103 protein-coding genes, 4 tRNA genes and 1 pseudogene (1 of these 108 cut by a window edge) are annotated in these 114,688 nt (G+C 67.6%); 54 read left to right on the top strand and 54 right to left on the bottom strand.

Annotated features, from left to right (window positions below; all coding sequences use genetic code 11):
• The 6 genes from NA8_RS00530 to NA8_RS00505 form a co-directional block, all read left to right on the top strand.
• On the top strand, positions 1–240 hold the 3' end of the coding sequence (locus NA8_RS00530; RefSeq protein WP_063048344.1) for a DUF732 domain-containing protein. The gene continues 285 nt to the left of window position 1, outside the view; 240 of the gene's 525 nt are visible here — the last part of the coding sequence; its start codon lies beyond the left edge, outside the window; its stop codon occupies positions 238–240.
• Between the two features lie 47 nt (positions 241–287).
• Complete coding sequence (locus NA8_RS00525) at positions 288–1,223, top strand: cutinase family protein (protein WP_063048492.1); 936 nt, start codon at positions 288–290, stop codon at positions 1,221–1,223.
• A 169-nt stretch (positions 1,224–1,392) separates the two neighbouring features.
• Positions 1,393–2,436 carry an LLM class F420-dependent oxidoreductase gene (locus tag NA8_RS00520; protein WP_083863172.1) on the top strand — a complete coding sequence of 348 codons (1,044 nt, stop codon included), beginning with the start codon at positions 1,393–1,395 and terminating at the stop codon, positions 2,434–2,436.
• Between the two features lie 189 nt (positions 2,437–2,625).
• Positions 2,626–4,542 carry a long-chain-fatty-acid--AMP ligase FadD32 gene (fadD32, locus tag NA8_RS00515; RefSeq protein ID WP_063048343.1) on the top strand — a complete coding sequence of 639 codons (1,917 nt, stop codon included), beginning with the start codon at positions 2,626–2,628 and terminating at the stop codon, positions 4,540–4,542.
• A 221-nt stretch (positions 4,543–4,763) separates the two neighbouring features.
• On the top strand, positions 4,764–9,998 hold the full coding sequence (gene pks13, locus NA8_RS00510) for a polyketide synthase Pks13 (RefSeq protein WP_063048491.1): 5,235 nt from the start codon (positions 4,764–4,766) through the stop codon (positions 9,996–9,998).
• Positions 9,995–11,539, top strand: coding sequence for an acyl-CoA carboxylase subunit beta (locus tag NA8_RS00505; RefSeq protein WP_063048342.1), 1,545 nt, complete (start codon positions 9,995–9,997; stop codon positions 11,537–11,539). The genes pks13 and NA8_RS00505 overlap by 4 nt, the downstream gene beginning before the upstream one ends.
• 68 nt (positions 11,540–11,607) lie before the next feature.
• Here NA8_RS00505 and NA8_RS00500 read toward each other — a convergent pair whose 3' ends face one another.
• On the bottom strand, positions 11,608–12,105 hold the full coding sequence (locus NA8_RS00500) for a peptidylprolyl isomerase (protein WP_063048341.1): 498 nt from the start codon (positions 12,103–12,105) through the stop codon (positions 11,608–11,610).
• Positions 12,106–12,288: 183 nt separating this feature from the next.
• Between NA8_RS00500 and NA8_RS00495 the strand changes: the two genes are divergently transcribed.
• The 3 genes from NA8_RS00495 to NA8_RS35430 all read left to right on the top strand — a co-directional run bounded on the left by NA8_RS00495 (position 12,289) and on the right by NA8_RS35430 (position 16,423).
• A complete protein-coding gene (locus NA8_RS00495; RefSeq protein WP_063048340.1) occupies positions 12,289–15,654 on the top strand; it encodes an arabinosyltransferase domain-containing protein in 3,366 nt (1,121 codons plus the stop codon).
• Between the two features lie 180 nt (positions 15,655–15,834).
• Positions 15,835–16,197 (top strand): Uma2 family endonuclease, encoded by a 363-nt coding sequence (locus NA8_RS35435; protein WP_063048339.1) that lies wholly within the window; start codon positions 15,835–15,837, stop codon positions 16,195–16,197.
• 19 nt (positions 16,198–16,216) lie between these two features.
• The gene (locus NA8_RS35430; protein WP_063048338.1) at positions 16,217–16,423 is read left to right on the top strand and encodes a hypothetical protein; all 207 of its coding nucleotides are present in this window, start codon (positions 16,217–16,219) and stop codon (positions 16,421–16,423) included.
• Positions 16,424–16,501: 78 nt separating this feature from the next.
• On the opposite strand, the gene NA8_RS34270 is transcribed toward NA8_RS35430, so the two are convergent.
• Positions 16,502–16,660 carry a hypothetical protein gene (locus tag NA8_RS34270; protein WP_168434190.1) on the bottom strand — a complete coding sequence of 53 codons (159 nt, stop codon included), beginning with the start codon at positions 16,658–16,660 and terminating at the stop codon, positions 16,502–16,504.
• A gap of 85 nt (positions 16,661–16,745) precedes the next feature.
• Positions 16,746–17,147, bottom strand: a complete 402-nt coding sequence (locus tag NA8_RS00480) for a winged helix-turn-helix transcriptional regulator (protein ID WP_063048337.1) — start codon at positions 17,145–17,147, stop codon at positions 16,746–16,748.
• A 99-nt stretch (positions 17,148–17,246) separates the two neighbouring features.
• Here NA8_RS00480 and NA8_RS00475 point away from each other — a divergent pair, with 99 nt between their 5' ends.
• A complete protein-coding gene (locus NA8_RS00475) occupies positions 17,247–18,179 on the top strand; it encodes an NADP-dependent oxidoreductase (RefSeq protein ID WP_063048336.1) in 933 nt (310 codons plus the stop codon).
• Positions 18,180–18,248: 69 nt separating this feature from the next.
• Here the strand turns inward: NA8_RS00475 and NA8_RS00470 are convergent, their stop codons facing one another.
• From NA8_RS00470 to dprE1, 5 genes are all read right to left on the bottom strand, one after another.
• The gene (locus NA8_RS00470; protein ID WP_063048335.1) at positions 18,249–21,596 is read right to left on the bottom strand and encodes an arabinosyltransferase domain-containing protein; all 3,348 of its coding nucleotides are present in this window, start codon (positions 21,594–21,596) and stop codon (positions 18,249–18,251) included.
• Between the two features lie 11 nt (positions 21,597–21,607).
• Positions 21,608–23,407 (bottom strand): DUF6541 family protein, encoded by a 1,800-nt coding sequence (locus NA8_RS00465; RefSeq protein ID WP_063048490.1) that lies wholly within the window; start codon positions 23,405–23,407, stop codon positions 21,608–21,610.
• A gap of 198 nt (positions 23,408–23,605) precedes the next feature.
• Entirely contained in the window at positions 23,606–25,585 is a 1,980-nt protein-coding gene (locus NA8_RS00460; RefSeq protein WP_174550020.1) for a galactan 5-O-arabinofuranosyltransferase, read from the bottom strand.
• A gap of 186 nt (positions 25,586–25,771) precedes the next feature.
• Positions 25,772–26,533, bottom strand: coding sequence for a decaprenylphospho-beta-D-erythro-pentofuranosid-2-ulose 2-reductase (gene dprE2 / locus NA8_RS00455; protein ID WP_063048334.1), 762 nt, complete (start codon positions 26,531–26,533; stop codon positions 25,772–25,774).
• The gene (dprE1, locus tag NA8_RS00450) at positions 26,530–28,017 is read right to left on the bottom strand and encodes a decaprenylphosphoryl-beta-D-ribose oxidase (RefSeq protein ID WP_245663605.1); all 1,488 of its coding nucleotides are present in this window, start codon (positions 28,015–28,017) and stop codon (positions 26,530–26,532) included. The genes dprE2 and dprE1 overlap by 4 nt, the downstream gene beginning before the upstream one ends.
• Before the next feature lie 118 nt (positions 28,018–28,135).
• Here dprE1 and NA8_RS00445 point away from each other — a divergent pair, with 118 nt between their 5' ends.
• Entirely contained in the window at positions 28,136–28,591 is a 456-nt protein-coding gene (locus NA8_RS00445) for a GtrA family protein (protein ID WP_245663604.1), read from the top strand.
• A gap of 1 nt (position 28,592) precedes the next feature.
• On the opposite strand, the gene NA8_RS00440 is transcribed toward NA8_RS00445, so the two are convergent.
• Entirely contained in the window at positions 28,593–29,420 is an 828-nt protein-coding gene (locus tag NA8_RS00440; protein WP_063048333.1) for an alpha/beta fold hydrolase, read from the bottom strand.
• A 217-nt stretch (positions 29,421–29,637) separates the two neighbouring features.
• Between NA8_RS00440 and NA8_RS00435 the strand changes: the two genes are divergently transcribed.
• Positions 29,638–30,621: an AraC family transcriptional regulator gene (locus NA8_RS00435; protein ID WP_169810428.1), complete on the top strand. Its 984-nt coding sequence runs from the start codon at positions 29,638–29,640 to the stop codon at positions 30,619–30,621.
• A gap of 633 nt (positions 30,622–31,254) precedes the next feature.
• Positions 31,255–31,854 (top strand): hypothetical protein, encoded by a 600-nt coding sequence (locus NA8_RS00425; protein WP_063048330.1) that lies wholly within the window; start codon positions 31,255–31,257, stop codon positions 31,852–31,854.
• 674 nt (positions 31,855–32,528) lie between these two features.
• Here NA8_RS00425 and NA8_RS00420 read toward each other — a convergent pair.
• Positions 32,529–32,735 (bottom strand): DUF397 domain-containing protein, encoded by a 207-nt coding sequence (locus NA8_RS00420; RefSeq protein WP_063048485.1) that lies wholly within the window; start codon positions 32,733–32,735, stop codon positions 32,529–32,531.
• Positions 32,725–33,606 (bottom strand): helix-turn-helix domain-containing protein, encoded by an 882-nt coding sequence (locus NA8_RS00415; RefSeq protein WP_063048486.1) that lies wholly within the window; start codon positions 33,604–33,606, stop codon positions 32,725–32,727. The genes NA8_RS00420 and NA8_RS00415 overlap by 11 nt, the downstream gene beginning before the upstream one ends.
• Positions 33,607–33,988: 382 nt before the next feature.
• On the opposite strand from NA8_RS00415, the gene NA8_RS00410 reads away from it, so the two are divergent.
• Genes NA8_RS00410 through NA8_RS00400 form a run of 3 tightly spaced genes read left to right on the top strand, consistent with a single transcriptional unit; the run spans position 33,989 to position 35,432 of the window.
• Positions 33,989–34,369 (top strand): hypothetical protein, encoded by a 381-nt coding sequence (locus NA8_RS00410; protein WP_245663603.1) that lies wholly within the window; start codon positions 33,989–33,991, stop codon positions 34,367–34,369.
• The gene (locus NA8_RS34265; RefSeq protein WP_169810423.1) at positions 34,366–34,575 is read left to right on the top strand and encodes a hypothetical protein; all 210 of its coding nucleotides are present in this window, start codon (positions 34,366–34,368) and stop codon (positions 34,573–34,575) included. Before NA8_RS00410 ends, NA8_RS34265 begins: the two co-directional genes overlap by 4 nt.
• On the top strand, positions 34,509–35,432 hold the full coding sequence (locus tag NA8_RS00400) for an SAM-dependent methyltransferase (RefSeq protein WP_369690238.1): 924 nt from the start codon (positions 34,509–34,511) through the stop codon (positions 35,430–35,432). Before NA8_RS34265 ends, NA8_RS00400 begins: the two co-directional genes overlap by 67 nt.
• Here NA8_RS00400 and NA8_RS00395 read toward each other — a convergent pair.
• The 3 genes from NA8_RS00395 to NA8_RS00385 form a co-directional block, all read right to left on the bottom strand.
• Positions 35,419–36,051 (bottom strand): pyridoxamine 5'-phosphate oxidase family protein, encoded by a 633-nt coding sequence (locus tag NA8_RS00395; protein ID WP_063048484.1) that lies wholly within the window; start codon positions 36,049–36,051, stop codon positions 35,419–35,421. The genes NA8_RS00400 and NA8_RS00395 overlap by 14 nt on opposite strands.
• A 232-nt stretch (positions 36,052–36,283) precedes the next feature.
• A complete protein-coding gene (locus tag NA8_RS00390; protein ID WP_063048327.1) occupies positions 36,284–38,470 on the bottom strand; it encodes a molybdopterin-dependent oxidoreductase in 2,187 nt (728 codons plus the stop codon).
• A gap of 190 nt (positions 38,471–38,660) precedes the next feature.
• Entirely contained in the window at positions 38,661–39,179 is a 519-nt protein-coding gene (locus NA8_RS00385; protein ID WP_245663602.1) for a hypothetical protein, read from the bottom strand.
• Positions 39,180–39,472: 293 nt separating this feature from the next.
• Between NA8_RS00385 and NA8_RS00380 the strand changes: the two genes are divergently transcribed.
• Both NA8_RS00380 and NA8_RS00375 read left to right on the top strand, forming a co-directional pair.
• The gene (locus NA8_RS00380) at positions 39,473–40,051 is read left to right on the top strand and encodes a DUF4282 domain-containing protein (RefSeq protein WP_063048326.1); all 579 of its coding nucleotides are present in this window, start codon (positions 39,473–39,475) and stop codon (positions 40,049–40,051) included.
• A 241-nt stretch (positions 40,052–40,292) separates the two neighbouring features.
• Positions 40,293–41,135: a helix-turn-helix domain-containing protein gene (locus NA8_RS00375; protein ID WP_245663601.1), complete on the top strand. Its 843-nt coding sequence runs from the start codon at positions 40,293–40,295 to the stop codon at positions 41,133–41,135.
• 22 nt (positions 41,136–41,157) lie between these two features.
• On the opposite strand, the gene NA8_RS00370 is transcribed toward NA8_RS00375, so the two are convergent.
• Entirely contained in the window at positions 41,158–41,586 is a 429-nt protein-coding gene (locus NA8_RS00370) for a MarR family winged helix-turn-helix transcriptional regulator (RefSeq protein WP_063048324.1), read from the bottom strand.
• Between the two features lie 85 nt (positions 41,587–41,671).
• On the opposite strand from NA8_RS00370, the gene NA8_RS00365 reads away from it, so the two are divergent.
• Entirely contained in the window at positions 41,672–43,138 is a 1,467-nt protein-coding gene (locus NA8_RS00365) for an MFS transporter (RefSeq protein WP_063048323.1), read from the top strand.
• 131 nt (positions 43,139–43,269) lie between these two features.
• On the opposite strand, the gene NA8_RS00360 is transcribed toward NA8_RS00365, so the two are convergent.
• A complete protein-coding gene (locus NA8_RS00360) occupies positions 43,270–44,832 on the bottom strand; it encodes a class I adenylate-forming enzyme family protein (RefSeq protein ID WP_063048322.1) in 1,563 nt (520 codons plus the stop codon).
• Positions 44,833–44,848: 16 nt separating this feature from the next.
• A complete protein-coding gene (locus NA8_RS00355) occupies positions 44,849–45,736 on the bottom strand; it encodes an alpha/beta hydrolase (RefSeq protein WP_063048321.1) in 888 nt (295 codons plus the stop codon).
• A 75-nt stretch (positions 45,737–45,811) separates the two neighbouring features.
• Here NA8_RS00355 and NA8_RS00350 point away from each other — a divergent pair, with 75 nt between their 5' ends.
• On the top strand, positions 45,812–46,444 hold the full coding sequence (locus tag NA8_RS00350) for a TetR/AcrR family transcriptional regulator (protein ID WP_063048320.1): 633 nt from the start codon (positions 45,812–45,814) through the stop codon (positions 46,442–46,444).
• Positions 46,445–46,567: 123 nt separating this feature from the next.
• Here NA8_RS00350 and NA8_RS00345 read toward each other — a convergent pair whose 3' ends face one another.
• Positions 46,568–47,116 (bottom strand): dTDP-4-dehydrorhamnose 3,5-epimerase family protein, encoded by a 549-nt coding sequence (locus tag NA8_RS00345; RefSeq protein WP_063048319.1) that lies wholly within the window; start codon positions 47,114–47,116, stop codon positions 46,568–46,570.
• A gap of 2 nt (positions 47,117–47,118) precedes the next feature.
• A complete protein-coding gene (gene rfbA, locus NA8_RS00340; protein WP_063048318.1) occupies positions 47,119–47,991 on the bottom strand; it encodes a glucose-1-phosphate thymidylyltransferase RfbA in 873 nt (290 codons plus the stop codon).
• 228 nt (positions 47,992–48,219) lie between these two features.
• Between rfbA and NA8_RS00335 the strand changes: the two genes are divergently transcribed.
• Positions 48,220–49,209, top strand: coding sequence for an alpha/beta hydrolase (locus NA8_RS00335; protein ID WP_063048317.1), 990 nt, complete (start codon positions 48,220–48,222; stop codon positions 49,207–49,209).
• Between the two features lie 305 nt (positions 49,210–49,514).
• Here NA8_RS00335 and NA8_RS00330 read toward each other — a convergent pair whose 3' ends face one another.
• Positions 49,515–50,225, bottom strand: a complete 711-nt coding sequence (locus NA8_RS00330; RefSeq protein ID WP_063048316.1) for a DUF8020 domain-containing protein — start codon at positions 50,223–50,225, stop codon at positions 49,515–49,517.
• Positions 50,226–50,531: 306 nt separating this feature from the next.
• Between NA8_RS00330 and rfbB the strand changes: the two genes are divergently transcribed.
• Complete coding sequence (gene rfbB / locus NA8_RS00325; protein ID WP_063048315.1) at positions 50,532–51,548, top strand: dTDP-glucose 4,6-dehydratase; 1,017 nt, start codon at positions 50,532–50,534, stop codon at positions 51,546–51,548.
• A 49-nt stretch (positions 51,549–51,597) separates the two neighbouring features.
• On the opposite strand, the gene NA8_RS00320 is transcribed toward rfbB, so the two are convergent.
• Both NA8_RS00320 and NA8_RS00315 read right to left on the bottom strand, forming a co-directional pair.
• Positions 51,598–53,181: a DUF2142 domain-containing protein gene (locus tag NA8_RS00320; RefSeq protein ID WP_084466393.1), complete on the bottom strand. Its 1,584-nt coding sequence runs from the start codon at positions 53,179–53,181 to the stop codon at positions 51,598–51,600.
• Positions 53,178–54,170, bottom strand: coding sequence for a glycosyltransferase (locus tag NA8_RS00315; protein WP_063048314.1), 993 nt, complete (start codon positions 54,168–54,170; stop codon positions 53,178–53,180). Before NA8_RS00315 ends, NA8_RS00320 begins: the two co-directional genes overlap by 4 nt.
• 147 nt (positions 54,171–54,317) lie before the next feature.
• Here NA8_RS00315 and NA8_RS00310 point away from each other — a divergent pair, with 147 nt between their 5' ends.
• Both NA8_RS00310 and NA8_RS00305 read left to right on the top strand, forming a co-directional pair.
• Positions 54,318–54,854, top strand: a complete 537-nt coding sequence (locus NA8_RS00310) for a GtrA family protein (protein ID WP_157106440.1) — start codon at positions 54,318–54,320, stop codon at positions 54,852–54,854.
• 135 nt (positions 54,855–54,989) lie between these two features.
• Positions 54,990–56,906: a glycosyltransferase gene (locus tag NA8_RS00305; RefSeq protein ID WP_063048481.1), complete on the top strand. Its 1,917-nt coding sequence runs from the start codon at positions 54,990–54,992 to the stop codon at positions 56,904–56,906.
• Between the two features lie 102 nt (positions 56,907–57,008).
• On the opposite strand, the gene NA8_RS00300 is transcribed toward NA8_RS00305, so the two are convergent.
• The 7 genes from NA8_RS00300 to NA8_RS00270 form a co-directional block, all read right to left on the bottom strand.
• Entirely contained in the window at positions 57,009–57,860 is an 852-nt protein-coding gene (locus tag NA8_RS00300) for an SDR family oxidoreductase (protein ID WP_063048313.1), read from the bottom strand.
• Positions 57,861–58,005: 145 nt separating this feature from the next.
• Positions 58,006–58,713: a hypothetical protein gene (locus tag NA8_RS34790; RefSeq protein WP_245663600.1), complete on the bottom strand. Its 708-nt coding sequence runs from the start codon at positions 58,711–58,713 to the stop codon at positions 58,006–58,008.
• Positions 58,714–58,770: 57 nt separating this feature from the next.
• Entirely contained in the window at positions 58,771–59,817 is a 1,047-nt protein-coding gene (rsgA, locus tag NA8_RS00290) for a ribosome small subunit-dependent GTPase A (RefSeq protein WP_063048312.1), read from the bottom strand.
• A 251-nt stretch (positions 59,818–60,068) separates the two neighbouring features.
• Positions 60,069–61,001, bottom strand: coding sequence for a galactofuranosyltransferase GlfT1 (gene glfT1 / locus NA8_RS00285; RefSeq protein WP_063048311.1), 933 nt, complete (start codon positions 60,999–61,001; stop codon positions 60,069–60,071).
• Positions 60,998–61,834 carry a galactan export ABC transporter ATP-binding subunit Wzt/RfbE gene (gene wzt, locus NA8_RS00280; protein WP_063048310.1) on the bottom strand — a complete coding sequence of 279 codons (837 nt, stop codon included), beginning with the start codon at positions 61,832–61,834 and terminating at the stop codon, positions 60,998–61,000. The genes glfT1 and wzt overlap by 4 nt, the downstream gene beginning before the upstream one ends.
• Positions 61,835–61,845: 11 nt before the next feature.
• Positions 61,846–62,727, bottom strand: a complete 882-nt coding sequence (wzm, locus tag NA8_RS00275) for a galactan export ABC transporter permease subunit Wzm/RfbD (RefSeq protein ID WP_063048309.1) — start codon at positions 62,725–62,727, stop codon at positions 61,846–61,848.
• 214 nt (positions 62,728–62,941) lie between these two features.
• Positions 62,942–63,547 (bottom strand): bacterial proteasome activator family protein, encoded by a 606-nt coding sequence (locus tag NA8_RS00270; protein ID WP_063048308.1) that lies wholly within the window; start codon positions 63,545–63,547, stop codon positions 62,942–62,944.
• Positions 63,548–63,798: 251 nt separating this feature from the next.
• On the opposite strand from NA8_RS00270, the gene NA8_RS00265 reads away from it, so the two are divergent.
• Positions 63,799–65,001 (top strand): cysteine desulfurase-like protein, encoded by a 1,203-nt coding sequence (locus NA8_RS00265; protein ID WP_063048307.1) that lies wholly within the window; start codon positions 63,799–63,801, stop codon positions 64,999–65,001.
• Positions 65,002–65,008: 7 nt separating this feature from the next.
• Here the strand turns inward: NA8_RS00265 and NA8_RS00260 are convergent, their stop codons facing one another.
• Positions 65,009–66,013: an NAD(P)H-quinone oxidoreductase gene (locus NA8_RS00260; protein WP_063048306.1), complete on the bottom strand. Its 1,005-nt coding sequence runs from the start codon at positions 66,011–66,013 to the stop codon at positions 65,009–65,011.
• 136 nt (positions 66,014–66,149) lie between these two features.
• Here NA8_RS00260 and NA8_RS00255 point away from each other — a divergent pair, with 136 nt between their 5' ends.
• The 3 genes from NA8_RS00255 (at position 66,150) to NA8_RS00245 (ending at position 67,979) form a co-directional block, all read left to right on the top strand.
• Positions 66,150–67,328, top strand: a complete 1,179-nt coding sequence (locus NA8_RS00255; RefSeq protein ID WP_245663599.1) for an alpha-hydroxy-acid oxidizing protein — start codon at positions 66,150–66,152, stop codon at positions 67,326–67,328.
• Positions 67,329–67,459: 131 nt separating this feature from the next.
• A complete protein-coding gene (locus tag NA8_RS00250; protein ID WP_174550018.1) occupies positions 67,460–67,870 on the top strand; it encodes a MarR family winged helix-turn-helix transcriptional regulator in 411 nt (136 codons plus the stop codon).
• 24 nt (positions 67,871–67,894) lie between these two features.
• Positions 67,895–67,979, top strand: a tRNA-Ser gene (locus NA8_RS00245).
• Positions 67,980–68,198: 219 nt separating this feature from the next.
• On the opposite strand, the gene NA8_RS00240 is transcribed toward NA8_RS00245, so the two are convergent.
• The gene (locus NA8_RS00240; protein ID WP_063048480.1) at positions 68,199–69,272 is read right to left on the bottom strand and encodes a nitric oxide synthase oxygenase; all 1,074 of its coding nucleotides are present in this window, start codon (positions 69,270–69,272) and stop codon (positions 68,199–68,201) included.
• Positions 69,273–69,870: 598 nt separating this feature from the next.
• Between NA8_RS00240 and NA8_RS00235 the strand changes: the two genes are divergently transcribed.
• Complete coding sequence (locus NA8_RS00235; RefSeq protein WP_063048303.1) at positions 69,871–70,944, top strand: alpha/beta hydrolase; 1,074 nt, start codon at positions 69,871–69,873, stop codon at positions 70,942–70,944.
• Here the strand turns inward: NA8_RS00235 and hisC are convergent.
• Positions 70,941–72,014, bottom strand: coding sequence for a histidinol-phosphate transaminase (gene hisC, locus NA8_RS00230; RefSeq protein ID WP_063048302.1), 1,074 nt, complete (start codon positions 72,012–72,014; stop codon positions 70,941–70,943). The genes NA8_RS00235 and hisC overlap by 4 nt on opposite strands.
• 117 nt (positions 72,015–72,131) lie before the next feature.
• Here hisC and NA8_RS00225 point away from each other — a divergent pair, with 117 nt between their 5' ends.
• The 3 genes from NA8_RS00225 (at position 72,132) to NA8_RS00215 (ending at position 73,121) form a co-directional block, all read left to right on the top strand.
• Entirely contained in the window at positions 72,132–72,836 is a 705-nt protein-coding gene (locus tag NA8_RS00225; protein WP_063048479.1) for a dienelactone hydrolase family protein, read from the top strand.
• An 88-nt stretch (positions 72,837–72,924) separates the two neighbouring features.
• Positions 72,925–73,014, top strand: a tRNA-Ser gene (locus NA8_RS00220).
• A gap of 34 nt (positions 73,015–73,048) precedes the next feature.
• A tRNA-Arg gene (locus tag NA8_RS00215) sits at positions 73,049–73,121 on the top strand.
• Between the two features lie 835 nt (positions 73,122–73,956).
• On the opposite strand, the gene NA8_RS00210 is transcribed toward NA8_RS00215, so the two are convergent.
• On the bottom strand, positions 73,957–74,433 hold the full coding sequence (locus NA8_RS00210; RefSeq protein WP_063048301.1) for a hypothetical protein: 477 nt from the start codon (positions 74,431–74,433) through the stop codon (positions 73,957–73,959).
• Positions 74,434–74,898: 465 nt separating this feature from the next.
• On the opposite strand from NA8_RS00210, the gene NA8_RS00205 reads away from it, so the two are divergent.
• Together NA8_RS00205 and NA8_RS32305 are read left to right on the top strand one after the other, a co-directional pair.
• The gene (locus NA8_RS00205; RefSeq protein WP_063048300.1) at positions 74,899–75,183 is read left to right on the top strand and encodes a hypothetical protein; all 285 of its coding nucleotides are present in this window, start codon (positions 74,899–74,901) and stop codon (positions 75,181–75,183) included.
• Positions 75,184–75,758: 575 nt separating this feature from the next.
• Complete coding sequence (locus NA8_RS32305) at positions 75,759–76,343, top strand: pentapeptide repeat-containing protein (RefSeq protein WP_281198941.1); 585 nt, start codon at positions 75,759–75,761, stop codon at positions 76,341–76,343.
• Positions 76,344–76,435: 92 nt separating this feature from the next.
• Here the strand turns inward: NA8_RS32305 and NA8_RS34260 are convergent, their stop codons facing one another.
• Both NA8_RS34260 and NA8_RS00185 read right to left on the bottom strand, forming a co-directional pair.
• The gene (locus tag NA8_RS34260) at positions 76,436–76,603 is read right to left on the bottom strand and encodes a hypothetical protein (protein ID WP_169810426.1); all 168 of its coding nucleotides are present in this window, start codon (positions 76,601–76,603) and stop codon (positions 76,436–76,438) included.
• 129 nt (positions 76,604–76,732) lie between these two features.
• Positions 76,733–76,936: a hypothetical protein gene (locus tag NA8_RS00185; RefSeq protein ID WP_063048296.1), complete on the bottom strand. Its 204-nt coding sequence runs from the start codon at positions 76,934–76,936 to the stop codon at positions 76,733–76,735.
• A gap of 603 nt (positions 76,937–77,539) precedes the next feature.
• Here NA8_RS00185 and NA8_RS32300 point away from each other — a divergent pair.
• Positions 77,540–78,748, top strand: a complete 1,209-nt coding sequence (locus tag NA8_RS32300; RefSeq protein WP_169810425.1) for a helix-turn-helix domain-containing protein — start codon at positions 77,540–77,542, stop codon at positions 78,746–78,748.
• A gap of 16 nt (positions 78,749–78,764) precedes the next feature.
• Here the strand turns inward: NA8_RS32300 and NA8_RS35860 are convergent, their stop codons facing one another.
• The 6 genes from NA8_RS35860 to NA8_RS00155 all read right to left on the bottom strand — a co-directional run bounded on the left by NA8_RS35860 (position 78,765) and on the right by NA8_RS00155 (position 83,241).
• The gene (locus NA8_RS35860) at positions 78,765–79,211 is read right to left on the bottom strand and encodes a YunG family protein (protein WP_439957353.1); all 447 of its coding nucleotides are present in this window, start codon (positions 79,209–79,211) and stop codon (positions 78,765–78,767) included.
• Between the two features lie 94 nt (positions 79,212–79,305).
• The gene (locus NA8_RS00175) at positions 79,306–80,028 is read right to left on the bottom strand and encodes a maleylpyruvate isomerase family mycothiol-dependent enzyme (RefSeq protein WP_245663597.1); all 723 of its coding nucleotides are present in this window, start codon (positions 80,026–80,028) and stop codon (positions 79,306–79,308) included.
• A 237-nt stretch (positions 80,029–80,265) separates the two neighbouring features.
• Positions 80,266–80,658 (bottom strand): RidA family protein, encoded by a 393-nt coding sequence (locus tag NA8_RS00170; RefSeq protein ID WP_174550015.1) that lies wholly within the window; start codon positions 80,656–80,658, stop codon positions 80,266–80,268.
• A gap of 104 nt (positions 80,659–80,762) precedes the next feature.
• Positions 80,763–81,464, bottom strand: coding sequence for a DUF998 domain-containing protein (locus NA8_RS00165; RefSeq protein ID WP_245663596.1), 702 nt, complete (start codon positions 81,462–81,464; stop codon positions 80,763–80,765).
• A gap of 218 nt (positions 81,465–81,682) precedes the next feature.
• The gene (locus tag NA8_RS00160) at positions 81,683–82,111 is read right to left on the bottom strand and encodes a very short patch repair endonuclease (protein ID WP_063048294.1); all 429 of its coding nucleotides are present in this window, start codon (positions 82,109–82,111) and stop codon (positions 81,683–81,685) included.
• Positions 82,108–83,241 carry a DNA cytosine methyltransferase gene (locus NA8_RS00155; RefSeq protein ID WP_174550016.1) on the bottom strand — a complete coding sequence of 378 codons (1,134 nt, stop codon included), beginning with the start codon at positions 83,239–83,241 and terminating at the stop codon, positions 82,108–82,110. The genes NA8_RS00160 and NA8_RS00155 overlap by 4 nt, the downstream gene beginning before the upstream one ends.
• A gap of 335 nt (positions 83,242–83,576) precedes the next feature.
• On the opposite strand from NA8_RS00155, the gene NA8_RS00150 reads away from it, so the two are divergent.
• From NA8_RS00150 to eccB, 5 genes are all read left to right on the top strand, one after another.
• On the top strand, positions 83,577–84,827 hold the full coding sequence (locus NA8_RS00150) for a KasA/KasB family beta-ketoacyl-ACP synthase (protein ID WP_063048292.1): 1,251 nt from the start codon (positions 83,577–83,579) through the stop codon (positions 84,825–84,827).
• Positions 84,828–84,935: 108 nt separating this feature from the next.
• Positions 84,936–86,864 carry a long-chain-fatty-acid--AMP ligase FadD32 gene (fadD32, locus tag NA8_RS00145; protein WP_169810424.1) on the top strand — a complete coding sequence of 643 codons (1,929 nt, stop codon included), beginning with the start codon at positions 84,936–84,938 and terminating at the stop codon, positions 86,862–86,864.
• A 363-nt stretch (positions 86,865–87,227) separates the two neighbouring features.
• Complete coding sequence (locus NA8_RS00140; RefSeq protein WP_063048291.1) at positions 87,228–89,039, top strand: ABC transporter ATP-binding protein; 1,812 nt, start codon at positions 87,228–87,230, stop codon at positions 89,037–89,039.
• A 2-nt stretch (positions 89,040–89,041) separates the two neighbouring features.
• On the top strand, positions 89,042–91,096 hold the full coding sequence (locus NA8_RS00135; RefSeq protein ID WP_084466389.1) for an ABC transporter ATP-binding protein: 2,055 nt from the start codon (positions 89,042–89,044) through the stop codon (positions 91,094–91,096).
• 303 nt (positions 91,097–91,399) lie between these two features.
• A complete protein-coding gene (eccB, locus tag NA8_RS00130; protein ID WP_063048290.1) occupies positions 91,400–92,887 on the top strand; it encodes a type VII secretion protein EccB in 1,488 nt (495 codons plus the stop codon).
• A 61-nt stretch (positions 92,888–92,948) separates the two neighbouring features.
• On the opposite strand, the gene NA8_RS33340 is transcribed toward eccB, so the two are convergent.
• The gene (locus NA8_RS33340) at positions 92,949–93,086 is read right to left on the bottom strand and encodes a hypothetical protein (RefSeq protein ID WP_157106439.1); all 138 of its coding nucleotides are present in this window, start codon (positions 93,084–93,086) and stop codon (positions 92,949–92,951) included.
• A 209-nt stretch (positions 93,087–93,295) separates the two neighbouring features.
• On the opposite strand from NA8_RS33340, the gene NA8_RS00125 reads away from it, so the two are divergent.
• Positions 93,296–93,910, top strand: a complete 615-nt coding sequence (locus NA8_RS00125; RefSeq protein ID WP_084499007.1) for a putative glycolipid-binding domain-containing protein — start codon at positions 93,296–93,298, stop codon at positions 93,908–93,910.
• Positions 93,911–94,124: 214 nt separating this feature from the next.
• Here the strand turns inward: NA8_RS00125 and NA8_RS00120 are convergent, their stop codons facing one another.
• Positions 94,125–95,063 (bottom strand): prephenate dehydrogenase, encoded by a 939-nt coding sequence (locus NA8_RS00120; protein ID WP_063048289.1) that lies wholly within the window; start codon positions 95,061–95,063, stop codon positions 94,125–94,127.
• Positions 95,064–95,133: 70 nt separating this feature from the next.
• Between NA8_RS00120 and NA8_RS00115 the strand changes: the two genes are divergently transcribed.
• The 4 genes from NA8_RS00115 to NA8_RS00100 all read left to right on the top strand — a co-directional run bounded on the left by NA8_RS00115 (position 95,134) and on the right by NA8_RS00100 (position 96,849).
• Positions 95,134–95,673 carry a tRNA adenosine deaminase-associated protein gene (locus NA8_RS00115; RefSeq protein WP_040864375.1) on the top strand — a complete coding sequence of 180 codons (540 nt, stop codon included), beginning with the start codon at positions 95,134–95,136 and terminating at the stop codon, positions 95,671–95,673.
• A gap of 43 nt (positions 95,674–95,716) precedes the next feature.
• Positions 95,717–96,151, top strand: coding sequence for a nucleoside deaminase (locus NA8_RS00110; protein WP_063048473.1), 435 nt, complete (start codon positions 95,717–95,719; stop codon positions 96,149–96,151).
• Positions 96,152–96,218: 67 nt separating this feature from the next.
• Positions 96,219–96,306: transfer RNA gene (locus NA8_RS00105), tRNA-Ser, on the top strand.
• Between the two features lie 87 nt (positions 96,307–96,393).
• The gene (locus NA8_RS00100; RefSeq protein ID WP_063048472.1) at positions 96,394–96,849 is read left to right on the top strand and encodes a cytidine/deoxycytidylate deaminase family protein; all 456 of its coding nucleotides are present in this window, start codon (positions 96,394–96,396) and stop codon (positions 96,847–96,849) included.
• Between the two features lie 6 nt (positions 96,850–96,855).
• Here NA8_RS00100 and NA8_RS00095 read toward each other — a convergent pair whose 3' ends face one another.
• The 5 genes from NA8_RS00095 to NA8_RS00075 all read right to left on the bottom strand — a co-directional run bounded on the left by NA8_RS00095 (position 96,856) and on the right by NA8_RS00075 (position 100,560).
• Positions 96,856–97,692 (bottom strand): antibiotic biosynthesis monooxygenase, encoded by an 837-nt coding sequence (locus NA8_RS00095; protein ID WP_245663595.1) that lies wholly within the window; start codon positions 97,690–97,692, stop codon positions 96,856–96,858.
• 116 nt (positions 97,693–97,808) lie between these two features.
• A complete protein-coding gene (locus NA8_RS00090; RefSeq protein ID WP_063048287.1) occupies positions 97,809–99,215 on the bottom strand; it encodes an amidohydrolase family protein in 1,407 nt (468 codons plus the stop codon).
• Positions 99,216–99,267: 52 nt separating this feature from the next.
• Positions 99,268–99,825: a carboxymuconolactone decarboxylase family protein gene (locus NA8_RS00085; RefSeq protein WP_157106438.1), complete on the bottom strand. Its 558-nt coding sequence runs from the start codon at positions 99,823–99,825 to the stop codon at positions 99,268–99,270.
• 61 nt (positions 99,826–99,886) lie between these two features.
• Entirely contained in the window at positions 99,887–100,210 is a 324-nt protein-coding gene (locus NA8_RS00080; RefSeq protein ID WP_063048285.1) for a hypothetical protein, read from the bottom strand.
• Positions 100,211–100,272: 62 nt separating this feature from the next.
• Complete coding sequence (locus tag NA8_RS00075; RefSeq protein WP_063048284.1) at positions 100,273–100,560, bottom strand: DUF6191 domain-containing protein; 288 nt, start codon at positions 100,558–100,560, stop codon at positions 100,273–100,275.
• A 166-nt stretch (positions 100,561–100,726) separates the two neighbouring features.
• On the opposite strand from NA8_RS00075, the gene NA8_RS00070 reads away from it, so the two are divergent.
• A complete protein-coding gene (locus NA8_RS00070; protein WP_040864380.1) occupies positions 100,727–100,927 on the top strand; it encodes a hypothetical protein in 201 nt (66 codons plus the stop codon).
• Positions 100,928–101,137: 210 nt separating this feature from the next.
• On the top strand, positions 101,138–101,392 hold the full coding sequence (locus NA8_RS00065; RefSeq protein ID WP_063048283.1) for a hypothetical protein: 255 nt from the start codon (positions 101,138–101,140) through the stop codon (positions 101,390–101,392).
• A gap of 56 nt (positions 101,393–101,448) precedes the next feature.
• Here the strand turns inward: NA8_RS00065 and NA8_RS00060 are convergent, their stop codons facing one another.
• Positions 101,449–103,743 (bottom strand): MMPL family transporter, encoded by a 2,295-nt coding sequence (locus tag NA8_RS00060; protein WP_063048282.1) that lies wholly within the window; start codon positions 103,741–103,743, stop codon positions 101,449–101,451.
• A gap of 202 nt (positions 103,744–103,945) precedes the next feature.
• On the opposite strand from NA8_RS00060, the gene NA8_RS00055 reads away from it, so the two are divergent.
• From NA8_RS00055 to tgt, 5 genes are all read left to right on the top strand, one after another.
• Entirely contained in the window at positions 103,946–104,536 is a 591-nt protein-coding gene (locus tag NA8_RS00055; RefSeq protein WP_063048281.1) for a TetR/AcrR family transcriptional regulator, read from the top strand.
• 37 nt (positions 104,537–104,573) lie between these two features.
• Positions 104,574–105,077: an RrF2 family transcriptional regulator gene (locus NA8_RS00050; RefSeq protein WP_063048280.1), complete on the top strand. Its 504-nt coding sequence runs from the start codon at positions 104,574–104,576 to the stop codon at positions 105,075–105,077.
• A gap of 87 nt (positions 105,078–105,164) precedes the next feature.
• On the top strand, positions 105,165–106,898 hold the full coding sequence (locus NA8_RS00045; protein WP_063048279.1) for an ABC transporter ATP-binding protein: 1,734 nt from the start codon (positions 105,165–105,167) through the stop codon (positions 106,896–106,898).
• Complete coding sequence (locus NA8_RS00040; protein ID WP_063048278.1) at positions 106,895–108,799, top strand: ABC transporter ATP-binding protein; 1,905 nt, start codon at positions 106,895–106,897, stop codon at positions 108,797–108,799. The genes NA8_RS00045 and NA8_RS00040 overlap by 4 nt, the downstream gene beginning before the upstream one ends.
• A 58-nt stretch (positions 108,800–108,857) precedes the next feature.
• Positions 108,858–110,129, top strand: coding sequence for a tRNA guanosine(34) transglycosylase Tgt (gene tgt, locus NA8_RS00035; RefSeq protein WP_063048471.1), 1,272 nt, complete (start codon positions 108,858–108,860; stop codon positions 110,127–110,129).
• Between the two features lie 66 nt (positions 110,130–110,195).
• Here tgt and NA8_RS00030 read toward each other — a convergent pair whose 3' ends face one another.
• A complete protein-coding gene (locus NA8_RS00030) occupies positions 110,196–110,975 on the bottom strand; it encodes a queuosine precursor transporter (RefSeq protein ID WP_157106437.1) in 780 nt (259 codons plus the stop codon).
• Between the two features lie 29 nt (positions 110,976–111,004).
• On the opposite strand from NA8_RS00030, the gene NA8_RS00025 reads away from it, so the two are divergent.
• A complete protein-coding gene (locus tag NA8_RS00025) occupies positions 111,005–111,523 on the top strand; it encodes a DUF4190 domain-containing protein (RefSeq protein ID WP_040864386.1) in 519 nt (172 codons plus the stop codon).
• Positions 111,524–111,601: 78 nt separating this feature from the next.
• Here NA8_RS00025 and NA8_RS00020 read toward each other — a convergent pair whose 3' ends face one another.
• Genes NA8_RS00020 through NA8_RS00010 form a run of 3 tightly spaced genes read right to left on the bottom strand, consistent with a single transcriptional unit; the run spans position 111,602 to position 113,767 of the window.
• Positions 111,602–112,264 (bottom strand): RDD family protein, encoded by a 663-nt coding sequence (locus NA8_RS00020; protein ID WP_063048277.1) that lies wholly within the window; start codon positions 112,262–112,264, stop codon positions 111,602–111,604.
• Positions 112,265–112,310: 46 nt separating this feature from the next.
• A complete protein-coding gene (gluQRS, locus tag NA8_RS00015; RefSeq protein WP_063048276.1) occupies positions 112,311–113,228 on the bottom strand; it encodes a tRNA glutamyl-Q(34) synthetase GluQRS in 918 nt (305 codons plus the stop codon).
• Positions 113,229–113,284: 56 nt separating this feature from the next.
• On the bottom strand, positions 113,285–113,767 hold the full coding sequence (locus tag NA8_RS00010) for a DUF309 domain-containing protein (RefSeq protein WP_063048275.1): 483 nt from the start codon (positions 113,765–113,767) through the stop codon (positions 113,285–113,287).
• A gap of 423 nt (positions 113,768–114,190) precedes the next feature.
• Here NA8_RS00010 and NA8_RS32295 point away from each other — a divergent pair, with 423 nt between their 5' ends.
• Positions 114,191–114,400, top strand: a complete 210-nt coding sequence (locus NA8_RS32295; protein ID WP_083863186.1) for a DUF397 domain-containing protein — start codon at positions 114,191–114,193, stop codon at positions 114,398–114,400.
• A 98-nt stretch (positions 114,401–114,498) separates the two neighbouring features.
• On the opposite strand, the pseudogene NA8_RS34255 reads toward NA8_RS32295, so the two are convergent.
• Positions 114,499–114,688 (bottom strand): annotated as a pseudogene (locus NA8_RS34255) (cytochrome bc1 complex cytochrome b subunit); the annotation flags it as partial.

The following is a 114,688-nucleotide window of genomic DNA, read 5'->3' as shown; positions in this document are numbered from 1 at the left end:
GACAAGCGGTTCCTGGACGAGCTGGCCAAACAGGGTGTCACCCCGTCCACCCCGGACATCGCGCTGAGCATCGGAGCGTACGTCTGCCAGGGCACCGCCGCCGGTGCGTCCGATCAAGATCTGATGACCTTCGTCAACGCCATGGCAGGTTCCGATCCGTCCTTCGACCCGGCCAAGATGCCGGTGGAGAAGGCCGGGCAGATCTACATCACCACCGCTCGCGCCACCTACTGCCAGTGAGTTCGCGTTCCCGTTCGACCTCCCGCCGGTTCAGGCCGGCGGGATGTCTGGTCGTGATCGGCGTCGTGCTGCTGATCGTCCTGGTGGTCCTGCTGCTGTGGTATCTGCTGGCGGGACGTCTGCGCCCGCCCGGCCCGGGCCCGAAGCCGCCGGAGCGGCCGACTTCGCAGCCGGCCAGTTGTCCCGACGTGCAGATGATCTCGGTGCCCGGCACCTGGGAGTCGAACAGCTTCGACGATCCGCACAATCCCACCGCGAACCCGGTGTCGCTGATGCTCAACGTCTCCGGTCCGATCACCCAGCGGTTCCCCAGCGAGCGGGTGGACGTGTACACCGTTCCCTACGTCGCGCAGTTCTCCAATCCGATCGCGATCCCGCCGGACGGCCAGCAGTCCTACAACAACAGCCGGTCCGAGGGCACGGCGCGGATGGTCGACGCCATGGCCGCACGGCATCAGGAGTGCCCGTTGACCACCTACGTGCTCGCCGGGTTCTCCCAAGGTGCGGTGATCGCGGGTGACGTCGCCGCGCGGATCGGCGCGGGCGACGGCCCGGTGCCCGCCGATCTGGTGCTCGGCGTGACGTTGATCGCCGACGGACGCCGCACCGGCGAGAACGGCCAGGGGCAGCCGATCCAGATCGGGACGCCCGTGCCCGGCGTGGGTGCCGAAGTCGCGCTCAAGGGGTTGAACGTGCCCGGCATCACGATGACCGGTCCGCGTCAAGGGGGCTTCGGCGCGCTGGCCGACCGCACCTACACCATGTGCGCGCCCGGGGATCTGATCTGCGATGCCCCACGGGAGGCACTGAGTCCGTGGAACATCGTGGGCAGCGTGAATTCGCTGGTCCGGGCGGCGGGGAACCCGGTGCACGCCCTCTACAACACCTACGTTGTCGACGGTGACGGCACCACCGCGACGCAGTGGACTACCAACTGGGTGGCGGGCCTCATCGAGGCAGCGCCGCATCCGGCCCATTCGTGAGAATTCACAGACCGTGAGATACCCCGCACCCCCTTGGCGTGACAAGCGCAACTCGAGTTGGGTAGCACGCTGTAAAGTGCGCTGATGATCGCGACGCCGGGCACCACCGCAGCGCAGACCCGGGCGGGCGTCGCGCCCGTATTTTCCTTACAGCCAGGAGCATGAGTTCATGACAGAAGCCGCCGCACCGGCCACCACGGCGAGCCGTGACGCGGATGCTGCGTTGTCCGCGCTGGGCACTCCGTTGCGCCCGTTCCGCTTCGCGGCGGCCGGCGAGGGAAACAAGCAGGAGGGCGGCGCGCGCAAGTTCGTGCAGACCGCTCAGCAGGCCGAGGAATACGGCTTCGACACCTTCGTGGTGCCCGATCACCTCGGCGAGCAGATCGGTCCGATCGCCGCGCTCGGCGCGCTGACCCAGGCCACCGAGAAGATCCGGCTCGGCACGTCGGTGCTGGCGAACGGTTTCCGCCACCCCGTCGTGCTGGCCAAGGACCTGGCGACCATCGACGTGCTGTCCAAGGGCAGGCTCGAGGTCGGCCTCGGCGCGGGCTGGATCAAGGAGGAGTTCGACAACGCGGGCATCGCCTACGAATCGCCCGGAGTCCGGCTGGAGAAGCTCGACGAGGCGCTGACCATTCTCGACGTGCTGCTGCGCGGCCAGGAGTGCACCTTCGAGGGCAAGCACTACCAGGTCCGGGGCATCAAAGGCACTCCGAGGCCGCGGCAGGGCCCGCGCCCGCCGATCTGCACCGGCGGCGGCGGTCCGAAGATGCTGCGCCTGGCCGCCAAGCACGCCGACATCATCTCCGTCGTTCCGGTGACCACCAAGAACGGCAAGGGCCTGCTCTCCGGCATCACCATCGAGAAGGCCGTGGAAAAGGTGAATCTGATCAAGGAGGCCGCCGGTGACCGGTTCGCCGACATCGAACTGAACTGGGCCGTCACCGCGGTCGTGATCACCGACGATCGCGAGAAGACCGCGGAGATGGCGCTGTCGGCGTTGGACCGGGGACTGCACCCGAACCTGGAAGTCGATGTTCAGCTGTCCGTCGAGGACATCCTGAACTCGCCCTACGTGGCGATCGGCACATTCGAGGAGATCGCCGAGCAGATCCGCCGTGTGCGGCAGCTCACCTCGATGTCCTACGTCGGTGTATTCCCCACCCAGATGGACGCGTTCGCCCCCGTTATTCCCCTGCTGCGGGACGAGTGAGCCGGTCTTCTCTGTAACATGACTCTGGTTTGAGTACATCTAGCCGATAAGCGGTCACCGCGCAGACCGCACAAAATCTGCAGGCTGGCTCTGCACTTGGAGCACCCGCGGGCGAAAGCGAGTCGGGGCCTCACAGGTAATAGCGGCGATTCGCCGTCTTGCTGCGTGTGCCTCGGAGGAGAAGAAGGAATGGAAGAGACTTTCGACGACTACCTGGACGAAACCGGGAACATCCGCATTCCCGAGGATCACACCCTGGTTGATCACGTCGAGAAGCACACCCGGAACGACGCGAACACCCTGGCGTATCGCTACATCGACTACTCGCGCGAGCGCGACGGCGAGGCGCAGGAGCTGACGTGGCGTGAGTTCGGTATTCGGCTGCGCGCGGTGGCCGCTCGACTGCAGCAGGTGACCAACCCGGGCGACCGGGTCGCGATCCTCGCGCCGCAGGGCTTGGACTACGTGATCTCCTTCTTCGCCGCGATCTACGCGGGCACCATCTCGGTCCCGCTGTTCGACCCGGACGAGCCGGGCCACACCGATCGCCTGCACGCGGTGCTCGGCGACTGTGAGCCCTCGGCCATCCTGACCGCGAGCTCCTCCGCGGCCGGGGTCCGGCAGTTCTTCCGCTCGCTGCCCGCGGCTCAGCGTCCGCGCATCATCGCGGTGGACGCGATTCCCGACAGCGTCGGCGAGAGCTGGGTGCGCCCGGACATCGCGATCGACGACATCGCATACCTCCAGTACACCTCGGGTTCCACCCGGGTGCCCGCGGGCGTCGAGATCACCCACCGCGCGGTGGGCACCAACCTGCTGCAAATGGTCGACGCGATCAAGCTGGACTGGAACTCCCGCGGCGTCACCTGGCTGCCGCTGTTCCACGACATGGGCCTGCTGACGGTGATCCTGCCCGCGGTGGGCGGCAAGTACATCACCATCATGTCGCCGAGCGCGTTCGTGCGCCGTCCCTACCGCTGGATCAAGGAACTGGCGGCGGTCTCCGACGGCGCCGGAACCTTCGCCGCCGCACCGAACTTCGCGTTCGAGCACGCCGCGGCGCGCGGTCTGCCGAAGAACGGCGAGTCGCTGGACCTGTCGAACGTCATCGGCCTGATCAACGGCAGCGAGCCGGTGACCACCTCATCGATGAAGAAGTTCAACGAGGCGTTCGCCCCCTATGGCCTGCCCAAGACCGCCATCAAGCCGTGCTACGGCATGGCCGAGGCGACGCTGTTCGTGTCCGCGACCAAGCACGAGGACGAGGCGAAGGTCACCTACGTCGACCGCAAGGAGCTCAACGCGGGCCGCATGGTGAAGGTCGATCCGAGCCATGAGAACGCGATCGCGCAGGTGTCCTGCGGCTATGTCGCGCTGTCGCAGTGGGCGACGATCATCGATCCGGAGTCCGTGGAATCGGGTGGCGGCGGCCGCGAGGTGCCCGACGGGCACGTCGGCGAGATCTGGCTGCACGGTAGCAACATGGGCATCGGCTACTGGGGTCGTCCCGACGAGACCGCGGCGACGTTCCAGAACAGGGTCACCGAGCGCCTGGCCGAAGGCAGCCATGCCGACGGCACCGCGCCGGACGCGAACTGGATGCGCACCGGTGACTACGGCGTGTACTTCGAGGGCGAGCTCTACATCACCGGCCGGGTCAAGGACCTGGTGATCGTGGACGGCCGCAACCACTATCCGCAGGACCTGGAATTCTCCGCGCAGGAAGCCAGCACCGCGCTGCGTCCGGGCTTCGTGGCGGCGTTCTCGGTGCCTGCCAACCAGCTCCCGGCCGAGGTGTTCGAGCAGGGCAGCCATTCCGGCTTGCAGTTCGATGCCGACGACGCGTCCGAGCAGCTGGTCATCGTCGGCGAGCGAGGACCGGGTGCGGGTAAGGCCGACCCGCTGCCCATCGCCGACGCGGTGCGTGCGGCGATCTCGCAGCGCCATGGCGTGACCGTTCGCGACGTGCTGCTGGTGCCCGCGGGTTCGATTCCGCGCACGTCCAGTGGCAAGATCGCCCGCCGCGCCTGCCGGGCGGCCTATCTGGAGGGAACGCTGCGGGGTGGTTACACCCAGCAGGCTTTCCCCGATGCACCGGAAGAGTAATTGCCAGGGGCGGCCTCGGACCGACCATCGACGCTCGGCGCCGACCTTCCCACGCGCCGGGCGACAATTCACGGTACGCCCGGTACGCAGACAGGTAGCTTGAGGAATTGATGGCTGACAACGAGGGCACGCCCACCCAGACGACCGACACCCCGCCCGTGGAGACCGTCGCCGACGCGGCGGCCCCGGCCGAGTCCGCGAAGGCTGGCGCGCAGACCGACATGTCGGTCGCGGAGCTGCGTGAGTGGCTGCGGCGCTGGGTCGCCGAGGCGACCGGGCAACCGATCGAGCAGATCACCGTGGACCGGCCGATGGAGGAGTTCGGGCTCGCCTCGCGCGATGCTCTCGCCCTCGGTGGGGACATCGAGGAACTGACCGGCGTCATGCTGAACGCGACGATCGTGTACCAGCATCCGACCATCGCCTCGTTGGCCGAGCGGATCATCAACGGCGAGCCGGACGCGCCGGCGGAGTCGGCGGACGACGCGTTCTATACCGCGGGCTACCGTCCCGGCGAGGCCCACGACATCGCGATCGTGGGCTTGTCGACCCGGCTGCCCGGCGCGGGTGACACCCCCGAGTCGACCTGGGACTTCCTCATCGGCCGTGGTGACGGCATCCGGGAGCGGCCCGAGGGGCGCTGGTCGGAGTTCCTGGACGAGCCGCAGCTCGCCGAGGCGATCGAGAAGGCGAATACCAAGGGCGGCTATCTCGACCAAGAGGTCGTCAAAGGCTTCGACGCCGAGTTCTTCGCCATGTCGCCGGTCGAGGTCGAGCGGGTGGACCCGCAGCAGCGCCTGATGATGGAGCTGACCTGGGAGGCGCTGGAGCACGCCAGGATTCCCGCCAGCGATCTCAAGGGCGAGCCGGTCGGCGTGTTCGTCGGCTCGTCGGGCAACGACTTCATGCTGCTGGCCGCGCTGGGGCTGGGCAGCGAGCGCGATCCGAACGTGCCGGTGTCGGCCGAGGCGTACGCGATCATGGGCAGCGTCAGCTCGATCATCCCGAACCGGGTCTCCTACTTCTTCGACTTCCGTGGTCCGTCGGTGTCCGTGGACACCGCGTGCTCGTCGGCGCTGGTGGCGGTACACGAAGCGGTGCGGGCGCTGCGCGGCGGCGAGGCCGACCTGGCGCTGGCAGGCGGCGTGAACATGCTGCTCGCGCCGATGGCCACGCTCGGTTTCGACGCCAACGGCGGCGTCGCCAAGGACGGGCACATCAAGGCGTTCTCCAGTGACGCCGACGGCATGGTCCGCTCCGAAGGCGGCGGTTTGGTGGTGCTGAAACGCCTCGCCGACGCCGAACGCGACGGCGACACGATCTACGCCGTGATCAAGGGGTCGGCGGTCAACAACGACGGGCGGTCCAACGGCCTGCTCGCGCCGAACCCCGACGCTCAGGCCGAAGTGCTGCGCCGCGCCTACCGGGACGCGGGCATCGCGCCGTCCTCGGTCGACTACATCGAGGCGCACGGCACCGGCACCCTGATCGGCGACCCGATCGAGGCGGACGCGCTCGGCCGGGTGGTCGGGCGCGGCCGCGACGCCGACAAGCCCGCGCTGCTGGGTTCGGCCAAGACCAACTTCGGTCACCTGGAGTCGGGCGCCGGTGCGGCGAGCCTGGCGAAGGTGGTCATGTCGTTGCAGCACAACGTCATCCCGCCGAACATCGGCTACGCCGGTCCGAACCCGTACATCCCGTGGGACCAGGCGCGTTTGAAGGTCGTCGACGAGCCCACCGAATTCCCTCGCTACAGCGGGAAGGCCACCATCGGCGTCTCCGGCTTCGGCTTCGGCGGCACCAACGCGCACATCGTCGTCCAGGAATACGTGCCTGCCGCCGCGAAGGGGGCGCAGGCGCCGTTCGCCGAGCTCGAGTCGCAGCTGAACGAGGATGTGCTGGACGAGGAGACCACGGACGTGGTCGCGGAAGCCGATGCCGTGGTCGCCGAGGCCGAGGTCGCGGCCGTCGCCGAGGCCGCGTTGGCCGCCGAAACCGCCGCTCCGGTTTCCGAGTGGACCGCCGAGCGCACCGAGCCGCTGCCGCAGATTCTGCCGGTGTCGGGCTACCTGCCCTCGCGTCGCCGCCGCGCCGCCGCCGAGCTGGCCGATTGGCTGGAGTCGGAGGCGGGCGCGAAGACTCCGCTCGCCGACGTGGCGCGGTCGCTGGCCAAGCGCAGCCACTGGCGTTCGCGCGGCGTGGTGCTGGCCAAGACGCACGAGGAGGCGATCGCCGGACTGCGCGCCATCGCGGCGGGCAAGCCGGGGCCCGGAGTCTTCACCGCCGACGCGCCCGCGGCGATGGGCCCGATGTGGGTGCTCGCCGGTTTCGGCGCGCAGCACCGCAAGATGGGCAAGCAGCTCTACCTGGAGAACTCGATCTTCGCCGGCGCCGTCGACGAGGTCGACGAGCTGGTGCAGGACGAGGCCGGATACTCGGTGCGCGAGCTGTTCCTGGACGACAGCCAGGACTACAACGTCGGCACTTCGCAGGTCGGCATCTTCACCATCCAGATCGGCCTGGCCGCGCTGCTGCGCGCGCACGGCGCCGAGCCTGAGGCCGTGGTGGGTCATTCCATGGGCGAGGTCGCGGGCGCGTACATCGCCGGTGGTCTCTCGCTCGAGGACGCGGTGCGCGTGATCTGCGCCCGTTCCCGCCTGATGGGCGAGGGCGAGCAGATGATCAGCGACGACGACGTGCGCAACATGGCGCTCATCGAGTACAGCGCCGAGGACGTCGCGAACCTGCTGCCGGACTACCCGGACGTCGAGGTCGCGGTGTACGCGGCGCCGACAAATACGGTGATCGGCGGCCCGCAGGATCAGGTGGCGGCGATCGTCGCGCAGGTGGAGGCGGCGGGCAAGTTCGCCCGGGTGCTGCAGACCCGCGGCGCGGGCCACACCTCGCAGATGGACCCGCTGCTCGGCGAGCTGGCCGCGGAACTGGCCGGCATCGAGCCCACCGAGCTGAAGACCGGCTTGTACTCGACGGTGCACAAGGAAGAGTTCTTCCGCGCGGGCAACGACCCGATCCACGACGAGGACTACTGGGTCAAGAACATGCGCCACAGCGTGTACTTCACCAACGCGGTGAAGCTCGCGGTGGACGCGGGCCACACCACGTTCCTCGAGCTGGCGCCGAATTCCGTCGCGTTGATGCAGGTGCTGGGTACCACCTTCGCCGCGGGCGTGCACGACGCGCAGCTCATCCCCACCCTCAAGCGCAAGGAGGACGAGTCCGCGGGCGTGATCGCCGCGCTCGCCCAGCTCTACGTGCACGGGCACAAGGTCGATCTGTTCTCGCTGCTCGGCCCCGGCGATTACGCCGACATCCCGCGCACCACGTTCGTGCGCAAGGAATACTGGCCGAACGTCCGGCTGGCCACGGGCGGCAACGGCCGGGTGCCCGGCGCGCACGTCGCGCTGCCGGATGGCAGGCACGTCTGGGAGGTCCAGGCGTCCTCGGTGACCGATCTCGCCGGACTGGTGCGTGCCGCCTCGGCGCAGGTGCTCAGCGACGTCTCACTGGGCGCATCGATTCCGCACGCGCCGATCCCGGCGGCGGGCACACTCACCACCACGCTCACCCCGCATCCCGGCGGTGCCTCGGTGCAGGTCCACGCCAAGGAGGGCAACGCCTTCCGCCTGGTGTTCGACGCCGTGGTGACCTCCGGTGCCCCGCTGCCGGAACCCGTCGCGGCCGAGCCGGTCTCGGCGATCGCCGCGCAGACGCGCAGCGACGCCGACATCGAGGTCGTCGAGACCTTCGGTGACCGGTGGGATCCGCACGGCACGCAGACCGTCGAAGCGCGGCTCGCGCTGATCGTCGCGGAGTCCATGGGTTACGCGGTCGAGGATCTTCCGATGGAGATCCCGCTGATGGAACTCGGCTTGGACTCGCTGATGGCGATGCGCATCAAGAACCGGGTCGAGTACGAATTCGACATCCCGCAGCTGCAGGTGCAAGCCGTGCGGGACGCGAGCCTGCACGAGGTCGGCAAGGTGCTGCGGTACGCGATCGAGCACCGCGACGAGGTGCAGGCGATGGCCGATCAGCAGGCTGCCGACAAGGCGGCGGGCGGCAGCGGCGAGCTGACTGTCGACGCCGACTTCATGTCCGCGGCCAGGGCGGCCCTGGCCACCGGCGCGGACCCGGTCGCCGCGGTGGCGGGCGCCGCGTCCATTTCACCGGACGCCATAGCGGAAACCGCTGCGACCGAGGTCGATTCGGCTCCCGCGGCAGCGGCTGTCGCGAGCCCGGAAAAGGCCGCCGAAGCCGACGCGGCTCCGGCAGCCCAGGCCGCACCGGTCGCCGCGGCTGCGCCCACCCCCGCGGCTGTCTTCGGTGGCGCGCAGCAGCCCGCCGACGAGGACGACGTTCCGCCGCGCGACGCCGCCGAGCGCCTGACCTTCGCCACCTGGGCGGTGGTCACCGGGAAATCGGCCGGAGGCATCTTCAACACGCTGCCGATCCTGGACGAGGACACCGCGGAGAAACTGGCCGCGCGCCTGACCGAACGGGTCAAGGCCGAGGTCACCGTCGACGACGTGCTCGACTGCGAGACCATCGAGCAGCTCTCCGACATCGTCCGTGACCTGCAGGACAGCGGTGCGGATGTGGACGGTTTCGTCCGTCCGCTGCGGCCGCGCGCGGAGGGCTCGAACGCCGTGCCGGTCTTCGTGTTCCACCCCTCCGGCGGCAACACGCTGGTGTACGAGCCTCTGTTGAAGCGGCTGCCCGCCGAGACGCCGATGTACGGCCTCGAGCGGGTCGACGGTTCGATCGAGGAGCGGGCGCGCCAGTACCTGCCCGAGCTGCGCAAGCTCCAGGGCGACGGTCCGTTCGTGCTGTACGGCTGGTCGCTGGGTGCGGTGCTGGCCATGCAGACCGCCCAGTTGCTCCGAGCCGAGGGCGCGGACGTTCGCATGGTCGGCCTGATCGATCTGGCCATTCCGACTCAGGGCGAGGACAACAGTCCCGAGGAGCGCGTGCGGCGGATCGAGCGCTACCAGGTGTTCGCCAAGAAGACCTATGGCGTCGACGGTGAATTGGACCGCGACCAGTTGGAGACGCTGGCCGCGGCCTCCGACGAAGAGCAGTTCAAGATGATCAGCGACCTGATCAAGATCAGTGGCGCGAAGATCCCCGGCGGCGTGCTCGAACACCAGCGCACCTCGTGGATCGATAGCCGTCACCTCGCTCGAACCCAACCCACGCACTACGACGGCAACGTCGTGCTCTACCTCGCCGATCGCTACCACGACGGGATGATCGAGCTCGAGCCACGCTTCGCCGACCGGGTGCCCAACGGCGGCTGGGACGAGTACATCCCGAATTTGGAGGTCGTCCACATCGCAGGCGACCACCTGCAGATCATCGATGAACCGCGGATCGGGAAGATCGGGGCCGACCTGACCGCGAAGCTCGCCGCGATCGAGGCGAAAGGGGCCAAGTGAGCACGACTGCCGAAAAACTCGCCGACCTGCGCAAGCGCCTGGATCTGGCGCAGGAGCCCGCGGGTGAAGCGGGGATCGCCAAGCGGGCGAAGAAAGGCATCCCCAGCGCCCGCGACCGGATCAACATGCTGCTCGATCCGGGAACCTTCGTAGAGATCGGCGCGCTGGTACGCAAACCGGGCGATCCCGCCGCGCTCTACGGTGACGGCGTCGTCACCGGGCACGGCCTGGTCGAAGGCAGGCCCGTGGCGGTGTTCTCGCACGACCAGACCGTCTACGGCGGTTCGGTCGGCGAGATGTTCGGCCGCAAGGTCGCCGGGATTCTGGAGTACGCGGCCAAGGTCGGCTGCCCCGTGGTCGGTATCAACGACTCCGGCGGCGCCCGTGTGCAGGAAGCGGTGACCTCGCTGGCGTGGTACGCCGAGCTGGGCCGCCGCCAGGAGCCGCTGTCCGGCCTGGTTCCGCAGATCTCGATGATCCTCGGCAAGTGCGCGGGTGGCGCCGTCTACGCCCCGATCAACACCGACGTGGTGGTGGCGACCGAAGAGGCGTACATGTTCGTCACCGGCCCGAAGGTGATCCGGGAGGTCACCGGCGAGGACGTCAGCCTCGAGGAACTCGGCGGGGCGCGCAGCCAGGCGGAGTACGGCAACATCCACCACGTGGCCAAGGACGAGGCGGCCGCGTTCGAGTGGGTGCGCGATTACCTGGGCTACCTGCCGACCAGCTGCCAGGAGCTGGCACCGGTCGTGAATCCCGGCCTGGAGCCGGAGACCACCGACAGCGACCTGGAGCTGAACTCGATCGTCCCGGACTCCGACAACGCCGGGTACGACATGCACGAGATCCTGTTGCGCATCTTCGACGACGGCGCCTTCCACGAGGTCGGGGCGTCGGCGGGTCGCAACGTCATTACCGGATTCGCCCGGGTGGACGGGCGCAGCGTCGGCGTGGTGGCCAATCAGCCGATGGTGTACGCGGGAGCGCTGGACGCCCGCGCCTCGGACAAGGCCGCGCATTTCGTGCGTCTGTGCGACGCGTTCGAGATCCCGCTGGTGTTCGTCGTCGACACGCCCGGGTTCCTACCCGGCGTGGAACAGGAGAAGATCGGCGTCATCAAGCGTGGCGGGCGGTTCCTGTTCTCCTACGTGGAGGCGTCGGTCCCGAAGGTCACCGTGGTGATCCGCAAGTCCTATGGCGGCGGCTACGCCGTGATGGGCTCCAAGCAGCTGGGCGCCGACGTGAACCTGGCCTGGCCCACCGCGCGGATCGCCGTCATGGGCGCGGAGAGCGCGGTCAGCCTGATCGGAGCCAAGCAGATCGAGGCCGCGCCCGAGGACCAGCGCGCCGCGATCCGCCAGCAGATGATCGACTTCTACAACGCCACCGTGGCGACGCCGTGGGTGGCCGCCGAGCGCGGATACGTCGACGCGGTCATCGAGCCCGCGACGACCCGGCTGGAAATCCGTCGTGCGCTCCAGCTGTTGCGGGACAAGGCTATTGCCCGCAACCCGCGCAAGCATCACCTGCTGCCGCTGTAGGCTACGGAACACGATCGGGCCGCACCCCCTTGGGGCGCGGCCCGATTCGCGTCATGGGTGCCGAATGATCAGCTGACGGTGGCGGATTCGATGACGACGTCGTTCACCGGGACGTCCTGATGTCCGCCGGCCGAGGACGTGGCGACGCCCGCGATCTTGTCGACCACGTCGGTGCCTTCGGTCACCGCGCCGAAGACGGTGTAGCCCCAGCCCGCCGCGGTGGGTGCGGAGTGGTTGAGGAAGTCGTTGTCGGAGACGTTGATGAAGAACTGCGCGGTGGCCGAGTGCGGGTCGTTGGTGCGAGCCATCGCGACGGTGTACTTGTTGTTCTTCAGGCCGTTGTCGGCCTCGTTCTGGATGGGCGCTTGCGTGCCCTTCTGGCGCAGCCCGGGCTCGAAGCCGCCGCCCTGGATCATGAAGCCGGGAATGACGCGGTGGAAGATCGTGCCGTTGTAGTGGCCCGCATTCACGTAGTCCACGAAATTGCGCACCGTGTTCGGCGCTTTCTGGTCGTCCAGTTCGAGGACGATCGGTCCGTAGTTCGTCGAGAGATTCACCTTGGTCATACGCCCACCTTTCCATTGTGGTCGGTAGCGGTCAGCAGGACGGGGTCGATTGGTCGTCAGGCGCCATTTTCCGGCCCGTCGGCACAACATTCTGGCAGTCTGCTCCGAACATACTGAGGACCCGCGATTTCTCCCGGCGGCGCGACGCCCGCGCGGACAGACGGGCAGATAGCATTGCCAACCGTGCCCGACGCCGCAACCGCTGTTCTCACGAAACCCCCCGCCGCCCCGGTGGTGACCCCGAACGATTTCCGGACCGCTCGGCTCATCGCGTTGATCGCCGGTCTGCTCGGCGCGCTGTTCGCGCTGGCGACTCCGCTCCTGCCGGTCACGCAGACGACCGCGGTGCTGAAGTGGCCGCAGAGCGGGACCCTCGGCAACGTGCAGGCGCCGCTGATGTCGCAGGTCCCGATCGACCTGAAGGCGACGATCCCGTGCGAGACCATCGCCCAGCTGCCCGAGCGGGGCGGCATGCTGCTGGCCACCGCGCCGCCGCAGGGCGACCGGGCCGCGCTGGAGGCGATGTTCGTGCGGGTCTCGGAGACCTCGGTCGACGTGATCGATCGCAACGCTGTGGTGGTGTCGGCCGACCGCAGCCGCATGAGCGAGTGCACGTCGCTGAGCATCAGCTCGGACAGCGAGCGCACCTACGGCGCGTTCGCCGGGCTCACCAAGCAGGTGGAGCGGCCGGTCGAGGGTGCGGCGCCCGGCACGACCGAGCCGGTCACGGTGCCGGTGGAGGGGCAGCTCGGCGGCGATCTGCGGCCCCAGGTGGTGGGTGTGTTCTCCGACCTCAAGGGCGCGGCGCCCGCGGGGTTGTCGTTCGACATGACGGTGGACACCCGTTTCTCGTCCAGCCCGACCGCGATCAAGCTGATCGCGATGATCGCGGCGGTGTTGTGCACGCTGATCGCCCTGGCGGCGCTGGCCCGGCTGGACAGCAGTGACGGGCGCGGGCACCGCCGGTTCCTTCCGGCGAACTGGCTGAAGCCGACCTGGGCGGACGGTGCGGTGATCGGCACGCTGCTGCTGTGGCATTTCGCGGGCGCCAACACCTCCGACGACGGCTACATCCTCAGCATGGTGCGGGTGGCCCCGCACGCGGGCTATATGGCCAACTACTTCCGCTGGTACGGCGTGCCGGAGGCGCCGTTCGGCTGGTACTACTACGTGATCCAGGTCTTCTCGGAGATCTCCACGGCCAGTCCCTGGGTGCGGTTGCCCGCCCTGGCCTGCGCGATCCTGTGCTGGCTGGTGATCAGCCGTGAAGTGGTGCCCCGCCTGGGCCGCGGCGTGCGGACCAGCAAGGTGGCGCTGTGGACCGGCGGACTGGTCTTCCTGGCGTTCTGGCTGCCGTTCGACAACGGATTGCGCTCCGAGCCGATCGTCGCGCTCGGCGCGCTGCTGACCTGGGTGTCGATCGAGCGGGCCATCGCCACCGGACGGCTGCTGCCCGCCGCGGTAGCGATCCTGGTGGCCGCGTTCACCCTGGCGGCCGCGCCGACGGGCCTGATGTGCGTGGCGGCGCTGCTGGCCGGTATCCGCCCGCTGGTGCGCATCGTGGTGCGCAAGCACCGGCACTTCGCCGCGCTGGGCGCCGGGCGGTGGGGCTCGACGCTGCCGTTGCTCGCGCCGATCGCCGCGGCGGGCGTTCTCGTGCTCACCGTGGTCTACAGCGACCAGACCTTCGCGGGCATCCAGGAGGCCAACCGGGTGCGCCAGGTGACCGGGCCGAACCTGGCCTGGTACGAGGACTACCTGCGGTACTACTACCTGTTCGTGGAGACCGTCGACGGTTCGCTGTCGCGGCGCTTCGCCTTCCTGGTGATGCTGCTGTGCCTGTTCACCACCATGCTCGTGCTGCTGCGGCGCAGGCAGGTGCCGGGTATCGCGAGCGGGCCGACCTGGCGGTTGATGGGCGTGGTCTTCGGAACCATCTTCTTCATGATGTTCAACCCGACCAAGTGGACCCACCACTTCGGCGCGTACGCGGGCATCGCGGGCTCGCTGGCGGCGGTCACCGCCGTCGCGGTCTCGGCGAGCGCCCTGCGGGCTCGCAAGAACCGGGCGATCTTCCTGGCCGGATTGCTGTTCGTGCTCGCGATCGCGTTCTCCGGCATCAACGGCTACTGGTACGTGTCCAGCTTCGGCGTGCCCTGGTTCGACAAGCGCATCTCGTTGCACGGTTACCAGTCGAACACGGTCATGCTCATGCTGTTCGGCCTGGCACTGGCGCTGGTCGGCTGGTACACACTGCGGGAGGACTACACCGCGCCGCAGCCGTCGGCGAAGACGGCGCGGGGCAGGCGGATCCGCCGGTTCGCCGCGATCCCGCTGACCGTGGTCGCCGCGCTGATGGTCGCGCTCGAGGTGCTCTCGCTGGTCAAGGGTGCGGTCTCGCAGTATCCGGCGTACTCGCTGGCGCGGTCGAACTTCGACGCGGTCGGCGGCAGCACCTGCGGTCTGGCCAACGACGTGCTGGTGGAGCCGGACCCGAACGGCGGCAGGCTCGCGCCGATCATCGATCCGGCGCATCCACCGACCGATCCGGCCGACCCGCTGGCCGGCGTCGATCCGGTCGGCTTCGCTCCGAACGGCGTGCCCAACGACCTGTCCGCCGACAGTGTCGAGGTGAAGCCGGGCACCGGCAACACCTCCACCCAGTCGGTCGGCGCGGCGTTCGCGGAGGGGCAGAGCGCGGGCACCGGCGGCGGTCAGGGCGCGCTCGGCGTCAACGGCTCCACCGTCGCCCTCCCGTTCGGCCTGGACCCGGCCACCACGCCGATTCTCGGCAGCTACCAGAACGGTGTGCAGCAGCCGGCGAACGTCACCTCGAGCTGGTATGAGCTGCCCGCTCGTTCGGCGGACAAGCCGCTGGTGGTGATCTCGGCCGCCGGTCGCATCCTCTCCTTCGACGACACCGGCGCGATGAAGTACGGGCAATCGCTGACCGTCGACTACGGCAAGCACCTGCCCGACGGCAGCGTGCAGAAGCTCGGCACCTATCTGCCGCGCGACATCGGCCCGTTCCCGTCCTGGCGCAACCTGCGGGTGCCGTTGGACGAGATCGCGCCCGACGCCGACGCGGTGCGCATCGTCGCCAACGACCCGATCCTGATCGGGGACCAGTGGCTGGCGTTCACGCCGCCGCGGATGCCGAAGTTGCAGACGCTCAACAGCCTGCTGGGCTCCCAGCAGCCGATCCTGCTGGACTGGGCGGTTGGCCTGCAGTTCCCGTGCCAGCGTCCGTTCGACCACGACAACGGCGTGGCCGAGGTGCCCGGCTACCGCATCCTGCCGGACCGCCCGCTGGCGATCAGCTCGACGAACACCTGGCAGGCCGAGGAATTCGGCGGCCCGCTGGGCTTCTCCCAAATGCTCGCCAAGTCGGTCACCGTGCCCACCTACCTGAAGGACGACTGGGCGCGCGACTGGGGCTCGCTGGAGCGCTACGACCAGTACGACCGCAACGCCGTCCCGGCGAAGCTGGAGACCGGTACGACCACTCGTTCCGGGTTCTGGTCGCCGGGCAGCCTGCGGGTCTTCTGATCGGGCAGACCACCTGACAGCGCCGCCGCGTGGACACTGATTCTGCGCTGCGGCCCTGTTCTCTCCTGGCGCAGTCGTGTGGCGCCCGTGCCACGCCACCCGGGCGCGTATACACATTTGGGACAGTGAGCGGTGCAATCCGTACCGTGATCTGCCCAAGCCTGCCGGTAGTCTCAGGGCATGACGAGCAGCGGACCCAGCGACTGGTACCGCTGGATTCCCGACCAGATCACTGCGCGGGATTACGAACTGCTGCCCGCTGAGTTCTGCCGGACCATCGAGGTAATCGACGGCCATATCGTGAAGTGCGAAAGTCCATCACGTCTGCACAATCGCGTGGCGCGGCGCATGGTCGCACATATGGAAGCGGCACGGAAGCCCGAGCCGTGCTTGATGGTCGAGACCGACGTGGACGTCCGGCTCAGCGACGTTCCGCTCAGCCTGCGTCGACCGGATGTCGTCGTATATCGCTGTCTGGACGACGACGCGCGGTTGTACGCCGATGACACTGTGCTCGTAGTGGAGATCGGTTTCTCCCGATAGTTCTCACCACACCGACACGGTGGAGAAGAAGGCCGCATATGCCGCGGCCGGTATCCCGGTCTACCTCATCGTCTTTCTCACCGAGCCCGGCGATGGCATCGAGCAGATCGAGGAGTACCGCCTGTCCGAAGGCCGGTATCACCTCGTCTGCTTGCACACCCGTCGGCTGGCCGTGGACGTGCCGATACCCGTCGATGTCGCCTTCGGCGAGCTGGTTACGGGATAGATACCCGAACACAGGGCCGCCGCGCAGGTGAACCCTGCGCGGCGGCCCTGCCGTATTTCGCCGGTGCGAACCGGGCGCTCAGACCTTCAATCGAAGACCGAGCTCGCGCCGGAGCACCTCTTGCGAAGGGAGGCGGCCGAGCACGCGCAGCACCGCAGGCCGCAGCTCCCGTTGTTCCTCTTCGCTGAGCAGTCCGACAAGATCGCGCAGATCCATTTCATCGAATGCCGTTGTCATGGCAATCAGATTAAGGCCATCGAACCGATTCGTCCTGCGATGTTTAGCCACAGGTGGGAGCACATTTTCAGACCGGACAACCGGTTTACTTACCGATGCCGTCGTAGCGCGCCCGCGCGGCGATGACGTCGTCCATGCGCGCCTCCGCCCACGCTTTGACAGCACTCATGACCGGCTGGAGGCTGTGCCCGAGCGGGGTGAGTTCGTAGTCGACGCGGACCGGCACTTCGGCGGTGATCCGCCGCTCCACCAAGCCGTCGCGCTCCAGGCCGCGTAGCGTCTGGGTGAGCATCTTGGGGCTCACGCCCGCGATGATCCGGTTCAGTTCGGCGTAGCGCAAAGGGCCCTCGGCGAGCGCAGCGAGCACGAGGCTAACCCATTTGTCGCTGATCCGGTCCAGCAGCTGCCGGGTCGGGCACTCGGCGATGTACGCGTCGTAATGCTGTTTGGCCAGTTCACGGCGCTGCGCCGCGGTCTTCGTCGCCATCGGGGATACCTCGCCACCTCTAACGCACTCTCGGGTAACTACTACCCAGCAGATAGTAGTGCCTCGTAGGTTGGTCGACAGCCGAGAGGAAGGAACGTCATGCGTGCGGTAGTGGTACACCGGCCGGGACCGGAAGCCGGGGTGGAGATCGTGGAAGTGCCGACGCCGCAACCGGGTCCGGGGGCGATCCGGATCGCGGTCGCGGCGGCGACGGTGAATCCGGTGGATCTGATGGTGCGTGCGGGGGTGGGTGGCACGCCGTTCGCGGCGCCGCGCGGCCAATGGGGCGTCGGCTGGGACGTCGCGGGCACGGTGGACGCGCTCGGTGCGGGCGTCACGGGGTTCACGGTGGGTCAGGCGGTGATCGGCATCAGCGACCGGCTCGACGTCTCGCTCGGCGCGCAGGCCGACTATGTGGTCCTGGAGGCCGGAAACGTCGCGCCCGCCCCGGTTTCCGTGTCCCCGGTGCAAGCGGCCACCATCCCGCTCAACGGCCTCACCGCGGTCCAGGCCCTCGATGCGCTGGATCTCACGCCCACCGACACGCTGCTGGTGACCGGTGCGGCGGGCGCGGTCGGCGGCTTCGCCGTCGAACTCGCCGCCGCGCGAGGAGTGCGGGTGATCGCGTCGGCCTCGCCCGCCGACGAGGACACCGTCCGCGCGTTGGGCGCCACCGATTTCGTGCCACGCCAGGCGTCCCTGCCGGATGCCGTCCGCGCCCTCGTCCTCGGCGGAGTGGACGCCGCCCTGGACGCGGCCGCACTCGGCCCCACGACGCTCGCGGCGGTGCGCGGCGGCGGACGATTCGTGTCCATCAGCGTCCCGAACACCCCGATCCCGCTGCGCGGAACCGAGGTCCGCACGGTCCTGGTCCGCGCCGATCGCGCACAACTCGACCAACTGGTCGCCCACGTCGACGCGGGCGAACTCACCCTCCGGGTGTCGGAAACCTTCCCCCTCACCTCCGTCGAAGCCGCCCACAAGCGCCTGGCCGCGGGCGGCCTCCGCGGCCGTCTCGTCCTTATCCCCTGACCTCGACCACGGGTGGCACATATCCGGGTGCCAGCCGTGGGTAGCCGCGTCGCGGACGCCGGATGCCTTTCAGCGGATGCGGATGGGGTCGTCGGTGTCGAGACCGGTGCGGGTTCGGGGAGAGATGTGGATGGTGGCGGGGGTGGCGTCGGGGGCGTAGGGGGTGAATTTCTCGAGGGAGCCCCAGTCGCGGGCCCAGTCGTGGTCGAGGTAGGCGGGGACGGTTTGGGACTTCAACAACAGGCCGGTCCAGCCGAGGGGGCCGCCGCCGATGTCGTCCTGCCAGGCGTTGGAGGCGTCGGAGCCGACCCGGTCGGGCAGGATCCGCCACCGCGGGATCTCGCCGACGCCGTCCTTGTGATCGAACGGCCGCTGGCACGGGAAGGCCAGGCCGACGTGCCAGTCGAGCAGCACCGGATCCTGCGAGCCGACCACGGAATTCAGCGTGGCCAGCTTGGGCAGTCGGGGCGGGGTGACGGCCAGCCACTGCTTGGGCGTGATGTCGTTGTCGATCGCGACCAGCCGCACCGCGTTCACTTCCCCCGGCAGTCGATCCAGCGGCACCCGCAGGTTGCGCCAGGACGGTGCGGGGCCGATGTCCAGCGGATCGATCGAGCCGAGCGTGCGCACCTCGCCGTCCGCGCCGCGGACGCCGTACTCCAGGTGCAGTTCCTGCCCGTAAGTGAGCACGCCGTCGGCGTCCACCGACCGGATCCGGCCCGCCGCGGTGATCGCGAGCACCTGGTAGGCCGGGTCGTGGCGCATGCTGTCGGTCAGGTCGAGCCGGTACCACTGGGTGGTCAGCTTCGCCTGCTGCTGCTCGCCCTCCTGGTAGCTGCCCAGCACCGGGGTCTTCGCCGCGTCCAGACCGAACGGCAGCGCGACGGTACTGCCGTTGATGCCCGCCTGCGCGGTGGTGCCGCCGCCGGTGCCCGCGCCGGTGGTCTTGCTGGTCTTGTTCTCGGAATCCTTGTCCACCGAGTTCGCGCCGCCGGAGACGGTTTCCTCGGCGTCGGCGGTGAGGTCGCTCGCCACCCCGTTCGGAGTGAAACCCTTGTTCTGCGCGGCCAATCCGTCCGCGGGCGATCCGGCGAAGGGTTGCAGCAGCGAATCGACAGTGTCGGTCTCCACCAGCACCTCGTTGGCCAGCGCGCACGAATCCCCGCCGACCGATTCCACGTTCGACTTGGTGATCGAGTACGCGGGGTACTGCGTGGCCGCTGCCTTGGCGAGCGAGGCGACCTCGAATACCACCAGCAGCGCGGCGGCCACGGTCAGCGGCGCCGAGGCCCACCGGTCGAAACGCCGTGGCGCCATCGCCCGCTCGCGCCGATAGGGCTCCCGGTAGTGCAGCCAGATGGCGATCAGCAGCGCGACGCCGCTGAGTCCGAGGAACAACGTGGACAGTCCCTTGCCCGCGATCAGCGGCGCCTTGTCCCACCACGGGACACCGTAGCTGGACACATACCACCACCCGTTGGAGCCGGTGAAGGTCACGGCGAGCAGGAACAGCACGGCGGCGGCGAACAGGGCGCGGTTGCGCGGCGAGCGAATGCCGGCGGTGCCCACCGCGACCGCAGCCAGCGCGGCCAGCGATCCGGCCAGTCCGGCGTATACGCCGAAGTGGTGCGTCCACTTGGTGGGGGTGAACATCATCAAGAACAGCGACGCGAACACGATGCCGAGAATGCGCACCGAAGGGCCGCGCGAGGTGCCCGGAATCCGGCCCTTGCGCAGCACTTGCAGCACACACACCAGCAGGCACAGCAGCATCACCAGCACGCCGAACCGCCGCGCCAGTGAACCGTCCGGCGAGAGCATGAGCAGCGAATCCCAGCGGGTGCGCTCGTCGAACCACGCGACATTCGGGCCGACGATCGTGCGGACCCGGGTGGCTTCCAGCACCGTCGACAGAGTCTGGTCGGCGAAGATCACCACCAGCACCAGCGTGCCCGCGGCCAGGCCGGGAGCGAGCAGCGCGGCGAACCGGAAGACCGCCGCTGCCCGGGAGGTCTTACGCGCCGTCCCGGGAGCATTCACCGCTGCCGCGGCCTCGGCGGAACCCGCGGCGGCCGCGTCCGCGTCGGGTCCGGTGCGGGCCGGGATCACACCGCGGGCCCGCTTGATGATGATCAGCAGCACCGGTCGCGACCCGGCGATCAGCGCCGCGATGCAGATCAGACCGGTGGGGCCCGCCGCGAGGGAGAACGCGGCGATCAGCACGGCCACCGCCGCGGGCAGCAGCCGTCCGGTCGCGATGGCGCGTTCGATCGAGCACCAGGTGAGCAGCGCCCCGGCCGAGATCAGCGGTTCGGGGCGCAGGCCGTTGTCATAGGGCAGCCAGAACGCGAGGAACACCAAACCGGCCGTCCACAGCGCCACCTTGTTGCGGCGCGCCCGGGCGCCGAGGCGGGGCAGCACCTCACGGCTGATCACCAGCCAGCAGACGACCCCCGCGAGCAAGGTGGGCAGTCGCATCCACAGGCTCGCGTCGGAGATCCGGGCCATCCAGGCCAGCACCTCGTAGGACCAGCCGAACGGAGCCTCGGGGACCGCGAACCAGCGGTAGTAGTTCGCCATGTAACCCGCGTGCTCGGAGGCTCGCGCCATGTTCAGGATGTAGCCGTCGTCGGAGGTGTTCGCCCCGATGACGTGCCACAGCGCCAGGATGCCCAGCACGACGCCGTCCGCCGGGGTGACGCGCCACCAGTGCGCGGGCAGGAACCGCCGCGCCTTGCGCCCGTCGGTGGTGTCCAGCAGATGCAGCGCGACGAGTGCGATCAGCGTGAACACAGCGGCGGCGAGCATGGCGGCCAGCTTCAGCGGCGTCGGTGTGGAGGAGAAACGCGAGTCGATGTCCGCGTGCACCTGCGCTCCGGCGAGCCGACCGGCATCCAGGTCGGTGAACATGCCGACCAGCTGCGGCCGGACGTCCCGGCCGATCGTGGTCCGGAACGGCGTGCCGTCCTGGCGGGTGACGCCGGTGAGTTCGAGGGTCGTCGCGGCGGCGTTCGACTCGATGCCGATCGTCGCGCAGGACCCGACCTCCGCCAGGGGCGCGGAAAGCAGCGGAATGTCTCGCAGCACCACCGAGAGGACGCCGTCGGCGACCGAGACCACCAGACCTTTGGTCGCCGCCTGGCCGGAGGTCGCCGGGACGGTGGACAGCACGGTGCCCCCTGTTCCGAGCTCGCTCACCAGCGAGCAGGGCAGCGTCGCGCGCAACCGCAGCGGTTCGTAGGACACCAGCGGCGCCGCCACGCTCGCGGCGCCCGGCTCGGGCCAGTCCACGCTCGCCCGATCCTGCCGCACCGGCAGGATCGGGGTCAGCAACGCCAGCAGGAATCCGAGAAGCCCGGAGAGGAGGGCGATCAAGCGGATACGGGTGAACGCTCGAGAAGATCGGTCCGGTCGCACGGTGGTTGATGCTAGCTACCGTCCGGTGTGATCCCGACTGCCCCCGACGCACGCAGCGTATGAACGTCCCACAGCCAGACGTCCTCGACCCGCGTCGGCGTGAATCCGAGCAGCTGCGTGACCGTCTCCCGCAGTACCTCGCCGTTCCTCGTCGCGGGCAGCACCAGGACGTCGGCGCGCCAGAACCGCAGATCATCCAGCGCGCGGGCGCGCACGTCGGTGTCGATCCGCGGCACCACCCCGGTGTCCTGCGCCTGCACCAGCAGGGCGGCGGTCGGACGGGCCTCGGGGCCGTAGATCCCCTTCTTGGTCGTACCGGTCGGTCCGACGAAGTAGCCTCCCGCGAGCGGGAAGCTGAACTCGGCGTCGGCCTGCCAGCGCAGCGCCCGCGCGTCGGGCGGCCGGGGCGGTGGCACCAGGACCACCGATCCGTCGCCGACGTAGCGGCGTACGGCGCCATCGGCGAAGAAGTCCGGCGTCGGCGGCCGTTCGACCACCGGCAAGATGGTCGGAATCAACGGCAGCAGCGCACCGGCGAGAGCGCCGAACCACGCGAGCGGCTTCCAGTCCACCGCCGATTGCGTCCAGGTGCGCACCGCCCGCTCGCTGGCCAGCGCGAGCACGACCGCGATGGCCGGGATCGCGGCCATGCTGAGCCTGCTCTCCAGCACCGTGTTCAGCAGCGGGACCTGTTCGGCCCAGCGCCACGGCAGCGCGATGCCGGTCGGCCGCTTGCCGATCGCGGCGACCGCGCCCAGCGACAGCACCCCGAAGACCGCGATCACCACAGCCGCGGCCCGCACCACCCGGTCGCGCCACAGCATCCCCACGGTGAACACCACCAGGAGTAGTAGCGGCCAACCGAAGTACGCGTTCTGTTCGGTCGGGTTGATGGCCACGTTCTGGCCGGGAGCGAAGACGCCACCCAGCGATTCGGACGGGAACTGCACCAGCGCTTCGAGGTCGTTGCCCATCGGGCCGTGGTCGATCGAGCGATAGCTCTGCGGGCCGAAGAACTGCCACCACAGCGGGATCTCGGCGAGCGCCAGCGTGATCACCGCGCCGAGCACGAGGGTGGGTGCGATCGCCCGCGCCACGCGCAGCCCGGCGCGTGGAGCATGCAGGTAGTAGACGAGCGCGAACAGGCCGAACGCGAGTGCGAAGATCAACAGCGGTTCCTCGCCGAGCGCGATCTGCATGGCGACCAGAAGGCCCAGGATGACGGCGTCGCGCACCCGTCGGCGCGGCTGCGCTGCTCGCCGTGTCATCCGGATCAGCCGGCCCGCGATGATCGGAAGCAGCAGCAGCACGACGAAATTCGGGTGCGCGTTGGCGTGCGAGATCATCCCGGGTGCGAAACCGCAGAACAGGCCACCGATCACCGCCGCTACCCGGGACCGGACGAGCTCGCGGGACAACAGGCGGTACCAGGCGAACGCCGTCCCGGCCAGGCCCATGGTGAGCACGAGCACGAACGTGACGGTGGGCCCGAAGAGCAAGGTGACCGGCGTCAGCGGCACGCCGACGCCGAACATGGCCGTATTGGCCATCATGTTCACCCCGGCCGGAAAGTTCTGCAGGTCGGTGCCGAGCGGGTTCTGCAAGTTGGCGACCGAGTGCGCGGTGACGGCGAAGAACCACTCCCACATCGTCTGGTCCTGACCGCTCTTGATCAGGTATCCGCTGTCGGTGTTGCGCCACTGACCCGACAGCACCGCCGTAGCCAGCGCCAGGTAGCCGAGACCGACCAGCAGATCGGCGCCACCGGCCCGAAGGCGGGGAACCCGGGTTCGCGCGGGACTGGTGAGCACTCCGGCCGTCGTCGCTTCCGTCGCGACCGCGACCTGCGCCGATTCCGTCGCTGTGCCGGTCTCGACGTCCTGTGCACGTGTCACCTGCGCATCACTCCTCGACAGCGCCCTCCGTACCAACCACGCTGTGCGTGGACCGACAAACGGGTGGGGTATCCACTTTGCGCGATTTCAACCGCGGCGAATTCGCCGCAGCGGTCAGCGGTGGACGGTGACCAGCGTGAACGGCCCGATATCCGTGCTGGTGAAGCGCGAGTCGGCGAACAATTCCTTGGGGAAGCTCACCGCATAGCGCGCCACGTTCGGGTCGTTCGGGTAGACATCCTTGGCCAGCCGCAAGGTGTAGCTGTCGCCGCTGCGCCGGAACAGGAACGCGTCCGGCGCGCGCCACGGGCTCGCCGCCATCGCGTCGAGCAACTCCTGCGACGTCTTCAGTTCGCTCCAGCGCGCGATGGTGGCAGCGCGGCCCGCGAAATCGGCCAGCGGATTGGCGTAGTGCGAGGTGAGCGCCTGGAAGCCGAAATAGGGGTAGAAGGAAAGGAAGCTGGTGTCGGCGGTGAGCACCACCGTGTCGGAGCGGGGTCGGCCGGTCTGCGCGGTGAGCGCCCGGTCCACCTCGCGGTAGCGCGCAACCGCTGAGGCGGCTCGCTGGTCGGCCCGAATCCCGTCACCGTCGGTGTCGGTGTAGGCGGTGGTGATTTCGGCGGTCAGCACATGCGGGATGTCCTGGGCGAAGGCCAGCGCGCCGATCGTCGCGACGACGATCGCCACCAGCCGGAACCGGGCGGGCTCGTTCAACGCCTGGTAGATCGCCCGTGCGCCCTCCACGAACCCGAACGCGCCCGCGACCGACAGCAATACCAGCAGCACCGGCTCCAGCCGGAACGACAGCAGCGTGGTGCCCGCGGCGGTCGCCACCATGGACAGCAGCGTCCACAGGTAGATCGCGGCCACCCCGATACCCAGCGCCTGCGCCCTGCGCGACGACGCCCCGCGCAGCACCAGCCATATGGTGCCGATCAGGCACAGCGCTCCGAGCAGCGAGAACTGGAACATCGGCAGGGGCAGTTCGGCTCCGGCTTCCGGCAGGTAGTGCAGTGCGGTTCCGGAACTCGCGGTCGTGCCGCGCAGCGCCTTCGCCAAGTACGGCGCCCACACGACGAGCGCGACCAGTCCGGCGATCACCGCGATCACCACCAGTCGCGTCAGCGGCGGAACCGCCGCGCGCCAAGTGGGGCGGGCCGAGATCGTCGCGGCTCGAGCGCGGCGCGGGTGGTCGGCGGTACGCCGCGCGCGTACGGCGAAGAAGGCCGCCAGCAGCCCCATCAGAGCGACCGCGAAGGCGGCCACGAGGAAGTAGAGGGTGTAGAACGTGGCCGCCCAGCCCAGGAGCAGCCCGGTGCCGACGACCGCGCCCCACCCACCGGCGGTGCGTTGCTCGGTGTCGTCCGCCTGCACGTCCTCCAGGGGTCGATAGAGCGCGCCCCAAGCGAGCACGAGGGCGGGCGGAAACAGCAGCACGATGACGGCGCTGTACGCCTCGGGCGCGGCGTAGGCCAGGGTGACGGCCGTGCTCGCCGCAGCGACGCCCACCGCCCAATCCGCGCGGATCAGCCTCGACCACAGCACCAGCGCCACCACCGCGGCCACCGCGAGGAAGCCGATCGCGTACGGCTTGAACACCTCCCAGCCGTCCATCCCGAGCAGATTCGCCACCCGCCCGCCGATCCAGAACCAGCCCGCGGGGTAGAAGGACGGCAGATCCGCGTACGTCATATCGCGCAGCGCGGCGGAATCGGTCAGCCGCGTGAGGAACTCGGTGCGGAACTCCTGATCCACCGAGACACCGAACAGATACAGCTTCGTCGCCGCCAGCGGCATGCCGAGCGTGAACGTGACGAACGTCGAAAGACCGATCCAGGACAGCAGTTTCGCGATCCAGGGCCACTTGCGCAGCCGCAGCAGCGCGATCGCGACCGCGAGCATGACCGCGGCGGCGACCTGCCCGACCGTGGTCAGCGCCCGCGTCACGTTCGAGGCGTTGAAGGCGGGCCACTGCACCAGCGAGAACGCGACGAGCCCGACGACGGCCACCACCGCGGCGACGATCGCCGCGAGCGCGGCCTCACCGACGCCCGAGGCGATCTGCCGGAGCGCGAGCGACCTCCGCCCCGGCACCGGGGCCGGATCCGTGGAACGCGGCGGCGCTTCGTCCGTCGCGGTCACCGTGCTCAACGGACCGCTCCGCGCTCGTCGCACTGGATTACTCGCATGGCGCCTCCGGGTTCACAGGGTCCACTCCGTCAGACGATAGGTGCCCGCGCGATCACCGATCACGCGGGCACCGAGTTCGTTCGCCGAGGATCAGATCGGCAGTCTGCGGAAGATCGCGCGCGGGACGTGCCGCAGCACCATCATCACGTAGCGGAAGCCGCCCGGTGCCCAGACCAGTTCCTTGCCCCGCTGTGAGGACGCGACCGCGAGCGCCGCGACATCTTCCTTGTCGACGGTGAGCGGAGCCTCTTTGACGTGCGCCGAGAACTTGGTGCGCACCATGCCGGGCCGGATCACCAGCACGCGCGGGCCGTGCGGCCGCAGCGCTTCGCCGAGCCCGAGGTAGAAGCCGTCCAGGCCGGCTTTGGTCGACCCGTAGACGAAGTTCGAGCGCCGCACCCGCTCACCGGCGACCGACGACATCGCGATGATCCGTCCGAAGCCCTGCGCCTTCATCTTCTCGCCCACCAGCACGCCGACGGAGACCGAGGCGGTGTAGTTGATCTGGGCGACCCGCACGGCCTTGCTCTGGTTCTGCCACAGCTCTTCGGGATCGCCGTCGAGGGCGAAGGCGACGATCGCGACGTCCACGTCACCCGCGTCCCACGCGGCGTCGATCACCTTGGGATGGCTGTCGGTGTCGAGCGCGTCGAAGTCGATGACGTCGACCTGGCTCGCGCCCGCGGCTTTCATCTGGGCGACCGCGCCCTCCCGCAGCGGATCACCGGGCAGCGCCGCCAGGGTGATGCGCGCGGGCCCCTTCTTCAGGTACTCCGCGCAGATTGCCAAGCCGATCTCCGAGGTGCCACCCAGCAGCAGAATCGACTGCGGGTTGCCAACGGCATTGATCACTGCAGCTCCAGCCTTCTCGCCATATCGGACATGAACACGCCTGTGGGGTCGACGCTGCGGCGGACCTTGATCCACTCGTCGATCCGGGGATACATCTTGTGGAAGGTCTCGGCGGTGGTCCGCGAGTCCTTCGCGGTGTACAGCCGCCCGCCGAACTCGAGCACCCGCCGGTCCAGCTCGCCGACCAGTTCATTGAGGCCCGGCTTGATCGGGAAGTCGACGCAGATGTTCCAGCCCGGCATCGGGAAGCTCAGCGGGGCCTGGTTGCCCGGGCCGAACAGCTTGAACACGTTCAGCGCCGAGTAGTGCCCGGACGCCTGGATGTCGATGATGATCCGCTTGAACTCCTCGACCGCCTCGGTGGGCACCACGAACTGGTACTGGAGGAAGCCGTTGGAGCCGTAGCCGCGGTTCCACTCCGCGATCATGTCCAGCGGGTGATAGAACTGCGTCAGGTTCTGCACCTTGCCGGTGTAGTTGCCGCCCATCCGGTAGTACGCCTCGCCGATGGACATCAGCGTGACCTTGTTCATCGTCCAGTTCGGGAAGATGTCCGGGACGGTCATCAGCTGCGGTGCGTCGAACTTCAGCGGCTTGCTGCGCAGCCGCTTGGGCAGCTCGTCGAGCTTGGCCAGCCTGCCCCGGGTGATCGTGGCGCGGCCCAGCTTGGGCAGCGGGCTGATCACATCGAACCAGGCGCTCGAGTAGGTGTAGTTCGACTCGCTGCCGTCGCTGTGCGCGGCGATGGTCTCATCGAGGGTCGTGGTCTTCACGCCGTCGTTGAGGAAGTAGGCGGTTTCCGTGGGCACCATCTCGATGGTCGCGCGCAGGATGATGCCGGTGAGCCCGTTGCCGCCGACGGTCGCCCAGAACAGCTTGGCGTTGCGCTTCGGCGTGATGTGCTGCACCTGCCCGTCGGCGGTCAGCAGATCGATCGAGCGCACGTGATTGCCGAAGCTGCCCTCGCTGTGGTGGTTCTTGCCGTGGATGTCGGAGGCGATCGCGCCCCCGATCGTCACCTGGCGGGTGCCGGGCAGTACCGGCACCCAGAGCCCGAACGGCAGCGCGGCCTTCATGAGCTGGTCCAGGCTGACGCCGCCGTCCACGTCCACGATGCGGGTGTCGCGGTCGATCCGATGGATGTTGTTCAGCGCGGTCATGTCGACGACCAGGCCGCCCGCGTTCTGCGCATGGTCGCCGTAGGAGCGGCCGAGGCCGCGGGCGATCACGCCGCGCCGCAGGTGGGCGGGCTTGCCGTCGTTGTCCTCGGCGACCATGGCGACTGCCTTGGCGATCAGTTCGGGATCGCTGGTCGAGAGCACTTCGGAAGAGGTGGGTGCGGTGCGACCCCACCCGGTCAACGTGCGGGTGCGCGTCGGAAGGTCGAACGCGTTCCCCGCGGCCGGGCCGTCGTTCGTGACGCCGGCGCCCTTGTCGTTCCCGGTTGTCTTGGTGGCGGTCGGAGCTTTCGTGGACATCGGCATAGAGGCTACAGGTATGACGCCGGATAGGAACGGGGTCGCTCTACCCCTGGGTTGTGACGTACACGTCGGATCAACGCCGAATCCCGGTCATCGTCGATTCGGCGCTACGCTCGTCGGCGTGCAAGCCGAACCCCACCTGCCGCTTCCGGCGGAGTTGCCGCTGGTCGACGAGCCCGGCGGCAGCGATGTCGACCTCAAGACGCAGATCATCCGGTTCACCCTCACCGGCGGGTTCTCGGCCGTCGTCGACTACGGGCTCTACAGCCTGCTGCTCAACCTGGTGGGCCTGCCGGTCATCGTCGCCAAGTCGATCAGCTTCGTGGCGGGCACCACAACCGCCTACCTGATCAATCGCCGCTGGACCTTCCAGGCCGCGCCGAGCCGCGTCCGCTTCCTCGCCGTCGTCGCCCTCTACGCGGTGACGTTCGCGGTGCAGGTCGGCATCAACAACCTGTTCTACTTCACCCTCCCCGGTGAGTGGTGGCGCCAGCCACTGGCCTTCGTCATCGCCCAGGGCACCGCGACCGTCATCAACTTCGTCGTCCAGCGCTTGGTGATCTTCAAGATCCGCTGAGCTATTCGCTCGTCGCGGCGCGCTGGGTCAGAAAGGTCTCGACCAATCGGTTGACTTCGTCAGGGATTTCCGCTGCCGCGAGGTGTGCGGCACCGTCGACGACGACGAGTTCCGCGCCGGGAATGGACTTCGCCATGACCTCGAGTTCGGGCACGGGGAACGTGCGATCCTCGCGGCCCCCGACGATCAGTGTGGGACAGGCGATCGAGGCGAAGCGGCCTCGTTGGTCCGGGCGGTCGATCACCACGGAGCGCACGGCGTGAGCGACCGATGCCGGATCATTGCGACGCGCCACGTCGACGACCTGCCGGACCACCTGCGGGCGCGTGCGTTCGGTTGTCGGACCGAGAAATGCGCGAACCACCGATCTGGTCAGCGGTGGGCGAATTCCGCCGAGAATCCGGATCACCATCAGCAGCGTCCGGTACTGCAGCCGTTGACCGAAAGGTGCCGATGACGCCGTGCCGTTCATCAGAACAGCGGACTCGACGCGATCAGGGAATTCGGCGGCGAGGGTGCCGCCGATCATCGCGCCCCAGGAGTTCCCGATGAAATGCGTCCGCGGTAATTCGAGCTGATCCAGGATGTCGACCACGCAGCCCGCGCACTCGTCGAAGGTGAAGGGCCGCTCTAGACGACTGGACCCCCCGTGGCCGGGCGGGTCCACCGCGATGGTCAGGAAATTCCGTGCGAAGTGCGCGACCTGGGCGTCCCAGAGGGCGGCGTCCATCAGAAGGCTCGGCCACATCACGATCGGATCGCCGCTGCCGGTCAGCACGACGTGCAGCAACCCGAGCCGAGTCTGTATATGGATATGCCTGCGGTCCATGACAGTGCTCATTTCTCGCGGTGAGCGGCGGGCCGATGCCCGGCTGCGTCGTCTCCCGCTACGTCGAACGGGTCCCGCCGCCGCCGGCCGCGGCGCGCCGGTGTTCTGGGCTGTGATCTGTACGATCGGATCTCACGTTAGGCGTGGACCCATGCGCGCTCGACCTGATCCGTGCACGGGTCTGACGGAAGCGCGCACGCCGGTCTGGAGGATGCTCGTGTCGATCGCCGAGCCATATCGCGTGGAACGCGTCGATACCAGCGCGGTCCCGCCGCGCGAGTCGGCCGACTTCTGGGCTGAGCACGTCTGTCGTAATCAGGGCACGTTGCAGTGCCGCTTCGCCAGTCCGGCGTCGTTCCGCGGAGCTACGGCCGTGCAGCGATACGCGGGCTATCAGCTGATCGATTTCTGGTCCGACCGCATCGTCTACGCCAGAACCCGTGGGGACATCCGGCGTGACGGCGATGAGAGCCTGCGGATGATGATCCCGGTCGCCGGCGCGTTGCATCTTCGGCAGGACGACATCACCGCTCAGGTAATCCCGGGGTACGGCGCGGTGGTCACCAAGACCCGTCCCGTGGAATTCCGCCAGCCCCTGGCCGCGCGCGGCTGGGTGTTGAACGTCCCCGCGGGCGCGCTGCCCCTCGAGCTCGGCGCGGGACCCGCACTGATCGACCTGCGGGAGGGGCTGGGATCGGTTGTCACAGGCATGATCACCGAACTCGGCAAGCAGCGCGCGGCCGTCGACGGGCCCGAGTTCGCCTCCGCCTGTGACACGATCGTCGATCTACTCGGCCTCTGCCTGCGCCGCCGCGACGCGATGCCCACCGTGCTGGCCACGGTGGACGCCGCGGTCCGCGATCACGTCCGCCGCCACGCCGACGACCCGGGCCTGACGCCCACCGCGATCGCGCGAAGCCTCGGCTGGTCACTGCGCCAGATCCAACTGGCAGTGCACCACACCGGTACGACACCGAGCGACCTGATCCGCGCCGAACGGCTCGACCGCGCGCACCGCCGCCTGCGCGAAGCCCCACGCGACCGCACCGTCGCCGACATCGCGTACGCCAGCGGTTTCCGCTCGCTCAGCGCGTTCGGAGCCGCGTTCAAGGCGCGGTTCGGGGTGAGTCCGCAGGAAATACGACCGCGCTTTCCCCGGGCCCCGCGACCGTCATCAACTTCGTCGTCCAGCGCTTGGTGATCTTCAAGATCCGCTGAACACCGCACGGCCGCCCCCTGCCGCGCAGCGGGCGGCGAGTTCAGTCGTTGCCGCATTGCTGCCAAGCGTGATTCTGTCCCGAATCAATGGAACCGACGCGGAGCCGAGCGCGTCATAGATTTTGAGTGGCCATCCTGGATCACTCGTACACAGCCGGTTGGAGTCAGCGATTCTGCGATGCCAACGGCATGTGCGGCGGCTAGGGCCGAATTCGGCAAAGGGGGATTGTGTGGGATCAGGTCAGTCGGAAACTCGCTGTATCAGCAGCTCGTGGGTGTTGAGGGGGTTGGGTGTGGTCCTTGCGGTGCTCGCGGCGAGCATCTCGATAGTCGCACTCGCGCCAGGAAACGCTTCAGCCGGTCCGATAGTACGGCGCGGCTGCACCTGGCAAGACCCGTCGGGCTGCCGAGCACATGAGGGTATGGAGGAGCAGATGACGCTATGTCAGTACGGACAGCGTGGGCTGGATGACGTTCTGGGCTCGCCGCCCGGCTCTCGCAGACTGTTGATGACGTGTAGTTCATATCAGCACATGATGGACGATCACGATGCTGATGAGGATCCGGTTGTGCACGTGGCCAAGGGTGAGTTGCGGTCGTCGATCGGCTGTGGGCGGTGATCGGTACCGATCGAGAGATCGTGTGGCGGTGGGCGATGGCGGGCCATATACCGCTCACCGCCGTGGACGATTTTCGCAGGCAGTCGCCGATCGAACGCGACTTCGTGGATGGACTGCTGCTCCGGTTGAGCGGAGCCCATCTCGATGACGGAACGTTGGATAGCTTCACTGTCCCCGTCATGCTCTACAGCCGATTCATTCGGGAGGGCTGCTGGTCGGGAGAACGAGTTCTCCCGAAGTCGGTAACCGGCGAATTGGCGCGGCTGGCCTCATCATCAGCGCCGGGCCGCCCAGTTCTTCCCGCGCAGGCGACCGAATTCATGGTCCGTGTCGCGGATAATCCGCTCCCGAGAGAGGCTGCCCTCACGATTCGTGCTGCAATCTTCGCCAGCCGGATATCAGAAGATCTCGTGCACCCGATCGTGGGAGCCGAACGCTGGCCCACCCCGATGGCGGAGTACGACGAGGACTCGCCCGCTGCCGCGACGATGCGCCAGTTGCCGAGCCTCGTTGATCGCTGGCTGCACGACGTCGTGTCCCGGGACTCGATCGAAGCGGAGGTCAGGCGACTGGCAGCCGCGCACCGGTGGCGTTGACCGATCTCATCCGGCGACCGGCAAGTTCGCAGAGGAGCGGAAGGCGGCGATTGACAATTCGATCAGCTGTCGTGAACGGGTGGATGGTAGCCGCCGCGAGGCGAGACAGCCCGGCTCCCTGACGTTCACGTCGGTGAGCCGCGCCGATGCGGTCAGTGACGGTTGAATTCGCCGTGCGTCACGTGCGTGCGGTGAAGGTGTCCCACTCGCCAGGGGTGAACAGGTTGGTGCGGTGTGTTCTCCAACGCGTTGATCAGGCGCTCACACTGGACGCGCGGCCGAGTGGCATCGCCGAGCCGAACTCGGTCTCGGACGTCGACGGTGTTTGGGGATGGGGAGTACCCAGCCGGCCTGGCTCCTCGACGCCATAGACGACCAGCGCACCTACAACACCACCGTCGCCTTCTCCTCGTGATCGCCAGTGGGCGTCCTTTCCGGCGAGGGTGGCACATGGTCGCGGCATCGTCCGAGAGAAGGTCTCCAGCGTGTGCCACTCGCGGGTCGACCACTATGAAGTCGCAGGTCTCGGCGGGAGGGTTGCGGCCTCTGCGCTGGGGTGACCGTGGGTCGGCCATATCGGGGATGACAACCCGATCGCAGAGGGCAACTGATACGGAATCGGCCCGGCTCCTAACGTTTCGAGTCAGTGGGCCGGGCCGTGTCGGTCGATGTGGTCAGTGGCGGTGGAATTCGCCATCCGTCACGCCTGCGGTGAAGGCGTCCCATTCGCCGGGGGTGAATACCAGCGCGGGGCCGGTCGGATTCTTCGAGTCGCGTACGCCGATGTGTCCTTCGGCGAGGAACGCGACTTCGACGCAGTCTTGGCTAGCTCCGCTGCGGCTGCTCTTGAACCACCGTGCTCCGGATAGGTCACTGCTCACGCCCATACTCCTTCTCTAGCTCCCGGAGAAGTCTGCGGCTCTCCTGGACATCCATGGCCGCGCTCCGGAGCACCTCGTACGCGTCACCATACCGCTGCACAGTGCCGGGTTTATCCACATAGAGCGCGCCCGTGAAGCCTTCCATGTACACGACAGGCGGCTCGATCGGACGGTTCTTAGTGTCGGTGCCGAACTCCAGGATCGTGAATGGGCTGATCTGATCACCGGTGGGGTAGCCCGCGTTGGACGGTAGAACCCGGAGCGTGATATTTGCGCGACGACTGGAGTCGATCAAGGCGCGCGTCTGTTCTGTCATTGTCCTTTTCGAACCGATTATCTGGCGTAGTACCGACTCGTGGATAACCGCGTCCATCTCGACCGGACTAACTGGCCGCGTGATCAGAGACTGTCGTTTGATTCGCAGCTGGACGCGTCGCTCGATCTCTGTCGCACGCTCGTCGGGCCGTCTGGCAGTAATGAGTGCCTGCATGTATCGAGGCACCTGAAGTAGGCCCGGGACGAGTTCGGACTGGTACACCGTCAGCCGCTTTGCGGAGTTCTCCAAACCTACATAGACATCGAAGTTTTCCGGAATCAGGTCACCGTAGGCATGCCACCACTCGGGCGCGTTAGCTTGCCGGGCCAAGCCGACTAGTGCGTCGACTTGCTCCGCGTCCGCCTCGTAGATCCGGCACAGCTCTTTGACGTCGGCGTCACGGACCTTGTCTACCTGCCCCTTCTCAACTCGCTGCAACATCGTGGGGCTCCACTGCATGAGTTCGGCCGCGTTCGCGATCGTAAGTCCGATCGCCGTTCGCAGCTCACGCAGATGGCGACCCAGCTGCCTGCGCGGAACCGTAGAACCTTCCATGTCCACCCCTCTCAGCTCGCATCCTCCACCTCGGAGAATCCTCGCATCCAGGCTGAATCAGCCGCTGGGACTTCAGAAAATCTGTGATGGATATTCAGAGTAAGTGGTGATCTGGCGGTTTGCCGATGCTGAACTTGGCGCACGCGCTCGGTGGGAGGCCTGAGGATCTTCCGCAACTCCGCAGCAAGGGCCAAGAGCCGGGCGCCCTTCGCGCGATCTTCGATACGAGTAGGGGGCTTTCGAGATGGACCATGAGCCGTTCGAGGACACACCGGTCTCGCGGTGCCAGTTCTACCGCCGCGCATGCGGTCTACCCGCTGTCATCGACCCGCCCGGATTGGGGCGGATCGTCATGCATGCTGGCAGCGTGTGGGGGATCACGATGCCCGCGCGGTTGGGGCAGGCGGTGCGGGCGCATCTGCATGGACAGGGGAATTCGGTCGGGCCGATCATCGGCCATCCACGCTCCGGCAGGTGGACGTTCTTGATTCGGCCGGATCTCGGGGAGGTCGATGACATGCGGCTGTTCGCAGAGCTGTTTCGGCTGGATGTGTCCGTCGCTCGTGCGGGGGCGGCGATCGCGCTGCCGTCGCCCACCGCGTCGGCCGGGGCGATTCGTCAGTGGATCGAACCGCCTGCCAGTGCTTTTCGGCCGTCCGGCGTCGCCGTGGTAGAGGCGATCCGCGCTTGGGCCGATCAAATTCCCCGCCGTCGGACGCGCGAAGGTGACCGGCCATTCGATATCGCCGAGGTACACGGGTGATGGTCGCGATCGTCATCGCTGGAGTTGTGCTCTGGTTCGTGGCGAACTTCCTGGTCGCGATGGCGGTTCTGGAACGCCGCGTCGGGCGCGAAGTTCCGCGCTACGAACCTCTTCCAGCGACGGTCACAGGCGCCGTGGCATGGATGCTGGCACAGACACTGCCGACCACTCGCCCGCTGGTCGCCGCGAACCGGGCATCGGCGTGAACGCCCGTATGCCGGGGGAACTCCCGCACGGAACCGGTGTGCGTGCACCGGTCGGGCCGGACCCGACGCGCCCCAGCATCGCTCGGGTACACGATTACAGCCTCGGAGGTAAAGACAACTACGAAGTCGACCGGAGCTTCTTCCATGACATCCTCCAACTCGCCCCGAACATGCGAAAAGTGCCTTCGATGTCGCGACTTTGGCTGGATCGCCTCGTTCGCCACCTTGTAGGCGAGGTCGGTATCGACCAGATCGTCGACCTCGGGGCCGGGCTGCCCGCAGCTACGAACATTCACGAGATCGCGCACCAGTACGACAGGGGAGCGCGGGTGGTCTACGTGGACAACGATCCGCTCTGCTGCACTCACGGCCGCGCCCTGCTCGAGCGGCATGCGGGTGTCCGTTACGTGCAAGGTGATCTGACGGAACCGCGAACCCTGCTGCCGGAAATCGCCGGCCACATCGTGCCCGGTCGCCCGCTCACAGTCATTCTGTCCGGCGTCCTGCATCACGTGCCCGATGAACTCGACCCCGCGGCGATCGCCCGCGCGTACACCGAGTTCCTGCCGCCGGGTTCGTACCTCGCGATCAGTCACTACCTCGACCCCACGGACGATCCCGCTGCCCACCGGCTCGCCCGCGAACTCGAGCACCGCTTCGTCCACGGTGTGGGTTCAGGCTGGTTTCGCACCCGCGAACAGATCGCCACCTACTTCGGCGGGCTGGAGCTTGTCGACCCCGGTCTGGTCGAACTCGGCGACTGGTGGCCTTACGGTCCCGCACCGCGTCCGCGATCAGTCGAGGAGCGACTGATGCTGGGCGCGCTGGGCCGCGTACCTACCCTCACGACCCGCTGACGAGCGACTCGGCCAGCTCGTTCTTCTCCGCCTTCGCTCCGAAGTAGTCGCCGCCCTTGGCCCGCACGTTGTCGGTGCCCCACTCACGCTGTTCGCGTGGTGCGGGAGCCAGGTGCGGGATGTGCTTGCGGCAATGGATATAGGCCTCTTCCACGCGGACCACGACCCAGTGTTCGGCCACCCGGCCCTTGTGGTTGACCGGCAGGTCGGAAACGACGTTGCGCAGGGCGAGATCGGAGACGATGTGGGCCGAACCGTTGATGTGCAGTCCGATGAGGTCACGCACGAAATCGAGGAGCAGTATCCCGACGTGCGCGTTCTCCAGGATATTGCCGAGGCTGGCCATGACGCCGTTGCCACGGTATTCCGGATAGGCGATCGTATGTTCATCGATGACGTGCAGGAAACCGGGCGGTCCGGCACGGAAACTCGAGTCGCATTCGCCGTTTTTGTCCGCCGTGGCGATGAACGCCATATCCATCCGGCCGATGAAATCGATCATCGTCGGGTTGAGGCTGTCGAGCACCTGATCGTCGTAGAACCGCTGTGCTCGATCTTGTGTTCCGTGCCGTTCCTGCAGCTCACGCTCGCCGCTGCTGCCACTGTGCATGCCGGGCATCGCCGCTCCCTCTGGTCGCCGGAATCCGGGGTCCACCAGGCTCGACATTGAACCGCGGTCGTACCGAGATCGTGTCGATTTTAGATGAGGATCGCTCGGCAAAACGTGGAAATCGGCATCGAAAATTCCGCCGATTTTCGTGCCTACCAAGCATTTCGGGCGATTAGCTAAAAGCCGACCGGCCGGAACTTTTTGCGGCCGGTCGGCATTTGCGGGAGTGGTCGGCGGTGTGTCAGGCCGGGGTCAGCGTGACCGGCACCCCGTTGAACACGGCGTTGCCGGAGGGCGCGTCTACCACCGAATCATCGGTGAGCACATTGGCGTTGACACCCGCGTGCGCGCGGGCCACGGTCTGGCCGCTGTCGGCGTGGCCCCACCCGTGCGGCAGGCTCACCACGCCGGGCATGATGGCCTCGGTCGGCTCCAGCGGAACCGTCAGGGTCCCGGCGGCCGACTTGACCACCGCTTGATCGCCGAGTCCCAGCCGGGCCACGTCGGCCGGGTTGATGTGCAGCGTGCAGCGATTCGACCCGCTCACCAGCGGCGCGATGTTGTGCATCCAGCTGTTGTTGGACCGCAGCTGCCGCCGCCCGATCAGCACGATCTCCGGCGCCTCGTCGGCCAGGCGCGCCCGCATCCGCGCCACGTCGTCGAGCAGGGGCTGTGGGGCAAGGTCCACGCGGCCGCTCGCCGTGCGCAGGACGCCCGGCAGGCGCGGTTGCAACGGGCCGAGGTCGATGCCGTGCGGGTTGTCCAGCAGCGCTTGCAGATTGAGCGTGCCGCCGTTCCACTCGCCGTACGGCCCGAGACGCAACATGAGGTCGATGCGCTGTTCGGTGCTGTTCTCGCCGATCAGGTCGCCGCGCCGCTCCGCGAGCCCAGCCTTGTGCAGCAGGCCCGCTATGACGAGTTCGTCCATGGCGGTGAGCGGATCCATCCCGTCGGAGCCGTTGTGCGGCCTGCCGGTGAGCGCGGCGGCCAGGCGTGCCAGGACGGCGGGCTCGGAGGGCCGGTTACCCAGCGGCACCAGCGGGCGCGAGTAGCGGGTGTAGTTGCGCACCGCGAATTGCAGCAGCGCGAAATCATAGTGCGGGGACTGGGTGGAACGCGGGGGAGGCAGGATCACATCGGCGTGCCTGGTGGTCTCGTTCACGTAGCGGTCCACGCTCACCATGAAGTCGAGCTGGGCGAATGCCTCGTCCAGGCGGGCGCCGCTCGGCGCGGACAGCACGGGATTGCCCGCTACCGTCACCAGGGCGCGGATCTGCCCCTCGCCGGGCGTGGTGATCTCGTCGGCGAGCGTCGCGACGGGCAGCTCGCCCATCGCCTCGGGTAGCCCGCGAACCCGGCTGGTCCAGCGCCCGGCGCGGAACGGCCTGGTCCGGGGGATGCCGCCGGCGGCAGCGGTGGCGAACATCGCGCCGCCAGGGGAGTCGAGGTTGCCGGTCAGCGCGTTGATCGCGTCGACCAGCCATTGCGTGATCGTGCCGAATTCGGCGGTGCAGGTGCCGATGCGGGCGTACACCGCGGCGGTCGGCGCCGCCGCGAGCTCGCGGGCGAGCCGCACGATCGTGGACGCGGGTACCCCGGTGCGGGCCGCGACCGTATCCGGGTCGAACGCGGCGGCGGTCGTGCGCAATTCGTCCAGGCCGGTGACTTCCACGCGCAGATCGGTCAATTGCTCGGCGAAGAGCGTGTGCACGATGCCGAACAGCAGGTAGGCGTCGCTGCCCGGCCGGATGAACAGGTGCTCGTCGGAGAGTTTCGCGGTGCGGGTCACCCGAGGGTCGACCACCACGAAGCGGCCGCCCCTGCCGCGCAGGGCCTTCAGTCTGCCCGGGAAATCCGGCGCGGTGCACAGCGAACCGTTCGATTCCAGCGGATTGGCGCCCAGCATCAGCAGATAATCGGTGCGGTCCAGGTCGGGCACCGGCACGGTCAGCGGGTCGCCGAACATCAGCCCACTGGCCACTTGCTTGGGCATCTGGTCGGCGGTGCTGGCCGAGTAGATGTTCTTGGTGCCCAGCGCGCGCAGCAGCATCGGCACGTACAGCGTGCCCGCCACGGTGTGCGCGTTCGGGTTGCCCAGGTAGGCCGCGGCCGACTGGTTCCCGTGCTCGGCCACGACGGCGGGGAACCGCTCGGCGATGTAATCGAAAGCTTCGTCCCAGGTCGCGGTGCGCCAGGCGCCGGTCGCGCGATCACGGATCAGCGGTTCGGTCACCCGGTCCGGGTCCTCGTCGAGATGGCCGAAGCTGGCTCCCTTAGGGCAGATGAAGCCCTTGCTGAAGGGATCGCTGCGGTCGCCGCGGACCGAGGTCACGTGGTCGTCGGGGTCCAGGGTGATGTCCAAGCCGCAGACCGCCTCACAGAGTGGGCAGGTCCGCAGCAGATTGCGCGATTGCGTGATCGGGGCCATACCCCATCTTGTCGTCCGGCGGTGAAACTGAAAAGAGAACGCTCGATATCGGCAACGCCAAACGACCGGTACCCGGCGGCGCTCCGGGGTGGGGATCCGGAGCGTCAGGACGGATACCGGTCGCAAACAGGCCGGGTAGCGCGGCCCCGGCCCGCGATCAGCAGGTTCATCCGATCCAGGGAGGCGTTGCTCAGCAGGCGATGGTCAGCTTGGTGCGGCGCGCGGAGGTGGCGGCGCGCACGGCCGCGGCGAGGGCGACGACAGGCGGTACCCAACGCGCCTCGGCGGGCGCGACGCCCCAGCAGGCCGAGCCGGCCGAGAGCTGGGTGGGCGGCAGCGGGATGCCGGCGCCGTCGGCGTACACGGTGGCCCCGGCCTCGCGCAGCGCCTGCAACGCCATCGCGGCCTTGCGGACGCCGGTGACCAGGTGGATCTCGCGACGCTCCGGGCCGGGGATCTCGATCACCGCGCCGGACAGGTTGTTCGCGCGCAGGAAGCGGCGGACCTCGCCGGCCAGTTCGCCGGTGACCTCGATGCCGGACAGGTCGTCGTCGGTGATCAGGCTCAGACCGTTGGCCGTTTCGGCGACCGTCCACCCGCGCTGGTTGTAGTCCTGCGCAGCGGCGGTCAGTTCGGCCGCCGTGACGGAAGTCGGAAACGTGGTGCGCACTGTCTTCTCCATTCCCCGGTAGATCTTTGGGTCCTGCATTCATGGGTCGTATCGGCGGGGGCCGCCACGGGCGTTACGCGTTCTCCGAGAAAATTTCCGGAGTGTCGCCTACGTCTCATTTCCGAGAGGTTCGTACGTGTTCCGCCGGGCATCCCGAGGTGGCTCGCCGTGGTTGCCACGCAGCTACTTTCGACCCCGGACCTGGCCACTCGCTGCGCCGCAGCTGTGAGGTCGCTGTGGACTGGCCCCCCGGGAGTCGCGGGTGCGAAAACATACCGGTGGCGTGCGTTTCCGGCTGGATCCGAGCGACCCGGGCAAGGAGGATTCTCGGCATGAGTGACGAACCCCACGGCGCGGGCGCGCCCGCGGACCGCGAAACCGCGGACGCCGAGGAGTACGAGGCCGAGTCGCGCTGGCTCACGTGGAAGGAGTCGGCGGCCAAGCGGCTCGCCGGGGCCGCCTCCGACGAAGAGGAACCCGCCGAGCCGTTCCGCAGCCCCCGTGCGTTCGCGCAGTGGAGCGTCGCCGCCGCACGTGCCCTGCTCGATGTGCAATTCCACCGTCCGGCCACCCGCACGCTCTTGCCGCTGGCCTACATGCTGGGGCTGGTGTTCGCGTTCGCCGTGCCCCTCGCGCTGACGGTGGCGGCGTGGCGGGTGTCCGCGATGCTCGGCGTGCTCGCCGCGCTGCTGGGCGTCCCGCTCGGCCTGACCATCGCGGCCGCCGTCCGCCTGATGCTCGAGTTCCTGGTGAACGCCGCGCGCCTGGCGACGAGGGTGGAGCACATCAGCGAACTGGCCGACGACCTGTTCCAGGCGTTGTCGGACGTGGCCGAGCCGGTCAACCAATTGTCCGAAGACGTTCGCGCGGTGCAGTTCTGGCGCTTCCGCAAGCGCAACCCCCGCAGGTAGGGGCGAAAACTCGACGTGCGGAAGTGATTTGACTCGCCGAAGCCATCGGCCTGGCTGAGACGCGCGCCGTGACCGCTGCGAGTTTCACTGTGAACAATGCTGTTCGGATACCCGGCACATCCACCACGGGTCTCCGGAGAGGGCGCGCCGCGCCGCAGACCGCGCAGATGCACGGTGCGGGCGGTGTACGGCTGGACAGGGGGGAAGCATGGCTTTACCACAGGGAACGACCGGATCGACGATGCCGCGACGGCAGCTCGGCAGGCGCTTGCGCGATCTGCGCACCCGTGCCGGGATGACCACGCGGGTGGCCGCGCACCAGCTGGAGTGGTCGGAGGCGAAGATCTGGCGGATCGAGACCGGCCAGACCTCGCTGCGTGGTCTCGATGTCGAGGCGATGTGCAAGGTCTACGGCGCGCCGCCCGACCTGCTCGAACCGCTGCGCGCGCTGGCGCGCGATACGAAGGCCAAAGGCTGGTGGACCGCCTACGGCGACGTGATCCCGGAGGGCTTCGACGTCTACATCGGGCTGGAAGAGGCGGCCGCCCGGCTGTTCACCTACGAGAACGAGCTCGTCCCCGGACTACTGCAGACCGAGGGCTACACCCGGGCGGTGTTCACGGCGGCACACCCGGAGTTCTCCGCCGGCGAGATCGACCGCAGGGTGCGGTTGCGCCAGGCCAGGCAGGCGCTGGTCACCCGCGCCGACGCGCCGCTGCGGCTGGACGCGCTGATCGACGAGGCCGTCTTGCGACGGCGCATCGGCGACCCGGAGGTAACCGCCGGGCAGCTCGACCACCTGCTGCGCATGACCGAACTGCCGAACGTCCGGCTCCGGGTGGTGCCCGCCGAGTGCGGTTACCACGACGGCATGACGTCGGGCCGGTTCGTGCTGCTGGAGTTCCCCGAGGTGCGCTCCGGCGAGCCGTCCGAGCCGCCGGTGGTCTACCTCGAGGCGTTCACCGGGCCGGTCTATACGGACAAGGAACACGAGGTCGCGCGCTTCCGGGCGGCATTCGCGAGCGCCGGGGCGGTTGCGGTCGACGCGCGAGCACGCGTCGAAGAAGCCAGGAAATCGCTCTGATCGGGCCTTATCCGGGCGTTGATCAGCACTTCGGCGGCCCCGGCAAGTCCCAGGTGTCGTTCAAGACCGCCCGGTGGGTGGGCAGGGCCTGCTCGTAGACCTCGCGGCCCTTCTCGGTCAGGCACACGAACACGGCGCGGCGGTCTTGCGCGCACATGGTGCGCTGGACGAGGCCGTCGCGCTCCAGCCGGGCCACGGCCCGCGAGAGCGCGCTCTGACTGAGGTAGATGTCGTTGGCCAGGTCGCTCATGCGGTAGTCGCCGCAGTTCGCGTCCACCAGCCGGTCCAGCGTCTCGAATTCGCTGAGCCCGATGTGATGCCCGTGCTGCAGCGCCTTCTCGAGTGCGCAACTCACCGCCGCGTGCCGGTCGAGCAGCTCGCGCCACTCTCCAACCAGCCCGGCCGACGCGAGATCGCGCCGGACTGTGCTCACGGTGGTCGGCTTCGACATGGCCCCATCTTAGTGGCCCCGGTGAGTGCATGCAACCGCATTAAATGTGTTGGCATTTAATGCACGCGCATGTAATGTCTCCCGCATGACTTCACCAGCAACGCTCTCGGCCGCTCAGGCGGCCGATCCGGCCAGATGGTCAGCCCGGCTCTGGGGCATGCTGATCACGCTGTGCATCGTGTTGTTCCTCGACGGCCTCGACGTTTCGATGATCGGTGTCGCCTTGCCGTCCATCGGCGCGGAACTCGATCTGTCCACCTCGACCCTGCAATGGCTGGTCAGCGGCTACGTGCTCGGCTACGGCGGGCTGCTGCTGCTCGGCGGCCGCACCGCGGACCTGCTCGGGCGCCGCAAGGTCTTCCTGATCGCCCTCGCGGTCTTCGCGGTCGCGTCGCTGGCCGGCGGTCTGGTCAGCTCCGGTCCGCTGCTGATCCTCACCCGCTTCGTCAAGGGCCTGGCCGCCGCATTCACCGCGCCGACCGGCTTGTCCATCATCACCACGAACTTCGCCGAGGGCCCCGCCCGGAACAAGGCGCTGTCCATCTACACGGTGTTCGGCGCGGGCGGCTATTCCATGGGCCTGCTGTTCGGCGGCCTGATGACCGGCGTCGGCTGGCGCTGGACCTTCCTGCTGCCGGTGCCGATCGCGCTGGCCGCGCTGGTCTCGGCGTACGTGCTGGTGCCCAAGGACAAGCCCGCCGAGGAAGGCGGACACGACCTGCTGGGTGCGCTGCTGTCCACCACCGCCATGCTGCTGCTGGTCTACACCGTGGTGGCCGCACCGGAAGCCGGCTGGGCGTCGGCGCGCACCATCGGCTCGTTCGTCGCGGTCGTCGCACTGTTCGCCGGGTTCGTCGCGGTGGAGAAGCGGGTGCGCTACCCGCTGGTCCGCCTCGGCATCCTGCGCAAGTCCTCGCTGGTCCGCGCCAGTCTCGCGATCGTCGCGGTGGCGGGCTCCTACTTCAGCTGGCAGTTCATCGTGACCCTGTACATGCAGGACACCCTCGACTGGTCCCCGCTGAAGCTGGCGATGGCGCTGCTGCCGGTCGGTCTGCTGGTGGTGCTCTCGGCGTTCTTCTCCGACAAGCTCGTGGATCGTTTCGGCACCGGGCCGGTGATCGCGGTGACCATGGTCGTGATGGCCGTCGGTTACCTGCTGTTCCTGCGGCTGGACACAGCCCCCTCCTACCTGACGATGCTGCTGCCCGCGGTGCTGCTCATCGGCATCGGCTGGGTAGGCTTCCCCGCCATCAACATCCAGGCCACCAATGGCATCGAGGACGAGGAGCAGGGTCTCGCGGCCGGCGTGCTGCAAACCTCCATGCAGGTCGGCGCGGCCATCGTGCTCGCGGTGACCACCGCGATCATCTCCTCCGGCGCACACGCCGACATCTCGGCCGCCGGGATGCTCGACACCTACCGTCCCGGTCTGGAGTTCGCCGCGGGCGTGTCCATCGTCGGCGCACTCGTCGCCCTGCTCGCCTTCGCGCCGCGGTTCCGCGGCCGGGAGCGGGCGGCGGACGAGGCGAAGGAGTTGCAACTCGTCGCCTGACCGAGGTGGTGAAACGTCGAGCGCCGTAACCCGGCACCGGGTGGCGGCGCTCGACGTATGCGGTCGCAATATGTCCGGCCACGCCGGGCAGCGAATCGGCCGTCTACCGGGGCGGCGCCGCAGTGGACCGGTTAGCCCGCGGCGCCCGATTGTGCTGATTGGTTGCGAAGGGCGGCCTTGTGTACCTTGCCGGACGGTGACAAAGGAAGGTCCGGCCTGATGATGATCTCCCTGGGAACCTTGTAATCCGCGATTTTGTCCGCGCAGAATTGCTTCAGGTCGCCTTCGGTGAGCTGAGAGTCCGGCGTGAGGACAACGTAGTAGCGGCCGATCTCGCCGAGCACCGGATCGGGTACGCCGATACCGGCTGCCATGAGGACCTGGGGGTGCTCCGCCAGTATGTTCTCGACTTCGATCGGGTAGATGTTGTATCCGCCTTGGACGAACATGTCCTTGGCCCGGCCGTGCAGGGTGATGAAGCCGTCGTTATCGGTCCGGGCGATGTCGCCGGTGCGCAGCCAGCCGTCGCTACCGATGGCGTCGGCCGTTTCCGCGGGCATGTTGTGGTAGCCCGCCATGACCGAAGGGGTTCGGAGCAGGAGTTCGCCGGTTTCGCCGACGGAGACTTCGGTCCCGGCGGCATCGGCGATCTTGATCCGCACGGTCGGAAGCGGTCGACCTATCGCGCGCGCGGTCGTTTCCGTGTCGCCGTCCCAAGGGGTCATCACGACCGCACCCGAGGACTCACTGAGCCCGTAGAGGTTCATCACGGTGGCGTTCGGAAATGAGTTGATCAAACGTTCGAGTAAGGCTGGTTCCGCGTTGGCACCGCCAGTGACCACGAGCCGAACCGCAGCGGTGTCGACGGTGGTGAACCGGGAGTGGTTGAGTAGCAGCGTGTGCATGGTCGGTACCCCGACCCAGATCGTGAGGTCCGCCGTGTGGAACAGTTCGGCGGCCGCGGCGGCATCGAAGGTCGGCAGCAGCACGCTGCGGGCGCAGGCGACCAGCGCGGCGAGTACGCAACAGGTGATGCCGCTGACATGGTTGAGCGGTACGGCTACCGGTAGCGTGTCGCCAGGGCCGAGCCGCATGTGACCCGCTTGCGCGGTGGCGGCCGCGAGCTGGCCGGCATGCGTCAGAACTGCTCCTTTGGGCCGTCCGGTGGTCCCGGACGTATAGATGATCATGACCGGATCGTTCTCGCGGACCGCGTCCTCGGCTTCGGTGAGCAGCACGGTGTCCGCCGGTGTGGACGAAAGCTCATCTAGCGTGTGGTCGCCGCCCGCGCCGAAGGTCACCACGGTTTCCAGATGTGGAAGACGATCTCGTAGGCCGGCCAGTATGCCCAGAAAGTCGATTCCTTCGCTGGACGGCACCGTGACCACCGCTCGTGTACAGGAATCGCCGAGGATGCGGGCGAACTCGTTCTCCCGGTATCGGACACTGAGCCCGACCACCACCGCACCGATTTTGGCGGCCCCGAAGTACACAGCGAGCCACTCGGGGGTGTTGGGCCCGTTGACGGCGATGCGATCACCCCGCCGGATGCCCAGCCGTAGCAATCCGGTGGCGACCCGGTCCGACCATGCATCCATTTCGGCGAACCGGATCTTCCGGTCGTCCGCGATCCAGCCCACAGCATCCGCGGCAGTGGTCGCCGCCCTGTGGAGGACGTCGTGAATACGCTCCACGGAAGTACTCCTCTCGTTACACGTTCGGCGCGAGATGTGTGGTCAGGAAGTCGATCTGATCGGCGACGATCTGATCGACAGTCGGCGGATGGTAGACCGTGAAGTGATCGGCGTCGTAACTTTTCAGGGTGGCCCGTGGTGTGGTTGCGGCCACCCGGCCCGCGATGGCGGGGTCGATCAGATTCTCTTTCTCGCAGGCGCACACCAGTAGCGGGCAGCGCACGCGCGGCGCGGAGGACGCGGCGTTGTAGAACAACATGCCCAGTCCCGACGCGGCAGTGATCCGGTTATCGAAGCGGTAGTCGGGTGGTGTCACCGACTGCCACCCTTCGAGGGCGCCGGGCTGGTTCACGAACGCCAGGTCCCCGGGCTTCCCGACCAATGGGACGTAACGGCGCGGCCGACCGAGTGCGGCGCGAGCCAGGTCGGAGGCGATCGGAACCGTGAACCGCAGCAGATTGCGTATTCCCGCGCGTGACACGACGGCACGCCCGCTGAAGACCGGGCACTGAACCACCGCGGCACGAAGGTCATCGTGGCGTGCGGCTGCGGCCAGCACGTGGCTGGCGCCGAACGAGGTGCCCCACAACGCGATCCGATGTGCGTCCAGTTCGGGGCGGGAGCGGGCGAAAGCCAGAGCCGCGTCGACATCCTCGGCGTAGCGGCGTTGACTCACCAGCTGGCGCGGCTGACCACCTGATTCTCCGAGGTGGCGGAAATCGAAGGCCACCACCGCAAGACCCGCTTCGGAGAACCACTCCTCGTACTGGGCCAGCATCATGTCGTGGGTTGCGCCACCGCCGTGGACGAGCACCACAACCGGATGCGGACGCGGGCCGTTCGGCAGGGTCAGCCATACCGCGCACTGTTCGCGGCCGGAAGTGAAGGTGGTGCGAATGGTCATGACACCTCGATTGAGTACGTTGTACGTGAACAAGCCCCAGTTAAACACGTACCTTGTACTTAAACAAGGAGGAATATGCCCGCCCCCCGAAAGTTCACGCGCGAGCAGCTACAAGTCGCCGCACTCGCCTTGGTCGACGACCGAGGTCTGGCTGGTTTGACCATGCGCAGTCTCGCGTCGGCGCTGGACACCGGTCCGATGACGATCTACAACTACGTCGACGGACGTGAGGGCCTGGAGCAGCTGGTCACCGAGGCCGTGATGGCCGAAGCGCGCTGGGACTGCGCGCCATCCATCGACTGGGATGACGAGGTGCTCACCGTCGCCGAGGGAATGTGGCGTGCCGTGCGCGCACATCCCCACGCGATCCCACTGATCCTCACCCGGCGCAGCCTCGACCTGGCGACACTCCGGCCGACCGAAGCCCTCTTGCAGGCGCTCGCGCGTAGCGGCAGATCAGGAACCGAATTGCTGGTGGCGTTCCGCGCAGTGTCCGGCTTCATCACCGGATATGCGCAAGCCGAACTCGTCGGCCCCCTTTCGGCGGCGCGCGATGAGGACCTCACGACGATCACCGACCGGATCGCGGCCTTGCCTTTCGAGCAGTTCCCCAAGCTGATCGAAATCGCGCACGCGGCCCTCTCGAGCGACCCAGCGGCCGAATTCCGCGCCGGGGTGCGCATAATCCTGGCAGGACTGAGAGCGTAGGCATCGTCTCCCGGCTCCCGCGTGAGCGACTTTGCCCGGCGTCGACGTGCGAACTTTTCGATGGCCACCGGGCGAGGAAGTCGACGAGATCGCCGCCGGTCGGACGGTGCGGTATCCCGACGATCAGGAGAAGGGCGGGGCCGCACTGTCTTTCGCGGAGCGGATGAAAGTCAGTTCCCGGCCGTCGCGACCCACCCGCGGCCACCGTATGCCCAGCCTCGGATCGAACGCGTCCATGTCGTGGTCGAACTCCGGCTGGTACTCCAGCGAGCACAGGTAGGTGACGGTCGATCCGTCCTCCAGCGACAGGATCGCGTGGCCGAGTCCTTCCGACAGGAACACCGAGCGCCGGTCGACGTCGTCGAGCAGCACGCTGTCCCAGCGCCCGTAGGTCGGTGAGCCGGGGCGCAGGTCGACCACCACGTCGAGGAACGCGCCGCGCACGCAGGTCACGTACTTGGCCTGGCCCGGCGGGTCCTCGGTGTAGTGGATGCCGCGCAGCACCCCGGCCGCCGACACCGAGCAGTTCACCTGCCGCAGGTCGAACGGCCGACCGGTCGCCTTCTCGAACTCCGAGGCCTTGAAGCCCTCGAGGAACATGCCGCGATCGTCGCCGTGCTGGCGAGGGGTGACCACCCACGCGCCCGGCACGGCGAGCTCCCGGAACTCCATGCTCACCAGTCCCGTCCGCGTTCGAGCAGGCCGAGCAGGTAGCGGCCGTAGCCGGAGCGGATCATCGGTTCGGCCAGTCCGCACAGCTGCTCGTCGTCGATGAAGCCCATCCGCCAGGCCACCTCTTCGGGGACGCCGATCTTGAGGCCCTGCCGCTCTTCGATAGTGCGCACGTAATTGGCCGCGTCCAGCAAGGAGTCGAAGGTGCCGGTGTCCAGCCATGCGGTGCCGCGGGCGAGTACGTCCACGCTCAGGCGATCCTGTTCCAGGTAGGCGCGATTGATGTCGGTGATCTCGTATTCGCCGCGCGCGGAGGGACGCAGCGACCGGGCGATCTCCACCACGTCGTTGTCGTAGAAGTACAGGCCCGGAATGGCGTAGTTCGACCGCGGCGTCTTGGGCTTCTCCTCGATGGACACCGCGCGACCCTCGGTGAACTCCACCACGCCGTAGGCGGTGGGATCGGAGACCCAGTAGGCGAACACCGCGCCGCCGTCGATCCCGTGGAAGCGATTCAGGCTGGTGCCGAGACCGGGGCCGTGAAAGATGTTGTCGCCGAGCACCAGTGCGGCGCAATCCGCGCCGATATGGTCGGCGCCGAGGACGAAGGCCCTGGCCAGGCCGTCCGGCTCGGGCTGGACCACGTAGCTGAGCGACAGGCCGAACTGCGTGCCGTCGCCGAGCAGCCGTCGGAACGCCGCGGCGTCCCCGGGTGTCGTGATCACCAGGATGTCCCTGATCCCCGCGAGCATCAGCGTGGAAAGGGGGTAGTAGACCATGGGTTTGTCGTACACCGGGACCAGCTGCTTGCTCACCCCACGCGTGATCGGGTGCAACCGGGAGCCGGTGCCGCCCGCCAAGATGATTCCGCGCATGCATGGAGTCTGCCAGTTTCACGACGCCGGGATTCGGTGAGGTTCCGAGTAGTCCTCGATTCGGTCACGGCTGTTTCGCCGCGGTGCGGATCGAGCGATTCTGTTGCGTAGGTCACGATGCGCATGGTGTTCTGAAAAGACACCGCGTGAGATGTCAGCGCCGACAGCTCGCCTGGGCGACCTCGGTCCGGTCGTGATTCGGCGCACCAGTTGTGAGGTAGGTGCGCGATGGCGACCAGAGACGGCGAGCCGGGCGTGGTGATGAACCCGAAGGGCCCCAGCGCGCAATCGCGAATGCTGCTGGCCACCTGTATGGGCGTGGTCCGGCCGGTGCTGCGAACCTTCCCGGTCACCAGGACGACCATTCCTCTCGGCGCCGCCACCGTGGACGGGCTGGCGCGGTTGCGTCCTCGGCCGCACGGTATCGATCGGGAGCAGGTGTCGCTGCACGGTATCCGCCTGGAGATCATCCGCCCGGCCGGTGCTTCGCGTGCGCTGCGCCACGGCGCGGTGCTCTATATGCACGGCGGCGGCTTCGCGATCTGCAGCACCCGCAGCCACCGCCCGATCGCGGCCAGCCTGGCCCGCCGTAGCGGTCTGCCCGTGATCAACGTCGAGTACCGCCAACTGCCCGGCACGCGAATCACCGACTCGGTGCGCGACTGCCTGGCCGCCTACCGCTGGCTGCTTCGTCACGGCGCCGATCCGGGGCGGATCATCTTCGCGGGCGACTCGGCGGGCGGATACCTCACCTTCGCGACCGCGCTGCTGGCCCTGGAGTCGGGTCTGCCCGCGCCCGCCGGCTTGGTCGGCTTGAGCCCGCTGCTCGACTTGGACTACGGGGCGAAGCGCGACTATGTGAATGTCACGCGAGACCCGTATATCCCGCTGTCGGCGTTGGAAGCGGTGGTGCGCATCGGCGCCGAGATCGACGGGGCGCTCGATCCGGGTCTGTCGCCGGTCAACGCGGTGCTGTCCGCGCTGCCACCCGTGCTGCTGATCGCCGCCGAGGACGAGGTGCTGCGCTTCGACTCCGAATTGATGGCACAGCGGCTCACCGCGGCGGGCGTGCCGAACGCGCTGGAACTGTGGCGCGGCCAGGTCCACGCCTTCATGAGCATCGCGCCGGGCCTGCCGGAGAGCAGGGCGGCGCTGGCGCGGGTCTCCCGGTTCGTACGGGCCCGCATCGAGGACGACCAGCAGGCACGGACGGCTTGACCGCCCGGCCTTTCGAGGCGAGCCTCGCCCCGCGTTTCAGGCGGGACGGGGCTCGCGTCCTGTGTGGGCTCCGCGGTTTCGATGCTGTCGCCGCGGGCGACGGCTCCGGTGTGCGACCGCTATTAATTCCGATCCGAAGTTATCTGCCCTTGATAGTGCAGCTCAGCAGTGGGCAACGTCTATTAGTTCCATCTAGTTCAGCATTTGTTCACTATCCGGACGGGATGAACAACGGAAGCCCCGCCCACGCAGCAGCGCGGGCGGGGCTTCCGATTTTCGATTCAGTTGTGTGCGTCCAGCGCGGACTACTTGGCGGGCGGCGTGAACGGCTGGTTGATCGTGGTGAAGTACTGGATCGCAGCACCGATCGCGACCGGAGCGGTGATCAGCAGCTGGCCCGCCAGGGTGCCGAGAGCGCCGATGGCGAGGATGCCGCCGAGGCAGCCGATGGCGGCCGCCGGGATGAACGGGCCGAAGAGGCCGACGATGGTCGCCGAGGCGACGGTCGCGCCGGCGATGCCGCCCAGGATGCAGCCGACGGCGCCGCCGCCGATGCCACCGACAAGGGTGCCGATGGTGGCGCCGGTGCCGATCGTGTCCTTCATACGGTTGAAGGCGGCCGTCTCACGGTCGTACTCGGATTTCCACGGCGCCTTGTCCTCGAACGGGAGGGCGACCGGCTTGTAGGTCGCGTGCGCCATGTCGAACTGGGGAGTCAGGGTGGCGGTGCGGTCCGCGATCTCGGCAGCGATCGGGAACTCGAAGTCGTCCACACGGAAGGTCAGCGGCGTGCCGGCGAGCACGTCGCCATTGGCGGCCTTGACCTTGAAGGTGCCGTCCTCGACGACCATCGAACCGGCATCGGTCGTGATGATCGACTGGGTGTCGGTCGAGTGGGCGGTGAAGTTCACCGCGCCATCGGCCTCGGGGGCCGGAGCCGCGTTCACGGTGCCGGCGGTGACGCCGAGAGCGGCGATCAGAAGTGCCGACGTTGCGGCGAATTTCCTCATCAGCATTTTGTTTGGAACCTCGATTGGAACGTTCGGAGGGGACTAGACGAGCAAAATCTAGACCAGCTAACGCGTGGTGAACCGCTTGTGACTGTTTATTCAAATTTTGTTCACCGTCGAGACCCACGGCTCGGTGGGGTCTCGGAAATGTGGGCGCTGACCGGGGTTTTCCAGAACAAAACAATCTGAGAATTCTATTCGCTGGGAAGTCAATGAGACGAACGTCACAGTTCGAAAGCATGGAGTGGCCCTCGGCCGCACCGGGTTTCGAGTCCTTCGCCGGTTCGGCGCGGCTCCACGTACAGTCATGGGGTGCGATTGCTCGTCACCGGCGGCGCCGGGTTCATCGGCGCGAACTTCGTCCAGCAGACCGTGTCCGACCACCCGGAGACGACCGTCGTCGTCCTCGACGCCTTGACCTACGCCGGGAACCGGGCCTCGCTCGACCCGGTGGCCGACCGCATCCGCTTCGTGCACGGTGACATCGCCGACCTCGATCTGGTCGACGAACTGGTCAGTGGCGTCGACGCGGTGGTGCACTTCGCCGCGGAGTCGCACAACGACAACTCTCTCGCCGAGCCCTGGCCGTTCGTGCAGACGAATATCGTCGGCACCTATGCCCTGCTGCAGGCCGTGCGCAGGCACGACGTGCGCTACCACCACGTGTCGACCGACGAGGTCTACGGCGACCTGGCCCCGGACGACCCGGCCTTCACCGAGACCACCCCGTACAACCCGTCCAGCCCCTATTCGGCCACCAAAGCCTCCAGCGATCTGCTGGTGCGTGCGTGGACCCGTTCGTTCGGTGTGCGCGCCACGATCTCCAACTGCAGTAACAACTACGGGCCCTACCAGCACGTGGAGAAATTCATCCCGCGACAGATCACCAACTTGATCGATGGGGTGCGTCCCCGGCTCTACGGGGCGGGGCACCAGGTGCGCGACTGGATTCACGTCGAGGACCACAACCGCGCCGTGTGGGAGATCCTGCGCCGCGGCCGGATCGGGCAGACCTACCTGATCGGCGCCGACGGTCAACTCGATAACAAGTCCGTGGTGCGGATGATCCTCGCCGAGTTCGACCGCGATCCCGACGATTTCGATCACGTCACCGACCGGCCCGGTCACGACCAGCGCTACGCGATCGACGCGACGTTGCTGCGTTCCGAACTCGGTTGGCGGCCCCGCTACGCGGACTTCCGAGCCGGCCTCGCGGCGACCATCCGGTGGTACCGGGACAACGAATCCTGGTGGCGCCCATACAAGGCGGCCACCGAGCAGGCCTACGCCGCGGCGGGCGAGCGGCCGCTCAGCGCCACGGGCGACTGAAACGACAACGGCGCCCCGGGGACCAGCCCCGAGGCGCCGTGATCGACTCTCAGCCCCAGACGATGGTGTAGTACTTCGCCGCCGCCGCGACCAGCGCCACACTGGACGCCACCAGCACGGTGACGGCCGGGCCCACCGACGGAGTCTTGCCCGCCGAATCGGTGAGCCGCAGCGGCATCCAGCGCAGCAGCACCGCGAGCGTCACGATCGCCAGCGGCACGAAGTAGCGGCCCTGCACGCCGTCGATGATGTAGTAGCCGACCGGCGTGAACGACATGTACAGCGTCACGTAGATCATCGCGACGCTGGCGGCCATGGTGAGCGCGACGATCAGGGTGCGGCGAAAGGCCGGGGCGGTCATCCGTTCGGCGACGCCGAGACTCACCGCGAACGCCAGCAGACAGGCCAGCATCGACAGGGCGGGCACGTCGACGTAGGCGAAGCCGAGTTCGCCGAAGAACTGGCTGAACCAGCGCTGGTCGCGCAGCGCGATGCTCTCGCCGAACACATGCACGAATTCCGGTGGGTCGCGCAGGATGCCGCTGAGCTGATCGCCGGGACGCACCGAATGCCACTGGTGCGGCGGCCGCATCAGGCCCATGCCGTCCCCGGTCGGCGCGGCGATCTTCATCCACACCGCGAAGGCGAGCGCGCCGAGCGCGGCGAAGATCCAGGGGATTCCGCGCCGCCGGCCGCTGAACCCGAACCGCTCGGCGGGCACCAAGGCGACCAGCAATGCCAGCAGCACATAGGTGGGCTTGCTCACCGGCAGCAGAATCGTCGCGGCCAGCAGCGCGCCGATCTCCACCCGGCCCAGCCGCTCGCCGAGGAACAGGGCCTTCACCAGCAGCGCGGAGACCAGGATGGCCAGCGCGTTGGTCATGGTGTCGGCGGTGACCGTGCCCGCCTGGAACACCGCGATCGGCAGCACGGCGACGGTGAACGCCAGCCACTGCACCCGGTGCGCGCGCAAGGCGTACAGGCCGAACCCGACCACCGCGAGGTAGGCCACCAGTCCGGCCAGGCGGGTGAGTAGCAGCAGGCCGCCCACGTCGAGCCCGAAGAGTTCGCCGAGGCGGATACCGATGGCGGCGGGAATGTAGGGAACCGGCGAGTAGGCGGCGGTGTTGGTGAACCAGACCGGTTCGGTGGCATCCGACACCGCGGCGCTCGTCAACCGGTCGTAGCGGGCCGGATCGCCCACCATCGGATCCGGCTCGTCCGGGTTGGTGGTGTAGTCCTGCAACGCGTAGCCCATCAGCACGGTGATGCTGGACGGGATGTCGCCGCCGTAGGCGATGCCGCGATCGTCGTGGATCTTCTGAGGCAGGAATCCGCCGTGCGCGACCTGGTAGGCGCGGCCGAACTGGGTGATCTCGTCATGACCCCAGAACGGTGGGGTGAGGACGGTGAACAGCGCTCCGAAGATCGTCGCCAGCAGGGTGAAGGCGATCGTCGCTCCGCCCAGCCGGGTCACCACGGGGCCTGCGAAGCCTTTCCGGCCGGGGGCAGTCTCCGCCTCGGCGTCGACGGCGGGTAGCGGTGCGGTGTCGGTCGCGGGTAGTGGTGTGGTGTCCGTCGGCTCGTCCAGATCCTTGTCCGGCGTCGCCGTGGGATCAGCCTTGGTCGTCAACGCCCGGCTCCGGCGTCACGGGCGGCAGCGCCGGCGCCGGTGATCCGCGGGTCGTCCGCGCCCACCGCGGTGTAGCGCAGGTAGACCAGGCGCGCGGCCTCGTGGCGGGAGCGGCGGATGCCGTCGAGGATGAGGCCCGCGGTCCAGGCGAGGCTGCCCAGCAGCAGCAGCGTGAAGGCGAGGAACAGCGTCGGGAACCGCGGCACCGTATGGGTGTTGTAGAACTCGACGATTATCGGAATGGTCAGGATGATCGAGACCAGCCAGCTCAACGTGCCGAACAGGCCGTAGAACGCCACCGGCCGCTCGTGCCGGGCCAGCCCGATGATCAGGGCGAGGATCTTGAACCCGTCGTGATAGGTACGCAGCTTGCTCTCGCTGCCCGCCGGACGATCGCGGAAGCCGACCGGCACGGCTGTCTGCGGCACCCGCAGGTGCAGCGAATGCACGGTGAGCTCGGTTTCGATCTCGAACTCCCGGGACACCGCGGGAAAGCTCTTCACGAAACGGCGGGAGAACACCCGGAAGCCGGAGAGCATGTCCTCGACGTTCTCCCCGAACACCTTCCCGACCACGCCGTTGAGCACCCTGTTGCCGGTCTCGTGGCCCGCGCGGTAGGCGGAGGCGCCCTCGTCCTGCTTGCGCACGCCCAGCACGTGGTCGTAGGGGCCGTCCAGCAGCGTCTTGATCATCAGCGGCGCGGCCGACGCCTCGTAGGTGTCATCGCCGTCGACCATGAGGTACACATCGGCCTCGATGTCGGCGAAGGCGCGGCGCACCACATTGCCCTTGCCCTTGGTGTGCTCATGCCGCACGATCGCTCCGGCCTCCCGGGCGCGCTCGGCGGTGGCGTCCGTACTCAGATTGTCGTAGACGTAGACGACGATCCCCGGCACGGCGGCCTGCAAATCGGCCACGACCTTGGCGACCGAGGCCTCTTCGTTGTGACACGGAACCACGGCGGCAATACGGAGCTCGGTGGAGTCCACCCGGGTCAATCCTCGCGATCGGTGGTGAATGTGGGAACACGGGGAGGGTACAGGGAACTCACAGCATGTGCGTGGCCGACCTCACCGTGCGCGGGAGCCGTTTTTCCCGTCGCGGGCGGTTGCGCGAGGCTGCGGTACCGTCGGGCCGTGCCATCCAGTGAGTCCACCGCACCCGCGGGCCAGCCAGTGACGCCGGAGACCGCAACGGTCGTGCGCAAGGTGTTCACCGCGCTGCGCAGAGGCGGGGCGTTCCTGGTGGTCGGCGCGATCGGCTTCCTGGTGGACGCGGGCACGTACAACCTCCTGGTCTTCTGGGGTGGCGAGGGCGTGCTGTATCACTACCCGCTTCCGGCCAAGATCATCGCGATCGCGGTGGCGACGGTGGTGACCTATTTCGGCAACAAATGGTGGACTTTCGCGCACAAGCAAACCGACAATCCCGGACGCGAGTACCTCCTCTATGCCGTGTTCAACGTCGTCGCGATCGGCCTGCAACTGGGCTGTCTCGGCTTCTCCCGCTACGTGCTCGACCTGTCCAGCCCGCTGTCGGACAACATCTCCGGTACGTTGATCGGGCAGATCGTGGCCGTGGTGTTCCGGTTCTGGGCTTACGACAAATTCGTCTTCACCGGGGCGCGGGCGGGCACGAGCGGCGCTACCGGCAACGAATCGGCGAACGTTTAGCAATGGTTCGAGCACACGTCGGCATGGCTGTACGGCGGGCAAGCGCACAGGGCGGTTGATATCCTCACCCCCGCCGTGAAGGCATCGAGGGGCGTGTCAGTCCCGTCCGGCACAATGAGAAATTTCGAGGATTTCATGGATCAGTCGGCTATCGAGGCCGTTACCGAAACAAACGATCGCTCGACGGCCGCTGAGGCGCCTGCCGCGCTGCGCGCCGACCATCGGGCGCCGGACCGGCTCGTGCTCCAGCGCGGCATCTTCACCGGTCCGTCGGCGAAGGTGAGCGACGAGCTCTATGCCGTCGTGAAAGGCGGTGCGCACCGCGAACGCCAGACCCTGCGGTTGGACAAGGGCGCGACCGCGCACACGAACACCTATTTCGGCCGGTTCGCCGCCAGCTACTGGCAGCGCTGGACCACGGTCACCGAAGTGCGGGCCACCATGGTGCTCGACGTGGTCGCCAAGGCGAGAATCAGGCTGGTGGCCTCCGACATCGCGGGGCATCGCCGGATCATCGACACCGCGTGGGTCGACGCGAGCGGTTCGGTCACGCTGACCGCCCCGCTCGACCAGTACGTCGACGGCGGCGCGCTGTGGCTGGAGTTCGATGCCATCGGCGGCGCGCTAGGTATCGCGGAGCTGAGCTGGACCGCTGTCGCGCCGGAGCGGGTTCGCCCGGTCGCCATCGCGATCTGCACCTTCAACCGCGCGGCCGACTGTGCCGAGACGGTCGCGGCGCTCGCCTCCGACCCGACGGTGCTCGCCGCGATCGACGCGGTGTATGTGGTCGACCAGGGCACCGATCTGGTCGAGAACCGGCCGCGCTACCAGCAGGTCGCACCGGTCCTCGGAGAGAAGCTGCGCTACCTGCGCCAGCCGAATCTCGGCGGCGCGGGAGGCTTCACCCGCGGGCTCTACGAGGTGTCGGCGGTCAACGAGCACGCCGACGTCATCCTGATGGACGACGACATCCTGTGCGAGCCGGAGACGGTGCTGCGGCTCAACGCGTTCGCCAACCTGACGGTCGAGCCGACCCTGGTCGGTGCGCAGATGCTGTTCCTGCTCAATCCCGACTACCTCAACGTCGGCGCGGAGGAGGTGCACCTGAACCGGCTGCGGCACGGCCAGAAGGTGCCGAAGGCGCTGCGCAACACCAGCATGTTGAAGAAGAACCAGGAGCGCCGCGTCGACGCGGGCTACAACGCCTGGTGGACCTGCCTGATCCCGGCGGAGGTGGTCGCGAAGATCGGGCTGCCGATCCCGATCTTCTTCCAGTGGGACGACGTGGAATACGGCGTCCGGGCGCGCGAGCACGGTTTCGTCACCGTCACGCTGCCCAACGCCGCGGTGTGGCATGCGGACTTCTACTGGAAGGACTACGACGACTGGGCGCGCTACTTCAGTACCCGCAACTCGCTGATCGTCGGCTCGATGCATACGGAGCTGGACGGTAAGGAGATCAGCCGCAAGCTGTTCCGGGAGATGTCCGAGCAGCTGGTCGCGATGCAGTACGGCCTGGTGCACACCACGTTGCAGGGCATCGAGGACTTCCTGAAGGGCCCGAAGGTGCTGCGCGACGGCGGTATCGAAGCGCTGGCCGCCGCGCGCGAGAGCCGGTCGGACTACGCCGAGACGATCAAACACCCGGCAGCGACACCGCCGGTCCGCTCGGCCGACATCCAATTGCGCCGTGCGGGTGGCGAACCCAGTCGGGTGCTGCTGGTGCTGATCAAGCGCGCGATCAATCAGTGGCTCGGCCGTACCCAGCACGGCATCATCGGCGTCACCAGGGAAGACGCCTACTGGTGGCATGTCTCGCTGTTCGACCACGTAGTGGTCACCGACGCTTCGCAGTCCGGCGTCCGGGTGCGCAGGCGCGACAAGGCCCGCGCGCTTCAGTTGCTGCGCCGGATGGTGCGTGTGCTGCGTCGTCTGCGCCGGGAACTGCCCGCCTTGCAGGAGCAGTACCGCGCTGCCATGCCGGAACTGACCAGCCGGGAGAACTGGGAGCGGCTGTACGGGATCGAGGGGTCCGCCACTCCTCGCACGTAGGCCGGGGTCCGGGCGCCCCCGCAGCCGTGAACGGCCTCGGGGGCGCCTGGCACTCTTCGAACCGGTTGCCGCGTGAGCGTTCTGGTCGCGGCAGCTGGCCAGTCAGAGAAAGAGATCTGTGGTGAGTTCGCCGTCGCCCGGGGTGACGCGGTACTTGTCCAGATCGGTGATGCCGTGCGCGGCCAGGACTTCGTCATCGATGAAGAAATTGCCGCTGGTCTCCTTGCCTGGCGAGGTGAGCACCAGGTAGGCCGCGTCGGCGTAGATGTCGGGGGTGCGCGAGGTGGAGACCATCTCCTCGCCGCCGAGCAGGTTCTTCACCGCGGCCGTCGCGATGGTGGTGCGCGGCCACAGCGAGTTGACGCCGATGCCGTCGCCCTTGAGTTCCTCGGCCAGGCCCAGCGTGGTCAGCGACATGCCGTACTTGGCGATGGTGTAGCCCAGCGACGCGCCCGCCCATTTGGGGTCGAGGTTCAGCGGCGGCGACAGGGTGAGGATGTGCGGGTTGCGCCCGGCCTTCGCCGATTCGCGCAGATGCGGGATGCTCAGCTTGGACAGCAGGAAGCTGCCGCGGCAGTTGATGTCCTGCATCAGGTCGTACTTCTTCATCGGCAGCGCGTCCGTGGGGGACAGGTCGATCGCCGAGGCGTTGTTCACCACGATGTCGATGCCGCCGAAGCGCTCGACCGTCCGGCGCACCGCTTCGGCCACCGACTCGTCGATGCGGACGTCGCCCACGAACGGCAGTACCTGCCCGCCCGCCGCCTCGAGTTCGGCGGCGGCGGTGTGGATCGTGCCGGGCAGTTTCGGATGCGGCTGGTCGGTCTTCGCGATCAGGGTGATGTTGGCGCCGTCCGCCGCGGCCCGCCTGGCGATCTCCAGCCCGATGCCGCGGCTGCCGCCGGACATGATCATCGTCCGGCCCGCTAGCGGCTTTGATCCCGATTCCGTCATCTGACCTGCTCCTTCGTTTCCGCCGCGAGCACCGGCCCGCGGCTGTACGCGCTTGCAGACTAAGCGTAAACCTCGCTCTTATGCAACCAGTTGCATAGGGTGTGCGGAGAGAGGGCGCCGGCGTGCCGGCGCCCTCCACTGAGGCTCAGATCGTGGCGATGAGCAGGATGTTCAGCAGGAACATCAGTCCGACCAGGGCCCAGACGATGTAGAGGAACAGCATGCCCGGCGCCTTCTGCGGAACCGGTCCGATCGCGCCGTTGAGGAAGATCACAACCGGCGGCTTGTAGTAGAATCGCGCGGCCTGTCCCTCGGCGATCGGCACGGTGACGTTCGCCGCACCCATGTCGAACAACCACGGGGTGGTGACCCGGACGTGGTACTGGCCCGGCCCGACCGGGATGTGGTTCGCGCCCCATCGGGTGTTGGGCACCCGCTGGCCGTTGACCAGGATCTTCGGCTTGGTCAGCGCGAGCAGGAACGTCCAGATCGAGTACGAGGCATCGATGGTGATGCCCGGCGGGTCGGCGGGTTGGCCGTAGCCCTGCTGCGGGGCGAACTGCTGCGGCTGCCCGTACGGTTGCGGCTGACCGAACTGCTGCGGCTGCCCGTATGGCTGTGGCTGACCGTATGGCGGTGCGGGCTGGCCGAATTGCGGTTGCCCGTACGGCGGCTGCCCCGCCTGCTGCTGGGCGAGATGCGGTTGGCTCGGATGCTGCCCCGGAGGCGGCGCGTACTGCGCGGGCGCCTGCGGCGGGTACTGCCCGACTGGCGGTTGCTGACCGAACGCCGGCTGCCCGGGCCATGAACCGGGCTGCTGGCCTTGTGGCGGATACCCGCCGGGATGACTCATCTATCCCTCCCAGATAGCGAACGATGCGAGGGGCACCCTACCGTGCCCCCCGCTCGGTCAGCGTCGCGAGTTCTTCTCCCGGAACATCTTGCGATGCTGCTTGGTGATGTCCCGCCAGGCTCGCTCGCGCTCGGCTTGCAGCCGCTTGTCGGTGCGCGCCCGCATCCACTCGTTCTCGCGCGCCAACTTCTCGTAGCTGTCGAGCCTGCGCTGGGTGAGCTCGCCGCTGTCGATCGCCTCCCGCACCGCGCAACCCGGTTCGCCGCGGTGCGCGCAATCGCCGAAACGGCACTGGACCGCGAGGGATTCGATGTCACTGAAGGTCTTCTCGATACCTTCGGTGGCGTCCCACAGCCCGATGCCGCGCAGCCCCGGCGTATCGATCAGGGTGCCGCCGCCGGGCAGCGGGCGCAGTTCCCGGTGCACCGTGGTGTGCCTGCCTTTCTTGTCCGCGTCGCGGACCGCGTTGGTGGCGAAGATCTCCGCGCCGAGCAGCGCGTTGGCGAGGGTCGACTTCCCAGCACCGGAGGGTCCGAGCAGTGCGACGGTGCCGTCGAGCATCGCGGTGAGCACATCGAGCCCCAGGCCGGTGTTCGCGCTCACCTCGAGCACGGCAGCGCCCGGCGCGACGGCGCGCACCTCGTCGAGCGGGAGGTTGTCGGCCGCGTCGGCCTTGGTGAGCAGCACGATGGGCTGGGCGTTGCTCTCCCAGGCCAGCGCGAGCATGCGTTCGATGCGACCGAGGTCCACATCGCCGTCGGCGGCGGTGCAGATCAGGACGGTGTCGACATTGGCGGCGAGTACTTGGCCCTGCGACCGGCCCGATACCGACGACCGCACGATGGCCGATCGGCGCGGCAGCAAGCGCCGCACGGCCGACGTGGCGTCGACGGTCACCCAATCACCGGTGCACAGCCCGCTGACCTCGGAATCCGAACGCGGGCAGCGGGCACGGGCGAGCCCGTTCGGCGTGGCCACATCGCATTCACTGCGGTCCATGCGGATCACCCGTGCGGGTACGCAGCCTTCGTCGATCATCGAGGAGTACCGGGCGGAAACGGCTTCGGTCCAGCCGTAAGGGACGAGAAGGTCGTGGTCGACCATGGGGGAAGGAATCCTTCGTCGGGCGCCGAACCCGACCAGGGTTCAGCGAGCGGAGAATGAGGTGGAGTCTCGTGTGGCGGCGCGACTGAGATCAGCTCGCCCGGACACGACAATCCGCACGTTCCTCGTCACGGTCCACACCTCCTTCCGCTCTCGCAGTCGACCCACTCTCGCACCCGGCCCTGCCCCCGCACAACCGAATTTCCGATTTCCGCTGGCCGCGCACCGCCGACGGCGCGACCCGCGGCGGATCAGTCGGGTTTGCCGAACTGCTCGTGGCGGCCGAGAGAGCGAAGGTGGAACCATTCGCGCAGGCCGGCGGGGTCACGGCGGGTGACCAGGAAGAACCAGGAGAAGCGAACCCATTCCTGGGGAAGCAGCTTCCGCATACCCGGCTGGGACATCAGGTAGCCGCGGTTGCGGTAGGTGAAATAGCGCTTCACCGGATCGTCCGGGTACTGCGTGTGCATCCGGCCGCCGAGGATCGGCTTGAACTCGGCCGCGCCGTTGGGATGAAGGTAGGCCGTCTGCAGGCAGGTGCCGAACGGCAGCCCGGAGCGCACGAGCCTGCGATGCACCTCGACCTCGTCGCCGCGCACGAACAGGCGCAGGTCCGGCACCCCGATCACGTCGACCGCCCGCGCGGAGATCAGCGCGCCGTTGAACAGCGAGGCGATGCCGGGCAGGAAATCCTCGTCGCCGAGTTCCGAGCGCAGCCTGCGCCAGACCACGCCGCGGCGCAGCGGGAAGGCGAGACGGTCGGGCTCATCGATGTCGCAGACCACGGGCGAGACCTCGACCAGGCCATACCGGTTCGCGCAGTCCAGCAGGGTGGACAGCACATCGGGGCCTTCGGGCCTGCCGTCGTCGTCGGCGAGCCACACCCAGTCCGCGCCGATGCTCAGCGCGTGCAGCATGCCGAGCGCGAACCCGCCCGCGCCGCCGAGGTTGTGCGCCGAGCCCAGGTAGGTGGATTCCACCGGCTGGTCGCGCACCAGGTCGGCGACCTCCGCCTCGTTGCCGTTGTCGATCACGATCAGGTGATCCACCGGCCTGGACTGGGAAGCGACGACTTTCAGCGACTCGGCGAGCAGTTCGCGGCGCTTGTGCGTGACCACGACCGCCACGATGCGCTGCGGCGAATCCGAGCCCGTCGCAGCGGATTCCGCCGAGAGACCGCTCATGCCTTGTTCCGCTCCAATTCTCGTTCGTCAGTCACGGCCCGTTCGGCTTCCATTTCGCGCAGCACGGTCGCGACGTGATTACCCGCGTCCGGCCCCTCATAGGCTCGCACCACTTCCTCGATGCCGCCGCGCAAGCGGATCTGGCCGTGGTCGATCCACAGCGCCGTATCGCACAGCTGCGCGAGGAACTCGTTGGAATGGCTGGCGAAAACCAGGATGCCGGAACGCGCCACCAAGGATTGCAACCGCAGCCGGGCCTTCTTCATGAATTCCGCGTCGACGGCGCCGATACCCTCGTCCAGCAGCAGGATCTCCGGATCGATCGAGGTGACCACGCCCATCGCCAAGCGCACCCGCATACCGGTGGAATAGGTGCGCAGCGGCATGGACAGGTATTCGCCGAGTTCGGTGAAATCCGCGATCTCGTCGATCTTCGCCAGCATCTGCTTACGCGTCTGCCCGAGGAACAGGCCGCGGATGATGATGTTCTCGTAGCCGGAGATCTCCGGATCCATGCCGACGCCGAGGTCGAACACCGGCGCAACCCGCCCGCGGATGCGCGCACTGCCGCGCGAGGGTTCGTAGATACCGGAAAGCAGGCGCAGCAGCGTCGACTTACCGGCGCCGTTGTGCCCGACCAGGCCGACCCGGTCGCCTTCCTTCAACGAGAGATTGATCTCCCGGAGGGCCTCGACCACGACGACATCGGACTGATTGCGCCCGATCGCGCCGCCCGCTTTACCGAGGAACGCTTTTTTCAACGACCGCGATTTGGCGTCGAAGATCGGGAATTCGACCCACGCCTCCTGGGTCTCGATACTCACACGACTCATCGGGGGCGCTCCTATACCCAGTACGGTACGCGCGAACGGTACTGCTTCATGGCGAAGATCGCCACGATCCAGCCGACCAGGGTGATCGTGCCGACGATCACCCAGTGCCGCAGCTCCTGCGGCTCGCCGAGCAACGGCGCCCGGACGATTTCCAGATAGTGGAACGTCGGCACGAGTTCGGCCAGTTTCGCGCGGTCGCCGGTGCCGACCTGCGATTGCAGAGTCTTGGTCGTCCACATGACCGGCGTCAGCACGAACAGCATCAGCGTGGTGCTGCCGAGAATCGGCGCGATATCGCGGTAGCGGGTGCTGAAGATGCCGAACACGATCGACACCCACATGGAGTTCAGGAAGATCAGCGCGATCGCCGGAATCGCCATCAGGCTGGCCACCCCGAGGTGCCGCCAGACGCCGAACGCGGCGAGCATCACCAGGTAGATGACCATGTTGTGGGCGAAGAACAGCAGCTGCCGCCACACCAGCCGGTAGACGTGCACGCTCAGCGCCGAAGGAAGCTGCTTGATCAGGCCCTCGTTGGCGATGAAGACCTCCGAGCCCTCCAGGATGCTCGCGCTGATCACGTTCCAGATGATCAGCCCGACCGTCACGTACGGCAGGTACTCGCGCAGCGGCTGGCCGAGCAGCGCCGCGTACAGCACACCCATCGCCACGGCCTGCAAGCCGGTGGCGATGGTGATCCAGAACGGGCCGAGCACCGAGCGGCGGTAGCGCTGCTTGATGTCCTGCCAGCCCAGCGACAGCCACAGCTCGCGCTGCGCGAAGCCGCCCGCGAAATCCCGGAACGCGCGCCGGAACGTCTGGGAGTCCGGCACGATCTTCGCCTCGGTGGCTCCCGAGTGCAACGTCTCCGTCTCCGAAGTGGCCGCGCTCACCGGACGCTCCTGCGAGTCGTCGCCGGACGGCGCCGTGTGCTCAGGCGAGGAGGTCGGCGAGCTGTCATCTGAACGCGCTTGGTCATCGGAACCAACTGAGCTCTCTTCAGGACGCACCGCACTCGGGTCGGAGACCGAGTCGGAGCGAGCGGCAGCGGCGGGCACGGTGCACGAGACTACCCTTGCGGCATCGCGCCACCCGAGTGGCACACGCTCACAGGTACTGGCCGGACCCGCCGGTGACGTGACTCGCCTGGCCGCCGCGCGGGTCGACGGCGTGGATGCCGGGCGGCAACGCGCCCTGCCGCATCTGTTCGAGCTGGGCGCGCGCGGCCATCTGCTGGGCGAACAGCGCGGTCTGGATGCCGTGGAACAGGCCCTCCAGCCAGCCGACCAGCTGGGCCTGCGCGATCCGCAGCTCGGCGTCGGACGGCACGGCGTCCTCGGTGAACGGCAGGGTGAGCCGCTCGAGCTCCTCCCGCAGCTCGGGGGCGAGCCCTTGCTCCAGCTCCCGCACCGAGGACTTGTGGATCTGCTTGAGCCGATTGCGGCTGGCCTCGTCCAGCGGAGCCGCGCGCACCTCCTCGAGCAACTGCTTGATCATGGTGCCGATCCGCATGACCTTCGCAGGCTGCTCGACCATGTCGGCGAGCGATTCGCCGGAGTCGTCCAGGTCGACCGACTTGTCCTTATTATCGTCGTCGGTCACGACCTGCGCGGTGAAGGGCGCCTCCGATCCGGCAACCGCCGGAATGGCCAGGGGCTTGCCGTCGGGTCCGACAACGACGATGTGGTCCGGTGCCTCGTCCGAGTGCGTCATGATCCCTATCATGTCGTGTTCGGTTCGAACGCGCTAAGTCGGTGCTCCCGGGTCGCGCTCGCGGCATGGTTCGGCGCGCGCCGCCGGTCCACGCCGCCGCGGGAGGTCGGCGTTCTATTCTGTTCGGGTCGTGTGGTTCGGATTTGTCGAAAGTCGGTCGCCATGCTGAGTCCCAGGTTGCTGTGCTCCCGCCACGATGTGGAGGGGAACGCGGTTACACAGGCTCGTCCGCTGCCCTTAGAGTGGCCAGCATGACTTACGACGTCGCGAGGGTTCGGGGCCTGATACCGTCCCTGGGCGACGGCTGGATCCACTTCGACCCGCAAGCGGGCATGCTGGTTCCGGACGCGGTATCGCGCGCCGTGTCAACTGGATTCCGAACCTCCTCCTTCTCGCATATCGGCCGCAACGGCGCGGCGGTGCGTAGCGCGGCGATTCTGGACGCGGCCCGTGAGGCCGTGGCGGACCTCGTCGGCGGTGACCCGGCGGGTGTCGTCCTCGGCCCCGACCGCGCGGTCCTGCTGGCCTGGCTCGCCGAATCGCTGAGCTCTCGCCTCGGCCTCGGCACCGGCATCGTGCTCTCCCGGCTGGACGACGAGGCCAACGTCGCGCCGTGGCTGCGCATCGCCAACCGCTACGGCGCGCACGTGCGCTGGGCCGAGGTGGAGATCGAGACCTGCGAGATGCCGTCCTGGCAGTTCGAGGAACTGATCGGGCCCACAGCGCGGCTGGTCGCGCTCACCGCCGCCTCGCCGATCGTCGGCTCCGCGCCCGCCGTGCGGGTGGCAGCGGACCGGGTGCACGAAGTGGGCGGCCTGCTGGTGGCCGACGCGTTCGGCGCCGCGCCCTACGCGCTGATCGATATCGACGAACTGAACGCCGACGTCGTCGCGCTGAGCGCACCGGCATGGGGCGGTCCGCAGATCGGCGCACTGGTCTTCCGTGACCCCGCCTTCCTGGACCGGATCCCGTCCATGTCCTTGAACCCCTACGCAAAGGGCGCCGAGCGGCTCGAGGTCGGCGGGCACCAGTACGCGCTGCTGGCGGGCCTGACCACCTCCATCGACTTCCTCGCCGGGCTGGACGAGCGGGCGCGCGGCACCCGGCGCGAGCGCCTGGAGATGTCGATCACCTCGTTGCAGGACTACCACGACCAGCTGTTCGAGCACTTGATGAGCGTGCTCGACTCGATCCCCGGTCTCACCGTGATCGGCCGCGCGTCCACCCGCATCCCCACGGTCAGCTTCACGCTCGGCGGCATGCAGGCGGAGAAGGTCGCGGCGAAGCTCGCCGACAACCGGATCGGCACGGTGAGCGGCGTGCACGGCGGCAGCAGGCTGCTCGACGCGCTCGGCGTCAACGACGAGGGCGGCGCGGTGACCATCGGCCTCGCGCCCTACACCACCAAGTTCGAGATCGACCAGCTCGGCAGGGCCCTGCTGGCGCTGGAGTGAGCGGCGCTCACAGTTCCTTCACCCGCAGCACCACCTTGCCGAACACCTCGCCGGAGTCCAGCAGCCGGTGCGCTTCGGCGGCCTCCTCGATCGGCAGTTCGGCGGCGATGACCGGCGCCACCGTGCCGTCGGCGACCAGCGGCCACAGCTGCCTGCGCACCTCGCCCACGATCTCGGCTTTGCTGCCGACGCCGGTCGCGGGCCGCGCGCGCACGTTGGTGGCGTGCACGGTGCCCCACTTGCGCAGCAGGACACCCAGATTCAGCTCAGCGGACACGCCACCCTGCATGCCGATCACCACGAGACGACCGTGCTCGGCCAGTGCCTCGACATTCCGTCCCAGGTAGGCCGCGCCCATGTTGTCCAGGATGACGTCCGCGCCGAGGCCGCCCGCGCTCGATCGCTCGGCGCGCACGACGGCGACGAAATCGTCCTGCTTGTAGTTGATCAGTACGTCCGCCCCCAGTTCCGCACAGCGCGCCAGCTTGTCCGCCGAGCCCGCGGTCACCGCCACGCGCGCGCCGAGAGCTTTGGCGACCTGAATGGCATGCGTGCCGATCCCGCTGCCGCCACCGTGCACCAACACCAGCTGATCGGCCCGCAGCCGCGCGGTCATCACCAGGTTCGACCACACGGTCGCCGCCACTTCGGGCAGCCCGGCCGCCGCACCCAGGTCCAGGGCGTCCGGAACCGGAAGCACCTGCGTCGCGGGCACCACGACCCGCTCGGCGTAACCGCCGCCGGACAGCAGCGCGCAGACTCGATCGCCGACCGACCACTCCCGCACTCCGTCGCCGAGTTCGGCGATCACGCCGGAGCATTCGAGGCCCAGCAGCGGGCTGGCTCCCGGCGGGGGCGGGTAGTAGCCCTGACGCTGCAACAGATCGGCCCGGTTGACGCCCGCCGCGTCCACCTCGATCAGCACTTCGCCGTGTCCGGGCTCCGGATCCGGCACCTCCGACAAGGACATGACCTCGGGACCGCCGGAACCTTTCAGAACTATCGCGCGCACCGTGCCATAGTGCTCCGCCCGCGGGGGCGGTTGCGCGCTGCCCCCTGCGCCGAGGAGCGGGGAGCGAAAGGTACTGCGGAAACGCAATCCGGCAAGCGGCCTGCGGTGACCGGCGTCACGGACTACCGTTCCGGTGGTGAGTGGCGGCTTCATCGATTTCCAGAACGAGATCTACCTGGGCGGTCTGGGTGGCTCGACACCCGAATTGCCCATGACCGCCGCGGGTCTGGAGTCGCTCGCGCGGGAGCGGCTCGATCCGGCCGCCTTCGCCTACGTCGCGGGCAGCGCGTCCGCGGAGCGCACCGCCGCGGCCAACCGGTCCGCGTTCGACCGCTACCGCATCCTGCCGCGGATGCTGCGCGGCTCCACCGGGCCCGGCGTCCGCGATCTGGCCGTCGAGGTGCTCGGCACGAAGCTGGCCGCCCCCGTGCTCACCGCCCCGATCGGCGTCCTCGAACTGCTGCACGAGGGCGGCGAGGTGATCGTCGCCGAGGTCACCAAGGAACTGGGCATCGGCACGGTGCTGTCCACCGCCGCCTCCTCGACCATCGAGGACGTCGGAGCCGCGGCCGGCGCGTGGTGGTACCAGCTGTACTGGCCCGCCGACGACGAACTGGCCTGCTCGTTCGTCCGTCGCGCCGAGCGGGCCGGGGCCTCGGCGATCGTGGTCACCGTGGACACCCCGACGCTGGGCTGGCGGCCGCGCGACCTGGAGCAGGCGCACCTGCCGTTCCTGCACGGCAAGGGCATCGCCAACTATCTGTCCGACCCGGTGTTCCGGGCCAAGTTGCCCGCCGCGCCGGAGCAGAGCGAGGAGGCGATGCGGACGGCCATCCTCACCTGGGTCGGACTCTTCGGCAACCACACGCTGCGGCCCGCCGACCTCGCCCGTCTGCGCGAGTGGACCGATCTCCCGATCGCGGTGAAAGGCATCCTGCATCCCGACGACGCGCGCCAGGTGGTGGACGCGGGCGCCGACGCGGTGGTGGTGAGCAATCACGGCGGCCGCCAAGTGGACGGCTCGATCGCCGCGCTGGACGCATTGCCCGCAGTGGTCGCCACCATCGGCGACCGCGCCGACGTGCTGTTCGACTCCGGTCCGCGCACCGGTTCCGATGTGCTCATCGCGCTGGCCTTGGGTGCGAAGGCGGTGCTGTACGGGCGGCCGTGGGCCTACGGACTAGGTCTCGCGGGCGCGGCCGGGGCCCGGCACGCGCTGCGGGCATTGCTCGCCGATCTCGACTCCGCGCTCGGCCTTTCCGGGTGTACGAGCCCGGCCGCGGTGAACCGCGCCCTGCTGTCCACGGTGCGCTGACCTGCGATAGTTTGCCATTTCCGCAGTTAGCCGCGCATAGAATGGCCACCGTGCATCCCGAACCGAGCGGTCGCGTCGTGGCCGAGCCACGCTGGCTCACCCCGGCGCAGCAACGCGCCTGGCGCGCCTACATGGACGGCCACCAGCGCCTGATGACAGCGTTGAACCGTCAGTTGCAGCGTGACAGCGACCTGTCCGTCGCCGAATACCGGATTCTGGTTCTGCTCTCGGAGGCTCCTGACCGCTCGCTGCGGATGAGCGAACTGGCCGACGGCGTGCTGTCCTCGCGCAGCAAACTCACCCATCAGATCCGGCGGCTGGAGGCGCAGCGAATGGTCCGCCGCAACACCTGCCTGGAGGACGGCCGCGGCGTGCTCGCCGAACTCACCGACGAGGGCCTGCGCCGCCTGCAAGCCGCCGCCCCCGGCCACGTCGAAGCCGTCCGCCGCCACTTCATCGACCTGCTCGCCCCGGCCCAGCTCCAGGTGATCGGCGACGTCTTCGGACGCGTGGACGAGGAAATCGGCAAGCACTCCGGCTGAGGAGTCGGCTACGATCGGTTCCCTGGAGACGTGGCAGAGCGGCCGAATGCACTCGCCTTGAAAGCGAGCGTCGCGAGAGCGACCGGGGGTTCAAATCCCTCCGTCTCCGCTCCACTCGTCGCCGTCCCATGCTCATGGAGTGCATGAGCCGGGTTCGTTTCGCAATGTCTTGTGGGGGTGCAACCCTCACAACCCGCTCGACGGGCTTCGCCCCCGGACCCCCGCCTGTGCTCGGGCTCCGATGGTTGTGTCCCGCCGATGGCCGGGCCGCCGCCCACAGTTGGGTTCGTGCCGTTTCTCGCCAGGCATGCTTCAGTATCCGCGCCGGTTATCCCGCGGTGTCCGCGCTGAAGTCCCTGCGGACGAAGTTCGGCCGGATGTCGAGATCGGGTGGGTCGTAGTAGCGGTGGAAGGTCGGTGTCAGCCCGGACGAGATCGGCGGGTTGATCCAGGACCAGTCGGTGGGGCAGGCGCGGCCCGCGGCTTCCTCGCGTTCGACGTGATCGCAGAACTGCTTGGCGACGGTGTGATGATCGACGATGTACACGCCCGCCTTGCGGAAGCTGTGCAGCACCGCGCGATTGAGTTCGACCAGGGCCTGATCGCGCCAGAGGTTGCGCTCGGCCCTGGTGTCCAGGCGCATCATCTCCGCGATCAGCGGGAGCATGTTGTAGCGGTTGGCGTCGCTGAGATTGCGCGCGCCGATCTCCGCGCCCAGGTACCAGCCGTTGAACGGCGCGAACGGATATGTCATACCGCCGATCTCGAGATTCATGTTGGACACGGCGGGCAGTGCGTGCCAGCGCAGCCCGAGGCCGGCGAACCACTCGAACTCGGGATGCTCGAGTTCCACTTCGCGTGCGAGCTCGGGCGGGATGTCGAACCAGCGAATCGGCTCGTCCGGCGTGCTGATCAGCAGCGGAAGGATGTCGAAAGGCGTTCCCGCGCCGCGCCACCCGAGCTTCATGGCGAATTCGGTGAGTTCGACATTGGCGGCGTCGCCGGTGACCGTGCCGTCCCCGTTGCGATAACCCGCGTACCGGATGATCTGCGGGCTGACGACGCGGAACTCGCGCCCGTCCGCTTGCCGTGGCGGCCCGACGGTGATCATCGACTGGATGGCGCCGTTGTTGGTGGCCATGTGCAGATGCTGCCAGCAGACCTCGGCCAGATCGCGTGCCGAGCGCACCCGCCTGGCGTCGAGCAGTTTCAGCGAGCGCCAGTGCTTCCGGCCCACGCAGCGGGCGTGATTACGCCAGGCGAGTTTGGCTCCGATCAGGATCTCGTCGGCGGTCTGGAGATAGGAGCCGGTCTGTTCGAGTTGCTCCAGCGCGCCGCGCCTGCGCTGGGCGCTCAGGTGCGCCAATTCGGGCAGCCGGAAGAACTCGTCACACTCCCGCATCCGGCGTTCCAGATCGGCGCGGAAAGTCGCTGTGTCCGATTCGTTCTCGATCGAGGAGACGGGTGACACTGGATTCACGGTTTTCTCCGGTCGGGCATAGGTGCTGCGATGAAACAGGCGAGTCGAGCAGAGAATCAGCGCGTGAGCGCAGCCGGTACCGCTGGAGTCGCGGGGGGCCCGCGCAGGCGCGCAGGGCAGATGCCGCAAAATAGCTCCCGCCCGAACCCGGTTTTGATTCCGGAAGGGCTGGCTAGACTGCGAACCGGGCGGCCGGTCTGCATACCCCGCCGAAGCGCAGTGCGGTGACCTCGGCGCCAGCGGAGTGGATGCGCGATCATGCCCGTCCTGGTTCGAATTCCGAAAAGGCTCGGCGCTCAGCGTACGGTGGGTGTGCTGATGGTGTGCCGTGATTTGCTGGATTTGCTGGATCGCCTGGACGGGGATCGGAATCGGCGTGCCGAGCACCGTTGACCGGGTCCACTTTTCGAGGGCTGGGCGGTTTGCAAAAGGCCGCGGCCGCATGCTGAGTGCGGTGGGTGTTCCTCGACATGGTGATGGCCTTCGGCCCACCCTCGACGTCTCTGGCAGGATGGTTGGCATGCTCTGTCGCCGCCGGGTGCGGCGTTGGCTCTCCAGCGCCCTGATCAGTGCCGCACTAGTTTCCGGTGCGGTGTCGTTCGGTGCTCCCCAGGTCACGGCGGCGCCTGGTAATACGCCGCCGGTCAACACCGGGTCCGCGGACGGGCCGGGTCCGGCCGAGCCGACCAGTAAACAGCCCTCGACGCCGCGGATCGAGCGCGTGGAACCGATCAACGATCGCTGGCTGCGGGTCTTCGTCGCCTCGCCCGCGATGAGCCGTGTGGTCGAGGTGCAGGTCCTCCTGCCGCGCGACCAGTCGCACCCGCGTCCCACCGTGTACATGCTCGACGGCCGCAGCGCGAGCCCCGACAGCAACAACTGGACCGAGCTGGGGCACGCCGACCGCTTCTACGCGGATAAGGACGTCAACGTCGTGCTCACCGTCGGCGGTCCGGCCAGCTTCTACACCGACTGGCAGCAGGCCGACCCGGTGCTCGGCACCAACAAGTGGGAGACGTTCCTCGCCAAGGAGCTGCCCCCGTTGATCGACGCGAAGTTCGACGGCAACGGCATCAACGCGGTCATGGGCGTCTCGATGGGGGCGGAGGCCGCGATGATGCTCGCGTTCCGTCAGCCGACGCTCTACAAGGCGATCGCGGCGCACAGCGGCTGCTTCTCGATGGGCACCGATATCGGCCAGGCGCAGGCGCGCGCCGTGGTGGCCACCTACATGGGCGAGCCGGACAACATGTTCGGCAAGCAGGACGACCCGGCCTGGCTGGCGCACGACGTCACCCTGCACGCGGACGCGTTGCGCGGCAAGACGATCTATCTGTCGGTCGGCAGCGGCCTGCCCGGCGTGCACGACGTGCCCGGCACCCCGAACGTCGACCTGCCCAGCGCCATCACGTTCGGCGGCCCGCTGGAGGCAGCGACCAACGCGTGCACCCGGCGGCTCACCGACCGGCTTCGGTCGCTCGGCATCCCGATCACCGCGCACTTCCGTGCCACCGGCACGCACTCCTGGCCGTACTGGGAGGACGAGCTCGCCCTCTCCTGGCCGACGATCGCGCCCGCGATCGGCGTGCGCTAGCCCAGGAACCGCGCGAGCACCTCCGGCTCACGGGCGAAGCTCAGGAACAGATCGTTCTCGTGCGGGTCGCCGATAGTGACGCGTACCCCGTCCGCCCCGTACGGCCGCACCAGTACCCCCGCCGCCGCGCTTGCCTCGCCGAACTCCGCGCTGCGCGCGCCCAGCGGCAGCCAGACGAAGTTCGCTTCGCTCGGCGGCACCGGGTAGCCCGCCGCCACCAAGGCGTCGCGCACCCGTGCGCGTTCGGTGACCAGGAGGTCGGTGCGATCCAGCAATTCGTGGCGCGCCTCCAGCGACGCGATGGCCGCCGCCTGCGCGAGGCGGTTCACGCTGAACGGGATATGCACCTTCAGCAGGGCCGTGATCACGGCCGGGTCGCCCACCGCGTAACCCACCCGCAGGCCGGCCAGGCCGTACGCCTTGGAGAAGGTCCGCAGCACAACCACATTGGGCCTGCTCCGGCCGATCTCGACGCCGTCGGGGTGATCGGCCAGCCGCACGTACTCGTAGTACGCCTCGTCCAGCACCACCAGCACGTGCGACGGCACCGCGTCCAGGAACCGGACCAGCTCGGCCTTGCCGACGGCGGTGCCGGTCGGGTTGTTCGGGTTGCAGACGAAGACCAGCTTGGTCCGCTCGGTGACGGCGGCGGCCAGCGCGTCCAGATCGTGCACCTGCCCTGGCGTGAGCGGCACCTGCACGGCGGTGGCGTTGCCCACCTTGGTCACGATCGGATACGCCTCGAAGGAGCGCCACGCGAACAGCACCTCGTCGGACGCGGACGAGCAGGTGATCTGCACCAGCTCCTGGCAGAGCGCCACACTGCCGCAGCCGACCGCGACGTTCTCGAAACCGACGCCGAGGAACTCGGCCAGCACCGTGCGCAGCTCGGTGACCTGATTGTCCGGATATCGGTTGGCCAGCTCCGCCGCCTCCGCGATGGCTTTGGCGGCGGCGGGCAGCGGACCGACGGTCGTCTCGTTGCTGGCCAGTTTGACCGCGCCGGGATTGCTGCGGCCGGGGGTGTACGCCGGGATCGATTCGAGGTCCGGCCGGATCTGCGCTGTCACACTCCAACCCTAATCCGCGCCGTGGAAAGCCCGATCGGCGTACCGGAAAATCTCTGGTCTATAGGCCCTCACGTGCAATTTCTACCGAAGATCGGCAACGCGCCCTACGCTGGTTTCATGTCGGGCACCTACGACGATATGGCCCCGCTGCGGGCGAGCGACCAGGAAGACGAGCGGCCGGCCAGCGGTGGGCAGGTGCCCATCACGGTGGTCGAGCCGGAAGGAAACGCACGCGGCGGGATCGTGCTGCTGCACGAGTCCGGCGAGTTCACCGGCCCATTACGCGACCTGATGGACGCTTTGGCAGGCGAGGGCTGGACGGTTGTCGCACCCAAACTCTTCCATCGGGGAGGCGGCCAACCCGGTGACGGAGTCTTCGGCGAAGAGCTGTTCGACGACTTCGACGCCTGCTTCGACTGGCTCACCCGGCGCGGGGTTTTCCCCGACACCATAGGCGTGCTCGGCTTCGATTCCGCGGGCACCGCGGCGTTCCTGGTCGCGACCAATCGCCCGATCGGCGCCGCGGTGAGTGTCGCGTCGCCCGGCATCGTCGAGCCGCTCACCGACCAGGCCGACGCCTTGGTGCGCGCCGCTCCGAACCTGCAGGCGCCGTGGCTCGGCCTGTTCGGCGTGGACGACCCGGCCACCCCGCCCGCCCAGGTCGACCAGCTGCGCGACGCCACCGCTCGCGCCGCGGTCGCCAGCCTGGTCGTCACCTATCCCGGCTCGCACCACCGCGCCGACACCTCCGAGTCGGACGACGGCGATGAGGTCGATTCCCAGACCAGAATCTTCGATTGGTTCGACAGTAACCTACGCTGACCAGCCGTTTTGTGATCTGGACGGTAGCTACTGTAACCTTTTGGCTCGGCGGTTCGAAAGGACCGGTGCCCTCGAAGAGAAGGCTCCAGGAGGCGTGCCAGAGCGGCCGAATGGGACTCACTGCTAATGAGTTGTCCCTTCACGGGGACCGGAGGTTCAAATCCTCTCGCCTCCGCCAAGCCCGGGAAACCGGGTACAACTGAATAACACCTGCGCCCGTAGCTCAACGGATAGAGCATCTGACTACGGATCAGAAGGTTAGGGGTTCGAATCCCTTCGGGCGCACGCAGGTAGAAGGCCCCTCCGGTACCAACGGAGGGGCCTTCTCGCATCTCTGACGCCACCATTTGACGACAGTCTCCTCGACAGCGCGTCCATGCCCGTCACCGCGTCGCGCTGGACGGCGTCGATCACGTCCATGTAGGTCCCCGTCGTCATGGTGATCGGGGCGCAGGATCCGCTGCACCGTCGCCGCCTCGCCACCCATCGTGAACAACAACGTCGCGGAGGGCGAGTCGTTGCCGAATTTCGCCATACAGGATCAGAGGCGCAGGCGCTGCGCGCCGCCACCTGCCGATCCGTGATTGCCGAGTTTTCGATAACCGAAGAAGTGTGGGCGCGACGAGTGCCCTACCCGGTTGGGCCTCCCGCAGTCGAGCGTGAATCCGCCCGGCACTGCGCCCGGTCGACCGCCTGTGGTCCGGTCCCCGTCGAGGTACCAGGCGATACGGGTTGCGTTCAGTTCCGAGGGCCATTCGTGGTCGGGGACCTGTTGCTCTGCATTGGCTGCGGGTGCGATGCCACCTGACGGATCGGGCGCTACGGCCCCCACCTCCCCCCCCGGGCGGGTAGACCTGTCCCGGGGACCCGGTGCGACGGGTCGGGATCCTGAACGACTGCGCGACCTTTGGCCGCGTGGCCATGCTGACTGACGGCCTGCGTTGTGTTCCCGCGCTTCTCCACCATCAAGGGCGCCTACGGCGTCAGCTCCGCTGATGGCTATCGCCACCCTTGACCGTGGAACCGCTATGCGCAAAGGGCAGGCCCTATCGGGGCGGGCGGGTAGCCAGCCCCACCAATGCGCAGACCACCACCCAGCAGGGCCAAAGGAACTGGTCGACTACCGCAGTCTCCTCCGCGTGTAACGCCGCTTTGCCTGTTCCGGTTTCCCGCCCGGATCGTATTGCTCAAGCGGATCCTTCGGGGCTTCCGTGGCTTTCCGGATGCTCTTCATCATCTTGCCCCACCGGTCATACGCAGCTTGCCTGGTTATTCCACAGGCTGACCCGATCTGCTCCCAGGTGGCCCCCGATTCGCGTGCCGACTTCACGGTGCCGTCAACGTCAACGTTCGCCTGATCGCGGATCCGAAGCTTCGCAAGCTCCAGAGCGGTTCGCAGCGTGCCACCGAGAGGTTCGACGCCTACCGGCTCCGGAAGACCCTGCAGCTTGGCGGCTTCGTTCAGCAGGTCGCCCGCGAGTTCATCGCACTTCCGACGAATTTCCTGGTTTAGCTGGGCGGCCGCAAGGGCCACCGCCTTCGGGGTCGGCGTGAGGATCAGTTGGTCGGAGTCAGGAGTAGGTGATTCGCCATCCATGGCGTCAAGGAAATCAGTACGCCCTGTTCAATGTCAAGCTTTTCAGTACGCCCATTCGGATCGATAAGTGGTCCATTTGGACCACTTATTGCCAATTGCGATTCATATCACTATGACTAGGGTCACATCTTCATTGTGATTCTGGCCACGTAGACTTTAATGCAGAGGCCGGGTAGCTCTGCCCCAGCAAACGCTAGACGCCGCCGCAACCAGCGCATATCACCGAAAGTTTGCTGGAAACGAAAGCCGGAGGGTGGAAGCCGTTGCCGCTCTCCCGTGTATCGATTCGTGATTGCCCGGTTATGGGCGGCTAGAGTACTTCCCAGCCCCGGGACGCATCGCCGGAACCATCAGCCGGACACCGCGATCCGAGTCGTGCTCCCCCCTGTCGCAGAGGGGGGAGCACGGATGCTCGGCGGTTCGTCGTGGGTGCCACTACCTGTGTCAACTACAAAGGAGCCGCCAATGGCGACCATAACGGGAAACCGTGCAGCAATCAATCCGGTCCCGGACGCCGTATTCGCCGCCGATCCGGATCTGCATGCCGGACTCGTCGACAATCCGCCCGCCTTCGTCCTCGCCAGCTGCCTTGCAATTTCCATTGCGGTGATTGTCTGGTTGGTGATGGCGATCGCGCACCAGATGAGTGGCAACACTTGGATCCAGGCGGCTCTCCGGGGCGCCCCCGCATTCGGCGGAACCCTGGCCCTTTGTGTCTCGGTGATCGGACTGCTCGCCCTGCTCCCGTAGCGTCTGCTTGGGCCCCCGAAGCACCCGGCAGCAAAAAGCAGCGGACCTGGCGAGACCTGCTGACACGCAGCGATCCATGGCGGGTCTTGCCAGCTCAGCAGCATCGCTCGATACCCCCCGCAACACCCATCAACATTGGGCGAAGAGGTCACCGACACCGCTGCGGACGACAGGGCTGACGACAACCACGACGACAGTTGTGCATCTCCACCGCTTGCCCAACATGCGAGCCACTACCGGATTTACGCTGACCACTGCCCGCGCCCATGCCGACGGATCAGAAGGTTAGGGGTGCGATTGCCTTCGGGCGCTCTCTTCGGAAGGACCGTCCGCTTCGATCCGGAGGGGCTTCCGCATCTCTGATGACACCGGATGGCAACCTTCCAGTAGAGCGGGGGCTCTAAATCCGCACCGCGTCACGCTGCGCGGCATATTGAAAAGCGTTGTACATGCTCGGGAGCGAGAAGAGTGAGGATAGGTGCTCTGGCAAAGATGACACTGCGCGCGGTCGTTCGATGAGGAGCGTTCGCCGTTGGCCCGAGGACCCGCTGGCTCACCGGGCGCTGTTGGACTATATGGAGAGGCTTCCCGTCAGCCCGTCGGCGGAGCAGACAACTTCATCACTTCTCAATGGCAACGGGCTGGATTTCGCGGGTTCGGACCTGTCCGGGTTGGACCTGGTTGGAGCAGAGCTCAGTGGGTCCGCGATGGACCGAGTGCTGCTTGTCGGCGTCGATCTGTACACCGCTTGGCTTGCCAGCGCGCAGCTTTCGGAAGCTGATCTGGGTGGTGCCGATCTTCGTAAAGTCCAGGGTCGTGGCTGCCACGCGCGGTACGCGAAGCTGTGCGACGCCGACATGCAGCGAGCGGACTTCAGTCAGTCCGATCTACTCGGTGCGGACCTTCGTCGAGCGCGCCTGCGACGAGCCTCGTTCTCCGGATCGGATCTCCGTGACGCCGACCTCCGCGAGTGCGGATTCGATCGAACACGACTCTCGGGCGCTCGGCTGGCGGGCTGTGCTGTCGACGGAGCGAGCGGCTTGGTCATCGGGCCTGTCGACATCGGTGTCGCCTGTCCAGACCTGCTGGACGGGCCGGAATTGCTGGATTGGTTCACATCCAACGGTGCGGTTGATGTCGAGGTTCGCCAACCCGCATAGGTCGGTGAGCCGCCGTCGCCCGCGGCCTCATTTGCTGGGAACGGGAAGTATGCTCACCCGACGTCGCTCCGGCACCGTGTCTGGCGCGCTTGTCAGACGCAGTCCTCGCCGAGCAGTAGATATGCCGCAGCCAGATGCACCAGGCAGTCGTCCGGCCGATGCTCCGCGTGGATATTCCGCAGTTGCCCGGCGCGCTCGGGCGTGAGATCCAACAGGTGAACATTGCACAGGTGTTCGGCCAGCTTCCCTTCAGCCTGCACAAAGGTTTTGTGGTCCTCGACGGAAGGGACGAGCTAGGATGCGCTTTCTGGATGCTTCGGGTGGTCGGGTGATGTCACAACGCTCCCTTCGGATTTGGTCATTGATGCCGGGCTGGCCGGGGGGTGCTGTCAGTCCCACAATCCAGCGCAGGGCAGCGGCGGTAGATCTGCTCGCAGGTTGTCATCGACGGTCACGATGAGCCCCGAGTCGGAGTGCCTGGTCAGCGCGTCGGCAACCTGTTGGGCCTGCGCCGCGCTCGCCTGATAATCCAGTGTGAGTGCGCCGAACTCGAGGTGAATGTGGCGGACTCCCAACGGCAGCTTGTTTCGCACGCCTTCCGGCCTCTCGTCGGCCGGATCTTCGTCACCGGTTCCTCCTGTACGGCGATCGTCTCTGAGGCTGCCAGCGGACAAGCTGATTACCAGGGTTTCGTCGTGGACGGCACGACTCGTCCGGCATCGACCAGAACCTGTAGTGCGGCGGCTTTGCGAGGGCAGCACTTCGCACGGCAAGCAAGGTGATAGCGCATCACCGTGTGGGCTTGGGGGATCGTGAACGGCACAGTGGGTGCCTGGTGAGCGGCTTCGTCGCACATGGCGAGAAGTTGATACATGGCAAGAGAACTGGTCGGCATAACGGGCGGCGCTTCCTCTGGTTCTGAATGGGCGGGTGGTACCCAGCACCGGGGGCTTTCGCCACCGACTCGCCACTCTGGCGTGCTGGTGCGCCGCGCTGGCTACGGCGTCGGCCCGATGCCGGGTACCGAGCGGACCGTACGGCTGAAAAGCCGCCCGATTCCGGCTTGATACCGAATCCTTCTGGAGGATACGGAAATCGGTATATGGTCTAGAGGCCCAGAAAGATATTGGTAGACATGGTCCGGTCGGGCAACGACCACTGACATACGGCGGCGTAGTAGGGGGACGACGATGTATATGACGACGGGTGAGACCATTCGCCGAATCCGCAAATCCGCTGGAATGACACAGGCGGAACTCGGCGTACTGATTCACTTCACACAGCCAGCCGTCTCGCAGCTAGAACACGATGGTCCAGCGGTTTACGATGTCCGAGTTCTCCGTCGTGTGGCAAGAGCACTGCAGGTTCCGCTTTCCATACTGGCGGTGGATTCGGATGAGGAGGCGGACGTGAACCGGCGCCAGTTCTTCAAAACGGGGACGGTCGGTGCTGGTATCGCCATGTCAGCAGGCCGAGGACCATCTTCCGCTGCTGTGGTCGTGGAAACGGGGGGCCGGGTTGGTCGAACGGAAGTCGAGCGAATCATCCGCAGTGTTGCTGATATCCACGAACTGCAGTGGATCGGCGGAGGTGACCGATTGTGCTCGATCACTGCCAACGAAGTGCGGTATGTCGAGCAGCTGTTGGACTCTGGCAGCTACACCGATCAAGTCGGCAGAGCGCTAGCCGGTGCAGGTGCCGAGATGATGACCGCTGCGGGCTGGGTCCACTATGACGCGGGCCGTTGGCGCGAGGCTCGGCGCTACTACGCCGACGCCGCGCAGGCCGCCACGGCGGCAGGCGATGGTATCGCCGCCTCCCATGCCTGGATCAACGCGTGCTTGCTGTCCTACCGCGACGGCGCCCGCCCCAAGGAAGGGGTCCAGCTAGCCGAAGCCGCCCAACTCGCCGCTCGGCGTGACGGGGGACCGAAACTGCGGGCGCTGGCAGCGATTCGAGAAGCCGAAGCCCACAGCTTTACTGGTGACCGTGCAGCTATGGTGGCCGCTGTGAGCCGGGCGCACCGTGCCTTTGAATCGACCAGAGGAAACGACCCTGACTATCTCGCCCACTTGTCCGAGGCTCAGCTCAGCGGGTTGACTGGCCTGGCCTTCATGCGCCTTAGCGATCACAAGGCAGCCGGGGCCTACCTACGATCCGCCGTCAACGGCACTACGGCTTACCCGCGTGAACGGGCTGCCTGGCAGATTCGCCTATCACAAAACCTGATTCGAGCCGGATTTCTTGCCGACGGTTGCGGCACATTGTCCGCTAACATCGAAGACTTTCGAGCTATCGCATCGACCCGTCTCCAAACCGCGCTCGGCGAGATTGTTGACACGTTACGGTCGTACTCGTCGGTTCCTGAGGCGCGATCGTTCCTCGAGATGTGGATGGCGCGTTGATGCTGCGATAACGCCACTACCGCCAGTCGGCCGTGGTGACGGTCAGGCCGCACCGACCTTGCTGTTGCTCGTCTGGGTGAACATATTCGGCAACCCGTCTGCGAAGCGTTTCGTACCGCAGGCGAGTGCTTTCGTATGAAAGGCAATACGCGCGGGTGGAGGCATGTCGACCCCGCTTTGCTCTCGGCTCAGTAAAAGTCGTTCCCGCAGGAAATTGCCCATGGGTAAGGTCGATGATCTCGCCATCTACGACATTGAAGTAGTGCGATACCGTTTCATTTCCCGGCAAGGTGGCAACCGTATTGACAATATCCCCGCCGAGATAGTCTTGGACGACGCAAGCGGTAACCGCGCACTGCCCCTTCGCGCCGTTCTCTTCCGTCCAGTCTCGGGTGCTGCTCGTGTCTGCGGACCAGGACCTTCGAAGCGCGCTTGCCAGTGCCTCTAATTCTCCGACACCCACCAGTTCAGCTTACCGTTGACGTCAGGCCCGACGCTCACAAGTGGCCCCATGGAGCGGTCTCGGCCGATGCCGCAGCGGGGTGCCGCTCATGGGGCTATTTCCAGGCGGGGAGGTCTGGCAGGTCGCCGGTGAGGTCGGAGCCGGGGCTGCGGCCCAGTAGCCAGGCGGCGAGGGAGGATGCTGGGCCGGAGATGGTGTGGGTGGCGGGGGCGGGGCCGATGGTGGCCGTGAAGTCGGAGTCTGTGGCGTGGAGGGTGAAGGGGGCGAGGGGAGTGTCGGCAGTGAGGCGGGTCAGGTCGGCGGTGGCTTGGGGGAGGATGCGGGCGACGAAGGATGCGGGCCAGTCGGAGGGGTGGTAGCCGACGTTCAGGTCGACGTGGTGGATTTCGACCTCTTGCAGGCGCATCCAGAGGACTTCGGTCGCGGGGATGGGGCGGCCTTGGCGGGTGCGGACCTGGGCTTGCCACGCGTCGTCGGTGAGTGAGCGGGCGAGGCCGAGGAAGCGGGTTGCGGCGGCCTCGTTGTCGGCGAGTTGCTCGGAGAGCGGGCGGGGCGCGCCCGCTTCGATGTCGCTGTCACGCAGGAAAGCGCTGGCGTATTGCGGGATTTCGACGCCGGTGTGGGCCCACAGCAGCAGGTTCACCAGGCTGTCCGCGTTGCGGGCGAGGTGGGCCAGGACGTGGCCGCGAGTCCAGCCGGGCAGCGAGGAGGGTTGGGTGACGGCGTGCTCGTCGAGGCCACGGATGGTGTCGAGCAGGCGGGTGGTCGCCTCGGCGACGGTATCGAGTGGCACGGGGGTCTGCGAGGCGGTGGTCACGATTTCGACCCTAGCGAGAGAGAACCCGGCTCGTCGCGAACGACGGGCCGGGTTCGTTCTGGGAATTAGGAGATCCGAGGCCACCCGGAATCCGAGGGCCTGCGTGACGGGCGCGCCCTTGCATCGGTCACCGGCGATCGCGGGTCCGGTGGGCGGACCGCAGTCGAGCACGATCAGCTCGTCGACCAACGTGCTCGCGGACGGCGGGCACGCGAAGGGTGTGCGCCGCTCGACGCCCTACCCGGCGACGATCGCGTCGGCTTCGATCTCGACCAGCAGGGCCGGGGTGATCAAGCCCTTGATCTCGTACATGGCCGTCGCCGGACGGATCTCGCCGAACACCTCCGCGTGCGCCTTGGCGACCTCGGGCCAGCGGGCGATGTCGGTGACGAAGATGCGGGTGCGCACCACGTCGGCCAGGCTCGCGCCCGCCTCCTCCAGCGCTGAGCCGATGCGCCGCAGGGTTTCCCTGGTCTGCTCGCCGATGTCGTCGCCGCCGACGGCCGTGCCGCCGGGGGCCGAAGCGGTGGTTCCGCTGACCGCGACGACATCACCGAGCCGGACCGCCCGCGAGTAGCCGACGAGGTCTTCGAACTCCGAACCCGAGGAGATGTTCACGCGATCACTCATGGGCGACAGCATCGCATGGCGCCGCGCGCGGCCATGTGCCGGACAGCCGAGTGCAGGCACCTGCCGTTGACTCGCAGTCGTCAGGACCCGTCCGGGCGACTCGATTATCGGCTCGGCTCGGTCCGCTCCCGGCTCTCCACGATGACAGCGGCCGCCAAGGCGATCAACCACAGCGACATCGCTCCCACCTGAATCCGCTGCGCTATCCCCAGCGCGTAGTTCCCCGGCAGATTGTCGGCCACCAGCATCCACGTCGTCGCCAGCGCACCGATGACCAGCACGAACAGGCCGAATTCGCGCAGCACCCGCCAGCGCCGGTAGCGGAACGCGGCGACGCTGAAGGCGCACGCGGCGACCGCGATCGAGGTGACCGCCAGCGTGCTCGTCAGCGCGTGCGGCTGATGCAGTTGCGGGAACAGTTCGCTCGGGCCGCCGCAGCCGCTCTCGCCGGGCGTGCAGTCGCGCAGCGGTAGCAGGACGTCGGCGATGGTCGCCGCGCCGAAGCAGAACAGCGCGATCCAGCCGACCGTGGTCATCCGGCGGCGCGGGAACAACAGCAGTCCCGCGACGGCGGCGGGCATGAGCGACACCCCGACGATGAGGTCCGCGGTCGCGAACACCTCACGGTACGGCTTACCCTCCGCGTCCAGTTCGCTGAGGAACGTGTCGACCGGGTCGAGGTGGATCTTCAGCGCGAACTGGAGCACCCAGGACGAATAGCAGAGCCCCGCGATCGCGATCGCCGCGGCGACCAGCACAGTCGCCGGTCGCACCCGCCGAACGGCGATGTCCGAGCCATCCGTCACGTCCCCATTGTGCTGGTTGCTGGAGCGCGCCGGACAGCGGCGGGCCGCACACATCATTACCATCCGGGACACAGGGTCTTGTCAGCTTCGCCCGGCACGCTGGTCGACAGCTGCAACTCGAGGAGGTCCCCATGCTAGGTTTCGCGACTGCCGCCGCCGGAATCGCGGTCATCACGGTGATGGTGATGTCCGGCTACCTGGCCGCACACGCTCCGCGGTCACTCGTGCGGGTGCGCCACCACCGCTGACAACTCGGCCTGGACGCGATCGGCCGCGCTGACGGGATCCTCGTGTTCCCAGACGCGGACCACGCGCCATCCCGCCGCGACGAGCGCCGCGTCGGTGGCCCGGTCCCTGGCCACGTTGCCCGCCAGTTTGACCGCCCACCATTCGGCGTTGTTCTTCGGATCGGTGGCGTGCTGCGGGCAGCGGTGCCAGAAACAGCCGTCCACGTAGACCGCGACTCGCCGGCGTGGGAAGACCAGATCCGCGCGCCTGCGCTGGCCCCGAATCGGTGCGCGGTCGACGAAGTAGCGCAGCCCGCGGCGGTGCAGTTCCCGGCGCAGCGCGAGTTCGGGATCGGTTCCGGTGCGCCGCTGGCGCGCCATCCGCGCGCTGGTGACCGCGTCGGTAGGGGGCCGGTTCATGCCGCCCAACCGCCCATCCGATCCAAATGGCTTTCCACATCGGCGAGGAAGCCGGGCGGGAAACGCAGACTGCCCATGGTGGTGCGGCGCAGGAATCCGGCCGTCGCGCGGGCGGACAGCAACCGCGCGTCGCTGAGGAAGTGCGCCAGGTCCTCGTACGGCTCGTGCACCGGCCAGGTCGAGACCGGCACCCGATAGGCCACACCGGAGTGCCCCCACGCCGCGACCGGCCACGGCGTGCCCGGCGCCAGCGGCTGATCGCCGGAGATCGGGTCGAGCGGAGCGGCCAGCCGCGATCCCACCCAGGCCGCCATCCGCACGCTCACCGCGTTGCCGACCAACTTCCAGCGGTGGCCTTTCCGGATGCCCGGCGTGTCGGTCGCGGGCTCCGTCCAGCCCGCGTCGAAGCCCTGGAGGCGTTCGGCGTCCGAGATTCCCGGCGTGACGATCTCTCCGGACGGCAGCCGCACCGCTGGCGGGCTGGCGATGCCGAGCGCGGAGCCACCCTTCAGCGTCGGAACCGCGTTCACCGCCCAGCCCAGCCCGCGCACCCCTTCGGTCCAATAGAAGCCGCACGGATCCACCTCGGGATCGCCGATCAGGTGGGGACCGGCGTCCTCGCCGAACAGCACCCCGCGCGGGTCCTCCGTGCGGGAAGCCAGCATCAGCACCCGCTGTCTGCGCTGGGGCAGGCCGAAGGCGCGGGCGTCCACCACACGGTAGGCCCAGGTGTAGCCGAGTTCGTCGAGCGCGCCGGTGATGTGCCGCATCGCCGCGCCGCGCCCCAGTTGCAGCATGAAAGGCACGTTCTCGATCAGTAGCCAGCGTGGGCCGCGCTTGCGGCGCACCAGCCGGAACACCTCGTCGACCAGACCCGAGCGCGTGCCCGTGATGCCCGCGGTGCGCCCCGCCTGGGACAGATCCTGGCACGGGAATCCCGCCGCGACCAGCTCCGTTCCCGCCGGGATCGCCCGCAGCCGGGTGATGTCGGAATGCAGGGGCACGTCCGGGAAACGGGCGGCGAGCACCCCTTGGGCCCCGGGCTCGATCTCGCACAGCAGTTCGGTGTGCCAGCCGTGCCTGCCGAGGCCGAGCTCGAGTCCGCCGATCCCGGCGAACAGCCCGACCATCCGCGCGCCCGTCAACGACCTTCCCTTTCTCGCGTCCACACCGGACGCCGCCCGCGCGTCCCGTGCCCGGGGAGCAGGTTACTCGAGTCGTCCGGGGCGATCCCCGAACACGCGACCATCGGTCTCGGCACCTGGTACGGTCCGCGTGTCACGCAGTGCGATCCGTGCGCATTTCCAATAATGCACAAGGGTGGTCGCACATGGACGTGATGACCGGCCGTTCCGCCTGCGCTCCAGTGCCATCCGTGCGGGCCGCCCACGATCCTGGTGGCGCGCTCGCGCATTGCTTCTGCTCGACGACGTTCCAGAGCGACGCTAGGGAAAGTGAGCGAAACATGCAGATGCCTTCCACCAGAAACGGACAGTTTCCCCCCGTTGTGGTCACCAGCCTCGCGGCGACCACCTCCCTCGCGGGTGACGTGGATTCCACGTGGAAGGGCTTGCTCAACGGCGACAGCGGCATCGACGTCCTGGAGGACGATTTCATCGAAGAATTCGAACTTCCGGTGCGCATCGGTGGCCATCTCGTGGTCCCGCCCGCGACGTACCTGGACGTGGCGGAGGCCCGCAGGCTCGCCTACGTGGAACAGTTGGCCGTCGTGCTCGGGCGTGAGGTCTGGCGCAACGCGGGAAGTCCCGAGGTGGACAAGCACCGTCTGGGGGTGTCGATCGGTACGGGGCTCGGCGGCGCGGAGGCGATGATCCACGCTCGGGACAAGCTGCGCAACGGGGGTTACCGCAAGGTGTCGCCGTACACCGTCCAGGCTGTGATGCCGAACGGTGCCGCGGCCTGCGTCGCGCTGGAACTCGGGGCGCGGGCCGGGGCGACGACGCCGGTGTCGGCCTGTTCCTCCGGTGCGGAGGCGATCGCCAACGCGTGGCGGGCGATTGTCATGGGTGACGCCGATATCGTGGTCACCGGCGGCGTGGAGGGTTCCATCCAAGCCCTCGCGATCGCGGCGTTCAGCATGATGCGCGCGATGAGCACCCGCAACGATGCGCCGAAGAGCGCCTCACGTCCGTTCGACGCCGAGCGGGACGGCTTCGTCTTCGGCGAGGCGGGCGCGCTGATGGTTCTGGAGACCGAGGAGCACGCCCGAGCGCGCGGCGCGACCATCCACGCCCGGCTGATGGGTGCGGGCATCACCTCCGACGGCTTCCACCTGGTCGCGCCCGACCCCGAGGGCACCGGGGCCGCGCGTGCGATGACGCGGGCGATGCGCACGGCGGGTCTGACCAAGGCCGATGTCACGCACGTCAACGCGCACGCGACCGCCACTCCGATCGGTGACACGGCGGAGGCGCGCGCGATCAGCCAGGCGGTGGGCAGCCACGCGTCGGTCTACGCGCCCAAATCCGCTCTCGGTCATTCCATCGGCGCGGTCGGCGCGCTCGAATCGGTGCTCACGGTGCTGAGCGTGCGCGACGAAATCGTCCCGCCCACGCTGAATCTGGACAATCAGGATCCGGACATCGATCTGGACGTGGTGCACGGCAAAGCCAGGCCCGGCCGCATAAATTACGCCCTGAACAACTCGTTCGGATTCGGCGGGCACAATGTCGCGCTCGCCTTCGGACGGTACTGACCGACAGGTGGCCGGGACACCTGCTAGCCTTCCCGGCGCTTCGTTATCGACCTGTGTTCGGTGTCATTGCACGCCCTGAGTGGCTGTGCGCTGGAAAAGGATAAGGCGATGATCGACGAAACCTTCGACGACTATCTGGACGATCAGGGCAATATCAGAATCCGCGGCGACAAGACCCTGATCGACTTCGTCGACAAGCACAGCGCGGAGAACGGCGACGAACTCGCCTACCGCTTCATCGACTACTCCCGGGAACGGGACGGCGAATACCACGAACTCACCTGGCGGCAGTTCGGTGTGCGCTTGCACGCGGTGGCGGCACGGCTGCAACAGGTCACCCAGCCCGGCGACCGGGTGGCGATCCTCGCTCCGCAAGGACTCGACTACGTCGTCTCGCTGTTCGCCGCGGTGTACGCGGGCACTATCGCGGTTCCGCTGTTCGATCCGGAGGAACAGGGCCACACCGACCGCTTGCACGCGGTGCTGGGGGACTGCACTCCCGCGGCGATTCTCACCGCGGGCTCCGCGGCCGGTGGTGTGCGGAAGTTCTTCCGGCATCTGCCGCCGCCGCAGCGTCCGCGCATCATCGCGGTGGAGGCGATCCCGGACAGCGTCGGCGCCTCGTGGGTGCGCCCGGACATCAACATCGACAGCGTCGCCTATCTGCAGTACACCTCGGGGTCGACCCGGACGCCCGCGGGTGTGGCGATCACTCATCGAGCGGTGGGCACGAATCTGTTGCAGATGATCGATGCCATCGGCGTCACCGAGCATTCGCGCGGGGTCACCTGGTTGCCGCTGTTCCACGACATGGGCCTGCTCTGCGTGATCCTGCCGACCGTCGGCGGCGGATTCATCACGATCATGTCGCCGAGCGCGTTCGTGCGCCGCCCTTATCGCTGGATCAAGGAGCTGGCCGCGGCCTCGGACGGCGCCGGAACATTCGCCGCCGCACCCAATTTCGCGTTCGAACACGCCGCGGCGCGCGGCAAGCCGAAACCCGGCGAAAACTTGGATCTGTCCAATGTGATCGGGCTGATCAACGGCAGCGAACCGGTGTCGGTGTCGTCGATGAAGAAGTTCAACGACGCGTTCGCGCCGTACGGGTTGCCGGAAACGGCGATCAAGCCCTCCTACGGCATGGCCGAGGCGACGGTCTTCGTCTCCGCCACCCGGGCCCAGGACAAGGCGAAGGTCGTCCATGTCGACCGGACCGAGTTGAACGCAGGGCGGATGGTCGAGGTCGCCGCGGACGCGGACAACGCCATCGCGCAGGTGTCCTGCGGGTACGTCGCGCTGTCGCAGTGGGCGGTCATCGTCGACCCCGAACACGGCACCGAACGGCGGGACGGCGAGGTCGGCGAGATCTGGCTGCACGGCGAGAACATGGGCATCGGCTACTGGGGGCGCCCCGAGGAGACCGAGGCCACCTTCCGCGCGAAACTGGCCTCCCGATTGCCCGAGAACAGTCACGCGGAGGGCACGCCGCCCGACGCGAACTGGATGCGCACCGGCGATTTCGGCGCCTACCTCGACGGCGAGCTGTACATCACCGGTCGGGTCAAGGACTTGGTCATCGTCGACGGCCGCAACCACTATCCGCAGGACCTGGAGTTCTCGGCCCAGGAATCCAGCACGGCGCTGCGCCCCGGCTTCGTCGCGGCGTTCTCGGTGCCCGCCAACGAACTGCCCGCACTGGTCTTCGAGCAGGGCAGCCGCTCCGGCCTGGCATTCGACGCCGAGGACACCTCCGAGCAGTTGGTGATCGTCGCCGAGCGCAATACCGGTGCGGGCAAGCTCGAGTCGGAGTCGGTTGCCGACACTGTGCGCGCCGCGATCGCGCATCGCCACGGCGTCATGGTCCGGGACGTGCTGCTGGTGCCCGCTGGTTCGATTCCGCGCACGTCCAGCGGCAAGATCGCCCGCCGCGCTTGCCGGGCGGCCTATCTGGAGGGCACGCTGCGCGGCGGCCACCAGCAGCAGGCGTTCCCGGACGCGCCGCAGGAGTGGGAGTCGGAGACGGCGGTCGTCGGCTAGCGCCGGGTCCCGGGTTCGAACAGGTCCGCGCCGAAGCTGAAGTCCGGGCCGCCTTCGCGTGCGCGGGCGAGCGCCACCACCTACCGCGGCTGTCGAGGTAGCGGTCGCGATCGGTGACCCGTAGATATCCGGCGGCGATCAGCATGGGAGGCAGTTCAGATACGTGCGGTTTGACCTCGAGTTCGCTCGAGGTTGTTGGCTTGGCGAATGAGTGTCGCACCCGTCACCGCGGATCTCCGGCGGCAGCCGGAAAATCGGTTGGTCGACGCACGTTCCGGTGCGACCCTGGAATGTCGGACCCCGCTGCGAACATCACCGTGGGTCCCGTTCTCCGCCGCCAGTCACATACCTCGAGGGGGAGTCTTGTCTGTCGCACTGGACGTTTCGTCGGCCGAACCGGAGGCCGACAGAACGGGGCGGCCCGCCGCCACGGGCCGCCTGCATTCCCTGCGCCGATTCTGGCCGTACCTGCGTCCGCATGCCAGGATTCTGCTCGCCGCCAGCGGACTCGCAGTGCTGTCCGGCCTGACGGCCGTCGTCATCCCGCTGATGATCGCCCGGATCATCGACGGCCCGGTCGCCCACCGCGATCTCGCGGGCGCGCTCGGGCCGGTGGCCGCGGTCGCGGCGCTCGGCCTGCTGGAGGCCGGCGGCGTGTGGGGGCGCCGCTGGCTGATCGCCGCACCCGCGACGCGGTTCGAGATCACGGTGCGCGCGAAGATCTTCCGCAAGCTGCAAGCGCTGTCGATCGGCAGGCACGACGCGTGGGAGTCGGGTCAGCTGCTCTCCCGCGCGATCGATGATCTGGCCACCATGCGCCGGTTCGTGTCCTTCGCGGCGCCGTTCCTGCTCGTCCACTGCGTGATCATCCCGGTCGGCCTGCTCGTGTTGATCGGGCTGAGCCCGCAGATCGGCCTGATCTTCGCGGTGATCTCGATCCCGCTGGTGATCGGCTGCATTCGTTTCGAGCGCCGGTACGCGGTGGCGTCTCGTCGTTCCCAGGACCAGTCCGGCGACTTGGCCACGACGGCAGAGGAATCCGCACAGGGCATCCGGGTGCTCAAGGCGTTCGGGCGTGGCGTGTTCTTCGGCCGCCGTTTCACCGCACAGGCGCAGGAGCTACGGCAGACCGAGCTGCTGAAAGCGCGCCTGGATGCGACGTTGTGGTCGCTCATGGTGAGCCTGCCGCAGCTGGCCATCGCGTTCGCGCTGGGGTACGGCGGATACGCGGTGGCGCACGGCACGATGACGCTCGGCACCTTGATCGCGGGCATCACACTGGCGACCTTCCTGCAGTGGCCGATCATCTGGACCGGCTTCCTGCTCGCCGAGCTGAACGACGCGCGCACCGCGGCCGACCGGTACTGGGAGATCATCGACACCCCCGTAGACATCACCGACCCGGCCCGCCCGGTGGACCTGCCCGAGCACATCCGCGGCGAATTACGCTTGGACGCTGTGCGATTCGCCTTCCCCGAGGCCGAAGACGATGTGCTGCGGGAGGTGTCGTTACGGGTGCGCCCCGGCGAGACCGTGGCGCTGGTCGGCGCGACGGGAAGCGGTAAGACGGCGCTGCTCAACTTGATCCCGCGCCTGTACGACGTGACCGACGGTGCGATCACCATCGACGGCATCGACATCGCGGCGATGCGAGTCGCCGATCTGCGGTCGCTGGTGTCGGTCGCCTTCGAGGACCCGGTGCTGTTCTCCGCGAGCGTGCGCGAGAACGTCGCGCTCGGCGACCCGACCGCCACCGACGCCGACGTGCGCCGCGCTCTGGAGGTCGCGCAGGCCACCGATTTCGTGGACGACCTGCCTTGGGGCTTGGACACCAGGATCGGCGAACAGGGTCTGAGCTTGTCCGGTGGCCAGCGGCAGCGGCTCGCGCTGGCCCGCGCGGTGCTCACCGGTGCGGGCGGGGGCGAGCGCAGCCGGATCATGGTGCTCGACGACCCGCTGTCCGCGCTCGACGTGGAGACCGAGGAGCGGGTGCAGGCACGCCTGCGCACCGTGCTGGCCGACGCGACGACGCTGCTCGTCGCGCATCGCCCGTCCACGGCGGCGCTGGCCGACCGGGTGGCGGTGCTCGCCGACGGCCGGATCGTCGCGGAGGGCACCCACGATCAATTGCTGCGTACCAGCAGGAGCTACCGCGAACTGATGGGAGGTGAGTAGCGATGACCACGACGATCAGTGAAGCGAAAGACGAGACACCGGAGCCTGTCGCGGCACACGAGGAGGCTGCGGCCGACTGGCGTGGCATCGCGGGCGAGGACAAAGCGGTCACCGAGACCGGCAATCTGGTGCTGGCCGGCCGCTCCCGGCGGCTGCTGCTCGACCTGGTCAAGCCCTATCGCAAGCTCACCGCGCTCGCGCTGGCGCTCATCGTGCTGGACAACGTCGCGAAGGTATCCGCGCCGCTGTTCGTCGCGCACGCGCTGGACACCGGCATCGCGCGCGGCATCGAGGGGAACTGGGGGCCGCTGGCCGGAACCGTGGCCGGCTACCTGGGCTCGGTCCTGCTCGGCGTGGTCTGCACGTACTCCTTCCTCCGGGTGTCCGGCAGGCTCAGCCAGAGCGTGCTGTTCGACCTGCGGGTACGCGCGTTCACGCACGTGCAGCGGCTCAGCGTCGCCTTCCACGAGAAGTACACCTCCGGCAAGGTGGTGGCGCGGCTCACCGGCGACATCGAGACGCTCCAGGATCTGCTGGAGAGCGCGCTCAACCAGGCGCTGAGCGCGATCCTGTCGGTGCTGACCATCGCGGCCCTGCTGATCTACCTGGATCAGGCTCTCGCCGCGATCGTGCTGGTCGGCTTCGTCCCGCTGGTCATGGTCACCCGGTGGGCGCAGCGCAGGCAGCGAGCGGGCTACCGGCGCACGCGCGCCGCGATCGCCAAGGTGGTCGTGCAGTTCGTCGAGTCGATGGGCGGCATGCGGGCGGTGCAGGCGTTCCGCCGGGAACAGCGCAACGAGTCGGTGCTCGCGATCGAGGACTCCGAATATCGCCAGGCGACCACCGCGGCGATGCGGGGCATGGGCGATTACGCCGGGCTGACCAAGCTGCTCGGCAACCTGACCACGGTCACCGTCATCGTGGTCGGCGCCTGGCGGGTGATCGAGGGCGACCTCGCGGTCGGCGTGCTGGCGGCCTACCTGCTGTACCTCAACGAGTTCTACGGGCCGTTGGACGAACTGGCGCAGGTGTTCAACGCCTACCAGTCCGCGGCGGCCGCGCTGGAGAAGATCTCGGGCGTGCTCGAGGAGGAGCCGTCGGTGCCCGAGCCCGCGCGGCCGGTGTCACTGGAGAAGGCCTCGGGCGAGCTCCGCATGGAGAAGGTGTGGTTCGGTTACTCGACCGCGCCGACACCAGGTTCCTCCGGCGCCGGGCTGGACGAACCTGGTCATCGCCGCTCCGGCACTCACGCCGTGGACGTCGACCGGTCGCCGACGCCGACGGCCGATATCTCGGCAGAAGCATCGTCCGCGCGGAAGGATGCCCACCCAGCGCCGTCCACCGAAGCGGGTGAGCCCGATCGCCCGGCGCGACCGGTGCTGCCGGAGTTCACCCTGGACATCCCGGCCGGGCAGGTGATCGCGCTGGTGGGTGCGACCGGTGCGGGCAAGTCGACGCTGGCGAAGCTGCTGACGCGGTTCTACGACCCGTCCGGCGGCACGGTCACCCTGGACGGCGTCGACCTGCGCGAGGTGTCCGACGCCGACCTTCGCCGCAACGTGGTGATGGTCACCCAGGAGTCCTACCTGTTCTCCGGTTCGGTGGCCGACAACATCCGGTTGGGCAGGCCCGAGGCCACCGACGCGGAGGTGTTCGCGGCGGCGCGCGCCGTCGGCCTGTACGACTTCGTGCAGGCGCTGCCCGAGGGCTTCGGCACCGATGTGCGCAAGCGTGGCGGCAGGCTCTCTGCGGGGCAGCGGCAGCTGGTGGCGTTCGCGCGGGTGTTCCTCGCCGACCCGGCTGTGATCGTGCTGGACGAGGCCACCTCGAGCCTGGACATCCCCAGCGAACGGCTGGTGCAGCGGGCGCTGGAGACCGTGCTGCGCGGACGCACGGCGGTGATCATCGCCCACCGGCTGTCCACGGTGGCGATCGCGGACCGGGTGCTGGTGCTGGAATCCGGCCGGATCGTCGAGGACGGCGCCCCGGACGCCTTGATCGCGGGCAGCGGCCGGTTCGCGGGACTGCACGCGGCGTGGCGGGAGTCGCTGGTGTGATGAGCACTCGACGCGATCGTGCGCCTGGACGTGCTCTAACCCGATGCCACCTCCACTCTCGCGTATGCCAGGTTGGGGTACACCTCGACACCACACCGGAGAACGAGGCGAACCGCGTCAGGTTGAGGTGGTGTCCGCGTGACTCGGGCGCTGTCCGCCTGGACTCCCTTTTCGCTACCGGTGGTGCGTCCTGCCATGAAACGCTTGGGGCAAGCCCGCGATCGGCCGCTGGATTAGCATTGGGAAGGTGTTGCAGGGCTAGGGTATGTCGGCAAGTTGTGAGCACTGGTCGGGGGAGCACTTATGCCTTCAAAACCCACTACGCGTTGGCAGGTCAGCGGTTATCGCTTCCTGGTTCGGCGGATGGAGCACGCCTTGGTGCGCCGGGATGTGCGTATGTTGCATGATCCGATGCGGTCACAATCGCGCGCCTACGCGGCGGGGTTGATTCTGGCCTGCGTGGTTCTTGCGGGCTGTGGAGTGCTGGCGCTGATACGTCCGCAGAACAAGATCGACGACAACAAGATCCTCATCGGCAAAGAGTCCGGTCAGGTGTACGCGGTGATCGAGGGCGTGGTGCACCCGGCGCTCAATCTCGCGTCGGCGCGGTTGGCGGTGGGAGATCCGGCGAAACCGGTGATCATCAAGGAGTCGGAGCTGGCGAAGAAGCCGCGCGGGCTTCTGATCGGCATTCCGGGCGCCCCGTCCTCGCTGAACTTCGCCACAGATGGCAAGGGCCGCGCGTGGACGGCGTGTGATGAACTACGCAACGACGGCACGACCACGGTAACCAACACCGTGATCGCTGGCAGCCCTGCCCTCGGAGAGAAAGCTGGTGCCCTCGCCCACGGCCGCGGGCTGCTGGTGCAAGGGCGAGACTCGGCGTATCTGATCTACGACAACCGCCGTGCCCGGGTGGACATGGCCGACCGCGCGGTGACCGACGCATTGGGCATCCGCAGCATGACCCCGCGCCGAATCAGCGAGGGCCTGCTGAACGCGATTCCCGAAGTGCCGGCCATCGTAGCGCCGAGGATCACCGACCCAGGGGGGAGCCCGTTGGCTTCCGTTCTGAGCAGGTTCCACAACGGCGACGTTGTGAAGCTGTCGACCGAGAACCAATATTTCGTAGTACTACGTGAGGGGTTACAGGCGATTTCGCCACTGACCGCTGCGATCGTTCGCAACGCCAACCCGGTCACCACCGGAAACAACGAGATCCAGCCGTTCGAACGCACCCTGGCGGATATGGTGAGCTTGCTCCCGGTGGCAGACTTCCCCGATACCGCGCCGACCATCATCGACGCCAAGGATTCGCCGGTGGCGTGTCTGTCATGGCGACCGTTGGCCGGTGCGAACGTCTCCGATGGCAGCAAACACGCCGAGCTGGCGTTGATCACAGGGAAGGCGCTGCCGATCCCTGATACCGCCCGACCGGTGCGGCTGGCTCAGGCCGATTCGCCCGGCAGTGACAAAGCTGCCCAGTTCTACGCCACCCCTGGGTCGGGGTTTTTCGTGCAGACCACTGGCATCGAGCCGGACAGCCAACGCCGCGACAGCATGTTCTTCGTCGCCGACACCGGTGTGCGCTACGGGATCACGGACGCCGAGGCACAAAAGGCACTGGGCATGGACGCAGAGAAGGCCAAACCCGAACTCGCGCCGTGGGCGATGGTCGGCCTGCTCGCCTCTGGTCCGCGCCTGGCCCGCGCTGATGCCATGGTCGCCCACGACGGCGTGTCCGCCGACGCTCACCCAGCGAAGTCACCGGTCCAATCCACCCAGAACTGAACTCCGACCTACAACGGCGTGGCCCGGTAGTCACTTCCGGTCCACGCCGTGTCGCGGTCTGTCAGGGCTTGGAGCAGTCGGTCGAGGAGGAGCTGTACGCCGTGACGTTGGCCGGATGCGGCGGCACGACCACTTCGGGGGCACCGTCGGGCAGGTCGCTGTTGAAGATGTCGATGTCGACGCCGAACCGGTTGCGCACGTGGCGGGCGCGGCAGCCCGGCCGGGAGTGACGGGATCGAGGTGCACGACCGGCTCCAGTTCGGCGATCTCGTGACCGCACTGCAAGCGGTCGTGCAGGTCCTTGCCGGTCGCGGCCTGCACGACCCGAACCGCTCGACAAGGCCGACGAGGGTGCCCATGACCCGGCGGTTGTGTGGGCCTGGGCAGTGTGTCGCTTACGGTAGATACGTGACAACCCCAGCCCCCGACCCCGAGCGCCCCGCCGCGAGTCCGCAGGAATCCCGGTGGCCGGCGATCCTCACCTGGCGCGCCCACGACGCGACGCGGATGGAGTCGGTGCGGGTGCAGCTCAACGGCAACCGCATCCGCGCCGCCGGGCGCATGATCGGCGGCGCGAGCGCGGATCACCCGGCCTTCAGCGCGTCGTACGACCTGGTCACCGACGAGAACGGCGCGACGAAGCGGCTGTCGCTGCGCACCACGACGGCCGCCGGTGAGCGGCACGCCTCGATCGCCCGTGACGAGGAGAACTACTGGCTCGTCGACGCGGGCGGTAACCACGTGCGATCCACCTTCGCAGGCGCCCTCGACGTGGACGTGGTGCTCAGCCCGTTCTTCAACACGCTGCCGATCCGCCGCTACGACCTACAGCACGCGGTCGAGGACGTCCAGGTCCCAGTGGTCTATGTCCGCCTGCCCGACCTGCTCGTGCAAGAGGCCACGCTGATCTACAGCAGCGCCGCCGACGGCATCAGCGTGCTGTCACCGGTCTCCAGCGCCACGGTCACGGTGGACGCCGACGGCTTCCTCCTGGATTACCCAGGGCTGGCCGAACGGATCTGATAGCGGGTGCGGATGGTGGCCCGAGCCGGGACGCTGGGAGGTCCAGGTCGCGATTCTCGCGGAACCGGGCCGGACATCGCACAGTTCACCGAGCCGATCTCGACGCGGTGAGGCCGTATTGGTCATGCTGAGGGCCGGATCGTCGAGTTCCCTGGCTGTCGCCGAGGCCGCGCCGACAGCATGACGTGCCGCGGAGTGCCGTTCGAGCGCGAGGTCAGCCCAGCTGCGTGACGACGCCACCGCGCCGTCCGGCCGCCCGCAAGTTTTCCAGCCAATTCTGGTCTCCCGGGCGGATATCCGTGATCTCCCAACGCCGCGCGGATTCATAGCGTCCTCGGGCGTCGTGCCCGGCCTCGACCAGATCCGCCAGGGATGTCTCCTCGCGCAGGCTGTCGCGGGCCGCGCCGAGCACGGTGAGTGTTTCGTCCAGAACGTCCAGCAGCGCCGCCGAATTCGGTTCGCAGATCGCGCGAACCAAACCGGGCGCCGTACCCGCCACCCGGGTGCCGTCCCGGAACGACCCGGCGGCGAGGCCGAGTGCGAGATCACCGCCTGCGGCCCCTGCCAGGGCCAGGGCCTCGGCCAGCACATGCGGGAGATGGGAGATGCGCGCGACGGCGCGATCGTGCTCCGCCGCCACCACCGGTACCACCACCGAGCCGCAGTCCAGCGCGAGCCGCGCCACGCGGGTCCACGGGTCGACCCGGGTGCCCTCGTCCACGCCGACGGCCCACACGGCGTCGCGGAACAACGCCGGATCGGTGGCGGCCCAGCCGGATTCGGACGTACCGGCCATCGGATGACCACCGACGTACCGGTCGGCGAGACCGTGTTCGCGCACGGCCGCCGCGACCGGCGCCTTCACGCTCACCACATCGGTGAGCGCGCACACGGGGGCGTAGGTGGCGATCGCGGAGAGCATGTGGTCCACCGCGGGCATCGGCACCGCGACGATGATCAGCGCGTCGGTTCCGGCGGCGCGGCGCAGCGCGGCGGGCAGATCCTCGGTGACGTCGTATCCGTCGGCGCGGGCGGCCTGCGCGCCGGCCGCCGACCGGTTGTATCCCCAGCCCTCATAGCCTGCGGTCACGGCCGCGCGTAGTAGCGATCCACCGATCAAACCGGTCCCGAGGACGCATACGGGTGCTTTCATCGCCGAAGTCACCGGAACAGATTGGCATACGACTTCAACATTTCCGCTCGAGCAGACTACCGTTGCGGCCATGGCAGCACAGCGCTCGGGCACGAACAGGGCGGCGTCGGACGATTACGACGACGTGGAAGGGTTCGCAGTGGCGGTTGTCCGCGAAGAAGGCAAATGGCGGTGCAGTCCGCTGAGCCGGGACGCGCTCACCGATTTGTCCGCCGCGGAAAACGAACTGAAGGCTTTGCGCAGTTCCGGAGCGGTGTTCGGCTTGCTCGACATCGACGATGAGTTCTTCATCGTGCTCCGGCCGGCGCCGAGCGGCACCCGCATGCTCGTCTCGGACGCCACGGCCGCGATCGATTACGACATCGCCGCGGACGTCCTGGAGGCCCTGAACGTGGAGATCCCCGATATCGATCCGGACGAACTGGACGATGTCGAGCCGTGGGAGGAGGGCGACCTCGGGGTGCTCGCCGATCTCGGCCTGCCCGAACCGGTGCTGAGCGTCATCCTCGCCGAGACCGATCTGTATCCGGACGAGCAGCTCGGCATGATCGCCCAGCGTCTCGGCTTCGCAGGCGAACTCGCCGCGGTACTGGACAAACTGCCACGCTGACGTGGGCGTTCTCCCGAACGACCCGATTCCGTCGGACGCCGACATGGTGCGTGCCGCCATCGGCGCGGCGGCGGCCGCCGGGGATCGTGACGTGCCGGTCGGCGCGGTAGTGTTCGACTCCGCCGGAAGGGAACTGGCGCGGGCCGCGAATGCGCGGGAAGCGCTCGGCGATCCGACCGCGCACGCGGAGATCCTGGCGCTGCGCCGTGCCGCCGCAGTCCACGGTGACGGATGGCGGCTGGAGGGCGCCACCCTCGCCGTCACCCTGGAGCCGTGCACGATGTGCGCGGGCGCGCTGGTGCTCGCACGGGTGGGCCGCCTGGTCTTCGGGGCGTGGGAGCCGAAGACCGGGGCTGTCGGTTCGCTGTGGGACGTGGTGCGCGACCGTCGTCTCAATCACCGCCCCCAGGTGCGCGGTGGAGTGCTCGAGGACGAGTGCGCGGCGCTGCTCGACGAGTTCTTCCGCACCCAGCGCTGAGCTCATGAGCCAGCGCAGGTCAGGAAACGATTTAGTGATCCGGCGACGGTCCGGTATGGTTGTCGGCGGTGGCGTGTCCGAGCGGCCTAAGGAGCACGCCTCGAAAGCGTGTGAGGGGTAACCCCCCTCCGAGGGTTCAAATCCCTCCGCCACCGCTCCAGCCCCTCATCTGTTCGCGCAGGTGAGGGGCTTTTTCATCGTTGGCAGGACGAGTGCGCCACCAGCCGAAGGAGGGCGATCCGGTGACCGAGCCCGACCACCACTACTGGATGAACCGGGCCATCGAGCTCGCGCGTTTGTGCCCGGTGGCCGAGGGCGCGTTCTCGGTGGGCGCGGTGATCGTCGCCGACGGTGCGGAGATCGCGACCGGTTACTCCCGTGAGTCCGACCCGAAGGAGCATGCCGAGGAGGCCGCGCTCGGCAAGCTCGACCCGGTGGATCCGCGGCTGGGGCGGGCCACGCTCTACAGCACGCTGGAACCCTGCTCCGAACGCGGGACGAAGGATCGGCTGCCGTGCACCGACCGGATCCTGCGGGCCGGGATCCCGGGCGTGGTGATCGCGTGGCGCGAGCCGTCGACGTTCGTGGTGGACTGCGTCGGAGTGGAGAAGCTGCGGCAGGCGGGGGTCACGGTGCTCGAACTGCCCGAGCTGGCCGAGGCGGCGATGTCGATGAACCGGCATCTCGACCTCTCCTGAGCACGCTCAGTCGTAGTCCCAGTACTGCAACCAGCGCACCGACGCGAACAGCAACAGCGTCAGCGCGTAGAGCGCGACGACCACCGCCGCCCCCGCGACGCTGATCCGCCGGCCCGCGCCGTCGATCGGATCGAGCCACCGGCGGAACCGGCTCGCCACCGCGGGCGACAGGTAATAGCTCATCAAGCCCACGCTCACGATCTGGCTGAGCCACAACGCCAGCCACGGTGACGCTCCCGCCCGGTCCAGCACCGGGCCGAGGAAACGCGACAGCACCATCACCGTCGGATACAACACCAGCAACACCAGCATGGCGGTCTTCCACGTCGGCGTCATCCTGGTCTCGCCGTCGACCGTTCGCACGGTCGAGCCGAACGGCGTGGTGTGCGCCTGCACGATGAAGTCCTCGGTCAGCTTCGCACGCAATTCCGGTAGGGCGGCGGCGCGTTCGTCCGAGCGCATCCAGTCCGACAACTGCCGTTCGGTACGGAATCGGAGCACCGAAAACCAGCGCCCTCCGTCCGACGGAAAAAGGGCGGCGCCTTCAAATCCCGGAAACGTGGAACTCACCGCGACGAGCCGTGCCTCGGTGGCCTCGAATTCGGCTTCCTTGTCGCGCGCGACGCTGTGCCGGAACACGCCGATACCCGGCGGTGGCGACCCGCCTTCGACGATGACCAGATCCGAGCTCTTGCAATGAAAACCGAGCGTTGTGCCGTCGGACAGTGCGGCCGCTCGTTCGGCGGAGTCCAGAAATGCGTGCAGTGCGGGTTCGGATCGGAATGTGACGCTGAAACCCGGTTCGAGAAGCGCGCCTTCGGTGACCGCCACGGAGGAACTCACGAATCCGTCCATTCGACGGGCGATTTCGGTGATCCGCATGAGCCAGTCCCGAAAATTTCCGTCGTGCACCGGTCGGTGAAAGACCGTTACGGCGGTAGCGGCGGCGTCCATCGACGCTATGCGACGTCGATGCGGCGACCCTGCACATAGACCTCGGTGATCGCGGGTTCGCGGATACCCATCAGCAGCGCGAACAACGTCTGATCCCGGGCCAATGCGGGGTCTTCGGAACGAATACCCTGTGCCAGCGTGCGTTCCAGAGCCGGAACGCGCGCCGGTTCCACCACGATGAAATCGGATTCCTTACCGACGTCGAAATTACCGAAACGATTTTCCATATCCAAGGCGCGCGCCCCGGCCAGCGTGCCGGTGAACAACATTTCCGCCGGATGCATCGACACCCCGTGCTCGCCCGGCTCGGAGATGTGCACCTTGAACGCGGCCGACAGCACCTGCGGAATCAGCCATTCGTCGCCCCCGCCGTAATCGGTGCCCGCGGCCACCGTGACACCGGAGGCGAGCGTCCGCTTCCACGGCATCGTGCCGGAGCCGAGGAACTGCTGCGACACCGGACAATGCGCCACCGACGTGCCCGTTTCGGCCATCCGCGCCAGCTCGACGTCCTGGCAGTGCACGCAGTGGGCGAGGATGCTGCGCCTGCCGAGCAGGCTCTTGCCGCCCACCGCCGACCCGGGCAGGAACTTCCCGTCGTAGGTGTCGAGATAGGTGGTCACGCCGTAGGCATGCTTGGTGGTGTCGACTTCGCCGGTTCCCGGACGGTTGTTCTCGTTGAGATGAGTGTGGAAATAGACGCCGCGTTCGCGCACCGAGTCGTACAACTCGCCGAGGTTGTTCAAGGTTCGCCGAGTCACCGCCAGCGAAAAGCGTGGGACGATCGCCACGTGCAACAGGGCGGTATCCACGTCACCGGTGTCGGCGGCGTGCCATTTATCGATCTCTTCGCTCGTCAAGCGGATGGCGTCGTCTTCGGTGGTGACCAAGGGCGCCGCCGACGGCTCTCCTGTCGTTTGGATGCCACGGCCGCCGACCATCCGGAGACCGCGTCGGAGGGTTTCGGCGAACAGCGCGTCTTGCGCGTGCGGGAACGCCGAGCCGAACACCATTGCCGCCGTGGTTCCCGCGGCGATTCGTCGGGTACAGAATTCGGCGGCCGCCGATCGCGCGAACTCGATTTCGGCGTAACGGGATTCCGCCGGATAGATGCATAATTCCAGCCATTCCAGCAGTTGGCCGCCGCCGTAGGCATCTCCTGCGAAGGTCTGCGGGAAATGAACATGGGTGTCGACGAACCCGGGAAGCAGGAATCCGGGTCGATGGTCGAACACTTTTCCGGCGCGGTACTCGTCCGGGATATCCGAGCGCGTTCCGCAGAATGCGACACGACCACGATCGTCGATTATCAAAGCCCCGTCCGGGACGTCGGCCAGCGCGTCGGGCACATCGCGGGCAGCAGGGCTACCGGCGATGTGAAAAATGTGCCCCAAGTGGACTTGGCTCACCATTCGAGGAGAACACACATCGATCCGGCACGCGAGCGAATCGGAGGAAAAGCGGTCAGACGCCGCGCGAGAACAATGTCACCGGCGGTGGCATACGGTAGCCGGCGAGTTTGATGAATCGGGCACTCACGCTGGGCTGCCTGCCTTCCAGCGGGCCCGCCCCGACGGCGTTCATCATCCGGTTGATCACGTTGAAGCAGGTGCCCACCCAGACGGCCTCGTCGAACGCATCACGGGAAACCCCCGCCAGCCGGACCACGGCGGCGTCCTGCGCGGTCAACCCCTCGGGATCACGGGCCATCTTCGCGAGGAAACCGAGCATGGCGCGCGCCTCGGGACGCAGCGGGGAATCCGCGCCGTCGGCCAAGGCGCGAGTCACCACGTCGGCGTCGATGTACGCACCGGCGATGGCCTCGTGCGAGGTCGCGCAGAACGGGCACTCGTTGGCCTGGGAGGTGTGCGTCGCGAAGATCTCGCGTTCGGCGACGGTCCAGTACGACGGTCCGCGCATGGCCTCCTGGATCAGGTCCGACAGCGGCGATCCGAAGAACCGATGCCGGTAGAACAGCACCTTCAGCACGGCGGGGACCTCGACGCCGCTGAACCGACGCATGGTCCACAACACGAGTCTGGTCGGCCGGTCGTGGCCGGATCGCACCGATTCGAGCCACATTTCAGTTCCCCTCCCACGCCAGCCGCGCGGCGCGCAGGCGCCGGTCGGCCGCGCCGTAGGCGGCGACCGCGGTCGCCTCGAAGATCTCGTCGTCGGTGTGCCCGGCCGCTTTCAGCGCCGTGATCTGCTGCTCGGCGATCCGGTAGGACCGGTCGGCCACCAGTTCGGCGAAGGTGGTGAGTTCCGTCTCGGCGGGCTGGGCGGGGCCCGCGGTCCGGGCGGCTCTGGCACGCAAGGCACGGCGGACCTCACTCGACAGCCGCGCCGGCGCGGTCTCGAGGTGCGCACCGAACCGCTGCCATTTCTCACTCATCGAGCCGCGCATGGGCCCATTCTGGCCGACGACCGCCGCCTTCGCTGGAAATCGCAGGGGTGCAGCGCCGGTCGCTACCGGCCCGCTTGCTTGCGCAGCACGACCCGATGGTGCGCCAGGTCGACCCCGACCAGCGGTGGCGCGCCCTCGTCCTGCTCGTCTCGCAGCATCGACACCGATTCGCGATGATCCAGCTCCATGCGCTTGGTCGCGTAGAACAGCGCGGTGAACTCGTCGGTGAACGTACCGGAGACAGGGGTACGGCGGCGCCTGCGGCGCTTGTTCACAGTGAGTTCGTAGACCGCCACCAGCACGAGCAGGATCACCCACCCGGGGATCCACCACTGCAACACGGATGCCATGCCTACCGAAGCTACCCGTGTGCGCCGAACCGATTCGAAAATTGCTCGTTTCACGGAGGGTAACGGGTGAGATCGCGGGTATACGCCCGATACGGAAAGTGCGGGAAGGACGCGATGCCAGATGCGCCGTCGGACAGTCCGCGCGGGAACGATGCGCGAGAGAAACATGAGAATCGGAAGTGTAATCGTCTTGATCTGGTTGCTGATCGGCGTGATCGCCGCAGCACAACGCCACTACTTCGACAGTGGACCGGTCAATTGCGCCGGTTTCGGCACCATCGCCGTCACTGTCATCGCGGGACCGCTCAACTACATGGGCGTGAATCCGAAGGTCGCGGATTGCAATGTTCCGCAACCCAGTCCGTAGTTCGATCGAGTGAATAACGGACGGCCGAGTGGGCATGCCCACCCGGCCGTCCGTATTCGTACGCTCGGACGCGCTGTGAGCCGAGCGGTCCCTGATATGAACTGAACATTTGCTGTTTATGAATTACTGTGTACCCGCTGGTGTTTGTTGAATAGCTGTCGGTGCGGCCGGGTATTCCCTCTGACGGGGTGCACGGAAGGAACCGATGAGATGCGCGACTACGAATCCCGTGCGCGTGCCAGACGCGGCCCGGGCGCCGGCTCCCGGGTGTTCGGCTTCCTGCTGCTCGCCTGGTTGGCGATCGGGTTGCTCGCGGCCGGCCAGCGGCACTATTTCGACAGCGGGCCCCCGCTGAACTGCGCCGGTTGGGGCACGATCGGTCTCACCGCCCTCGCGGGCCCGCTCAACTACGCCGGGGTGAATCCGCGCGTGGGCGACTGCGAACTTCCGCAACCGAGCCGGTAAACGCACTCGGCCCCGCATCCGGAATCCGGATGCGGGGCCGAGCCATGGCCGTCGAATCAGCTGACGCCGACCGGTTCTTTCGCCGTCTCGGCCGAACGCCGCTGCAACTCGCGCAGTTTCGAGCCCTCGACATCGATGTCGGGCAGGATGCGGTCGAGCCACTTCGGCATCCACCACGACCACTTGCCCATGATCACCAGCAGCGACGGAATCAGCACCATCCGGACGATGAACGCGTCCAGCAGCACGCCCACCGCCAAGGCGAAGCCGAACGATTTCGCGGTCACGTCGGTCTCCAGCAGGAAGGAGCCGAACACCGAGATCATGATGATCGCCGCCGAGGTCACCACGCGCGCGCCGTGGTGGTAACCGGCGACCACCGCGTCCTTGGCCGACCTGCCGTGCACGAACTCCTCACGCATCCGGGTCACCAGGAAGACCTGGTAGTCCATCGCAAGGCCGAACACCAGGCCGATCAGCATGATCGGCATGAAGCTGACCAGCGGATGCGGGTCCTCGATCAGGCCGAGCTTGCCCTCCTGGAAGATCAGCACGGTCGCGCCGAAGGTCGCCGCCATCGACAGCAGGAACCCGAGCGCCGCGGTGAGCGGCACCAGGATCGACCGGAACACCAGGATCAGCAGGACGAACGCCGCGCCCGCCACGATCGCCAGGTAGGGCACGATCTTGCTGAGCAGCACGTGGTCGACGTCGGCGTAGATCGCCGTGGTGCCGGTGATGCCGTACTCGATGCCGTACTCGGCCTTCAGCTGGCCTTCGGCCTCCCTGGCGTCCTGCACCAGGTCCTTGGTGGCCTGGTTGTTGGGCCCGGACTTCGGGACGCCGTCCAGCAGCGCGCCCTGCTGGTCCTGGCTCCACTGCGGCTCGGTGACGTAGTCCATGCCGGGGTAGGACGCGAGCTTGTCGCGCAGCGCTCGCACCGCCGCGTCCCGGTTCTCGGCGGGCACGGCGCTCAGGTCGACGGCCACGTTCAGTATGCCGTTGCTGCCCTCGCCGAAGCCCTCGGTGCGCAGCTCGTAAGCCTTCCGGATAGTGGAGGTCTTCGGCATGCTGTCGTCGCCGGGCAGGCCGAGGTTCAGGCCGGCCGCGGGGGCGGCGAGCGCACCGAGGACCACGACGCTCAGGATCAGCGCGACCCACGGCACGCGGCCGATCAGCCTGCCGAAGCGCATGCCGTTGGTGACCGAGGTCTCGTCCTCGGGATCGTGCTGGGCGACCACCGGCAACTTCGGCTTGAACAGGAAGCGACCGAACGCGCCGAGCAGCGCGGGCATCAGCGTGATCGCGGTGAGCACCGCGAAACCGGCGGCGATCGCGCCACCCAGGCCCATGAAGGTCATGAACTGGACGCCGACGATGCTCAGGCCGGCCAGCGCGATGATGACGGTCAGACCGGCGAACACGACGGCGGAACCGGCCGTGCCCAGCGCGGTGCCCGCGGCCTCTTCCGGCGAGTCCTGGACCGCGAGTTCGTGCTTGTACCTGGACACGATGAACAGCGCGTAGTCGATGGACAGCGCGATGCCGATCATCGAGGCGAGGAACGTGGTGAAGCTGGGGATCTCGATCACCGAGGTGCCGAGCATGATCAGCGAGGTGGCCGCGCCGAGACCGACGATCGCGGTGACGATCGGCACGAACGCCGCGACGATGGCGCCGAACGCGACGATCATCACGACCAGCGCGACGGCCATGCCGATCATCTCGGACTTGCCGCTGGGCGCTTCCTGCTTCTGCGCGATCGAGCCGCTCATCTCGACCGTGAGCCCGGCGTTGCGCGCGCCGGAGGCGACGGCGTACGCCGCTTCCCGGTGCGCGTCGGTCACGTCGGTGAACTTCGCGATCGTGAACGGGACGTTGATCACCGCCACGGTCGCGGGCGCGGTCTGGCTGAGCACGTTCAGCGGGGCGCCACTGCACTGCGCGGGGTCGGGGTCGGCCAGGCAGCCCATCTTGTCGGCCGCTTCGACCGGGTTGACGATGGGTTTGCTGTGATCGACGATGTCGAGCCGGCCGAGCTCGGCGATGAACGCGTCCAGCGCCGCCCGGTTCGCCGGGTCGGTCAGCTTCTGTCCCTCCGGAGCGGCGGCGACATAGGTGCCGGTGACCGCGTCGAACTTGAACGCGGCGGAGGCGCCCGGGAAGTGCTTGTCGAGGATCTCGTTGGCACGTTCGGACGGCAGGTCCGGCATGCTGAAGTCGTTGCTCATCGGCTTGCTGAGCTGTGCTCCGAGACCACCGAGGAGCACGAACAAGACGAGCCAGACGGGAAGGACTATCCATTTCCGGCGGAAAGCGAACTTTCCCCATCTGTACAGATAAACGGACACGAGTGGTTCTCCTAGCGATGACTGGGATCGTGCTGGGTCTGCGTGTAGACAGCACTCGCGGGGGTGCCCTGCCTACCTCCGCCTCCACTGACGCTTTCTGCCTACCGTGCGGTAGGTAGACTACCCAGGAGCTAAGCGGAGGAACAACCTCTATTCTGCGGGCGACGTTCGCTCGATGCGAAGGTGATGAGAGGATCATCGAATGTCTGTGCGTGACACACCCGGCGCTGTCGCCGCAGGTAGAGGCACTAAAAGCGCGATTCGGGACGCCGCGGTGAAGCTGTTCGGGGCCAAAGGATTCGAGCAGACGAGCTTGCGCGAGGTCGCGGATGCGGTGGGAATCACAAAGGCATCGCTCTACTATCACTATGCGTCGAAGCTCGATCTGCTATTGGCGATCATCGATCCGATCGTCGATCACATGCGTTCGGTGGTGAACGATCTCGACCAGGTGCCGCACGACGCCGAGAGCATCCGCCAGGTGCTGGGGACATATCTGCGCGGCCTGATTCATCACCGTGACGCCGGGGCGTTGGTCGTGCGCGACACCGTCGCCATCATCAACGCCATGGCCGACCGCTATCCGGATCTCATGGACGCCAGCCGGGCGCTGCGCGAGTGGCTGGCCGGGCCGGACGCCACCGAGGAGGCGCAGCTGCGCGCCTGCGCCGCGCTCGAGGTGATCGGTGTCGCGCTGGTGTCCAAGGAACTCGTGCCTGGTGCGGACGATTCACTGGTGGAATCCTCACTGCTGGATGCCGCGACCTGCGTGCTGGCGGGCGGCGGCGCGTAGATTCGAGCTATCCCCCTCGACGCCAGGAGTCGCCGCTGTGCACATCACCGCGAAGGTCGATTACGCGGTGCGGACGCTGCTCGAGATCGCCAGTGCGCCGCGACTGGACCAGTCCGTCGTCGGGCTCGGCGCACCCCTCGTGCAGGCCGCGCCCGTGGTCAAGGCCGAAGCGATCGCCACCGCCCAGCGGATTCCGCCGAAGGTGCTCGAGTCCGTGCTCGGCGAGCTGCGCCGAGCCGGACTGGTGATCAGCAGGCGCGGTCCGGACGGCGGCTACTGGCTGGCCAGGGCCGCCGCCGACATTTCCATCGCCGACGTGATCCGCGCGATCGAGGGCCCGCTGGCGTCGGTGCGCGGTGCCCGGCCGGAGGACGTCCACTATTCCGGTGCGGCCGAACCGTTACAGCGGGTGTGGATCGCGCTGCGGGTCAACATTCGGGCGGTGCTGGAGAACGTCACCATCGCCGACATCGCGAACGATCGGCTGCCCGGATTCGTCGAGGCGCTCACCGAAGATCCGGGCGCCTGGGCGCGCCGCTAGCTCCGTAACCCCCGACGGGAGAGCATTTATGCAGGTCAGAAATCTTCACGACGCCTCGCGTCGACAGCCGGTAGCCTGCGACTCATCATGCTGACCAGACTTCTCCGTTCGCATCTGTACCCTTACCGCGCCCAGCTGGCGGGGGTCGTTGCGCTTCAGCTGATTTCCGTGATCGCGATGCTGTATCTGCCCAGCCTGAACGCGGACCTGATCGACAACGGCGTCACCAAAGGTGATCTCGGCTACATCTGGACCACCGGCTTGTGGATGCTCGCGGTGACGGGCGTGCAGATCGTCGCGTCGGCCGCATCGGTCTATCTCGGCGCGCAGGCGGCCATGGGCGCGGGCCGCGACCTGCGCGGCGCGCTGCTGCACCGCGTCGGCACGTTCTCCGCGCGCGAAGTGGGGATGTTCGGCGCGCCCTCGCTGATCACCCGCAATACCAACGACATTCAGCAGGTTCAGCTGCTCATCGTGATGTCGGCGACCATTCTGGTGATGGCGCCGATCATGTGCGTGGGCGGCATCATCATGGCCTTGCGCGAGGATCTCGGGCTGTCCTGGCTGCTGCTGATCGCGGTGCCCGCGCTGGCGTTGTCCATGGGCGTGATCATCTCCAAGATGGTGCCCGGCTTCCGCGACATGCAAGCCAGGATCGATGAGGTGAATCGGGTACTGCGTGAGCAGATCACCGGTATCCGCGTGGTGCGGGCCTTCGTGCGGGAACGGCAGGAGACCTGGCGCTTCGGCCTGGCCAACACCGAACTCACCGACACCGCGCTTCGGGTCGGCCGGTTGATGGCGCTGATGTTCCCCACCGTCATGCTGATCAGCAATGTCACCGCGGTCGCGGTGATCTGGTTCGGCGGGCACGCGATCGACGCCGGGCACATGCAGATCGGTTCGCTCACCGCGATGCTGTCCTACATCATGCAGATCCTCATGGCCGTGATGATGGCCTCGTTCCTGGCCATGATGGCGCCGCGCGCCGCGGTCTCCGCCGACCGGATCGGCGAGGTGCTCGACACCGAATCCTCGGTGCACCCGCCGCGCTTGCCGCAGCCGTTCACCGACGACCCGGCCGTCGTGGACTTCCAGTTCGCCGAATTCGCCTTCCCCGGTGCGGAAAAGCCGGTGCTCGAGGCCATCCGTTTCCAGGTGCGTCCCGGCACCACCACCGCGATAGTCGGCTCCACCGGCGCCGGGAAAACCACGCTGATCAACCTCATTCCCCGGCTGATGGACGTCACCGACGGCGCGGTCTACGTCGGCGGCACCGACGTCCGCCACATCGACCTGGAGGTCTTGCGTTCGCAGATCGGTCTCGTCCCGCAGAAGGGGTACCTCTTCTCCGGCACGATCGCGAGCAATCTGCGCTACGGCGATCCGCACGCCACCGACGAGGAACTCTGGCGCGCGCTCGAGATCGCGCAGGCCGCCGATTTCGTCCGGGAGATGCCGGAGGGATTGCAGACCCCCGTCGCTCAAGGCGGCACCACCGTTTCCGGAGGCCAGCGCCAGCGGCTGGCCATCGCGCGAGCGCTGGTGAAGAAGCCGAGGGTGTATTTGTTCGACGACTCGTTCTCCGCGCTCGACGTCGCGACCGACGCCAGGCTGCGCGAGGCGCTGAAGCCGGAGACCTCGAACGCGTCGGTTCTCATCGTCGCGCAGCGCATCGCCACCATCCGGGACGCGGATCAGATCGTGGTGCTCGAGGACGGCGCGATGGCCGGCATCGGCACCCACGAGCAGCTGCTGCGGGATTGCTCGGAGTACCGGGAGATCGTCGAGTCGCAACTGAGTGCCGAGGAGGCGCGATGAGACCCGGAATGCCCACACCCGGTGCGCCGGGCACCAAAGCGAAATCCTTCGGACCTTCGCTGAAGCGGCTGCTGCGCAGGCTCGCGCCGGAGCGTTTCCAGGTCGGGCTGATCATCGCGCTCGTCATCGTCTCGGTGGTGCTGAACACCATCGGGCCCTACATCCTCGGGAAGGCGACCAACCTCGTCTTCGACGGCGTGGTCGGCAAACAGCTGCCGTCCGGGGTGACCAAGGACCAGGCGATCGAGGCCCTCCGAGCCAAAGGCGACAACACCTTCGCCGACATGCTCGGCGCGATGGACGTGGTGCCCGGTGTCGGGGTGGACTTCGGCGCGGTCGGGCGTGTCCTCGCCCTGGTGCTCCTGCTGTACATCGGTGCGGCCGTGTTCGGGTGGCTGCAGGGCTACCTGCTCAACGTCGTGATCAATCGGACGGTGAAGCGGCTGCGCGGTGAGGTCGAGGACAAGATCCATCGGCTTCCGTTGCGCTACTTCGACTCCGCGCCGCGCGGTGACGTGCTCAGCCGGGTGACCAACGACGTCGACAACGTCTCGCAGAGCCTGCAGCAGACCATGAGCCAGCTGCTCATCTCGGTGTTCTCGGTGCTCGGCATCCTGGTCATGATGTTCTGGATCTCCTGGCAGCTCGCGGTGATCGCCTTGCTCACCGTGCCCGCCGCCATCGTGGTAACCGCGCAGATCGCGAAACGGTCCAAGCCGCACTTCGTCGACCAGTGGAAGTACACCGGCCTGGTCAACGCCCAGGTCGAGGAGGCGTACTCCGGGCACGAGGTGGTCACCGCGTTCGGCCGCAACCGCGAGGTCGGCAAGGAGTTCGACCAGCGCAATGAACAGCTCTACGAGGCCAGCTTCAAAGCGCAGTTCATCTCGGGCATGATCATGCCGGCGATCATGTTCCTCGGGAACGTGAACTTCGTGCTGGTCGCGCTGGTCGGCGGCCTGAAAGTGGCGACGGGCAGCCTCTCGCTCGGCGAGGTGCAGGCGTTCATCCAGTACTCCCGTCAGTTCAGTCAGCCGCTGACCCAGCTCGGGGCGATGGCCAACCTGTTGCAGTCCGGCGTCGCCTCCGCCGAGCGGATCTTCGAGATCCTCGACGCCGAGGAGCAGAGCCCGGACCCGGTGATGGCCGTCGCGCGCCCGGTCGACCGCGGCCGGGTGGAGTTCGAGGCCGTCTCGTTCCGCTACGAACCCGACAAGCCGGTGATCGAGCGACTGTCGCTGGTGGCGGACCCGGGGCACGTGGTCGCCATCGTCGGGCCCACCGGCGCGGGCAAGACCACGCTGGTGAACCTGCTCATGCGGTTCTACGAACTGGACGCGGGCACGATCACCATCGACGGCGTCGACATCACCGAGATCACCCGCGACCACCTGCGCTCGCGCATCGGCATGGTGCTGCAGGACACCTGGCTGTTCCGCGGCACCATCCGGGAGAACATCGCCTACGGCAACCCGAACGCGAGCGAAGAAGAGATCCTCGCCGCGGCGCGCGCCGCCTACGTCGACCGTTTCGTGCACGCACTGCCCGACGGCTACGACACGGTCATCGATGAGGAGGGCTCCGGCGTCAGCGCGGGCGAGAAGCAGCTCATCACCATCGCGCGCGCGTTCCTCGCCAAGCCCTCCATCCTCATCCTGGACGAGGCGACCAGCTCGGTGGACACCCGCACCGAGCTGCTGGTGCAGCACGCCACCGCCGCCCTGCGCCGCGACCGGACCAGCTTCGTCATCGCCCACCGCCTGTCCACCATCCGCGACGCCGACCTGATCGTCGTCATGGAAGCGGGCCGGATCGTGGAACACGGCTCGCACGAGCGTTTGCTCGAGGAGCGCGGGGCGTACTACCGCCTGTACAACGCGCAGTTCGCGGGAGCGGTGTGAGGCCGGCCCGGCGGTGGGCTGGTTCGGGCGGCGGGTGGCGAACTGCGAGGATAGCGGGGTGTCCGGTCCCGAATCCTTCTCTTTCACCGTCGGTACGCGCCTGGACGGGCGGCACGGCCGGTCCGGTGTGATCGCCACGCCGCACGGGTCGATCGCCACGCCCGCGTTCATCCCGGTGGGCACCAAGGCGACGGTCAAGGCGGTACTGCCGGAGACCATGCGGGAACTCGGCGCCCAAGCGCTGCTGGCCAACGCCTACCACCTCTACCTGCAGCCGGGCGCCGACATCGTGGACGAGGCGGGCGGGCTCGGCGCGTTCATGAACTGGCCGGGGCCGACCTTCACCGACAGCGGCGGGTTCCAGGTGATGTCACTGGGGGTCGGCTTCAAGAAGGTGCTGGCGATGGAGGCGGTCGATGTGCGCAGCGACGACGTGATCGCACCCGGCAAAGAGCGGCTGGCCACCGTGGACGACGACGGGGTCACGTTCCGCTCCCACCTCGACGGCTCTGCGCACCGGTTCACCCCCGAGGTGTCGATGGGCATCCAGCACCAGCTCGGCGCCGACATCATGTTCGCTTTCGACGAACTCACCACGCTGCTGAACACCCGCGCCTACCAGGAGCGATCGGTACAGCGCACGCACGAGTGGGCGCAGCGCTGCATCGACGAGCACGAGCGGCTGACCACCGCGCGCACGCACCGTCCGTACCAGGCGCTGTTCGCCGTCATCCAGGGCGCGCAGTACGAGGACCTGCGCCGGAAGGCATGTCGAGGGCTGGAATCGATTCGCGGAAGCGCGGGAACGGAATTCGACGGCTACGGCATCGGCGGCGCGCTGGAGAAGCGCAACCTGGGCGCCATCGTCGGTTGGTGCTGCGACGAACTGCCCGAGGACAAGCCGCGTCACATGCTCGGCATCAGTGAACCGGAGGACATCTTCACCGCGATCGAGAACGGCGCGGACACCTTCGACTGCGTGAATCCGTCCCGGGTCGCCCGCAACGCCGCGATCTACATCGACACCGGCCGCTTCAACATCAACACCAGCCGCTTCCGTCGCGACTTCACTCCGATCGACGAGAACTGCGACTGCTACACCTGCGCCAACTACACGCGCGCCTACATCCATCATCTGTTCAAGGCCAAGGAGATGCTCGCCTCCACGCTGTGCACCATTCACAACGAACGGTTCACGGTTCGCCTGGTCGACCGCATCCGGCACAGCATCGAGGGTGGCTACTTCGATGAGCACAAGGCCGAGACATTAGGGCGTTGGGGGAGGGGAAAGGCTTTCCCGGAACACGACGGCGCGGGTCCGCAAGGGTGATCGGGAGTACGCGCAGCCGCGATCGTCTCTTGCGGCGCCCGCGCCGCAGGGTGGTCAGGGAGTTCGTCAGGTGCGCAGTGGATCCACTCCGGTCGGCGCGTAGCTGGGTTCGTGCTTCTTGAGCAACGCGATCACCCGGTAGGTGATCGGGAGCACGATCACCTCGCAGAGGGTCTTCCAGATGAAGCCGATGATCACGTAGTTGACGAACTGCTGCCAGGTATCGATGCCGATGGCGCCCGCGGCGATCGAACAGAAGATCAGCGTGTCGGCGAACTCGCCGACGATGGTCGATCCGATGAGCCTGGCCCACAGGTACTTTTCCTTCGTCCGCTCCTTGATCAGCACCAGTGTGGCGGAATTCAGCAGCTGGCCGACGAAGTACCCGGCCAGGCCGGCGATGACGAGCCGAGGCGTCGTCCCGAGGACGGTGCGGAACGCCTCTTGGTTGTCGTAGAAGCTCGCGGCGGGCAGCCGGATCGCGATGGCGAAGCACACGACCGTCAGCAGCAGGGCGGCGAAGCCGTAGTAGATGGCGCGCCGGGTGGCGCGGAAGCCGTACACCTCGCTCAGTACGTCGCCGAGGATGTAGGCCAGCGGGAACAGGAAGAAGGCGCCATCGGTGGCGATCGGCAGGACTTGTAGCGGCCCCAGCGACACCGACCGATCGCCGAGGAACTCCACCCCCTTGGTGGCGCAGATGTTGGAAATGATCAGGGTGGCAGTGAACAGGGCCACGATCGGTGCGTAGTACCCCCGCGCGACCTGGGCGAATGCCGCATGGTCCGCGGGGCGCCCAGGCCCGCCGTGCTCTTGCGTGGTTTTCGACTCACTCACCCGCATCATCCAACCAGGTTGTGGAATACGCTGTAGCAATGACGAATCCCGGCGATTCCGACGAGTGGTGGAAGCAGTACGGCGGCCAAGGCGTGTCGCCGGAGTCCGGTGGGCAGAGTTCGGTCCCGCAGTACCCGAGTCCTGAGCAGCAGCCGTCGGGTTACCCGTCGGCGCCGCAGTACCCGGTACAGCCGCCTTCGCAGCCGATGACGCCGCCTCCGCAGCCGCAGTATCCGTCCTATCAGCAGCCCGTGCAGCCGTACGGTCAGCCGAACTACGGCTACCAGACTCCCTACCAGCCCTACGGAGTCCCGGCGCAGGGCACCAACGGCATGGCGATCGGTGCGCTGATCTCGTCGCTGGTCGGATTCGTCACCTGTGGGCTCGGCTCGATCGTCGGCATCATCCTCGGGGTGATCGCGCTCAATCAGGTCAAGCAGAGCGGTCAAGAAGGACGCGGCATGGCGCTGGCGGGCATCTGGATCGGTGTCGGCGCGATCGTGCTCGGCATCCTGTGGTTCGTCGTCGTGATCATCGCGGGGGCGACCAGCACGTAGCGGCACGGCCGGGAAAGCAACAGGGGCGCACCCGATTCGGGTGCGCCCCTGTTGCTTTCGAAATATCGCTGTGGTGGATCAGGCCTTGACGACCTGGGTGCCGCCGGCGAACTTGTCGTGCCAGCCCTGCTTGTTCGGGTCCTGCGAGATGGTGACCATGATGTAGATCGCCAGACCCAGCGAGACCAGGCCGCCGACGCACGGAATGATGTTCGCCGCGACGAACGCGTTGCGCTTCAGCGAGGTGACCGGGTCGATCTTGGCGGCGCCGCCCGGGGCGAGCACCTTCAGACCGAGAATCTTCTTGCCGAGCGTGGTGCCCTGCGAGGTCTCCATGCCGACGAAGTAGCCGAGCTGGACCAGGGTCCACACCAGGCCGAGCCCGATGGTCAGGCCCACCGAGTTGTTGACCAGGATGTACAGGATGAAGTACGGGATCATCAGGATGATCGCGTCGATGACGCGGGCGCCGATGCGCGTGCCGAGGTCCCCCGGCTGACCGCCGTAGGCGTTGAACCCGGGCTGTTGCGGGTACTGACCGTAGGGATCCTGACCGTACTGTGGCTGCTGCTGACCGTACTGCGGTTGCTGCCCGTACTGGGGCTGCTGCTGCCCGTACTGTGGCTGCTGCTGGCCGTACTGGGGCTGCTGCCCGTACTGGTCGCCCCCCTGCGGGTACGGCTGCCCGTACGGCTGCCCGCCCTGAGGATACTGGTTGGGGTCGTACCCACCGCTTGTCATAGTTGTTTGTCCTCGTCGATTGATCAGTAGTTGGACGATGCGTACGTTACGGACATGGGCTGCTTCGCAACAACCCGTAAACGTCGAGTATCCACGGTTCGCGGGGCAGCCGCCGGGTGTCGAAACACGCGAGTAGCTCGGACGACGATGTCGCGGTGAAGCCGAGCGAAGCGGCTAGTGCCGAGACTACTTCCTCCGGCGTGTTGCCGAGCGCCAATCGTTCGCGGAGTGTCACCGCTCCATCCCGTTTGGCCAGTCGCCGACCCTCCGTATTGAGCACCAGCGGCACGTGCGCGTAGCTCGGCACCGGCAGGTCGAGCAGCGTCGCGAGGTATGCCTGGCGCGGGGTCGACGGCAACAGGTCGTCGCCGCGCACCACTTGGTCGACGCCTTGTGCCGCGTCGTCCACTACCACGGCGAGGTTGTAGGCCGGGACGCCGTCGCCGCGCCGCAGCACCACGTCGTCCACCGGCCCTCGGTAGCGACCGTGCAGCTCGTCCCGCACTTCGAACTCGGTGACCGTGGCGCGCAGACGCAGCGCGGCCGGACGACCCTCGGTGCGCAGCCGGGCCCGTTCCGAGACGCTCAGCGTGCGGCAGGTACCGGGGTAGGCGCCCATCGGGCCGTGCGGCGCTGTCGCGGCTTTCTGAATTTCCCTTCGGGTACAGAAGCATTCGTAGGTGAGACCGGCGGCGGCGAGGCGATCGATGGCCGCCTCGTACCGCGCCGACTGTTCGGACTGGCGTACCACGGGTCCGTCCCAGTCCACGCCGATCGCGGCGAGGTCCTCCAGCTGCCGCTGCTCCGCGCCGGGACGCACCCGGTCCAGGTCGTCGATCCGCAGCAGGAAGCGGCGGCCGGTGGAACGAGCGAACGCCCAGGCCATCAGCGCGGTACGGAGATTGCCCAGATGCAGGTCCCCGGAGGGGCTCGGCGCATACCGGCCCGCGCCCGGCTCAGTCACGGGACCGGCTGGTAGACGATGAGGTGCGCACGTCGGCCATGGTAGGAGCGACGCGCTCAACCGCGCAGACGCGGCCGCAGCTCGGCATCCGCCGGTTCGTCGCCCGCATCCAGCGTGGCGAGCAGGGCCTCGGCGTGGGCGACCAATCCGGCGAGGTCGATATCGTAGGGCGCTCGCCCGCCCTCCGGCTGGTATGCCGTCAACCGCGACACAGCGCGGGCGAGTAGTGTACGCGCCCCTTTGGGATTACCGCGCTGTATGTGGGTCAGACCGACAGCGAACTGCGCGAGCGCCTGCCACAGCATCCGCTCGGCGAACGGTCCGTTCTTCCATGCGGCCTCTAAAACCTCGTGTGCGTTGAATGCAAGTCCTTCGTCCAGCAGTTGCTGGGCGAAGGTCAAGGTTTGCTGGGGTGGAAGATCGAGATCGTCCGGAATTCGGGCAACTCCGGTGCTCCCGGGAGGCAGCGGCCGCCCGAGACGGTCGCGCGGACGGGCATTACGGGCGCGACCTGCGTCGTCTCGAGCGCGTTCGACCATAGGTTCCATCATGCACGGCCGCCGAGGCCGCGTCGACGCGGCCCGTGGGCGAGCGCGAATTGTGCTCCGATAACAGAGCAATCACATCCGTTAAAAACATTGTGGTACGCCAGTGTGCAGAATGAATGAGGGAGGCTGGCAATGCTCCCGCAACTTCCTCTCTTCGCAAACGTGTGTGGTTGCGATGATTGAATAGGCAAGAGGCGGGCAAACTTTCGAGGGACCTGCTAGTGTTACCGCGCGGGGACAGGCCCCGCGCGAGGTTAATTTCCTCTCGAACTCGATGTGCGATATCTACGCACCGGGAAAGTGCGCTCCGGCACGGGGTGCACCACGGGATTCGGCTTTCCAGTCGGGTACCGATGCTAGCTGGAACGATGTCAGGAGAAATCTCGCTCTCGACGCAGCAAAGGAGCTAGTGCCGTGGAGGTTGATTGGACGGGCGCTGTGTGGCGCAAGAGCACATACAGCGGTCCGGATGGGAACTGCGTGGAAGTCGCTTTTCTCGTCGACGGCAATGTCGCGGTTCGTGACACCAAGGACAGTGGACGTGGCCCGGTCTTGGCGTTTGCGCCGGGCGAGTGGGATGCATTCCTAATGGGGTTCTCGACGGGAGAGTTCCGGCGCGGCTGAACCGCTCCGGAATCGCCTGAACAAGGCAAAGCGGGCCCCGGGTCGTGTGGACTCGGGGCCTTCGCGGTTTTCGGGCGGGTCGGGTGCGGCGCGAATCCTCAGTGCGCGGAACCGTTTCCGTCACCGTTCGCTCGTTGCTGAACCTTGCGCAGCACGGCGAGTTGTCTGCGTTCCTCTTCGTGCTCGATCTCGAAGTGCCGCACGCTCTCCGCGCGCGGATCCGCGCGCAGGAAGCTGCCGGTGCCCGGCTTGCCCGCCGCGCCCAGCTTGCTCATCTTCTTCGGGACC

This window comes from Nocardia arthritidis NBRC 100137 (assembly GCF_001612765.1).
In the GTDB taxonomy this organism is placed as follows: domain Bacteria; phylum Actinomycetota; class Actinomycetes; order Mycobacteriales; family Mycobacteriaceae; genus Nocardia; species Nocardia arthritidis.
Note: the sequence above shows the minus strand (reverse complement) of the source record. Positions and strands in the feature narration are given on the sequence as shown.

What these genes read in the sequence shown, in the direction of transcription:
- NA8_RS00080 (WP_063048285.1), bottom strand. Translation starts at nt 100,210, where the DNA reads ATGCGCGGCTCGATGAGTGAGAAATGGCAGCGGTTCGGTGCGCACCTC.
- NA8_RS00380 (WP_063048326.1), top strand. Translation starts at nt 39,473, where the DNA reads ATGAGTGACGAACCCCACGGCGCGGGCGCGCCCGCGGACCGCGAAACC.
- pks13 (WP_063048491.1), top strand. Translation starts at nt 4,764, where the DNA reads ATGTCGGTCGCGGAGCTGCGTGAGTGGCTGCGGCGCTGGGTCGCCGAG.
- NA8_RS00110 (WP_063048473.1), top strand. Translation starts at nt 95,717, where the DNA reads ATGGTGCGTGCCGCCATCGGCGCGGCGGCGGCCGCCGGGGATCGTGAC.
- NA8_RS00330 (WP_063048316.1), bottom strand. Translation starts at nt 50,225, where the DNA reads ATGCTGATGAGGAAATTCGCCGCAACGTCGGCACTTCTGATCGCCGCT.
- NA8_RS00205 (WP_063048300.1), top strand. Translation starts at nt 74,899, where the DNA reads ATGGCGACCATAACGGGAAACCGTGCAGCAATCAATCCGGTCCCGGAC.
- NA8_RS00350 (WP_063048320.1), top strand. Translation starts at nt 45,812, where the DNA reads ATGCCCGCCCCCCGAAAGTTCACGCGCGAGCAGCTACAAGTCGCCGCA.
- NA8_RS00030 (WP_157106437.1), bottom strand. Translation starts at nt 110,975, where the DNA reads ATGATGCGGGTGAGTGAGTCGAAAACCACGCAAGAGCACGGCGGGCCT.
- NA8_RS00250 (WP_174550018.1), top strand. Translation starts at nt 67,460, where the DNA reads ATGGACGGCCACCAGCGCCTGATGACAGCGTTGAACCGTCAGTTGCAG.
- NA8_RS00240 (WP_063048480.1), bottom strand. Translation starts at nt 69,272, where the DNA reads ATGCGGGAGTGTGACGAGTTCTTCCGGCTGCCCGAATTGGCGCACCTG.
- NA8_RS00225 (WP_063048479.1), top strand. Translation starts at nt 72,132, where the DNA reads ATGTCGGGCACCTACGACGATATGGCCCCGCTGCGGGCGAGCGACCAG.
- NA8_RS00270 (WP_063048308.1), bottom strand. Translation starts at nt 63,547, where the DNA reads ATGACGCACTCGGACGAGGCACCGGACCACATCGTCGTTGTCGGACCC.
- NA8_RS00265 (WP_063048307.1), top strand. Translation starts at nt 63,799, where the DNA reads ATGACTTACGACGTCGCGAGGGTTCGGGGCCTGATACCGTCCCTGGGC.
- NA8_RS00045 (WP_063048279.1), top strand. Translation starts at nt 105,165, where the DNA reads ATGCTGACCAGACTTCTCCGTTCGCATCTGTACCCTTACCGCGCCCAG.
- NA8_RS00020 (WP_063048277.1), bottom strand. Translation starts at nt 112,264, where the DNA reads ATGACAAGCGGTGGGTACGACCCCAACCAGTATCCTCAGGGCGGGCAG.
- NA8_RS00345 (WP_063048319.1), bottom strand. Translation starts at nt 47,116, where the DNA reads ATGGAGTTCCGGGAGCTCGCCGTGCCGGGCGCGTGGGTGGTCACCCCT.
- NA8_RS00085 (WP_157106438.1), bottom strand. Translation starts at nt 99,825, where the DNA reads ATGCGTCGGTTCAGCGGCGTCGAGGTCCCCGCCGTGCTGAAGGTGCTG.
- rfbA (WP_063048318.1), bottom strand. Translation starts at nt 47,991, where the DNA reads ATGCGCGGAATCATCTTGGCGGGCGGCACCGGCTCCCGGTTGCACCCG.
- NA8_RS00395 (WP_063048484.1), bottom strand. Translation starts at nt 36,051, where the DNA reads ATGCCCGGCATGCACAGTGGCAGCAGCGGCGAGCGTGAGCTGCAGGAA.
- NA8_RS34270 (WP_168434190.1), bottom strand. Translation starts at nt 16,660, where the DNA reads ATGACAACGGCATTCGATGAAATGGATCTGCGCGATCTTGTCGGACTG.
- NA8_RS00065 (WP_063048283.1), top strand. Translation starts at nt 101,138, where the DNA reads ATGCGCGACTACGAATCCCGTGCGCGTGCCAGACGCGGCCCGGGCGCC.
- NA8_RS00235 (WP_063048303.1), top strand. Translation starts at nt 69,871, where the DNA reads ATGCTCTGTCGCCGCCGGGTGCGGCGTTGGCTCTCCAGCGCCCTGATC.
- rsgA (WP_063048312.1), bottom strand. Translation starts at nt 59,817, where the DNA reads ATGGTCGACCACGACCTTCTCGTCCCTTACGGCTGGACCGAAGCCGTT.
- NA8_RS00355 (WP_063048321.1), bottom strand. Translation starts at nt 45,736, where the DNA reads ATGACCATTCGCACCACCTTCACTTCCGGCCGCGAACAGTGCGCGGTA.
- NA8_RS00150 (WP_063048292.1), top strand. Translation starts at nt 83,577, where the DNA reads ATGCAGATGCCTTCCACCAGAAACGGACAGTTTCCCCCCGTTGTGGTC.
- wzt (WP_063048310.1), bottom strand. Translation starts at nt 61,834, where the DNA reads ATGAGTCGTGTGAGTATCGAGACCCAGGAGGCGTGGGTCGAATTCCCG.
- NA8_RS00475 (WP_063048336.1), top strand. Translation starts at nt 17,247, where the DNA reads ATGCGTGCGGTAGTGGTACACCGGCCGGGACCGGAAGCCGGGGTGGAG.
- NA8_RS00010 (WP_063048275.1), bottom strand. Translation starts at nt 113,767, where the DNA reads ATGGTCGAACGCGCTCGAGACGACGCAGGTCGCGCCCGTAATGCCCGT.
- NA8_RS00155 (WP_174550016.1), bottom strand. Translation starts at nt 83,241, where the DNA reads ATGGTCGGGCTGTTCGCCGGGATCGGCGGACTCGAGCTCGGCCTCGGC.
- NA8_RS00500 (WP_063048341.1), bottom strand. Translation starts at nt 12,105, where the DNA reads ATGACCAAGGTGAATCTCTCGACGAACTACGGACCGATCGTCCTCGAA.
- NA8_RS00365 (WP_063048323.1), top strand. Translation starts at nt 41,672, where the DNA reads ATGACTTCACCAGCAACGCTCTCGGCCGCTCAGGCGGCCGATCCGGCC.
- NA8_RS00090 (WP_063048287.1), bottom strand. Translation starts at nt 99,215, where the DNA reads ATGGTGAGCCAAGTCCACTTGGGGCACATTTTTCACATCGCCGGTAGC.
- fadD32 (WP_063048343.1), top strand. Translation starts at nt 2,626, where the DNA reads ATGGAAGAGACTTTCGACGACTACCTGGACGAAACCGGGAACATCCGC.
- NA8_RS00210 (WP_063048301.1), bottom strand. Translation starts at nt 74,433, where the DNA reads ATGGATGGCGAATCACCTACTCCTGACTCCGACCAACTGATCCTCACG.
- NA8_RS00040 (WP_063048278.1), top strand. Translation starts at nt 106,895, where the DNA reads ATGAGACCCGGAATGCCCACACCCGGTGCGCCGGGCACCAAAGCGAAA.
- NA8_RS00410 (WP_245663603.1), top strand. Translation starts at nt 33,989, where the DNA reads ATGCCCGCGCGGTTGGGGCAGGCGGTGCGGGCGCATCTGCATGGACAG.
- NA8_RS00135 (WP_084466389.1), top strand. Translation starts at nt 89,042, where the DNA reads ATGACCACGACGATCAGTGAAGCGAAAGACGAGACACCGGAGCCTGTC.
- NA8_RS00400 (WP_369690238.1), top strand. Translation starts at nt 34,509, where the DNA reads ATGGATGCTGGCACAGACACTGCCGACCACTCGCCCGCTGGTCGCCGC.
- NA8_RS32300 (WP_169810425.1), top strand. Translation starts at nt 77,540, where the DNA reads ATGACGACGGGTGAGACCATTCGCCGAATCCGCAAATCCGCTGGAATG.
- NA8_RS00385 (WP_245663602.1), bottom strand. Translation starts at nt 39,179, where the DNA reads ATGCAGGACCCAAAGATCTACCGGGGAATGGAGAAGACAGTGCGCACC.
- NA8_RS00370 (WP_063048324.1), bottom strand. Translation starts at nt 41,586, where the DNA reads ATGTCGAAGCCGACCACCGTGAGCACAGTCCGGCGCGATCTCGCGTCG.
- NA8_RS00335 (WP_063048317.1), top strand. Translation starts at nt 48,220, where the DNA reads ATGGCGACCAGAGACGGCGAGCCGGGCGTGGTGATGAACCCGAAGGGC.
- NA8_RS00415 (WP_063048486.1), bottom strand. Translation starts at nt 33,606, where the DNA reads ATGGAAGGTTCTACGGTTCCGCGCAGGCAGCTGGGTCGCCATCTGCGT.
- NA8_RS00070 (WP_040864380.1), top strand. Translation starts at nt 100,727, where the DNA reads ATGAGAATCGGAAGTGTAATCGTCTTGATCTGGTTGCTGATCGGCGTG.
- NA8_RS00305 (WP_063048481.1), top strand. Translation starts at nt 54,990, where the DNA reads ATGGATCAGTCGGCTATCGAGGCCGTTACCGAAACAAACGATCGCTCG.
- NA8_RS00160 (WP_063048294.1), bottom strand. Translation starts at nt 82,111, where the DNA reads ATGAACCGGCCCCCTACCGACGCGGTCACCAGCGCGCGGATGGCGCGC.
- NA8_RS00170 (WP_174550015.1), bottom strand. Translation starts at nt 80,658, where the DNA reads ATGAGTGATCGCGTGAACATCTCCTCGGGTTCGGAGTTCGAAGACCTC.
- NA8_RS00025 (WP_040864386.1), top strand. Translation starts at nt 111,005, where the DNA reads ATGACGAATCCCGGCGATTCCGACGAGTGGTGGAAGCAGTACGGCGGC.
- NA8_RS32305 (WP_281198941.1), top strand. Translation starts at nt 75,759, where the DNA reads ATGGAGAGGCTTCCCGTCAGCCCGTCGGCGGAGCAGACAACTTCATCA.
- NA8_RS00375 (WP_245663601.1), top strand. Translation starts at nt 40,293, where the DNA reads ATGCCGCGACGGCAGCTCGGCAGGCGCTTGCGCGATCTGCGCACCCGT.
- NA8_RS35435 (WP_063048339.1), top strand. Translation starts at nt 15,835, where the DNA reads ATGACGAGCAGCGGACCCAGCGACTGGTACCGCTGGATTCCCGACCAG.
- NA8_RS00480 (WP_063048337.1), bottom strand. Translation starts at nt 17,147, where the DNA reads ATGGCGACGAAGACCGCGGCGCAGCGCCGTGAACTGGCCAAACAGCAT.
- dprE1 (WP_245663605.1), bottom strand. Translation starts at nt 28,017, where the DNA reads ATGCCGATGTCCACGAAAGCTCCGACCGCCACCAAGACAACCGGGAAC.
- NA8_RS34790 (WP_245663600.1), bottom strand. Translation starts at nt 58,713, where the DNA reads ATGAGTCATCCCGGCGGGTATCCGCCACAAGGCCAGCAGCCCGGTTCA.
- NA8_RS00075 (WP_063048284.1), bottom strand. Translation starts at nt 100,560, where the DNA reads ATGGCATCCGTGTTGCAGTGGTGGATCCCCGGGTGGGTGATCCTGCTC.
- NA8_RS00390 (WP_063048327.1), bottom strand. Translation starts at nt 38,470, where the DNA reads ATGGCCCCGATCACGCAATCGCGCAATCTGCTGCGGACCTGCCCACTC.
- NA8_RS00120 (WP_063048289.1), bottom strand. Translation starts at nt 95,063, where the DNA reads ATGAAAGCACCCGTATGCGTCCTCGGGACCGGTTTGATCGGTGGATCG.
- glfT1 (WP_063048311.1), bottom strand. Translation starts at nt 61,001, where the DNA reads ATGAGCGGTCTCTCGGCGGAATCCGCTGCGACGGGCTCGGATTCGCCG.
- fadD32 (WP_169810424.1), top strand. Translation starts at nt 84,936, where the DNA reads ATGATCGACGAAACCTTCGACGACTATCTGGACGATCAGGGCAATATC.
- NA8_RS00300 (WP_063048313.1), bottom strand. Translation starts at nt 57,860, where the DNA reads ATGACGGAATCGGGATCAAAGCCGCTAGCGGGCCGGACGATGATCATG.
- NA8_RS00440 (WP_063048333.1), bottom strand. Translation starts at nt 29,420, where the DNA reads ATGGACCGCAGGCATATCCATATACAGACTCGGCTCGGGTTGCTGCAC.
- NA8_RS00520 (WP_083863172.1), top strand. Translation starts at nt 1,393, where the DNA reads ATGACAGAAGCCGCCGCACCGGCCACCACGGCGAGCCGTGACGCGGAT.
- NA8_RS00115 (WP_040864375.1), top strand. Translation starts at nt 95,134, where the DNA reads ATGGCAGCACAGCGCTCGGGCACGAACAGGGCGGCGTCGGACGATTAC.
- NA8_RS00055 (WP_063048281.1), top strand. Translation starts at nt 103,946, where the DNA reads ATGTCTGTGCGTGACACACCCGGCGCTGTCGCCGCAGGTAGAGGCACT.
- eccB (WP_063048290.1), top strand. Translation starts at nt 91,400, where the DNA reads ATGCCTTCAAAACCCACTACGCGTTGGCAGGTCAGCGGTTATCGCTTC.